This window comes from Methanobacterium sp. (genome assembly GCF_016217785.1).
In the GTDB taxonomy this organism is placed as follows: domain Archaea; phylum Methanobacteriota; class Methanobacteria; order Methanobacteriales; family Methanobacteriaceae; genus Methanobacterium.
The window spans coordinates 1-108,625 of sequence record NZ_JACRGA010000026.1 but is presented as its reverse complement, the minus strand read 5'-3'; the positions used below and the strand labels follow the sequence as shown (position 1 = coordinate 108,625).

The following is a 108,625-nucleotide window of genomic DNA, read 5'->3' as shown; positions in this document are numbered from 1 at the left end:
ACCTGACGTCATCAGAACATTCATCGCCACAATAAACGCAGACATGGCCGGAAACACTACAGGAATAACCAACACCGCCAACGCAACCTACACCGAATACCCACAAACAACAAGTGGAACCGACACACCAATCTACGTACCTTTAACTGATCTCTATATCCATAGCTGGGCCAGTAAAAATAACCCCTATGTGGGTGAAACCATGACTCTCACCTTTAAGGTGGGTAACAATGGACCAGATACTGCCCGTAATGTGGTATTTACCTTACCCATTCCGGAAGGTATGGAGTTCGTGGACGTGAATGTGGATCAGGGAACAGCTACCTACGACCCGGTAACCCGGACTATAACCTGGATACTTGGAGATGTAGTAGTGGGAGACCCTACTGCATGGGTTAGAGTTAAAATACTAAGTGCTGGAAACTTCGTCTTCGCACCAAGTATGACAACCGATACATACGACCCTAACCTCTCAAGCAACATTCAGACATTAACCGTGAACGCCCAGAATGTTCCAGAGAATAATGTTGTGAATGGTCAAACCGTGGGGATGCAAACCACTGGAGCACCAATAGCACAACTGTTACTGGCTGTGTTAATGGTTTTAGGTGGATTCTTGCTACCAAAACGTAAATAAACCAAAATCCAAATTTGGGATATAAACATATCCCATTCCCTTATTTTTTTAGATTAATTAGCATATAACCTAGTTTATGACTTTAAACCTAGTTTATGACTTTATTTTTCCCCATATCCGAATATTTATGTATTTCTTCTAACCATATCAACATGAATATTATCATAAATTGCATGAAATAAAAGAAATAAAGGGTACATTTTAAACTGGTAATCAGAGATAATGAGGAATGCTCATAGCATTCTGCAAACTTTCTGGTGAAATGACCATATCAGAAACGGCCATAGGGATCTGGAACCAATATGAAGAATTTTTAGAAACAATAACCGGAATTTATGAATTTATATGGAAAATAGACTTCTTCAACCAGGCTTTCAATCCCAAAAAGTCTTTAGATTATTAATGATTTAATAAATGCCTTGGAGTAATGAATGAAGATTGATAAAATATAAAATTTGGGGATAGATTTTATAAGTGACTATACATTCTTATAGATTAATAGTCAAAATCTGTTAATAGTCAAAGTCTTGAAGTCATCTGATTATTTGAAGTCATTATCTTAAGTTAAACCTTAAATTCTGAATAAAAATAAATGGTTTTTTAAATGAAGGCACTATTCATAGTTACAGGAAGAGGAATTGGCGGAGATGCAGTTACCGCCTTTAACATTGCTCGTGCTCTTTCAGAGTATGGTGTTGAATGTGAATTTGCATTAGATCACAGTGCACCAGGACTACTCTTGAAAAAGCATAACTTATCCTGGTATAAAATCAGCATCCCCCAGGCAGGAGGTCATGCTGCCACCAAAAAAACACTGGCTAAAGCCGCTGTTAAAACCTCAAAGGCTGCTGTGGAAGCTGCCCGCCTTATAAGGAAGGTACACCCCAATGTGGTAGTGGGTGTAATTGGAGGGGGAGCTGTGGTAGGGTGTTTAGGGGCTAAAATGGCCAACAAACCCTCTGTTGGTATTTTAATCACACCCACTGATGCCAAAGTATGTACTAAAATAACCACCACAGTGGCACTTCCGGAATCTAACCTTTTCCAGATGGATTTGAAAGATAAAAATATTCATAAAGCTTATTCCCCTGTTGATCCATCCATAATCATTGGGGATAGGGAAAAAGCATTGCAATTAATGCCAGAAGGGTTTGATGAGAGCCGTCCCACAATTCTCTTTTCCTCAGGCTCCACTCTTTTTGAAAAAATGGCATTAGGAGCAAGAAAACTGAGTAAAAGTGGTATTAATGCCAATATTCTGGTGGTTGGAGCTCCATTGGAAGATGATTACCGGGAGTACTTAAAAGGAGAAAATATTCTGTATTTAGAGTATATTGACTGGATCAGGGATTTGTATAAGGTTGTGGACCTGGCTGTGCTCACTGATGACGGTATGATGATTCAAGAAGCCATAGCTTGCCATTTACCCATTATTGCTCTTTTAGGAGTTAAATACGGGCGTTATCATAATTTGGCAGCTATTTTTAAGGGCGCTGTCCTGGAAAGTGATCTGGATAACATCACCCAAGTTACTGGTGTAGCCTTTAACAATCTGGAAGAGCTTAAAGAAAATGCCCTTAAATACAGCGAGGATGTTTTGAAAGCTTCAGATAATATTGCTCGTGTGATATATGATAAAATAAGAAAGAATGAATGATCAATACGATTTATGTCCATTAAAGAATTTATATTAACTATTTTCTGCCCATTTTCATCTCTTATTTTTCTATTTCCCATAAGACTGGTTTTAACCATATTTAGACAAAAAATGAAGTAATTTGTAAATAGCATCAGTTGAAGGGTGGGTTTCAATGAAATCATCAAAATCGGTGGTTTTGTAACCATCCTTGACCATTTTAGCCAGGTAAGGGATTGTAGTACGGGAAGCGGGAGATATGGATGATACCCGGGTTATATCACCGGTTTTAAGATCTGATGAAATTTTGGTGAACCCTGTTTCTCCATCAAGAACGTGCCAAAATGACCCTGGACCGGCAGAACCACGGATACGCACATCAAATTCATCTTCTGATTTCTCGATTCCTGAATCAAGGAAACTTACTGGATAATACAATGTTAATGATTGTGGTATCAGATGGTAGTCCATGGTGGATGATATATTGCAGGCGTTTCTGGCTGCAACCACACCTTCCATACGGGCCACCGGGGTATTACTCACTGTGCCCACCACATCCCCCGCAGCATAAATAGAAGGATTGCTAGTTTTCATCTGTTCATTGACCATTATCCCACCTTTAGACCCTAATTCAACCATATCACTGGCTATTTCCGAGTTTGGAGTCATACCGGTGGCCAGGAATACTGATCCATCCACATGACCATTGGAAGTGGATGCACCCTCAGGGATTATTTCATTTACATCTACATTTTCCTGGATGTCTACTCCCTTAAGAAGATGTTCTCTTATGTAATTTTTAATTTCAGGATCGATGCTGCTTAGAAACTGTTTACGGCATAGAATTTTAACCTGACTGCCCAGGGATGAGAATATCCCTGCGAATTCTGCGGCGATTACACCACTCCCCACTATGTTGAGGTTTTCAGGAACCTCTTTAAGGTCCAGAACATCCTTATAGGTTAAAGCATTCTCAACACCAGGAATCGGGGGTATAAACGGTCGGGACCCTGTGGCTATTAAAAGTTTATCATATGGATAGTTCTTTCCATTAACTTCCACGTTCCCATCTTTAATCTCTGCTACGCCCAGCACTATTTCCGCCCCTGATTGCCGGGTTTCGTGTTTTAAGACATTTTCTATTTTCCCGGTGATTTTTTTTATTCCATCTGCAACTTGTGAATAATCGATCTGGGGTTTTTTGGAGATTATGCCCAGTTTCTGGTAATTGTTGGAATCTTTAGAAAAGCGTACCACATCATTGAGGCCGCAGATGACCATGCATCCCTCATGCAGGCAGGTTCCCCCTATATGTTCCTTTTCAATTAAAGTAACTTCTGCATCCAGTTGTGCTGCTTCCATTGCTGCGCTGCGACCGGCTGGTCCTCCTCCAATAATTACCATTTTCATTTAAAAATCCCCGTGAAATTTTTTTAAATTATCTTAAAAAATTCTATCAAAAATTTGTTGGCCCCAAGATATTTATATGGTGATGAGTATCTATTAAAATAACTAAACTTATTCTAGGCATTATTAGGTAGAGCCTGGTTTAATACTATTCAATCATAAGTTAATCTAAATTATTAGAATACCCGTATTGACTCTTTAAATGAATTTTAAAAGGTGAAAATTGTGTGTATAGCAGCACCAGCTCAAATTATAGAAATTAACGATAATGTGGCTACTGTGGATTTTGGCGGAGTAAGACAACAGGCTAAACTGGATTTAGTTAGCGATGTTGATGTTGGTCGTTACGTTCTGGTTCATTCAGGATACGCAATAGAAGTTTTATCTGACCAGGAAGCTCAGGAATCTCTGGAAGCATGGGATGAACTTCTGAAGATTCTGGATGAAGAAGATGCAGGAAAAACAAATAATCAATGAAAGTGATTTTTTATTTAAATTTAACATCACTTTTTTAACATAACTATTTTTTATAATACTAGAATTCCGGATAATTAGAATTCATTTTATAAGTTTCATGGACTTGTTTTAACCTATTACCATTGATTTTTCAATTGACTTGTTAAACTTGTATTTTTGAAAAATTAATTCTATAGATAAATATATCTCACTTATTTATCTCACTTTAATTTTTATCCTGAAAACACGTTTATACATGAAAACACGTGCTAATAAATTGACACCCTTTTAACACCAGGTATGTCCAGAAATTCCTGGATCATTTCTCCTTTAACTGGTTTTTCGGTGATAATAGTTAATTTAGGATTTTCCTCCAGTTCAGGATCTCCAGCATGGGCCTGTCTGATGCTGATGTTTTCCTGTGATATTAACTGAGTGGCTTTAGCCAGTATCCCTGGTGTGCCAGCCTGGGCTTCTATTTCCACCACTCCAAACCTTAGATCACTGGCCACGTTTTTTAATAGTGCTCCTGCAGGAAATATGTTTCCAAATATTGAAGCCAGTTCAGGGTCATCCATTATAACCTCCACTGTGGAGCGAATGGACCTGCGGTCCACGCCGGTTCCCCTGGCAAGGGCAACATCACTTATTTCTACATTTCCACAGTAGATTTTCCCATTTTCACCCACTCTAAGCCCTAACTCCACTATTTTACGAGCCACTCCCATTCTAGCAGGGAATTTCTCAAATTTGTGTTTAATACGATCCCACATGGAATAATCACCTTGTTAATTTGCACCATCTGTTTTACTTTAATTTAAAATCCTTATTTAAAATCTGATCATCTAATCTTAATTTCCTTAATTTCAGTTACTCATATTCATAATATTAATTTAGTTAGACCATGATCTTCCATTTGGCATTGCTCATATAATTAATTTTATGTACATATTTATACACTAAAGGTTTAAATAGTACAATGAAGTATAGGAATGTTAGTGAATAAATATGGTGACAACATGCAAGACAGTGAATGTTTTTGGCGAATATAACCTGAAAAATAAAGAAGCTGAAAGGACTAAACTTGACTTTAACGCTCCTTTTGAACTATTCCAAAAGATATACTCTAAATACCCCAGTAGTTTCCTCCTGGAATCCATGGAAAGTGACAGTGGGCTGGCCAGATACTCAGTTCTGGGATTTAACCCAGTAGCAACCCTCAAAGCCCATAATGGAACCCTGGAAATCAGGAAAGAAAATGAAACAGAGGAAATAGAAACTTCAAACCCTTTTAATGAGATAAAAAGTCTCATTGGAAATGGAAGCAAGAGAAAAGGGTTCCAGGGAGGGCTGGTGGGATACGTCTCCTATGAGGCAGTGAAGTACTTTGAACCAGTCCCGGTGCAGGAAGGAACATTCCCAGATTATGAATTCGGACTCTTTCTGGATGCTGTGATCTTCGACCGGCTTCAGAATAAATGTGAATACATCACACTGGGAGAAAACAGAATAGACCAAATCAAAGAACTTGAAAAGGAAGAGTTTGAAGCGGAAAATATGACCTTCCATGAAATAAAACATCATTTCTCCCAAAATAAGTTCGAAAACATGGTTATGGATACCAAGGAACGGATTAAAGCCGGGGAAATATTCCAGGGCGTTATTTCCAATGCCCGAGAATACACGATTAAGGGAAATAAACTCTCATTCTATGAAACTCTCCGTAAAATCAATCCTTCACCCTATATGTATCATCTGAAGCTTGGTGAAAGGGAGATAATTGGATCCAGTCCTGAAATGCTGGTGAGGGTAGAAGGAAGGGATGTTGAGACTTACCCCATAGCCGGAACCAGAACACGGGGCTCTAGTCCAGAAGAAGACTTGAAACTGGAAATAGAACTCTTAAAAGATGAAAAGGAAAAAGCAGAACACTTGATGCTGGTTGACCTTGCCCGTAATGATATAGGTAAGGTGAGTGAATTTGGCACGGTCAACGTGCCAGAATACATGACTGTGAAAAAATTCTCCCATGTGCAGCACATTGTCTCCAGAGTAATGGGAAAACTCCAAAAAGACAAAAATGCAGTGGATGCATTTGCCTCCATCTTCCCGGCAGGCACATTAAGCGGAGCCCCTAAAATACGGGCCATGGAAATAATAGACGAGTTGGAAGGCATCCCCCGCGGACCATACGCCGGAGCAGTGGGTTATTTCTCATTAAATGGAAATGCAGATTTCGCCATTACCATAAGAACCCTGGTCTGTGATGGTGATCACGGGAAAATACAGGCGGGAGCAGGGATAGTCCATGACTCAGTTCCCAATAGCGAGTACCATGAATGTGAAAACAAAGCTCAGGCACTTCTAAGTGCATTAAACATGTCAGGTGAAGCTAAATGATCTTAATAATAGACAATTATGATTCTTTCACCTATAACCTCTATCAACTGGTGGGAGAATTTGAAAAGGACATCTGTGTTTTCAGGAATGATGAAATAACCATCGCCGAAATAAAAAAACTGCAACCCGACCGGATCATAATATCTCCAGGTCCTGGAAACCCGGAAAATGAGAGGGATTTCGGTGTTTCCAGAGACACCATCCTGGAAATTGGCCAGGAAACACCACTTTTAGGTGTTTGTCTCGGACACCAGGGCATATTTACAGCGTTTGGTGGTGAAATCACCCGTACAGAACCTGTTCACGGGAAAAAAAGCCTGATCCACCATCAAAATACTGGCATGTTCCAGGGTGTTAAAAGCCCCCTCCAGGCAGCAAGATACCATTCTCTGGTGTGTAAAAGGGATAGTACACCATCCTCCATGGATATACTGGCTGAAACTGATGATGGGATGATAATGGCCATTAAACACCATGATTATCCCATATTCGGTCTTCAATTCCACCCGGAGTCCATTGGAACTGGTGATGGTCGGAGGATCATGAAAAATTTCCTGGAGATGGAAATTTCATGAAATTCACCGATATAATCAAAGAAAGGGAAAGGTTGCTGGATATAAGGAAGAAATACCAGCCCTTGGCTGAGTTGAAAGAGAATATTAAACGGGTTAAACTTCGAACAGATTTTAAAAAATCATTACATAAAGAAGAAGACGTTTCCATTATCTGCGAGTACAAACCAGCATCCCCCTCCCTTGGTGAAATCAGCCCGCTCACAGTGGGTGATGTGGTCCCTCTGTTTGAGGAAGGAGGAGCCAGTGCAGTCAGTGTACTAACTGAAGAATCATTTTTCAAAAGCAACATTGACAATCTGAAACTGGCCTGCAGAATAACCCGCCTTCCCTTGCTTCGCAAGGATTTCATTCTGGATCCCTATCAGATCTATGAAGCCCGGGCCTACGGTGCAAGTGCGGTTCTTTTAATGACCGATGTCTATCCCGATCTGCGTGAAGGGATTGAACTATGTAATTATCTAGATATGGATGCTCTGGTGGAATGTAAAAGTAAGGAAGAAATAGAACTGGCAATAAAAGCAGGAGCAGAGGTAATAGGAATAAACAATCGGGATTTCAATGATTTCAAGATTGATCTTAAAAGAACCGAGAAACTGGCCAGTCTGGTGCCATCAAATCTTACCCTGGTATCCGAAAGCGGAGTTCAAACCCCTGAAGATGTATATTTCCTATCTAAATTAGGAGTAGATGCTCTTCTAGTGGGAAGCAGCATAATGGGATCTTCCCATATCCTGGAAAAAGTTAAAAAACTGGTATCTGCCGGAAAAATTCCAAAACCAGAAGATCAAAGGGATAGTGTTAATTACAAATGGTAAGAAATATGAACATTAAAATCTGCGGAATACGTCGAAAAGAAGACATCTCATCCTGTGAAAGGGCTAGTGCGGATCTAATGGGATTTATCAACATCAAAAGATCCAAAAGAATGGTTGAAATCGAAGAAATAATAGATTTAACCTCATTTATGAAGGATAAAAAGAAGGCGGTGCTTGTAATTGAGCCTGAAAATATGGCGGATGCCAAACAAGGAATAGAAAAAACAGGCTTAAGGAATATTCAACTTCACTCTCTCTCAGCTGAGGAAATAGGTGAGTTGAAAGATGATTATCAACTGACCAGTGCAACAGCAGGAGATCATCATATTAAAAGTGATTTAACAATTATCCGGGCCTTGGGACTATCTGAAGATATAGATCCTCAAAAAGTTAGGGAAATTCAGGATTTCGCAGGTGTATGCGATTATCTCCTTTTTGATTATGAAATTAAGGGGAAAACTGGTGGAACTGGAAGGCAGATCCCCCTCAAAACAGCCATTGAAGCTGCAAAAATTGCAAAAAATAGTAACCCTGATTTAGAACTATTCCTCGCCGGAGGAATGGATAAAAAAAGGATCGAAGAGGAATTGGAGACCCTGGAAGAATTCTTTGACTTTGTGGATGTTAACTCAGGGGTGGAAGATGAGCCCGGAGTTAAAAACACCTCTAAAATAAATGAATTAATGAAAATTACGGTACTTAACAAGACATAATTTAAATTAAACATTGCATCGAATTAATATTCAAAGAATAAGTGCCTGTAAAATATGACAGAACTAATTACAAATGATAAGGTGAATTTAATGATAACTGATGGAAAATTTGGTAAATATGGGGGAATATTCGTCCCCGAACTCCTTATACCTGCTCTTGAGGAGCTGGAGAAGGCATTCTTGAAATACAAGGATGATGAAAAATTCAACCAGGAGCTTGATTACTACTTAAAAGAATTCGCAGGACGACCCACTGCCCTGTATTATGCCCAAAATCTTTCAGAAAAATTGGGATGCAAAATATACCTTAAAAGGGAAGATATGCTCCACACCGGAGCCCATAAGATAAATAATACACTTGGGCAGGGACTTCTTGCAAAATACATGGGTAAAACCAGAATAATAGCCGAGACCGGAGCAGGACAGCATGGTATTGCCACTGCAGTTATTGGATCTCTTTTTGGTATGCCTGTAGATGTTTACATGGGATCAGAAGATGTGGAAAGACAAAAACTGAATGTATTCAGAATGGAGCTTTCCGGAGCCCGAGTTTTGCCAGTTGAAACTGGTTCATGCACCCTTAAAGATGCCATAAACGATGCCTTCCGTGACTGGGTGTCCAGTGTGGAGAACACCCACTACCTCATCGGTTCCACCATGGGACCCCATCCATACCCCACCATGGTGAAACACTTCCAGAACATCATAGGTAAAGAAACCAGGAAAGAAATCCTCCAAAAAGAAGGCCAACTTCCAGATGTAGTTATAGCCTGTGTTGGTGGAGGAAGTAATTCCATGGGAATATTTTCAGGATTTATGGATGATGAGGAAGTGGAACTTATTGGAGTTGAAGGAGGAGGAGACGGAGTCGAAACTGATAATACAGGAGCAACCCTGTGTAAAGGTACCGAAGGAATACTACACGGATCATTCTCATTTGTACTTCAAAATGATGATGGACAAATCAATGAAGCCCATTCAGTATCTGCGGGTCTTGATTATCCAGGAGTAGGACCAGAACACGCTTATCTCCAGACTACTGGAAGAGCAAACTACGTAGCCATAAACGATGCAGAAGCCCTACATGGTTTTGAACTACTCTCCAAATATGAGGGCATCATCCCTGCCCTTGAAAGCTCCCATGCTATTGCCTACATGGAGAAGTATGCTAAGATGCCTGAAAATAAGGGTAAAACCATTGTGGTTAACCTTTCGGGACGGGGAGACAAGGACATGTTTCTGGTTGCCAAGGAAATGGGGGTGGAAGTATGAGTACCCATGATTTAAAAGTGGAAAGTTACCAGGAAATGTTTTCAAGGGTTAAATCTAAAAATGAAGGTGCTTTCATCCCATTTGTGGTTGCAGGAGATCCTGATTTTGAAACCTCCCTGGAAATTGTGAAAACCTTCGTGGAAAATGGTGCTGATGCCCTGGAAATAGGGTTCGCATTTAGTGACCCGGTTGCAGACGGCCCCACAGTCCAGGAAGCAGATTTAAGAGCACTCAAAGCAGGTATGACCACCCAGAGGGGATTTGAATTTATCAAAAGGATCAGAGAATTCACCTCCATACCCATTGGTCTGCTGGTTTACTACAACCTCATCTATCAAATGGGTTTAGATGAATTTTACCAGGCTGCCAGGGAAAATGGAGTTAACGCCGTTCTCGCAGCTGATTTGCCCCCTGAAGAAGCCCATGATGCAGTGACTGCTTCCCATGAATATGGAATCCAGCAGATTTTCATGGCAGCCCAGACCACCAGCAATGAAAGACTGCAGAAGATCTCCCAGTTATGCCAGGGATTCCTCTATGTGGTGGCAGTTATGGGAGTCACCGGTGCCAGGGGTGACCTGGAACTAAGTACCATGGAACTAATAGAACGGGTGAAAAACCATACCGATCTTCCTCTATGCGTGGGTTTTGGTATTTCCAAACCAGAACACGTGCAAAACGTTGTTCAAACAGGTGGTGATGGTGCCATTGTAGCCAGTGCCCTGTTAAATATAATCCAGGAAAATCTCCAGGACAAAGAGATTATGAAAGAGGAAATAGGGGCCTTCTGCAGAGAACTTAAGGAAGCAACCCATAAATGAATGGATATGTCTGTAGATTAGCAGGGTAAGTGTGTAGAGATGATTGAAAACTGTTTAAAAAAAGTTGTATCCCGGGAAGATCTAAGCGAAGACGAAGCTTATGAGTGTATGATGGAAATGGTCAGTGCCCAGGCCAGTGAAGTGCACATGGCCGCGTTTCTATCTGCACTTGCCATTAAAGGAGAGGTTGCTGCCGAGATAACAGGCTTTGTAAGAGCTATGCGCCAGGTTTCCATCAAGGTAACTCCCCAGTTAGATGAACCACTGGTTGACACCTGTGGTACAGGGGGAGATAGCTTTAAAACCTTTAATATCAGCACTATTGCCACTATAATCGCAGCCTCATCTGGAGTTCCCATTGCCAAACATGGGAATCGTGCCATAAGCAGTAAATGTGGTGGTGCTGATATTTTAGAGGCCATGGGAGTGAATATAAATTGTGATGCATCTGGTGTGGAGTTTTGCCTTGAAAATGCAGGGATGGGATTCATGTTCGCCCCAAACTTCCATCCTGCCACGAAACAGGTTATGCCTGTACGGAGAAAACTGGGAATCCGCACGGTTTTCAATATGTTAGGACCATTAACTTCCCCGGCCAGTGCAGATATTCAACTGATGGGTGTTTTTCATCCCGACTATGTGGAGTTAATTGCCCAGGTCCTCAAGAATTTAGGAGTTAAAAGGGCCATGGTGGTACATGGTTTTGATGCTGGGGGTAAACCTGCTCTGGATGAAATTTCCCTTATCGGTAAAACCACCGCCGCCATCCTGGATCATGGTGAAATAGAAGTTGTCCAACTTTATCCTGAAGATTTTGGGCTTGAACTGGTTGATAAAGATTTGATCCGGGCTCAGGATACTCTCCAGGAAAATCTGGAAATTGCAATGGAAGTTCTGGAGGGGAAAATGGAAAATCCCAGTCAAAAGGCCCGGATGAATATCTGTCTGGCCAATGCCGGAGCTATTCTCTTCCTGGCAGGCAAGGCCCGTGACCTTAAAGGAGGAGTGGAGTTAGCCAGAGAAAACATCCAAAAAGGATATCCTCTGGAAAAACTGCAGGAGTTCAAGAGAGTTAGTAATTCTCAAGGATATCCCAGTAAAATATAAAAAAATAAAAAAGAATTAAAAAAAACAATTTAAGAGAATTTTACTGGATTCTCTGATTGCCAATCCTAATGGCATTGAGTATAACTGCCAGGCTAAGGCCCATATCCCCAATTCCCACTGCCATCCACAGGGTTACAAAGCCAAGCACTGCCATGATGGCGAAGGAACTTTTAACCAGTATTGAAAGTGCCACGTTCTGCTGCACCACTCCCATTGTTTTTCTGCTCAGTTTTAAAAGGTATTCCAGTTTGGACAGGTCATCGTGCATCAGGGCCACGTCTGCACTTTCAATTGCCACATCTGAACCAGCTGCACCCATGGCAATTCCTATATTGGCCCTTGCTAGGGCGGGTGCATCATTAACACCATCACCCACCATGGCCACGTGTCCATGGCGTTTAACCAGTTCATCTATTTTTTCCACCTTATCCTCTGGTAGGAGGCTGTGGTAATATTCATCCAGACCTAATTGGGATGCCACCCTTCGGGCAGTACCCTCATTATCTCCAGTGAGCATGACCGTCCTGATACCACTGTTTTTAAGGAACTTAACCGTTTCCAGGGCATTATCCCTGATCCGGTCCATGAGAACCATTAACCCCATGATCTTCTGTTCGGTTCCCAGTAAGACCGTGGTTTTACCTTCTTTCTCATATTCTCTTATTTTCTCCAGAATATCATTATCTCTGGATTCCATTTCATCTAAAAGACCTGAATCTTTAAAGAGGGTTTCATTTCCCACGTAGAATAGTTTTCCATTGATTTCACCCGTTAAACCTGTTCCAGTGATGGATTTGAAGTTATGAACCTCTTCCAGTTTTAAACCTTCGTCTGTTGCGTTTTGGAGTATGGCTTTGGCCAGGGGATGTTTGGAATGTGATTCCAGAGAAGCAGTTAATCGTAAATTATCCTCTCGAGAAGTATCATTGAAGTTGATGATCTTTGCCACTTCCAGACGGCCTTCAGTTAATGTTCCTGTTTTATCAAAGACCATTGCCTTCACATTCTTCATTTCCTCCACATACTCTCCTCCTTTTATGAGAACACCGTTTTTGGTAGCGGAGGTTATCCCCGAGACCATGGAGACAGGGGTGGATATTGCCAGTGCACAGGGGCAGGATACCACCAGTAAAACCAGGGCCCGGTAGAACCATTCATCAAAAGACATATTCATGAAGAATGGGGGTATTAATGCCACTAATATCGCTGCTAAAATAACTGTTGGAGTGTAATAGGTGGCAAAGCGGTCAATGAATGCTTCTGTTTTTGATTTTTTATTTTTAGACTCGCGCACTAATTCTATTATTCTGGATATGATGGTTTCATCTGACCTTCGGGTTACCCTGATTTCAAGGTAACCTTCGGTGTTTATGGTGCCTGCGAAGACCTCGTCATCCTCTTTTTTGGTGATGGGTATGCTTTCCCCGGTTATGGGGGACTGATCCACCGCTGATGATCCTTTAACCACCAATCCATCAAGAGGAACCTTGTCACCAGGGCGAATCACCACTTTCTCATCCAGTTTCACGGCATGTGTATGAATTTCAAGTTCCTGGCCATTTCTAATTACATGTGCAGTTTCAGGTGCCAGTTTAAGGAGGGATGCTATTGAGCTGCGTGCTCTTTCACTGGCATAGTCCTCCAGAAACTCAGCAACATAGAACAGAAACATCACTGCAGCACCCTCTTCACCATGACCAATCAAAAATGCTCCAACAGCAGCAACGGTTATAAGCAGGTTCATATTGAAACGAAGCTCTGATAATCCTTTAAATGCTCCTTTAATTATTTCAAAACCGGCAACTACCACTACCGCCAGGAATGCTACCTCAGCAAGGAATCCCTGATCCAGGAATTTTTCAAGGATTATGCCCATCGCAAAAATCACTGCAGAGGTTATGATGATTGCCATAGGTTTGTGCTTCCACATTGCCTGTTTTTCCTCGAACAGGTCGCCTCCGCAGCAGGTGCATGTATCTGTTGAATCTGCGTCTGTACATTGATGATGTTGATGATTTTTTGACATGTCTATAATTCCTATTTTTTTGGGATAATTGGAACGTTCTTTTTTTAAGAAAATATGCTCATATGAAGATATGTTCAATTGAACATATAAGTGTTAGGGTCTAATTCAGATCATAATAATCAACCTGGTATCCCCTTTGTAATCAACCAAAAATATTAATGCTAGGTAAATTTAATTTCAATGTGCATGCCGGGATAGTCTAGTCAGGTAAGGCGTAGGATTCGAAATCCTATGAGCAATGCTCACCCTGGGTTCAAATCCCAGTCCCGGCGCTTAAATCAAATTTAGGTCAAATTTTTTTTTAATTTTTTTAAGTTATCCTGAAAATAGTTTTATGGAATTAATTATAGCAATATTAATATACAATGGATAAATAATACACATATTCTTGTAATTACTGAAAAAATACAGCACCAAACTCAAAAGTCCAATAATTAGAAACAGATAATAATATAATAACCCATTAAAACGTGTTTGAGTGGTTGATAATTGATATTGGTTTCAGATAGGATGGATCGAATAACCTTTTTAGACAATGCCCATCAGGGAAAAAACAACTGGTGGAGATATCTCCTGACCAGTGCTGCTACCTGGATGGGGCCCTTTATACTGTTTTTAATAATATTAATTCCATTTATCATCCTAAATCATCAGGGAATGGATATAGATCCGGATAAAGTAGTAAATACTATAAATCCCATAATTTTCATGATAATGCTCGGGGTTTATTACACCCTGTCTTTTGTGATTTTCTATATTTGCTCCCGTTTCATCCATCATAAAACAATTATAAGCATGATTAACACCGTTTCCCGTTTTAACTGGAGGCGAATGTTAAAGGGAGCTGGCCTCTGGTCCCTTATCATGGGTGTTTCCCTGGTGGTGGATGTGCTTATAAATCCTTCATCAGTCAAGCTATCATTAAATCTGTCATTTCTCACCCTGTTAATCCTGAGCCTAATCATCTTCTCCATACAGGCATCCTTTGAAGAAATCTTCTTCAGAGGATATCTCATGCAGGGAATAGGACTCTTAACCCGAAAACCATTCATACCCCTCTTTTTGACTTCAGCTATTTTTGCCATTGGACATTTCTGGAATGGTCAAAATGTTACCGCAGGGTTAGCAGCTGTTTTTAACATGTTCATTTTTGGAATGGTGATGGGTATCATCACTTTAGGAGAAAATAGCTTAGAAACAGCTATTGGTGCTCATATTGCCAATAACATCATGGTTACAAGCATGGTAGACGGTTTGGATATCGTCGGTGATTTGCCATCCATGTTAACCATGGGCGCGGGGCCATCTCTGGGCGTTCCCTACTTTATCCTGCCATTCATCCTTTTAATCATTATCTTCTGGAAAAAAAGCGATAAACTATCATTAATATTCAAAACACAGCATAAATTAAATGGATTTCACCAAGCCCCAACCGAAATCCAGTGTGTTAACTGTAAAGCTACCAATCCCAGAATTGCAGTTTACTGTGCCGAATGCGGAGAGAAAGTAGTCGCGGAGTATGCATCTACCCCCAGAAAGCTAGTGGCTTTCTTAATCGACATGGTTCTGTTAATGGTGATATCCGGAGTTGTACTGGTGGTGATGATTATTTTAATTTATTTAATACCCAAAACGGATTCATTCGGCCCAGAGTTAATTTTCCAAATCGGGATTATTCTCACCATCATCATAGGATTCTTCTACCTAGTTTTGATGGAAAGAAATGGGAAAACAATCGGTAAAATAGCTCTGGGATTGAGAGTTGTTGATGAATACACCCAAACGCCCATTAATTATCGCCAGAGCATTTTAAGGAACCTTTTATTAGTTGCAGATCTGATTCCGTTCATCATACCTGGTTTGTTAGGTATTATAGTTAGCGTGAAGTCTGATAAAAAGCAGAGAATTGGAGATATGGTTGCAGGAACTGTTGTAATCCAGGAACTGTCGTAATCAAAAAGGAGTATCCACAATTTAATTATCATTTCTAAAACTATCATGGAAAAATGACTTCAAAATTGATAAAAGTCCATAGAATATATGCAAATCCCACAATAGCCCCCAGTGGAAATGTTACAAACCATGTTAAACTAATCTTTGGGTTTTCAAACCGCAAACTAGTTGAAGTGGTCATTAAGTTCGCCCATATGAGCCAGAAACTGGTTAAAGCTAGAATATAGTACCCCCATCGAGGCATGATGAAAATAAGGATAATTCCCACAATGGTTGCCGGGCAAGCTAGAAATACATCAGCAAACGCCAGACCATAATGGGTTTTCTGCCCATGCCAATCATCCCGGGACCCATCAGGATTTTTTAGGGATTTACCTCCCAGCACCCTATATTGCCATACCCAGATAATCACTGCAAAAAAACCAATTAAGAGTAGGAGCACGTAAAGAGTCATCTGCGATATAAATGACAATTCTTGCATTAAACCACCCTATACTATAATATGTTGGGCAACTCTAATAAATTCAGATATTTCCTCATTTCGAATCATTTTTTTTATAATTACCCAATAGAAAATTATAAATATCAAATAATGAATACCATTCATTAATGAATTATATATATTAGTGAATTCTATTCACTTATATAAAGACCACAAATGAAAATTTAAATTAATGTTTAGGGGGGAAAATATGAATTATAAGTCAATTTCCATATTTATGGCATTTTTATTCATTTTTGGACTTTTAAGCTTTTCTTTTGCCACTTATGGAGATCAGGAAATCCCTACACTCCCTTCACCGCCAGGGGGACAGGATGGTGGTGGAAGTCCTGGAGGTGAAGGAGGGGGCCAAACCGGAGGCGGTAGTCCTGGGGGCAATGGAAACTCATCGGGAGGGGGAAATCAAACTACAACCATACAAACTGGAACCGTGTATGTTAACCAGAATTCCCAGGACATGGTGGTTGTTAAAAAGACTTCAAAAATTTCTACCAACACCACAACTCGAAACGAATCTCAATCCCCAAATGGAACTGTGATTCTTCCAGAAATCCGTCCAATCCCAGTTCCAGATCCAATCATTATTATTGTTCGTTGGGTGAAACCAGCAACCCCCGGACTTAGAGATCCCGATTGGCCTTATACCCAAAATCCAAATGGAACATTTATACCTGAACCAGGGTTTGTACATCTAAATGGAAATGCAACAACCACCAGCCAAGTAACCCCCGCTGGAACCGTGCCCCATCAAGTAACGGATTCAAACGGTGTAACTTATTACGCTTTCTGTTTGGAACCAGGTCAGAAAGCCCAAGTAGGAGAGACTTTAACCAGTTCAGATATTTCTCCAGCTGTGATCTATGATATAGTTGAAAAATCCAATCCTGATGATGGCAGCAATGCCTATAAAACCCAAATTAAGATATGGGCCATTTTAACAGGAGGAAACATCGACCCCAACAGTGGTGAAGCAAGTCTACTTAAGGAAGAAATGGGAATCTCGGATAGCCAATTCAAGGAGGACGTTAACACAGCTACTGCGGAGTTGAAAAGAGAATATGGGGTTAAAGATGGGCAAATGTCTCTGCTTCTTGACTATCGCGCCGTTAACATCTTTGGATATAACATGCTTGAGAATCTTTTCACCGGGATCAAACACTTAGTAGGATGGTATTCACCTTATAAACCACTTTCACAATCACTCTCATCATCTCAAAATGATATGATTATTAATCAACAGTCTACACCTTCAAACACACAGCCCACCAATACTCAAACCAGCACTCCGACTCCTGTACAACCTGGCCCTAATCAACAAGTATGTACAAAATGTGGAGGTTCTGGACAGATAACTGAACCGTATAGCTATGTAGAATGGGTTGCTTGCAGTAGATGTGGTGGTTCTGGCCAGATCTATGATCAAATTGAGAGCATATACATTACTTGTCCAACTTGTCATGGATCAAAGGGATCTCTAGTGCAGAAAACCGGAACAAAATCAGTCACTTGCCCTGTTTGTGGAGGTAAAGGTGTTGTATAAAAACCATTTCCCCTATTTTTCCTTTTTAAAATCAGGATAAAGTTAGAAAGATTAAGGAGGTTTTAGATGTTTAAGCCAAAAGCGATTCTAATTGGAACTTTAATAACGATAGTGCTGGTTTTCATATTTGAACTTATCCTCGGACCATTGGGAGGATTCTTAGGACTGTTTTTAGGAGGTTTAGTGAGTCTCTACCTCATGGAAGTAGATTACAAGGATGGAATCATTCATGGAGCTATTATGGGAGTTTTGACAGGAGTGGTGTTTGACATCCTTATAATTCTTGTTGCCTCCCTCAATGGAATATCCTTAGGACTATACTTAGCTGGTGGTGGAATTCTTACCTTACTGGTTGCTCTAATCGTTTACGCAGTTCTGACTGGAATTGGAGCTGCAACCGGGATCTATCTAAGAGGTATGCTAAAAAATCATAGTAAAATTGGATTAAGGGGGTAAAAAATGTTTTGCACTGAATGTGGGGAAGAGTACGTGGAAGTAGTAAACTTCTGTTCTAAATGTGGTGCGGATTTAACTCTCTACCCCGATACAAATCCTGATTTGAACCCTTCAGGGTCTTTAGATGTAGTTCAATCATCTGTAAAGAAAAATTCAATAAATCTACCGGAAATTAGTAAGGAAGATTCAATTAGGGATGATAAGCCCATGATTGGTCACACCCCCGGTGGAAATGAATCAGCACCAGAAAATCCAGGAAATTCATGGGAGGATGAAAAAGAACACATGGAATGTGTCATTTCTCAACTGGAATATGAGAATCAGAAATTGAGGGAAGAAAAGGAAAAATTAACAAAACCGCGATCGAGAGGGACAAACCCACCTAAAAAATCAGGGCTGCCCCGCCCACAAATTAAATCATCGGAAAGCATGTGGAACAAATTTAAAAAATGGTACAACGAGTAAGTAGACGAGTTAAGGTGAAAATATAGGGTGGGATTTTAGTGAAAAATAAAATAAAATATGGGGGTTGCTTCTCTTTGTAGTTTTAGTGGTTTTTATTGGTTTGATATCCTTAAAATCATCTGAAATTAATTCTTTGCCTATTAATCATCGATTATGCGAATCCAGGTTCTTGGTAATGATGGAGATGCAAGTAAAGGTATGAAATTAAGTCAGAATCATGCCTTTGAATCCCATTAATATTATGGAATAATGTTTTTAATCTAAAGGAGGTGAAATGAAATGAAAAACGGTCATAAACTTATTATTGGTATAGTGGTTTTATTATTAGTTATATTTTTAGCCTTCCAAGCATCAGGTTATATGACTTCATCCAATAATTCTACAAATAACACTACACAGAGCAGTGAAAATGGCACAAACAGTCAAGTGAGTCAAAAAACTGCTACCAACACCCAGAAAACAGATCAAATTTCTCAGCAACAAAACAATCCCACTCCAGAAGAAAAAGGTGCTATTTGCTCGATTTGCAATGGTAAAGGTTACTATAATTGCCCTATTTGCCATGGAACAGGAATAGATCCTCAAACAGGTCAGAAATGTGCGGGTGGGCAGCCAGGTTGTAACGGAGGTATAGTACACTGTTATAACTGTAATGGTGATGGTAGGATGGATCCAGGAGACGGGACTATGATGTAATAATCCATTCCCATATCCTTTTTTAATTGCTTAAATTGTCCCGGAGGAGAAAATGAAAAATAAAGATTGGATCATCATAGCACTCATTGTGATAATCTTGATATTGGGAATAGGGCTGGTCTGGACCATTCAGACCCCGAGGAATGCCACTTCTAACAACACCACCCCCAACCCAACATCTTCCAGTAATTCAGGAAATGTTCAAAAAACACCAACAAGTACCTCCACTCAGGTAACAAACACCCAACAAACCAATACTCAAACTGAAACTCAAAGTGAATATGTAACTTTAACCTGCGCGGTCTGTGAAAAGCAGTTTCAGAGTCCGAGGAACGGCCCTCAATTAAAAATCTGTGATGGGTGTGTTAACACCCCTGAAGGCCAAAAACTCCTTCAAGAAGCAGGTTATTAAAATTGCGTTATGTTACTCCAGAGATTATTATGGCTTTCAAATGCAATGGGGAACTATTCAAGTATTATTAAAGAAATTAGAAGTTTTAATGACATCATTAGTTATCATGAAGCAAATGTTAGCTCTGTTTTAGGGTATGCGACTTAGAGGAGGTTAACAGAAAGGAGATGTTAAAACATGAAAAATAAGCAAAAATTGATTTTAGGAGCGATTGCAGCCATAGTGCTGGTTGGATTAATTGGAGCGTTTGTTTTATTTCAACCAACTGGAATAGCATTGAATGTTTCGAACAATTCCTCAGAACAGGGGGCTTCAAGCCAGGGAATTGGAAGTCAAGGTAGCGGTAGTCAAAGTGGAAGTCAGGGAATTGGAAATTCAGAGGGTAACTCCGGTTCACCAGGAACCAAATATGTAGATTGTCCAACATGTACGGATGGAACTGTTACAGAAAAACGCTTGACTACTTGCAGTTACTGTGGTGGTACGGGGTTAGATCCAAAATCACTTGCAGGATCCGGGGTAAAATGTAGTAACTGTGGAGGTACAAAAGTTACTCCACCATTAAAAGAATATAAAGTTACTTGCCCCACTTGTAATGGTGCAAAACAGGTCCCCGCATAATAGAATAAAGGAATTCAGTTTAAAAACAAAGAATCCCCATATACAAGAGTTTCCCCATACAGCTAATGAAATGGCACATATGTTTGCTGACGATTATCAGCAAGGTATAGATGAAGGCACAATTCATAGAGATTTAAATCCTGTATCTGCAGCCATATTGAGCCGCATGAGCTTGTAAACTACCTAAGAACAGAAAATACTTCTCTAACTTAACTATATAAGTCAAAAACACCATCAGAACGTATATTGGGATCGGATAAACAGATCCACCCATATAAAACCATCTTTCGAAGAAGAAATGACGTGTCACTGAAAAACATAAATCAGAAGAAGAAATCACAGAATAAATTAAAACAATGTTATTTTCATGAAAAATACTATCTTCCATTTTAATTAAGGAAAAAGTTGTAAAAGGAGGTGAAAAGATTAAAAAACAACAAATAATGGTGTTATTAACAGTACTTTTCAGTTTAGTCTTTTGCGGTGCCGTAGCAGCAGCAGATGGTCAATGGAAAATGGAAACAGTGGATAATAATCTTGGAGGCATGACCTCACTCGATAACTCAATAGCAGTGGATAATCTCGGTAATCCACACATCAGCTATTATGATAGCAACACCGAAGATTTAAAATATGCTTCAAAGACAGGAGATAATCCCTGGCAAACTGAAACTGTGGATACTGCTGGAAATGTAGGATTAGATACTTCTTTAGCTTTAGATGGATCTAATAACCCACACATCAGCTATTATGATAAGACTAATAATTTAGTGAAATATGCCTATAAAATCGACAACAACCCCTGGCAAATCGAAAACGTAGACACGGCATTAACTTATCACACATCCTTGGCTTTAGACAATCACGGCAATCCACACATCAGTTATCATGACCAGACAACTAATTTAGTGAAATATGCCTACAAAATCTACAACAATCCATGGCAAATCGAAAACGTAGAAACAGTTGCTACGGGTTATACTTCGCTGGCTTTAGACGCCCAAAGTAATCCACATATCAGCTATTTTGATAATACAAATAATATAGTGAAATATGCATATCATATCGGCGGTTCACCCTGGGAAATCGAAAACGTAGCTGTGAACATTGGAACTTGGGAAAACAGCGCTATAGCTGTGGACGGTTGGGGGAATCCCCATATAGCTTACACCAGTGCCAGTGGTCTAATTCACACTGCCTGGAATGGTGTATCATGGGATAAAACTACAGTAGATCCAACTCATGGAGGATTTGTATATGACCTAGCATTTGATGCTTCGGGAAATCCACATATCTACTATGAAGACGTGTTTAGTGGTGGTAATGATAATATCCAGAAGTACGCCAGTTTTATGGCTGCGGGCTGGAATATACAAGAAGTGAAACGGCTTGCAAAAGGTATGGGAGTATTATCTTCCATGGCATTGGATAATTCAGGGAATCCTCACATCAGTTACATCTATTACGGCACATTAGTTTACGTGCATTTTTCACCTAGCACGGACCTCTCAGACCCATCAAGTAGTTCAAGTAGTTCAGCATTGGTAAAAGCAGCATCCACAAGCAAAGAAACAAACAGTGCTGTGGGAATGCAGGAAACAGGAACATCAATTTTAGGACTATTATTGGCAAGTTTGATGCTCTTAGGAGGGTTAATAACATCAAAAAAATAGTTTTTCACCCCATTTTTTTATTTTTTGGGAGAATCTATAAGATACTGTAGAACTGATCATATTTGAACATGAAACATTATGATCATCAGAAAAATACAATAAACATCACAGACTTTAGTTATACTATGATCTCGCGAATGGAACGTAAGAAGGCGCAAAATAAGAGATTAATACTAGATGCCACGGAAAAATTAATTGCAGAAAAAGGAATAGGGCAACTTACCATGAATAAAGTGGCAGAAGAAGTAGATTTTGCCATTGGAACTATTTATCTTTACTTCAATACCAAGGAAAGTTTGTTTGCTGCAATTTATGCCCGTATAAATAAAGAGATTAACCAGGCCATAAAAAATAAAATGGACCTATATCAAACCGGTTCTGAGAAGGTAGTTGCCACCGGAACAGCGCTAATGGAATTTACTATTTCTAATCCTCAAAAATGGAAAGTAGGAATTGAATTATATCATGAACAGTTTGAAGATGCCCAAGATCCCAATGTGCAATATCTCCTCCAAGCTGTTAATGAAATGATTCACATGCTAGCTGACGCTTACCAGCAAGGTATAGATGAGGGTTCAATTCATGCAGATTTAGATCCTGTATCTGCAGCCATATTTAGCCGAATGGCTTTTATAAATGCATTTGCCCTAAACTCAGAGCAGAAGATGCTTCTCGAACTCAATAAAATTAGTCCAAAACGCTATCATAGCTTTGCTTGGAATTTGATAAACAGATCGACCCATATAAAACCATCTTTAAGAGAAGAAAGTGATATGCCACTGGAAGATCACAGATCAGAAGAGGATATAAGAAAGGAAATTAAAACAATGATTGACTCCCTGGGATTGCCAGCTGAAGACGCCATGCAAATCAGGGATGCTTGGTTAATGTTAACTCAGATCATGATGGGAGGTGTTGAACATGAACCCATAGAAAACACCCCAAATCGTGTTACAGAAAATGTAACTTTGTGCCCAGCATTCAATTCGTTTAAAGAAACAGGTACCTCTCCTGATAAAAATATAATGGAAGGTTGTCCAAGATATTGTACTATTTTAGTCGAAACTCTGAACCCCCAATATATCCCACGATTCAAAAAAAAGTTGTGTGCAGGTGATGCTTACTGTGAAATTGTTATTGAGTTAAAAGATGATTTAAGTTGATTTTTCACTATTCCATGATCGTTACTTCTATTTTTCCATCCTCAAAAACCTGGAATTAATCGCCACAATTATGGTACTGGCAGACATCAACACTGCCCCCATGGCAGGGGTTAAAATAATCCCATAAGCCGATAAAACCCCGGCGGCTAGGGGTATGGCAAATATGTTGTAGCCTGCTCCCCAGGCCAGGTTCTCAACCATTTTCCGGTAGGTAGAACGAGCCAACTTGATTATGTAAAGGGCGTCCAGAGGGTTACTTCGAACCAGGATTATGTCCGCTGTTTCTATGGCCACATCAGTCCCGGCCCCAATGGCAATTCCCACATCTGCCTGAGCAAGGGCAGGGGCATCGTTGATACCATCACCAGTCATGGCCACGACCAGTCCCTTTTCTTGTATTTCCTTTACTTTTCGGGCCTTATCCTGAGGGAGGACCTCGGCAAAATACTGATCCAGACCCACTTCCTGGGACACCCATTCTGCCACTTCCTTCTTATCTCCGGTTATCATGAGGCACTTAATACCCATTTCCTTAAACCTGGCCACAGTTTCCCTGGACTCAGGACGGACAATGTCAGCCAGGGCAATGGCACCCCTCACTTTACCATCAATAATAACAAAAACCGTGCTTTTTCCCTGAGATAACAACTCATCAACTCTCTCATCATCAAATCCAAGGCCCAATTCTTTTAAATACCCCGAACTTGCTACTTCAACTTTTCTTTCCCCAACCAGACCTTTAACACCTTTTCCAGGAGTTGATCTGAAATTATCCACCGGAAGATGATCCGTCACCTCAGCTACCACCCCCTTGGCAATGGGATGCTCGGAATATACCTCCAATGATGCGGCATATTTTAAGATTTCTCCAGAGTCAAATTTATCATCCAATGGAATGATATCAGTTACTCCAAACTCTCCTTTGGTTAAGGTACCAGTTTTGTCAAAAATAATGGCATTTATGTTCCGTGCTTTCTCAAAAGAAGTTCTATTTCTTATTAATAGACCGTTGCTAGCTGATAGTGCTGTTGAAACAGCTACAACCAGAGGGATGGCCAGTCCCAGTGCATGTGGACATGTAGTAACCATCACCGTCACCGCCCGCTCGAGAGAAAAGGCCAAATCCTGTGCAGTGACTATCATCCAGACCACCAGAGTTATGAAACCCCCAGTAAGGGCTATAATTGTCAGATACATGGCGAAACGGTCCGCCAAGTTCTGTGTTTTGGATTGGCTAGCCTGGGCTTCTTCTACTAAATTTATCACCTGTGATAAAAAAGAATCCTTACCTGTTTTCCGGATTTCTACTTGGATGGAGCCATCCCCATTTATTGATCCAGCTATAACCTCACTTGCAATCTTTTTATACACCGGTTCCGACTCCCCAGTGAGCATGGATTCATCAATGTTAGTTTCACCATGCGTAATCTGCCCATCAGCAGGAACTTTCTCCCCCGGTTTAACCAGCACCTGATCTCCCACTACCAATTCTTCAAGTGGAACCTCCATGGTTTCCCCATCATGCATTATTTTATGGGCAGATGAAGGTAAGAGTTTTACCAGTTCTTCCAGGGCTCTTGAGGCACCCATGACTGATCGCATCTCCAGCCAGTGCCCCAGAAGCATGATATCAATCAGGGTGACCAGTTCCAGGAAGAATATCTCACCTTTAAGTCCGAAAACCACTGCACTGCTGTAAATATAGGCAGTGGTTATGGCTACCGCCACCAAGGTCATCATTCCAGGCATTCTTGACTTTGACTCATTGTAGATTCCCTTAAAGAAAGGATAGCCACCGTAAAAGAATATGATGGATGACAAAATGAAAAGGATGTAAATATCACCAGTAAACGCCAAATATTGACTGATACCTAAAAAATGCTGTATGTGTGACGTTAGAACGATTACAGGGATTGTTAAAATTAAACAAATCCAAAAACGCCGCTTGTACTCGGCGATCATATGGTGGTGGTCATGACCGTCGGGTTTCTTTTTCATCTTGCCCATTTCATGGTCCTGATGGGAATGTTCCATTCTAATACCTCCAAAAATCCCCTTAATAATCAGTGATTATTATTATGTGGATACTGATTAAAACAACTTTGAGATATTTTACTAATCAACTGGAAGAAAATTTAATCTTCAAAAAAGTTTATATACTAGTTCCTACTCTTTAGGTAATATATTACCTAAATATGTAATATATTACCTATTGGGGTTGGAAGAAAATGAACAAAAAAATAATATATACAAACTCAATTGCAGTTGCCATTCTGGCATTAATAGCAACCTTAGCTGGATTATTTTGGAAAGGACTTTATCAACATGACACAATTTCTGGCACAGCTCAAATGATGGGCCAGGATTTAGTTACACTGGTAATCTGTATTCCACTGTTAATTGGTACATTATATTTAATCAGAAAAGATTCACTCCGAGGACACTTGATTTGGGTGGGGATCATATTTTACTTCCTGTATTCCTACGCGTCAATGGCTTTCCTTACATCCTATAATCAACTATTCCTGGTTTATGTGGCCATATTTTCCATATCGCTGTATACGCTCCTGGGAGAACTATTATCTCTAGACACGAAAAGTATCAAGAAAAGTTTCTCCCCAGGAGTTATCCATAAAATTGCCGCAGCATTCCTGGTAATTATTGGGTTAATGCTTGCTGGAATGTGGCTTAAAATGATTATTGATTCATTATTAACTGGTATTGCGCCATCTGCACTGGAAACTTACACTACGCTGGTAATTCAAGCATTAGATTTAGGAGTTGTTGTTCCTGCGGCAGTAATTACCGGAGTACTTCTATTTAAAGGCAAAGAATGGGGATATGCACTTGCTTCCATATTCTTGATAAAAGTATCACTACTGGGAACTGCAATACTTTCCATGATCTATTTCATGGCACAAAATGGTGTGAATATTGAATTAGGACAGGCTATGTTCTTTATAATTGTCACGGTTCTGGGAATAATAATTTCAGTAGCTTTTTACTCTCAGATAAAAGGCTCCGTGAATGGAAATAAATATGTTGAAGTCCATAAAGGTGATATAGAAACCATACGGGTAAAATAATGAAGGATTCAAATGAAATTAAGGAAGAATACAGTTCGGAAAGGTTGGAGATGGAAAAATACATCTTAATAGTCTTATTCCTTGTTCAGCAAAGATGGGGATATGTAATCAACAAAGATCTTGCCGATGACCAAATAACCACTAAACAATGGCTAATGATGATCGTGATGGTCAATGCCTTCCAAAATCCCCCTTCCATGCAAGAAGTGGCTGATGCCATGAGCACCACCCACCAGAACGTCAAACAACTGGCCACCCGTTTGGAAGCTAGGGGATTTTTGAAAATAGAACGATACCCTGAGAATAAACGTATCAACCGTTTAAAGATCACAGCCGAATGTTTTGAATTCTGGAATAAGAGAACCCCAGAAGATGCTGAATCCATAGTCTCATTATTCAATGGACTGGAAGATATTGATATAAAAAATTTATTTGAAATAATGGGTAAACTGGAAAAAACATCCAGTGAATTGTACAGGGAAGCTAAAAAATAAGGAGTTGATGTTCATGAAAGCATTAGTTGTATATGGAAGTCGATACGGCACCGCCGCTGAAATAGCTGAAGAAATAGCCCGTGTTATTAAGGAAGAAGGAGTTGAAGTTGACCGGGTCGATATCCGAAGGATTAAGGATTGTGATGTAACCCTCTATGACCTGGTGATAGTGGGAAGTGGGATAAAAATGGGTAAATGGACCAAAGGATCCCTTAAATTCCTTCAAAACAATAAATCCACCCTAGCGAAGAAAAAAGTTGCCCTATTTGTCAGTTGTGGTGCTGCCAATGAAGAAGATAGTCGGGCCGAAGGCCAGGAGAAATATCTGGACGAAGTGGCCGCCAAGAACCTGGTAAACCAACCAGTGGCAACCGGACTTTTTGGTAGTGTTTATGATCCTAATGCCAAACATGGAATCGTTTTTAACTTCACCCAGAGATTTATTAAAAAAGATTTGGAAAAAAAAGGATTAGATCCAACTAAACGCCATGATTACCGTGACTGGGATGGTATACGTAGCTGGTCGCGTGGTCTGGTAGATCTATTAAAAAATGAAAGATAATAAACTTTACTTAACTTAATTAATAACATAAGATGGTTATAATCCTAAAATGCGTTGAATAAGTTAATTAACATGGAAATTAAGTATTGAATAGGTGATAAATATGAAATTAAACATTAATTGGAAGTTGTTTTTGATTCTTTTTGTTGCAAGTATTATTGCCAGTCTACTGGTCCTTCCTTATGCCCTGGCCCTTAGCCCGGCATTAGCCAGTGTTTTCACCCCGGTTGTTTTAATTGCACAATTAATCCAAAGCATAATTCTGTTTGCAATTGCCATCCTGGTTGGTTTAACCCTATATAAACGTGTTGGGTTCAAAATGCCAATATTGGAGGGTTGGCTCGAAGGGAGAGAAGTAGGAAACTATCTGAAATCTATTTTAGGTATTTCTGTAGGATTAGGGGTTCTTGCAGGTATCTTAATCATTCTATTTAGCTTTCTATTCACATCTGCATCCAGTGTTCTTCAGGGTGCAGAGTTAACAGTACCACTTTGGAAGAGCTTCTTAGCATCTTTCTATGGTGGAATTGGTGAAGAAATACTATTTAGACTATTTGTGATGACGGTTATAGTCTGGATATTCTATAAAATTAAAAAAACCCCAGAGGGGAAGCCCACCACCATCGGAATCTCCTTAGCCATTATAATAACTGCAATTCTCTTTGGAATTGGACATCTACCTATAACTGGCTCAATAATAGCCATCACACCATTGGTAATTGTCAGAGCCATAGTACTAAATGGAATTGGGGCCATAATATTTGGTTGGCTTTACTGGAAAAAAGGATTGGAATCAGCCATGATCAGCCACTTCTCCGCAGATATAGTGTTGCATGTTCTGTTCCCTCTGATACTTTCTTCATTCATCTTGTGAAAATGTCAGGCAGATTTAAGTTTATAAACTAAGTTTATAAACTTAAAAAAAGTTTATAATGTTGATCTAGCGTTTTATAAACCATCTGATCTGCGCATAAAGAAGAATAAACGAGTAAGGACAGATGTTAAACAGATTAATATTAAAAGAATAAGTAAAACTTGCCGTAAAACTATTTCAGGGAATATGAGGGAGATAAATATCATTAACATAAGATAAGCTCCCAGATATTTGCCCAGTGGATCGTAAACTGGTTTTTCAAGGCCTGATGTAGCCACGAAAAGCAAAAACATGGCGATGATCAAGACCAGGATCAGGGGATCATACCATCCTTTGATAATATAGGCCAAGAAACAAATTACAATAAGGGCAAAATCCGCAGTCACATCAAGATATGCTCCTTTATTTGATGATGTGCCCATTTTTCTAGCCACATAACCATCTAATACATCTGTAATACCTGATAAAATTAGTATAAAGAGTGATACTAGAAATAAATCATTTAAAAAGGCATAAAAAAAGAGAGGGGCAGCTATGAATCGGATGGATGTTAATCCATCGGGGATGTGGGATTTATATGACATTTTATAGGCCCTCCAAATAGAAATAAAAGAGATGAATAGGTCATTAGTTTCTACTCAAATTTTTTTAACCATTGACTGATATCTTCTATTACTTCTTCACTAACATGACCCTCAACTCCATATTCCTGTGGAGTTGATTTACCCTTCCCTTCAATAAATAGATGGTTTAAGCTGGGAAAAATATGGAAAGAAACATTTTTTCGAGATTTAAGCTCGTCTTCCCATACTTGGAAGTCTTGGGTGGGTGAAACCTGATAATCACGTCCTCCTTGCAAAATCAACATAGGCAAGGACAGGTTTTTCAGGATTTCTTTAGTCGGATGACTGCGTAAATCCAGGAAATATGTAGCTGAGATCCCTAAAGGTAGTTCTTTTGATGGAACTCCCTCAGAAAGTTCGGGGTCCTTCACACGGGCTACTTTAACTTTCAAAGATTCTAATGTGGCCTTCTGTTCATCGGTCATAGATCCAGCAAGACTGTAAAGGTAGGTGAATTGTTCTAAAATAGTATCTTCCAGTGGGCGGATAGTCCCGGCCATGATAATCAGTCCCGCCAGATCCGTATCCTGCTCTCCGATACGAGGGGCAACAGACGCACCTAAACTGTGACCCAACACAAAAACACGGCTCGAATCGATTTCAGGTGTCTCGCGCATTAAGTTAACTGCTAGTAGTGCATCTTCAATGACTTCTTCCTTGACTGTCATCTTGGAAACAATGTCTTCTGTGAACTCTGAAGCATGTTTAAGGGTTCGTTTATCATATCTTAGCACTCCAATTCCTTTTGAAGCCAGACCCCATACCAGATCACGGAATATCTTGTTGGGGCCAATAGTTTCATCCCGATCATTGGGGCCTGAACCATGAACCAGCACCACACCTGGAAAAGGTTCAGTATTATCAGAAGAATTATTTGGGATTGTAAGAGTACCTGGCACTGCCCATTTACCCTTCCCAATAGTCACTTCAACCTCTCTGAAAGTAGAAGTATCCACATATGCGGGTGGATGGTACTCAGTTTTTGAGGGTATTAAACTCAATCCACTGATTTGGCCCTGACTATTAAACACCAATTGTACATCAATGGCAGCCAATTCAAACTGACATCTGACACTAACAATCCGATGGCCTTCCATTTCAGCAGTTTGCAACACACCCATCTGAATTAAATCACCTGCGGGTAGAGTTAGACGTTGCCATGACTTCTTTAACTCAGATTCAGGAAAAGCAGTTTTCATCTGGTCATCAAACTGGCTGGCTGCCCTGTCATAATTTTTCTGTAACAGTTGAGAGACAAATCTCTCTGCTAATGCCTTTAGATTCTCGAAATTTAAAGAACTCATAAAAATCACGGTTTTATTTAAGATTCTCATTGTAAATTATTATATCGGATATAAATAAGTGGACACAACCCATACATCTTCAGGAATCTTCGGTTGGCTTCCATCCCACTCATGTTTTTTGTATATGCCAATTTTGGACATGTATTCAAAATAACCGTACAATATTGAAGTTCCAGGAGGGGTTATGGAATAATTAGGGTTATGAAATAATTCCTGTTCATATGTATATCTGTGTCGGAGTATTAATTTTGATCAACATAATCAGGTTTGATCAACATAATCTGGCAAAATTAAAATAGAATAAACAATTGCAGGTATCCATATTAAAAATATCAACAGTAAGATTAGTGGGGAATGTGACGAAAATGGGAAACAATCAAAAATGGTATTATGATGAAAAACAGGCAGGAGTGGATTATTTAGATCCAGAAATAGCCCGAGAATATGATAAAGAACATCAAAAATTTAGAAACTTCGAGGATGAAACAGAGGCCATTGTTCAGACATTAGGAATTACACCAGATGATACTGTACTGGATTTCGGTTGTGGAACTGGTGGAATTGCATTAAATCTTACAAAAAATTGTAAGAAAGTCATTGGTGTGGATATTTCAAGAGAAATGCTCGATATTCTCGAAGAAAAAGCTAAAAATGAGGAAATTACCAATATTGAAACTCATTGCGCAGGATTTTTAACTTACAATCATGGTAAGTCCCATAAAGTAGATAAAATCGTTTCCATGGTTGCACTTCATCACCTCCCTGATTTCTGGAAATCAGTGGCACTCCTTAAAATGGCAGAAATTCTAAAAACAGGTGGAAAGCTCTATCTTTTCGATGTTGTGTTCACCTTTAATAGTCAGGATTATCAAAAGGCCCTTGGAAAGATGATACAAGAAATGAGGGATACTGCGGGTGATTCCATGGCGGATGAAATTGAAGTTCATATCCGTGATGAATTCAGTACCTATGACTGGATAATGGAAGGTTTGCTGGTGAAAGCGGGATTTTCAATTGATTCTGTGGAAGTTAAAGCAGATAATTTAAGGGGCTATGTCTGTTCTAAATTGTGATATTATCATGTTAATTTAGATTAATGATTAGAGAGGGTGTATTATATGAAAAAGAGTCTCGGAGCAAAAAATTTAGGTTTCCAGTGGGATCCTACAATGACAAAGGTAAGCCCAATGTGATGAATGCCGCTGCAGGAGGGATATGCTGTCTGACCCCACCATGCATCTATGTGTCCCTCCGTGAAGCCACATGCACCTACCACAATATCATGAAAAGAAATGCCTTCACTGTGTCCATCCCTTCTGATAAATACATGGAAGAAGCTGATTATTTTGGACTGGCCACTGGGAAAAAAGTGGATAAATTTGAAGTTTCAGGACTCACACCAGTACAAAGTGAATTAGTAGATGCACCATACATTTTGGAGTTTCCAGTGGTTATATCCTGTCAGTTGAAAGAAACAATTTTTCTGGGGTCTCATACCATGTTCATAGGCGAAGTAGTGGATTTGAAGGCTGATGAAGAAGTATTGTCTACCATAAATGTGAAAGAAGGTCAAGAATTGACTAGAATAAACATTGAAAAAGTATCACCATTGATTTACGATTTATCCCTTCGAGGTTATTATAAACTAGGTGAGAAAGTTGGTGAAGGATTTAAGGATGGTTTAAAATTATTTAAGTAAAAAAAGTAGTTTTCTGGGTTTTAGGACAATAACCCCGATAATTATTGAAATTAGAGGAGTAGATAAACTCGTTCTTAATCCAGTTAAGGGTATCAATGGATTATAAAGTACGGTGTGAAGAAATTAGATGGTAATAAAAACAAAAAAGATTTAATAATGCCATAAGGGATTGGCAAATGAGCTATTCCTTTAAGGAATTTAAAAATTACCAGGAATGTTATGAAATGCTTATATTTTCAGGATAATAAATGGAATTGGATTTGTACAATTACAGTCTGGTGGTGGCTGCTTTTAAAAACTATGACCTGAATAAAAATTAAAATTGTCTGTATTGGTGTATTTCATTGTTAAATAATGAAATTACTTTTCAGTTGCTCACCAAAACTAGATAATTCTAAATGTCTAAATTAATGACATTGAAAAGTAATTCAAAAGAGAGTGATTGACAATGGAAATCGAAATAAAAACTATCCCCCTGTATCAGGTGGCATTTATCCTAAAAAATGGGAGTTACGGGCAGATCCCAGAAACTCTGGGAAAAGTAGTAGAATGGTTAATGTCTAAAAAAGTTGAAATACAAATGCCAGTCTATGGATTGTACTACAACAGTCCCATGGAAGTATCTGAAAAAGACCTAAAATGGGAAGTGGGAGCTGCATTCATTGGAGATCTGGAAGGAGAGGAGGATATACAGATTAAAGAAATCCCAGAGCATGAAGCAGTTTCCACCATATTCAAAGGACCTTACGGTGAGGCCGCATCAGTTTACATGGCCTTAATTGAACATGCTCAGAATGAGGGATACCAGATTGCAGGTCCGCCCCTGGAAAGTTATCTGAACAGCCCCGATGAGGTTCCTGAAAGTGAACTATTAACTGAAATCCAGTTTCCAGTGATGAAAAAATAATTTCCAAATATGCAAAAAATTAAAAAACATAGAATAAAAAAAATCTTCTAATTAGAACAGTAGGTAGTGTTTGGTTACTGGATAAGCTTTTTTATGAGTGGATTGGCCAGGTACACCAGGTTAGCCCAGGCAAAGAAATAATAAGACAAGCCAAGGGCCACTATGGCCAATACCGGGAAAATCATAGTGGTTCTGGTTATTAGCTTCGCTGATGATTCATCCAGATCTTCATCAACTAATCCTTTTCGGACTGCATAAATCCAGTTCACACAATATAAAACACCTGCGAAAAACAGGTTCAACTGGAATATCACACTGGCTGTGAAATAACTACCAAATTCTCCTATTATCTCGGTGGAAAAGGGTACCATTGCTATAAAAAGTAACCAGAAAACATTTATGGTGATCAAAGTAGTGTTGGAACGTTTAATGAAGAAAAACTGCTGATGATTCACCCTCCAGAATCCAGCCAGTATCCAGAAACTCAGGGCATAACTTAACAGTTTAGGCCATAAATCCCATAGTTGCTGTTGGAATGCAGCTTCAGTTAAGGCAGAAGATACATCAGGCACTCCAATACTTAAAACCAAAAGGGTCATGGCAATGGCAAATACACCATCCACCAATGTTTCAATACGACTGGTAGTCACCCAGTTATTTATTGAATTAGAATTTGTCATTAGAATATGGTTTCCCCATTAAGATATAAAATTATCGGGGATTATTTGGCAATATACATCTAACTCCAATATCATCTCATTGAGTGTTCATTTAACACCATTATCTTACCAAAATTTACATTCAAAGTTTTATGAGATCGGGAAAAGTCCATCAATAAAATAGTTAACAAATGGAAAACTAAGTTTACATTAAGGGTGTAAAACATGGAAGTAATAGAAAAAAGGATTGAAGAGGCCAAAGTGGCTTATATTCCATACAGTGGAAGTTATGATCGTATCCCTGATTACATACAAGAGGTAGGGCAGTGGGTTATGGGAAAAGAACTTAAAATGACTGGCCGAGTTTATGGAACCTACTACAACAGCCCGGAAGATGTGGCTGAGGAAGACTTGAGATATGAAATCGGTTTTTCATTTGCAGGAGATGCAGTACCCGAAGGCAAGATCGGTATTAAGGAAATCCCCGAGCACACGGTACTGTCAGCCATACACCAGGGCCCTTATACGGCAGTAGGGCCAGTTATACACTCCGTGGTAGATTATGCTGTTAAAAATGGCTACGACATTGTGGGACCAGTAACCGAAGTGTACCTCAACGATCCTGCAGAGGTTCCTGAAAGTGAACTTTTAACCGAAGTGCAGTTTCCAGTGATAAAAATGAAATAATTTATTCATTGAATCTTTTTTTAACCTTTTTTACATTGCACTTCCTATTTATAATCCCAAAGTCCCGAATAAATATTTTATGAGACCATCCGAGATATTTAGGGCTGCTTAAACTTCCCCTGATTTGTTAATATTTGGGTGTAATTTGGGCATAGCTATTTATTATTAGGATTGAATAAAATAGACTAGTTCTTACTTAATTCCAAAAGAATTAAAAGGACCACATCAAGAATCCGTATGACTCAAAAATGTGAATATAAATGTTATGCTGCTTAAAAGCTTACAAAACAAACAATTAACAATAATAATAAGAACAGTAATAAAAGTATATAATAATATTTAACTAATATTAAAACACCTGGCTCGTGTTTATCATTAAATAGAACCAGGAGGAACAATGCGTAACCTCGAAAAATTTAAAGAATATATTCCCCGAATGGGAGAACCTAATGTAAAAAGTGTTGCATTATTAATAGATGGACCTAACATGCTGCGAAAGGAATTCAACTTCGATCTGGACGTAGTACAGGAAATACTTGCAGATTATGGGAAAATAAGGGTGGGAAAAGTTTTCTTAAACCAGTATGCCTCAGATAAACTTATTGAAGCCATAGTTAACCAGGGCTTATCCCCCATCATCGTTGCAGGAGATATAGATGTTCAAATGGCAGTTGAAGCCTTTGAAGCCATACACAACCCCAATATAGATGTTGTGGCCTTGATGACCCGCAACACTGACTTTTTACCACTCATCAATATTGCAAAGGAAAATGGAAAAGAAACCATAGTGATTGGTGCGGAACCTGGTTTCAGCATCGCCCTCAAGAACTCTGCAGACAGCACCATAGTCCTGAAAAAACAACACCAACCCCATGGAGCAGTCTAAGGGAATTTATTCGTATTCTATTTTTTTAATTTATTGAAAAGTAAACTTCTCATTTTCCCTTAAAATGCCCATTTTTCTATTTTGAATAACCAATATACTCAAATAAGAAAATAATAGCTAATTTTTTTCTTCCATCTTTTTTATAACACGGAAGGACCAGATGTTTTCAAAGGATTATAAAAAAAATCCCCTCTTTTTAACACTGAATACAATCTGATTTCATTTTAAACCTTGAATTATCAGTTAAAAATGCCTAATAAGGTTAATCAATTTAATAATTGGTTCCTGCAAGCATCATGGGAATTATGGTTATTGCTGCTTGTCGGCAAATTTATATGGGATGTGAGGTCTATCTTTAAGTCCTGTCTAGAACTATTGTTGGTTAACCAGAACTAATAGACATTATAAAGCTAACTGCATAATTATTTAAAGATGGTAATTAGAATCTGTATGACATACACATTTGTTGAAAATACGAAATTTGTTGAAAATACGAAATTTTACGTCACTTGAGTATTGTTATACTTCTATTATATTGATATTGTTACTTTAAAGGGTGTTTAAAGATGTATGTGGTTGTAATGGGTGGTGGAAGAGTCGGACTGAACCTGGCATCTTTCTTAATTGCTGATGGTCATGATGTTACTCTAATTGAAAATGATGGAAATTTATGCACCAATGCTGCAGCTGAGCTGGATGCACTGGTGATCTGTGGTAACGGTACCGACACCAAAACCCTGGAAGAAGCTAATGTGTCCAGTGCAGATGTCTTTGTGGCGGCCACAGGAAACGATGAAGCCAACTTGCTTGCCTGTATCCTGGTGAGGGAATTTGAACTTCCCAAAATCATTGCCAGGGTAAGTGAACCCAGCCATGCCGAAGCATTCCGCAAGGTAGGTATTGACTCGGTTATCAGTCCTGAGATCACTGCAGCCAGTTATCTGGAAAAATTGATTATCCGACCTAAAATCGCCGACCTGGTGGTAATGGGAAAGGGTGATGCAGAATTACTAGATTTTAACTTGGAAAATGAGAAGGTAGTGGGCAAGAAAATAGGAGATATTAGTCCTACCGAAGACTTTATAATCGTTGCAGTTTATGAAAATGGAGATATAACCATTCCAAAATCAGATATAGTCTTAAAAAAGGGTATGAAGGTCTCTATACTGGTGAAAACCAAAGCTGCCCGTGAAGTCATGAAAAGATTCACCAAGTAAATTAGTTTCATTTAATTCCAATATATCAACAAATTTCATTTACGGATTCCATTCTTCTGTTTTTAGTCAGATTATTTTTATTATATTTCTAACTCCTATTATTAGTCAAATAGTTATGATTTAACTGAAGAAACACCTCTCGCATAAATTCATTAAGATTGTTTTATAAATATAATAAATGAATTTAAAGTGAAATTAGTTAGAAATAAATGGAACCAGTCGGGAATAAACATGATTTTAGTTACCGGGGCCACTGGACACATTGGAAACGTTCTGGTAAAGAAACTGACTTCAAGCCGAATGGCAGTTAGGGTGTTGATCCTCCCTGGAGATGATCTTAGACCACTGGCTGGTTTGGATGTGGAGATTGTTGAAGGGGATATAACTGATTTTAATTCAATTTCACCCTTATTTGAAGATGTGGATAGGGTATTCCATCTAGCTGGAATTATTTCCATAATGTCTGGACAGGATGAACTTCTCTACCGGGTTAATGTTATGGGAACCCGAAATGTAGTGGAAGCCTGCCTTAAAAATAATGTTGATCGTTTAATTTATACCAGTTCAGTTCATGCCCTGAAGGAACCTCCACATGGGACCCAAATTGATGAAACCTGTTTTTACGAGCCTGAATATTCCAGGGGAGGCTACGATCGTACCAAAGCCCAGGCATCGTTAGAAGTTCTTGAGGGTGTGAAAAAAGGTCTTGACTCGGTGATTGTCTGCCCCAGTGGAATAATAGGCCCCTGTGACTATAATGTATCCCAGATGGGTCAGTTAATCCTTAAGTACATGAATGGAAATATGAAAGCCTATATTGACGGGGCTTACGACTTCGTTGATGTGAGGGATGTGGCAGAGGGCCTGATCCTGGCCTGCAGGAGGGGTAAAGCTGGTGGAACTTACATCTTATCCGGAGAGAAGATCACGGTGCAGGAGCTCATGTTTACCCTGGAAGAGATTACAGGAGTAAAACGTCCCTGGCTCAAGGTACCCCACTGGATGGCTAATGCTGCAGGTAAAATAACTTCATTGTACTACCGGAACAGTAAAAGCAAACCACTCTTCACCAGTTATTCTACCGAGGTACTGGTAAGTAACTGTAATATAAATAATTTTAAAGCAAGAAAAGAGTTGGGATATGATCCACGCCCCATTAAAGAGTCCCTGAAAGATTCTGTGGAATGGTTCAAGAATAATTCCCATGTTTTTTAAGTGAATATTAAAATTTAGGAGTATTTTTCTAATTTACCATCCTATGCTTTCCATTTCTAATTTTTATCAAACTAATTCTATAATAATGATGAGAGGTATTTAACATTAAACTTCTTCATCCTGTTCTGCAATACAAAAGGGGCACAATGCCAGGGGATTGTCATCGTTGTTATCTTTCACCGGGCAAGTATACTTATCCCCCTCCTTTTTAACCGTGAACCCCCCGGGGAATAGTGTTCCCACCTGATGGATAGGTTCATCCTTTATAAATGTAGTGTATAAGGATATGATTGAATATATCTGGAGGATGGCGGGGTTCATCTCTTCCATGTCTTTTACCATTTTTTCCTGTACTTCAAGAATGTCAATGGCAGTATTCAGTTCCTCCACATCCACCTGGCCAGCATAATAAAGGTTATCATCTTTAACCTCTCGGATACGAATTAGAAATCCGATTTCGGCTTTTATATACTCAATCTTGTAATTAGTATGTATACATTCTGCTTCCTGTTGAATCTGAAGGCTGCACTGTTGAATATCATTAAGATTAAATTTTCTGGCATCTTCCCTAAGTACACATAAAAGCTGGTCTTTGGTGGTTTGACCCTGAATGCTCAAACTTTTCAATTTGTCTAACAAAATCGTGACCCTCTCGTTAAGATGATTATTATATAATTCAAGTTATTTAAGGAAAAAGGGCAATATAACCCTCTATTTTTCAACCCATCCCAGGGTTTTCATCAGCTGATCCCCCAGAAGTTCCTTCAATGAATTCAATTTTTCCTGATTTTCTGCCTTTAAGAACGGTTTGCACTGATCCAGGGTACTGTCTCCAGAGAGAATTTTCATTGAAAATGCCATGCAGGTGGCTGTTCCGCATTCTTCACAGTTGGTTTGGGGTAGGCAGTTATAAATGTTTAATGGCCCTATTTTTGACAGCTTTTCTGATAGATCTTCGCCTACATCTCCACTCTCACTTTCCAGGTAGCATTGGTTTATTTTTTCCATGAACTCTGTTATTATTTTTATTCCTTCTTCAGGGTCCCTGGTGTTCATCATCATGATTCTTCCAGAGGGGAAAAATGATATAACCCTTTCGTGTGTATTTAGTGTTAGGATTTTTTTGTGTGGAATGTAATTTACTTTTCCTGGGGGAAATTTACCTGAAAATATAGGCATTACCTGATCTAATGTTGAATCAAGCTGCATTGCCAGTTTAACCCTTCCTTCTTCTGCCATGCAGGGCATTATTTTAGTTATGGAAACACTTTTTACTAGAGCCCCGTCTTCGAAAATTTCGTATTTCAGTTCTTTCATTTCCATTTTATTTGCCTCTTAAATTTTTATTATATGTTCTTTTGATTTTGAAAGGTTGTAGAGAGTTTTACTATCAATAAGTTCTGCTATCTCTACCAGATCCTCATAGTTAATTCTTCTTTGGGTAAGAGAATCTAAATGGACAAATAGAGTCCCATTAGGGAATAATGAATATATTAATTCACTTACTGACGGATATCCAATTGTTTTTTCCGCTGACTGGTTTTTTAATGCAGCATAAACACCATCACCCATTAAAAGAACATCAGATTTATGCCCTTTATCTAAACTTGCTATTGTAATATAAATTCCACTTAAAGCGTTTTCATGTCCGTAAGGGGCTTTATCTATTATAACTAATGAGGATGACATGGTTAACTCCCTAAAATTACAACTTTGTTATTTTCATCCATCCATTCTGCAAGATCATAGACGCTGGTAATTTGAACCCCTTTTACGTAATGTGATTGGTCCAAGTATCCTCTTGCAGCTGCACAACGCACGCAGGCTTTAATTTCACAACCCTTTTCTATTAATTCTTCAATAATCCTGGAAGTTTTTGGAAAATCCCGGGGATTTTGATCTTTTCGGGGTATGTGCACACCATCCATGTATAAGAATATCTTCACCACATAACCTAAATTCAGGGCAGATTTTGCCATCTTATATCCAATATCTGCATATTGTGAAATGTAAGGACCATCCAACAACACAATAACCATTGTTTCTTCGTTAGACCTATTTTCATTCAGGGGTGTTGTCATCTTACTGACTCCGTTGGGTTGTTAAAAACTTACAACTTGGTTAAAATTCTCCATAACATCCTTTACCATGTCATCGTACTTTGAAAACACAATCAGACTGTCTTTTATTTGTTCTCCTTCAATTCCTCTTGCTTTAAGATCACTGCCAGACACATGGGCCTTTGAATATTTAAAAAGCTTTTCTAAATCAGGATTAGAATAACTTTTTCGGGCACAGTAAACTCCATTTCCAACTAAATAAATGGAGATTTGATCATTATTGATATATAATTTTGAAAAATCAATAAATGTTCTAAATCCCTGTTCTGAGGGGCTTTTCGTTAATATAAATCCGATATGCATGTTGAATCGCCATAATTGATTGTTCATTGTGATTGTTCATTGTGATTGTTCATTGTTTTTTCTAATGCAGATATTTGAAGGATAGTTATCAATCAATTTTTATCTATTTTTTGACTATGATCCCTTAAAATAACGTTTTTGGAAGATCAACGCAACATTCACCAGACTTATTAAGATAGGCACCTCGATTAAGGGACCTATTACTGTGGCAAATGCCACCCCGGATCCAATTCCAAAAACCGCTATAGCAACTGCTATGGCCAGTTCAAAGTTGTTACTGGCTGCTGTGAATGATATAGCTGTGGTTCGGGTGTAATCTGCTCCCAATTTGTATCCCAGGAAAAATGTGATGAAAAACATCACCACAAAATATACCAGTAGGGGTATGGCTATGATTACCACATCTAATGGTATCTGAACTATGTAATCTCCTTTTAAGCTGAACATCACCACTATGGTGAATAAAAGAGCTATCAGGGTTATGGGGCTTATTTTTGGTATGAATTTTTCATGGTACCACTCTTTTCCTTTAACTCTGATTAGGAAGAACCTGGTGAAGAATCCTGCTATGAATGGAATCCCTAAGTAAATGAAAACGCTTTGGGCTATCTCTAAAATACTCACATCAATCGTAGTTCCCTGGATTCCAAGTAATGGTGGGACTATGGTGATAAAGAACCATGCGTATACACTGTAAAAGAGGACTTGGAATATGCTGTTTAGAGCCACCAAACTGGCAGCATATTCATTGTTTCCCTGGGCAAGCTGATTCCAAACTAAGACCATGGCTATACAAGGAGCTATTCCAATTAGAATTAGTCCTACCATGTACTCAGGATATGCTGATAAAAATATTACAGCTAACGCGAACATCAATAAAGGGGCTACTATCCAGTTCTGGAACATGGCCAATCCTAAAACCTTCCAGTCCCGGAAGACCTTAGGTAATTCTTCATAGCGAACGCGGGCCAATGGAGGATACATCATAAGAATGAGGCCTATGGCAATGGGTATGCTCGTGGTTCCTACCTGAAACTGGTTCACTATACCTTTAAAAGCAGGCAAAAAAACTCCTATGGAAATTCCAAGTACCATGGCTAAAAAAATCCAAAGAGTTAAAAATCTATCCAGAAATCCAAGTTTAGGAGTATCACAGATTTGATCAGTGATTTGACTAGCAACATCGTCCTTCATTTGGCATCTCTCCAGATAATTCATTTATTTTCTAGGATATTCTCTAAAATGTCTGTAATTTCTAGGTTAGACAGACTATAGTGCACCCAAACACCTTCTTTTCGCCATTTCAAGAATCCTGCTTTTTTTAAGATGTTCAAGTGATGAGATATGGTCGGTTGTGGTTTTTCCATTGCAGTGATTATCTCACAAACACATAATTCACCATATTTCAACAAATGAAGTATTTTAAGCCTGGTTGGGTCTGCAAGGGCCTTTATGGTGTCTGCATTTTGAAGTAATATATCATCATCTGGGATTTCGGAGGTTATCTTTTTCAGTCGTTTAATCTGATCTTCATTGGGCTTTTCTCCGGTGCCAATTTCGCATGATTTCATGAACTTTGCTATTTACATATGATATATTTAAATATATGGATGTTTTATTTATTGATGATGAAAACGAAAGCATCACAAACCAAAGAAAAGGTTTTATTTCTATGCAATCAAAATTCAGCGAGGTCTCAGATGGCTGAAGGACTTCTAAAATCGATATATGGCGAAAATTTTGAAGTTTATAGTGCAGGAAGCAATCCAAGTACCGTAAATCCATATGCAGTTAAGGTATTAGAAGAAGTTGGTGTTGATATATCAGATAATCATTCAAAAAGTCTCAAAGAATTTGAGGACTTTGAATTTGATTATGTAGTTACAGTATGCGGAGGAGAAGGTGAGGCATGTCCCTTTTTCCATGGAGGAAAAACTTATCTCCATGAATCATTTGAAGATCCGGTGGCAGTTGACGGAAATGACCATGAAAAAACTGATGCTTTCAGAAGAATTAGAGATGAAATTAAAGAATGGATCAAAGTAACATTTTATAGAGGTGAGTAAATGATTAAAGTTGCAATAGCCACTGACGGACCATACGGAGACAGAGCATACGATACCATAAAAAAAGAATTTGATACCAAATTTATAGAACTGGAACAACCTACTTCCATGTTTATGGATGACATTGAAATACCTGAAGAAAATGTCAAACAGATTGAAGATGCTAATATACTCATAACCTACACTACACATCCAGATCTCACGTTAGAACTGGTAGAAAGATTTGCAGATAAAGTTGATTGGATAATAGTGGCCGCATGGAGGGGTGATGGTTTCAAAAACCAATTAGAATCACATGATAATATTGTCTGCCCTTATATAATGTGTGAACTTGAAGAAAATGGCAACCCTATCTTCGATAAGTTCGTATCAGATATAGGGAAACCCAAAGTTGTACTGAAATTAGATGGAAATAAACTTAAGGACATAGTTGTATTAAGATCCTCCCCATGCGGATCAACCTCTTTTGTATCTGATTTTATAAAAGAGAATTATCTGGGTAAAAAATTAGATCCTGAAAATCTCCCAACAGAAGCGGGACTCAAATTACAGCATTATCCCTGCAGAGCAGCCAAAATGAGACTATTCAGTGATGAAGAATGTAAAAAAGAGATGGCATCTGGGCTTCACAGAGACGCTTTTGAAGAGGCAATTGCATTTGCTAATAGACGTTTGGAAAATCGGAACTTAAAAATATAAAATAAATATTTTAATTTCATTTATTTTCTTTTCATTCCAGATAGCCTGCATCTTACTCCAATTAACCAGATTAAAAAGTAAAAGAAGATCAAGACCATTGCTATTTGAATGACCTTACCGTTAAATGATTCAAACAGATTGAATAAAACACCAATAACATACAGAGCACCTATAACAAATAAAATAATGATTAAAACTTTTTGCAATATTTTTTCATATTTTCTAAGACGGGGAAACATATTTTTGGTTCTCCATTTTTACTGATGCATGATCATCTGAAAATGGTTTACATTTTAGCTTTAACCCATTTTTTTATCTCTTCAACAGAGGGAACACGTCCCATAGATTTCATATCCCCTTCCACTGCAAATCCCGGAACTGAAAGTAATCCTGCTTCTAAGATTTTTTCCATATCCTCTATTTTCTCAACTTCCACATCCACTCCTAACTCATCAATTGCTTTTTTTGCTGTTTTTTCCAGTGCCTTGCAATTGGCACAACCAGTTCCATAGACCTGAACTTTCATTTTTTATCACTCTTTATTCTTTATATTTATTTAAAGAAATTTAAAGACGTTTATAAGTATTACACGTAAATTATGGCATTGAAAAGGTAGCCTATGGAGGTTATGGACACGGCCAATATGCCTATGAATATAGCCAGAAGTTTAGGTTTTAACACTTTTCTGAGTATGATCATCTCTGGTAATGATAGTGCAGTTACTGCCATCATAAAGGCTAAAGCGGTTCCAATGGGTATTCCTTTTTCTATAAAGACCGCAACTAAAGGAATAATTCCCGCAGCATTTGAATATAAAGGTACACCGATTAATACCGCTATGGGCACTGCTAAAGGATTACCTGGACCCGCGTATTTAATTAGGAAATCCGCAGGAGCATAACCATGAATAATTGCACCTATACCAATAGCTATTACAACATAGGGCCCTATTTTTTTCAATAAATCAAATGTGTAATCTCTTGAAGACAACAAACGCTCTTTAGGTGTCTGTTTCTCCTCTTCCAAAGTAATACCGGCTTTCTCAGCTGCTTTTATCTTCTCTATCATTTCATACACATAACTTTCCACTTCCCCTTCCAATTTAAGCTTTCCAATAATTATTCCTGCAATAATAGCAATGATAAGTCCAGATATAATATATAAAGCTGTTATCTGCCATCCTAACATACCCCACAGCAATATGATAGCTATTTCATTAACCATTGGCGATGCTATTAAGAAAGAGAATGTTACACCTAATGGGACTCCTGATTCAACGAATCCTATGAATAGTGGTACTGCAGAGCAGGAACAGAAAGGAGTGATAATACCTACTAAAGCAGCTGCAACATTTCCAATATATTCATTCTCTTAGCTAAAGCCTTTCTAACTTTAATGGGTGATATATAGCTTCTGAAGAAAGCTATTGCAAATATTATCACAGTTAATAAGATTAAGATTTTGATAGTGTCATATATAAAGAAATTAACTGCACTCCCTAACGCTGATGTCGGGTCTAAACCCATCAGGACATAAGTAAGATAATTGACACCTTCCTGTAGAATATCAGGGACCATATTTTACCTCTAATTTTTTTTAAATTTTTAATTTGATTTTTATTATTTGCATCGAATCATTTATCATCTTCATTCATATCGTTTGAATCTAAAGTTTGCCTAAATTCGCATGGGTAATGTTTTTTTATGGATTTTAACTGCCAGTGCAAAGAATATAATGGTGAACACCACAATAACCGTGAAATCAAGTATTATTGGGTAATAACTACCATTTCCGAGAGAATAACGGGTTAAATCAGTGAAGTAGGTGAGAGGTGAAAATGATGCAACGGCTTTGCCCCAGAAGGGCATGATTTCTAGGGGAATAAAAATTCCACTTATGAATACCAGCGGAAATTTAACCAAGGAGGAAATCATCATGACATTAGAGGGAGCATTAGTGGGAGGTGTTGCAAGTAAGAGTCCAAGGGCTGAAAAACAAATTGAAGCCAAAATAATTCCTGTAATGAGGATAAGAGGGTGAATTATATTTACTCCAATGGCTAATCCTATGATCACTGGCACCAGGGTGATTAATGTTCCGAAGATGACTGAAGCCAGGATATCACCGAGTATGAGGGTGTATATGGATATGGGGTATGTCATTAGTCTTTCTAGGGTGTTCATCTGTGATTCCCATGGTGTTATAACCGGAGACACAGAGGTGGCAGTAAAGAGCATGGTCATCCCAATGAGCCCAGATATGAGAAAATCTGTGGATAAATTCTTACTACCGGTTAAAAAGGCCAGAAACAGGAATAACGGTATTAATATCCCAAATATGATTACTGGTCCTTTAAGATAGTAGATCAAGATGTCCTTTCTCATAATGGCAAGGGAACGTTTGAACTGGTTGAAATAAAGATTTAACATCTATTATCCCCTCCGGGTGAGTTCTATGAATACTTCTTCCAGTGACGGGGTTAGAGTGTTCAGAGCCACTATTTTGATATTTTTAGATTTTGCGTATTCTGTAACCGCAAAAATAAGGTTGTTAACATTATCCGTGTTTAAAATGAATTTATCACCAGTTTTCCTGATTTCCTGTATTTCAGGGAAGTCTGACAACTCCTGGACGTCTATAGAGCCATCGAAGGTTACCTCTATGGTGTTCAACTTTTTTATCATTTTTTTAAGGTTTTCAGGAGTGTCTATGGCGGCAATTTTGCCCTTGTTGATAATGGCTATCATCTCACATAGTTTATTGGCTTCTTCCAGGTTGTGGGTGGTGAGTAAGATGGTTTTACCTTTCTCACGGAGTTGCAACAGCATCTGTCGGATTAAAATGCTGCTCTGAACATCCAGACCACTGGTAGGTTCATCTAAAAATAAAAGTTGCGGATCGTTAATCAGCGCCATGGCCAGGATCAAACGTTGCTTCATACCTTTGGAAAACCCTTTAACCTTATCATTTTTTCGTTCATAAAGATCGAATTCCTTTAAAAGATCATCTGCTCTTTTTTCAGCATCTTTTTTAGGCACTCCGTATAGATCAGCTGTTAATATCAGATTCTGCCAGGCGGATAAGTCTACGTAAGCATTGGAAGTTTCAGGAACCACACCCATATGTTCTTTGGCCTTTAAAGGCTCTTTCTGAATGTTGTATCCTAAGATGTAAGCTTTTCCACTGTCTGGTTTGATTATACCCGTTAACATTCTGACTGTGGTAGTCTTCCCAGCCCCATTAGGTCCTAGGAAGCCGAATATCTCACCCTTTTTAACCTTAAAGTTCACACCATCAACGGCTTTAATTTCCTTGTAGCCCTTGGTTAGGTTATGAACTTTTACAACATACTCCATTCAGATCACTCATTATTTTTGAAACAAGATTTTTTGTAAGTTTGATTCCATAAAATAATATAAATCACTAGAATTATTTCATTTTTTGGATTCTATCCATTTTTTAATCTCATCCACCGAGGGAATACGACCCATGGATTTTATTTCTCCATCTATCCCTAATCCAGGAGTTCCGGTTATTCCAGCTTCAAATATTTTATCCATTTCCTGGATTTTGACGATTTCTGCATCTGCATCTGCATCTGCATCTTTTATTGCTTTTTCTGCGTTCTTTTCTACAGCTTTACAATTGCCACATCCAGTTCCGTATATTTCTATTTTCATCATATCACCTCAGACATGCCCTTCAAACACTTTCTTCCCCACTTCAGGGTCAGACACGATGCCAAATCCCATTAAACCATTCATAATTTATCAATTAAAATCAAAATTTCAGGATTTTTAAGACCCATATAAAAGTCCAAATACCCCCTTTCTTTTAATGAACCCTGCATTTTTCAACAATTTAAGATGATGAAATATAGTGGACTGAGGTTTACCCTAGATAATAATCTTTTTAAACATTCTATTTCGTTTAAATCAATGTTACAGCAATTTTATATTTTGTCCACTTTCATTCTACCACTCTATTCAAGAGCATGACCCCATAGTCATTATATTTCTTTTTTTATTCCTTCATTTCATTGTTTTTTAAAAATGTCGTTAAATTCAAAATCATCCTTTGTTAATTTCTCAAAGAACTCTACGTTAATAAGTATATATCCAAATATATTAATATATTGATGCAATGGGTGGTCATTATTGTAAAAAAATAAAATTACCTCCATAAAATGATAAAAATCAAATTTAGATGGTTTATTTTATATCATTTCTGGATCCTGTTCAGCAATACAGAACCCACAAACAGCCCCGGGGTTTTCTTTTTGCCGTTCTTTCACCGGGCAAAGAAACTTTTCGCCATCATATTTCACCTTTAAACCTCCAGGAAAAGGTGTACCTACAGGGTGTACTGGTTCATCCAGTATAAATGTTGTGTAGATGGAAATAATCTTGTAGATCTGAAAAAAAGCAGGATCGAAGCCATCTGCACCCGTTACCTCATTTTCCTGTTTTAAAAGCAGACTGATGGCTTCTTGAACTTCTTGAACATCTAAAAAGCCATTATCATTTATTTGGTGTTCTTTAACTTCCTTGATACGGGTAATGAAGGCTATGGTGTAAGCTTTTAAGTATTCCTTACGATAACTTCCCTGAACATACTGGGCATCTTGAATAAGGAATGAACTAGCCTGCATGATATCCCGGATAGTAATAAGCCTTGCTTCAATCTTCAGCAGGGTAAGAAGCTCCTCCCTGTGTACTTCATTACAGGAAAGAACATCTTTAATTTTTTTGATTGCCATCACAACCCTATTTGATTATTCTGTTAATTTAGTGAAAGAGTTTAGTTATTCCAACTCTTTTAATTCTTTTTTTATTTTGTCTTTCATGTAGTCAACACAAATTTCTCCGTTCTCATCCAATCTGGACACATCAGTGGGTTTTAAACCAGCTTCATTAAGTTCATCCATAACGTTGATGTTTTTAGCGGGTTTAACCCCTTTTTGTTCCAGTATTTTAAGGGTACAGTTACCATCACAACCACTGATGGCTATGATGGGATACTTTCTAATTAAATTTTTAAATCCTTCTCTATCAGCAGAAGTAGCACCCATACAGATGGATATAGTATTATCAGTTTCTGCAACTGTATCTGCAGATGTTACACGGGTAACTAGACCGTATGGACTCATTCCACTGCAGGCAGCCAGGGCTATCTTCTTTTTTTCACTCATTGTATTATCTCCTTATGATAATCCTGTTAATCAAGTTAGATTTTTAATTTTACTAGCAACATGATTTTGATTTCTTTTCCGCTAATTTTGCATTCATTTTATCGAATTTATTTTTAACATGTTCATATCCCTTCTCGTCAAACGGACAGTCTTCTATACAGTAAGTACAGCCCTGACTACAACCTATACAACGTTTCTGTACGAATTGTATTTCTTTACCTCCACAGCAGCTCTCTGTTTTTATCAGTGCTTTTTCAGGACAGGCTTTGATACATTTACCGCATTTTTCACAGTAATCAATTATCCATGAATGGTCATCATGCTTTTCCATGGGTAGATTTTCTATGTTGGTGAAAATGGCAGAGATCTTTTGCCGGGGGCCCAGTTCAGGACTTATTAGAAGACCGCTTTGCCCTATCCAGCCGAGGCCTGCCTTTTGACCAAGCTGGGAGAATCCTACCATACTTCCGTAGGGGTGGGCAACCTGAGTGGCAAATCCATTTGCTCTTATAAAGTCAGAGAGTGCGTAGGTTATATTGCCCAGTTTTGCGTAGGTTGCATCATTTAGTTGCTGTGCTTCTGGACCGGGAGGGGTTTTGATAATATCGTTACCCATTTCCAGAGTTAACACAATGGCGTTAGGGTAAAGAGTTTCTTCTGTATTGATTAATTCCGGAATGACTTGTGTATATCCTATACTTACAATGCCCATTGAGTGGGCAAATTTCTCAAAACCTTTTAAAAAATCAGGATCAACCATATTTTTAGGTTCATCAGGATTTTTTACCAGTGATTGATCAGGGAATTCTCCTCCACATCCACATCCGCATTCATCACTTTCATCTAACTCCGCTTCAGACTTATCTCCAGTTCCCCCACAACATCCACCATCCTCATATTGTTCTTGTTCTTGTTCCTGCTTAGGGGATTCAATACTTTCTCCACAACATGCAGTTTTGTTATCATCACTCATTGTTTCTCCTTTTAGAGCCCTTACCTGCACACTCGTTATTTTCCCCACCAGACGTTCATCCAGGTTAGCTTCTGTAAAAAAGTGCTCTTCTATGATTTCAACCTTGCTAAAACCTGCTTTTTTTATGGTTTTCAGGTAATCCTGTTTTTCCATGGCACCAGCTGTGCACTCTGACCATGCCTGGAAGCTTCTACGAACTTCAGCAGGAAGTTCTCCCTCTGTAACTATATCTGATATTAATATTCTCCCACTATCTTTTAAAACCCTGAAAACTTCTTTAAAGGCCACTGACTTGTTTGGGGTGAGATTTATAACACAGTTACTGATTATCACATCAATGGAATCATCTTCAATGGGTAAATTCTCTATTTCACCCAGTTTAAACTCCACATTCTGATAACCACCTGCTTCAGCATTTTGGGTGGCAGTTTCAACCATTGCCTCGGTCATGTCTACTCCGATGACCTTTCCATCATCACCTACTTTGTTGGCAGCCAGGAAAACATCTATCCCTCCGCCTGATCCCAGGTCAAGAACTGTTTCACCCTTTTTTATCTCGGCTAGTGCTGTGGGGTTGCCGCATCCCAGGCCGAATATGGCATCTGCAGGGATGCTTTTAATCTCATCTTCAGAATAACCTACTGATTTGGCTTGCCTGATTATACCATCCATTCCAGTCCCTGAGCAGCATGAACAGGAAGAATCTGTTTTAGTGGCAATTTTTGAATATCTTTCCTTTACAAAATCTTTGATTTCTTTTTCTTTCAAATTATCCAACCACCATATTAGTTTCATATATCCAAATATATCAATATATAAATAAATTGATGAGAATCCTTATAAACTTAACTCATCAAAGATGAGAATTATAAAAATAGTAATATTAAATACAAGATAACTATTAATTCAAGATAATTGTTAAATTCAAGATAAAACCATAATGTGAGTGAATTTTTAAACTGTCCCTTCGTACTTCTCACACTGTTTTATTACTAATTCTCTGCTGTTAGGAGTACCATGACCCGGTAAAAATATCGCACACCCTGTTTTAATGAGTTTATTCCAGCTTTTTTTCATGGTAGGGACATCATTGGCAAAAGGAGGAAATATGGACCAACTGAAAACACCGAACATGGCATCCCCCACCAGGGCAACCTCACCATCCACAATCAAACTCATTGAACCTTCAGTATGGCCAGGTGTGTGCAGAAGATAGGAATGAGGGGTTAAATGATAGTTATCATCCACCAGAATGTCCGGGTTTGCGGACTCATACCGACTGATTCTGTTTATTTTCCTCCCCACACCCACCAGTAAGCGGGTGATGAGGTTGGTGCCACAGGGGATGGGTGAGCAGCCCTGCTTAAGATGCTCTGCCCCATCTTTATGGACAACAATCCGAGCATTATAATGCTTTTTTACCATTGCTGCGTTTTCAGCATGATCATAATGAGTGTGGGTTAAAACCAGCCAGGATAAATCTCTTCCACCCAGTAGATCATCCAGTTTTTCCCTAAGAGTATCCCTTGATCTCCTATAGCCTGTGTCGACTAAAACTGAATCATCCCCATCTAAAACCAGGTAAGAATTGCTTGTGCCTTGTGTAATATGGTAAATTGTGCAGCCACTTGTGGTTAGCCATTTTTTCATTTAAAACACCAAAAAAGTATTTATCAAAGTTATATAAACTGGGATGAATGAATAGGATATCCAACCCCAATCAAATCTAAATCAACTTCTGACAGATTAAAGACGAGGATATCCAGGCGTATTCCTTCTCATAATCATTTAGACTGATGAATGAAACCGCTGATAAAGTGTAGGATAATAGTCCCAGAAGATACTGGGATATGTCTTCATCTAAAAGGGTTATCATGTTACCGTACTCCCTTACCCTTCGTATACACTGAAATGCCTTGATAACATCCGAATTATCAAAATCTATGATATCAGTGGATTGAAGAGGTATCTGTGGTATATCACTGAGATTTTCAGCATCAATAAACTGTTCTTCCAATGCCAGGATGTACTTTAATTTTTCTTCAGAATCTATATCCACAGATTCCAGTTTAAATGCAGTTTCCAGTTTAACCACATCACGGAGGATATGCGAATACCGGGTGGAGGCAAAGTCTATGAGCCACATGTTGAGATCATCATCCATGAGCACGTTTCTCAGGTTCAGGTCACCGTGGGTGGAGGTTTCATAGGCACTTACTGCCTGGGATTGGCGTTTATCCATGACATGCTCTACAAAGTAAAGTGGATTTACAGATTGCCCCAAGTTATAGGGGAGTTCAACATACATATCATCAGAGGTGACTCCGAATTTCTCCAATGAGAAACGTTTTATATTATCATACTGGAAGAAAAAGTCGTATTCCTCATAAAGGAACAGTTCCTTTAGCTTTGGCTGCCCATACCAGCTTCTAAGCACGTTTCTAAAGAGTTTATCCAGGGCAGTTAGAACCTCTCCGGTGTCATGGGAATCATAGTAATCTTCCATGGTTTTTATGGTGCTTTCTCTTCCATTTATACCCACAAAGTTGTATAATATTCCACCGTATTCTCCTATTTTACGATGATCTATGATCTGTGTGGCGTTATTCTGTATGTAACGTTTCACATGGTCTTCATATCCTCTGAACTCGTCCCCTAACTCGTACCATGGCCCCAGTTTCATTACAAATGGCATCTCTTTTCTACCGGAGCGATCCCAGGCATCCACCTTGAACACTGCCGAACCACTATACCCGCCGGTTATGGGAGTTAGGAGAATTTCCGCAGAATCAGGGAACATCTTACCGGTTATCTCTTTAAAGGTATCATTCCATCTTTCACATTCACCATGTACCATTATTTCCTGGTTTTTTTCAAAAACAATGTCCGATATATAGGAAACACCAATTAAAGCACCCTTCATCCTAGAATTATCCAGAAGATGGCTCATGTCCATGAATTCTCCATTCTGAACAATTTTTCGAATCTCCCCATCCAGATCCTTATTTTTCTCAAGGGGAATGTGTTTGAATACCACTGCATGATTATGGAGTAACATTTCCTTATTTCCAATGTTGGCCGGGTGCATGTAAAATAGGGATCCCAGTACATCTTCATCAAAAGCAGATAGATCGCTTTCCAGATCAACACCCACCCCAAAACTAACCATGGTTTCACCCTGAAACATTGGCTTAGTGCTTATATTCATCCATGACTGAATATTATCCGGATGCATGATCATTTCATGATTTTTAGGGGTGAATTTTTCTATAGGAGATATTTTAATCCCTGATCTGTAAAATTCCCCAATATCAGCCTGCATTGCTACACTAATAATTCCTTTAAATACAGGTTTCATTTCCCGGGTCATCTCAAAGAGGGATGAGTACAGTTCATCCATAGTGAATCCTTCACTACTTTTAGATTCTGCAAATATGATATCATGAAAATCTCCATCAAGAGCCACGTTAAATCCAGTGTGGATTGTGACCATACCCGTGTCTGTCGCCGGGATCAGGAAATCAGGAGTGTCATGTCCATCAGTGGGGAGCCATACCATGGTGCCTCCAATGGTGATCATTTCCCCCATGATCTCCAGGAAGTCCTTCATCTTCTCACCCAGCCCTCCCAGGCCTATGGAGTATTCTGTGTCTGAGAATTTCCGTGAATATATATCATTTTCCCCTAACTGGGAGTTAAGTACCTTTGAAATATCACCAACAACCTTCAATTTTGAATCAGTGGTTGATGCTTCTAAAATAGTTAAAGAAATTTGTTCATTATCATAGTGAGGGAGATCATCCCATTTCACCGGTTTTTGAGTCATTTCGGTTGATTGTAAGCCCAGTGCATCATTTATGGTAGGTTGTAGGGAAAATATCTGGTCGAAACCTGCCATTTTTAGAACATCCAGAGGATAGGGATTCAAATTGCAAAGATATGTGCCTCCACCCTTATCTTTCAGGGTTCTCTCGGTTCCAAGCAGACTTCGGATACCACCACTGCTCAGGTAACTCACATCCGCCATATTAAAAATAACCACTAAATCTGTATCTGAGATAAGAGTTTCCATGGCTTCATTCAATTCCAAAGCACCGTAAGCATCCATTCGGCCTTCCGGTGTTATTATTAACACACCATTAACTCTTTCTGAAGTTATATTCATGATTTACTCCCCCGCACACCAATTTATACCACTACCAATTAGGATTTAGTTAAGAGAGACATTTATATAAAAAGTCTAATTCAGGACATTTATATTGATCTTTATTCATTTGGTGTTTATTCATGATTTTTTTTGATAGGTCAATTACAATCTTATTATAACAAAACCCTCACCATCATTTATACCTGTTTGTGAATTTATTCCCCAAAAAGTTAGATAACATAGCCAAGGGATGCTTTGAAGGTAATTCTTTTCTACAGTAGATTTTTCATCCTATTACCACTTCCAAAACCGGTGCCATTCTAACCACCCATCAGGGAGATCACCATCCCTCACCCTACCTCCCAGGAAATCAATTTTCCCCTGTAGAATCAGTATGCTGGGTTAAAAATGGCATCCTAAAAAAGAAAATCAAGACCACAGCGTTTCTTAAAAATGCATATAAGTTTCTTAAAAGGAGTAATTAAGGTTCTAAAAAGAGTAATTAAAAGATTGTTCTTAAAAATAATTAAAGATTCTAAAAAAGTAATTAAATGGGCGCCTAAAGAGAAATTAAGATTCTAAAAAAAATAAATAATGAACATCTATTTTGATGTCCCTTTTACCCTACTCGGGTTCTTCCTTGAATTTGATTGGAATCCAAAAAGCACCCTAAACATGTTCCTGAAAGGTTTCCGGTATATGTGAAGGTGGATCAGCGTTCCCACCACCATCAAAATTGATAGTTCCACGTGCCAAAAGGTTAAAGAAGGATTCAAGGCCGTTCTTATACCCATAGTTATCAGCAGGGTCAGAATAACCCCAGTACCCCCACTTCCCAGGTACCCTGCAGTAAGGAGTAGATTCCATATCCTACGATGCTTATTCCGTTTTAAGATTCCCTTTTTAAACAGGAAATGGGTGATGAGGTATCCTCCTATAATCAGCAAGCTTATAGGCAGGACAAAGTAATTGTTTGTATCACCATTAAGGTTTCCAGAGTCTAAACTGGGCGAATCCTGAACTGTGGTGGCGTTTGCATCGACTTGATCCGGTACTGTGTCCTCTGCATTCACTCCGTTTCCATGTCCACTGTCAGTAGTAGTGGTAGTGGTATCATCGGTGGTAGTGGCTGAAGTGTCAGTAGTAACTGGTGTTGCCTGGGAGAAATCACATATACCATCCCCACCCACATCCATATATCTAGAACACTGCCCAGGGAAAGGATCATTAACCATCCCATAGGGACAGGTGGTTGCACATGAAGAAGACATGGTACTGGCAGCTATGAAAGGAATTGTAGAACCGACTACCAGGAGTTTTTCTTTAAATGGTACACTTTCCAATTTGGATTTTATGTTTTCCTTTGTCAAAGCAGATTTTAAATTATTCTTTGATATTTTAGATAATTTTCCCATCATGCTTTCACCCTCCTTTTAGCCGGGAAGAACGTGGTCCTGGCGGACTTCCAGTAGGTGTGGATGTGGAAAATAGTTACCAGAGCCAGGGTTATACCCAGTTCAACATGCCAGTAAAGTAACTGCGGATTGATGGGTAATTTCACCCCGAATTCCATGAATAACAGTAGAATGAAACCTGCACCTGCAGATATCAGGAATGCTGCTCCAACAATAAAGTTCCATATGTTAACGTGCAAGGCTTTTTTGACTAACTTCATTTTGTATAGACTGTAAGTGAATAAATAGCCCCCTATGAAAGGCAAGGCCGGTAAGATCATATCATAAACCATAATTGCTCCCCCGAAAAATTTTTTTCTAATTATAAGTTGTTTAAATTCTGTTTTTAGGATTATAGTGCAGGTCTTTAAATGAATAAAATATTATAAAAAATTTTAAAACTATTTAAGATTTAAAACACGGTTCAAATCTATTTTAAGACCTGAATTCACACTACACTACTAAATAGATCAACTATATAAAAGTAATTATTCCAAGATTTCACCCAAATCTTTCCATAATCATACCCAATTATTTATTTTAAGATTATAATGAATATTTAGGTTTTATATTGAATTCTGGGTATGTTCATGGTGGAAAATGGGTGCGATCTGGGTATAAACTTGGAATAACCATTTATCCCATCAAGGCATTATGTTAATGCACAGACACCATGGAGGTGAAAAAATATGGTTAAAATTCCAAAAAAAGCAGCATTAATTTGTGCACTGGTGATGATGATAAGCGTAGTTCCTGCCTTTGCATTGAATGAAACTAACACCACCACCACTACCGACCAAACCCAGGACCAAAACTGTACTGGCAACCAGAATCATGATAGAGATCAGTCCAAGCAGGGATCCTGTGATTCTGCTGGTGAAAACTGTGGAAGTTGTGACGGAGATCAACACAAGTACCAGTACGGCCAGGGAAACAGTGCTTCAGGAACCTCAAACGGTGACCAGAGCCACCAGTACCAGTACGGCCAGGGAAACGGTAACGCAGGTACTGAAAACTGTGACGGTACAAACTGCAAAAACACAAGTTAAGGTGGAAGATTAGAAGATAATCTTTCACTACTTATTTTTTTATTTTTTTTAATGTAGGCTATCCTGACTCTTTTTGTGGTATAAATCCTGACTCTTTTTGTGTATAAACTATTCCTTAGAATGTATACTAAATAATATTCTAAAACTCAAATCCAGTTGATGAAATCACCTCAAATCTAAATTGTCACTGCGAATTTCTCAGGTTATTAAGACTTATTATAAATACCAAAGCAAACAGGAAGGTGCTAAGATAGGTAGTCCAGGTGTATTGCCCTAATCCAAAAATTTCATACAATCCAATAGCCACTACTATTATTGATAAAATGGCAGTCCACAGATCCCAGTTCATATTTTTTTTAACCTCTTATTTTTGTGTTATGTGATTAGTTTTCGAGAATTATAAAGTTGTTCCCATTTCATATGAATTTAATTTGGATACAATTATTCAAGTGAAAAAGTTTTCAAAGTAAAGATTATCTTCTAAAGTAAGATTATCATAAATCTACAAATTTAGTACCGACACATGTTTGATACATGATTCAACCCGGAATTTATTATCCATAAAAAAAACAAATATTATATAATGATTAAACATTATAAAATAAGTATATATTAGGTTATGGTTCTAGGTTACCTGTTAAATAAAGGGAGGCTTATAAACGAACATAAACTTAAAAGTTTGGGGAATGCCATTAGCTATAATTGCATTTATAGTGATAATGCTAATCCCAATGAACGGTTTAAGCTATCCTGGCCATGCAGCAATTGCATTACTCGTATTCGCCGTTATAATGTGGGCCACCGAAGCAGTTCATTTAGCAGTTACTTCTTTGATAATACTCTTCGTACAGCCAATAATTGGCGTTGAAAGTTTTAATGATGCTGTAATTGGTTTTGCAAACCCAATTATCTTCCTGATGATTGGTGGTTTTATTATTGCCGAGGCAATCCGTAAAAGCGGTTTAGCCACACGTTTAACATACTCCATGCTCAATAAGTTTGGTACCAGTCCAGATCGAAGTCTTTTCGTGGCAGTGTTCTCCACCGGAATTTTATCCGCCTGGATTGAAAACGTGGTGGCATTTGCAATGTTACTCCCCATCGTCAAGGAAATTATTCCGTTAATGGGTGTTGATGACCCTGAAAAGGGTAAAAGTAACTTTGCAAAAGCCATGGTACTCGGTGCATCCTACGGTTCACTCGCAGGAGGATTCGGTACAGAAATAGGTACCGCACCCAACCTGATGGCAGCAGCTTACACTAACATCCCATTTGTTGATTGGATGATCTTCGGGTTCCCTCTGGCAATTATTATGATGTTTGTCATCTGGAAGCTACTGGGTAGAATGTTCAAACCAGAAATCAAGGGAATAGTGGGTGGGACAGAAACCATAACCAATAAATTAGAATCATTAGGGCCAATGACAAAAGTAGAAAAAATTTCATTGGCTATACTCTTATTCACCATTGGATTATGGGTTACCACAGGTTTAACCGGGCTAAACAGTTATTCCATTGCTTTAATAGGTGCTGTGCTATTCTTTATATTCAAAGTACTTGACTGGAAAGATGCGCAGAATGGTGTTGACTGGGGATTAATAGTCTTCTTCGGAGGAGCTTTAAGCCTTGGAGCAGCATTACTGAATACTGGTGCAGCAAACTGGCTTATATCTGATATTGTAAGTATGTTGGGAAGTGATCCATCAACCCTCCTTATCACGGTGGTTCTGATGATAATCGCAGTCTGCATAACCCAGGTAATGTCCAATATTGCACTTTCAGCAATATTAGTACCATTATCAGTTACACTGGCAGCAGCCCAGGACCTATCAATTGGAACATACGCCGTACCAGTAGCAATCGCCTGTTCACTATCCTTCATGCTCCCAATGGCCGATCCAACAGTTGCAATGGCCTACGGAACAGGGTACGTGAAAATTAAGGAAATACTAAAAGCAGGAGTTCCATTAGTCATAATCGGAATTATAATAACCATTATAGTTCTACTGAGCCCACTTGCAAAACCAGCGCTTGGATAAAAAAAAGAATTTCAAATGAAGGTAGAATCTCAAGTTCTACCCATTATTCATTTTTTAAAATTAACAGGAATGGGGTTTGGGAAAATGAAAAAGATGTTAGCACCCACAAACGGTTCAGATCATGGCGATGAACTGCGCAGGGAAAATGCAAAGAGGGAACAGTTAGAAGAATTATTGGAGGAAAGTGGTATAGATTTGAATGAAATAATGGGTGTTTCTCCGGTTCCCCAATTCGTAATAAATAAGGATCACAATGTCATTTACTGGAACCGTGCATTGGAAAAATTAAGTAAGATCAAGGCTGATCAGATTTTGGGCACCAATAAACAATGGAAAGTATTCTACGATAATGAAAGACCATGCATGGCTGATTTCATAGTGGATGGGCATCTTGAAGAAATTCCCAAATGGTACACCACCAAAAATAATAGATCTAAGTTCATGTTGAGGTATCATGGGAAATCTGAATCCGAAACTTTAGGGGATTCCTGTGAAGCTGTGGCTTTCTTCCCATTGATGAGTGATAAAGGAAAATGGTTACATTTCACCGTAGATGCAATTAAAAATCCTAAAGGCAATGTTATTGGGGCTGTTGAGACCTTTGAAGATGTAACAAAACAAATACACTTACAAGAGGAATTCGTGAAGACTACCGAAGAAAAAGAAGTGCTCCTTAAAAAAATTCAGCATAGAGTCAAAAGCGATTTACAGACAATAGATTCCATGATACATTATCAATCTTACTACATCACTGATGATGAATCAATGGAACGCTTCAAAGAGATTCAGAACCCTGTTAAATCAATGATTCAAATCCACAAGAAACTTTACCAGTCAAAGGATCTCGCGAACATTGATTTTGGCGTTTTCATCAGAAGCCTGATATTAGATCGATTCAGAGCATATGAGATTGACAAAAATACCATTCAAGTTGATATTGACATCAATAATATTCTACTTGATATCAATACTGCTATTCCCTGTGGGATCATAGCCAATGAACTGGTGAGTGATTCAATAAAACGCAGCCTTTTAACTGCCAAACTGGAAGAATCTAAAGAGGGTAAACATAAAAATCCTTACAAAATGAAGGATGAATTCGCAATGAAAATCACCGACAAAGGTGAATTCTATTCAATGACAGTTTATGATAATGTCAAAGTTTCTCCAGAAAATTTCGGCCTCCAGAATAATACACTGGATATGTGGTTTATAAATAAGTTAATAACTCAATTAAGAGGCACCGTTAACCTAGAACAGGAAAATGGAACCTTATTCAAGATCACCTTTAAAAAGATTAAGATATAACTCTATTTTAACCTTTAACCACCCCCTAATTATCTCAGATATTATAAATTTCTTTATAGATTAAAAATAAACGCCCTTTTTAATAAAACACCTTTTTTTTGAATAATCTTATTTTAGACTGTATATCTGTTTGATTTTTTCAAGAGGATTATCGTATAGTAATCTTTCAGTGTATAGTAATCTTTCTCCAGAATATAGATATGGTATCATCTGACGGGTAAACACTGAAATCAAACCAGTGTTGAGTTTTACGCATTCCGGGTGCTTCAAAGTGCTGAACTTCGTGTTCATTCATTGCCCTACGGAAGGATGTCTCATAGATGGTTCCAGCAAGTTTAGGGAATCTTTCCCACAGGTTTTGTCCCAGAAGATCATCTGCATCAACTCCCAGATATTCTGCGGCACATCGGTTCACATAGATAAAGTTCCAGAAATTATCCAATGCAACAAAACTATCCTGTATGCTGTCTAAAATCTGAGTTATTTGGCGTTTTCCACTTTCAAGTTTTTCTTCAGCCTGTTTACGTTCAGTGTCATCAAATACGTAGCCTTTAACCTGGATGAGTTCCTCAGAGTCATTGAAGATACCAACCAGATTGGCAACAACATGGATCCTCATGAAATCAGATCTTCGTTGCCAGCTTTGAAATCCCTTGATTTTACCCTCACTCTTGAGCCTGGTGACCATGTATGGCCAGTCAAAGGGGTTTGACTCGGATATATCCCACTTGAGTGCATTTTCAATGGTATCAAAACCGTAAATCTCTGCAAAGGCAGGGTTACATTCCAAAATCTTCCCATCAAGAGTGGCAATAAAATCCCCAGTAAGATCCTCATCAAATAAACGATGATACTTCTCCTCACTATGCTTTAAAGCTTCCTCAGCTTCCTTACGTTCAGTGTCATCGAAAACATAACCTTTAACTTGTACCATCTCCCCCAGATCATTGAAAATACCCACAACATTAGCAACAACGTGAATCTTGCTATCATCAGGCCTTAACTGCCAGCTCTGATAATCCTGGATCTTACCTTCATTTTTAAGGCGGCTGATAAGATTCTCCCAGTCACTGGTGTTGAATTGGGAGATATTGGATGCAACAGCTTCTTCACCATCTTTAAACCCATGTATCTCCGCAAAGGCAGGGTTACACTCCAAAATTTCCCCATCAAGAGTGGCAATAAAATCCCCGGTTAAATCCTCATCAAAAAGACGCCTGTATTTCTCTTCACTCCATTTTAAAGCTTCTTCAGCTTCTTTACGTTCAGTGTCATCGAAAACATAACCCTTAACCTGGATGAGTTGGCCTGATTCACTGAACATGGCCACAACATTACTGACAATGTGTATTTTTTTCCCGTCTCCTCTTTGGTGAGTGGTCTGGTGGCCCCTGATTTTTTGCTCAGTTTCAAGGCGTTTTATCAGATTTTCCCAGTCTTCCTGGTTGAAAGATGAAATATTAGATTGGGCAGCCTCTTCACGGTTAGAAAAACCGTAAATCTCTGCAAAAGCAGGGTTACACTCAATCACCCTACCGTCTGGTGTGGCAATGAAGTCCCCGGTTAGATCATCCTCAAAAAAACGGCGATACTTCTCCTCACTTATAATGAGTTTGTCTGATTTTTCTTGGGATGTGTCTTCCTGAACATGCACTAAAAATCCAGTGTCAATGAGTGAAACAGTTCCCTCAACAATTGCATTACCTGATCTTTCGGTAGTGTAAACCCCACTGATATTTTCAAAATCCAGTTCAGTTTTAAAATTAATTAACCCCTTTTTGAGAATCTCCTCTTTTTTAAAGGAAATCAGAGGGTTATTGAATAAATTAATCTCAGGGCTATCTTTTAATTTATGGATTCCCATTATTTCCAATGCAGACCCATTAGCATCGAACAGTTCCCCTTCTTCATTAAAAAGAAGCACCCCCATAGGAGATTTGTCGAATATTTCCCTGAAAATATGGTAATCGTTTTTTACCTTTATTCCTCCTCTAAATCGGGATCCATGAATTTCTATATATTTGATTGTTTTCTCTAAATATTATTGTTTGGTAGGGTAATGTATGATTTGGTAAGGGGTTCTTTTTACTGAACTATGAGAAGTGGGGGCTACTTCGTAATAGTACCGTATTTTCGCTAAAAGTGGCTAAATAATCTTTATTTAAAAAATTAAACAATCTTAACTTATTTAACATACGTTCGAGCATTATAATAAATATATTTAATGATTAAGTAATATATAACTCTTATGTACACCAAATATGATTCAAAAAATTCAAGCCCAATGGAAAATAATACTCTCCATAGATCATATCTTGTTTTAAAACTTCCCAAATGGCATATCATGTTAGATTAGTCTAAAAAACCCTAAATAACACTTAAAAAGATAAATCATTGATTTTAGTTAATTAAAGGGAATTAAAATTAATTTAATTTAATTTTAATATTTGGTATTATCCAAAAGTAACATTTAAGTATACTGACAGCATATTGTTGTTTAATTGGAAAATTGTTATCAGACAAAAATTGGGCGGGGGCCTATGAAACACGAAGTAAAGAATGAAGAATTTAAATTTTCAAATTTAATATGCCACAGAATCCCTGAAAGAACCTTTAAAATTAGGGGACATTATTTTCCTGTTTGTTCTCGATGTACAGGATTCTATATAGGGGCATTTTCCTATTTTATCTTAGCTTACTTTGTTTACGTAGAGTATACTGTTTATTTAATTTTTATCGCAATAATAATGTTAATTCCCGCATTTTTAGATGGTTTTACGCAATTAATTGGATTAAGATTGAGTAATAATGGGTTAAGATTATTAACAGGGTTAATTGGAGGTATAGGCCTCGCAATTATAGTCAAAGCAATAAAATGGATGATAATTAGTAGTTGATGTTTTTTTTTATTATCAAAAAAATAGGAGCGATTAAATGACAAAGATTTGTCCTAAGTGTAATAAAGTAAATGCAGATTCAGCAGGATTCTGTCAGAATTGTGGTACAAAATTAAAAGAATCTGTAACTGCACCATCGAAAAATAAAGAGCCAAAAAGTGGAGCAAGTGGATGGTGGAGTAAACAAAGTTCAGGTGGGAAAGCAGCGATCATGTTTGTAGGAGTTTGTGTTGTAGGACTCATAGTAATTGTAGGGCTGGCAGGGATGATTTCTTCGGATAAAACAACTGCAACACATTCATCATCTTCATCTGTAAGCACATCTTCACTACCAACAGGAAACATAACGGTATTAAGTTCAAGTGCAAGACGCGATAGTATTGGAAATTATATAGTTTCGGGGGAAGTTCAAAACAATTATAATACTGATAAAAAATACGTTGAAATCAGCGGAACAGGTTATGATTCAACTGGTAAAGTTGTTGCAACTCATACAACATATGCCAGCCTTGATTCAATACCTGCAGGGGGTACATCACCATTTACACTTTACTTGGATGATGAAAATGACCAAATAGTGACGTATAAACTGCAAGCACAAGCTTAATCCATAAATATTAAAGGAGGTTTCCTAAAAACCTCACCCTTTTTTTAATAACTTTAATTTTTTAGTAGAAATAGTCAAAAAAACATTTAGAGGGGTTTTAGAGTTAATGTAGGTAAATGCAACAGTGACATGAGAATGATACAGTCCTTTTTGTCAGAATTGTGGAACTGAATAAAGCCAAAAAACATAATAACCAAAAAAGGAAAAACAACTCATTCTCATTATTTTAGCAATCATAACTCACAATTTGTTAAGTAATTCCTTAATATCTTACTAATAAGAATGTATGGCCATAAATTTCCTATGAAATATCTTGTTAATAAAGGATAATGTTAATTTTAAATTCTTCTTACATGAAACGTACTTCGTTATATCGGCATATTACGAAGTTGGCCTCGGCGAGAAGTTATCTTTTACACTATTTGTTTTCAGAGTAAGTATGTCCGGGTTTTTGGTGATTAGCCGGAACCCTGCGCCGACCTTCGGTCGTCAGCCGGCCTCCGGCGTGTAAGTACTTTAAGGGTTTTGTATTGAATGTTAGCACACTAACAGCAATACTACAACTTCCAAAAACCACATAATTAAATCCCTGGGGCGGATTTTTCTTTGGCTTAAAGAAACAATGGTGTGGATGTGGCTGTTTTCCTGATTTAAGTTTGGTTCTGGACCTGCTACTTTGAGTTAAATTATCAAATTATATTAATATAGAATTTTAATATTTAAATAATGAATTAAGCCCTGTGATTTTATGTTTGACAAATTATACCAGATAAATAAAAAACCAAAGCCCTTCGAGTTTTATACAGCCCTAGATCTCTGGACTGATGAGTATACTTCTCAGAAAATGTTAGAGTATCATCTGGATGAGTCCATTGATGTTTCTTCACGCAACATTAAGTTTATCGAAAAATCAGTTTGGTGGATGGTGAATTTGCTGAACTTGAACTCTGATTCTAGCTTAATTGACTTTGGCTGTGGTCCAGGTCTTTATACCAATCGATTAGCCAAAAAAGGAATTAAAGTGACTGGAATTGATTTTTCAAAAAGATCCATTGGTTATGCCAAGGAAAGATCTGCAAAATTCAATTTGAATGTTAATTATATTCACCAGAACTACCTTGATTTTGTTACCGACGGCAAATTCGATGCAATTACCATGATCATGTGCGACTACTGTGCCCTGAGTCCTCAGCAAAGAAGGATCATGCTGGGCAAATTCAGGAGATTTCTTGAAACCCATGGGAAAATCATTCTCGATGTTTACTCTTTGAATTACTTTAATCAAAAAGAAGAATCGGCCACCTATGAATTAAATCAAATGGACCATTTCTGGTCTTCAGAAGATTACTACTGCTTCATTAACAGTTTTAAATATAACCCGGAAAAGGTAACTCTAGATAAATACACAATCATTGAAGCCACTGGGCAAAAAAAAGTCATTTACAACTGGTTACAGCACTTCAGTTTACAATCACTTAAACAGGAATTTGAAGAAAATGGGTTTAAAATAGATAATGTTTATGGGGATGTTACAGGTAGCGATTATGATCCTGAGTCCGATGGATTTGCGATTGTTGCAAGTAAAAAATAGCTAAGATAGCTAAATCACATAACATAAACTTCATATGCCTACCAACATCAGATCTCAACCCTATAGAAAGACTTTGGCATACAATTAAAAACAAACTGTCAACAAAATTCATTGAAATCCCACTGATTCGCGTGATGTATAAAAATGAAAAAATAAATAAATTGATAAAAATTAGATAAACCTTGAGGGGCTGTTATTTATGGGATATTACATTGATTTAAGCAAAATGAGTTTAAACGAACTCAAAGAGAACTTAAAGTCCAGAAATTTACTTCCCAGCCAGCAAATACTCAAAAAAGACATTGACAAAAACTTCAATGTTATAAGAAAACAAAACATCGAAGATTTACATCAACTGCAACAAGTTCTGAAAACAAAAAACAAAGTTAAAGAATTCTCAGATTTAGCTGGATTAACAGTGGACTATTTAACAATTCTCCGAAGGGAAGTAAATAGTTATCATCCTCAACCAAGGAAGATAAAAGATTTCCCTGGTTTATCTCCTGATACCAAGGAAAAACTGGAAAAGAATGATATTAAAACCACTCCCCAACTTTACCAGAAAGTTGCTTTGAAAAAAGATCGGGACGAGTTAAAAAAGGAGTTAGGTTTTGATGAAGAGGAAACATTAGTTTTAGCAAAGATTTGTGATGTTTCCCGGTTGCGTTATGTTAATCCTGCTTTTGCAACCTTGTTACTGAATTCTGAGTATGATACTGTGGAAAAAATAAAAAATGCAACTCCTGATGATTTGTACCAGAATTTAGTAAAGGTAAATGAAAATAAAAAGTATTATAAAGGAAGAATAAACCCCAAAGACATGGAATTTCTGGTTAATGAAACTCTTAATGTTTTATTAGATGTGGAATATTGATTATCCCTATGAATCCAAAAATACAGGGCATTATCCATTTACCTAACTTTCTCAACGGGGCATAGGATCCAGCCCCCATGGGCTGGACCAGGTCCAGGGGGAAAGTGTGATGAAAAATTGTTATCATTGCAGGTGCCAGGTTGAAAGTTAAGTTCTCCTACAATACTAACAAAGCCAATCTATATTATTATGTTTTTAAATCTTCTGATACTTCCTATTAGTTTGTTCAATGCATCTAGAAATATTGGTATCAAGAACTGTAAAAAACTACCATATGATATATATTAAATGTGTAAAATATGTTATAATAATCAATTAAAATAGTGTATCTCCATGAATATGGTGATAAAATTTCATCGAAACTTTACCACCTGCATAAATCAAAGATGCATTGATTTTTAGAGTTAGTTGGCTCGGCATTCGGCTCCGCCTCACTTCCTCGCCACCTGGCGAGACCAGGTGCAAAAGCACCCGCAAAAAAATTTCCAGGGAATAATAAAGTAACCGTTTTTTAAGCATTCTTAAGCATTATCAGGGCTTTCAGTGGCTGTACTTGTTAATTTAATGAGCCAGCGCCTGTCAAGATGCGGTTAATTGAACTAATTGAAAAAGTTTCCCGTAACAAAAGACTTCCCACAGGCGACTTACAATCTCAGAGCTGAGGGAAATCTTTGTTAGGGAATTGGCATATGAGAGAATAATAATAATGTTCAACCAGTATTAAATTTATCTATGTTTCAGCTACACCGATCCTTGAGTGGATATTCCAAAAATTATCACTCCAATATCTTTACCATTTCACATGATTTTTCAATAAATAATCGGTTTCAGGATCATACTTGGCCCAAACTTTGCCTAAATGAAATGTCTCATATACCCCAATTGACTGATCTTTCCTGTAAATGAAATGTTATTTCAACTTATAATCATATATAATAATTCAGTCACTAAAAAATTGGATGATCTCATAAAAGACATGTATTTTGTAATAAAAAAAAGTAATAAAAAATGAGGGTTTACTATGGAGAGGGATGTTATCCGGATCAATGAAGAAAAATGTAATGGTTGTGGTAGTTGTGTTACTGGGTGTCCAGAGGGTGCACTGCAAGTGATTGATGGTAAGGCCCGGCTCATAAGTGATCTCTTCTGCGATGGACTGGGGGCCTGTATTGGAGACTGCCCTGAAGGAGCCATAGAAGTTGAAAGAAGAGAAGCTAAACCATATGATGAATACAAAGTCATGGAAAATATTGTAAAAGCCGGCCCTAACGTTACCAAGGCCCATCTAAAACATCTTCATGAACATGGCCAGACAAAATACTTGAATGAGGCTTTAGATTTTTTGAAGGAGAAAAATATTGAAATTCCTGATTATGAAGAGGAAGCTCCCCTGGCCTGTGGCTGCCCAGGTTCTGCGATGCAGGTTCCAGAACCAAAACCAGGAAGTGGGGAATCTCCCCAGATTCTAAGTGCAGAACTAGGTAACTGGCCAGTGCAGCTGCAGCTTTTAAATCCCAATGCACCTTACCTTAAAAATGCGGATCTTCTCATTACAGCAGATTGCGTGCCCTTTGCCTATGCCAATTTCCATCAAAGGTTCCTAAAAGATAAAGTTCTGATAATCCTCTGCCCCAAGCTGGATAAGACCATTGACGAATACGTGGATAAGTTAAGTGAGATCTTCACCAGGCAGGATATAAAATCCATTACCATCGTTCACATGGAAGTTCCCTGCTGCTCGGGTATTGAAGTAATCGTCAAACGTGCCCTGGAAAAGGCTCAAAAGAATATAATCATTAAGGATTACACCATTTCCATAAATGGGGAAATAGTATAATATATTAAATATAGTCAATCCATAAGATACGTGTTAAAATAGGAGGTTGGGAAAAATGAAGGTAGTGGGATTTGTTGGAAGCCCCCGGGAAGGGAGCAACACTGGGATTATGGTTGAAGAAATATTAAATGGTGCCAGTGAAGCTGGAGCAGAAACTGAACTTTTAAATTTGAGTAAGATGGATATCGCCCCCTGTAAGGCATGCATGCACTGTAAGGAAAATAATGGGGAATGTGGTACTAGTGATGATATGCAGATTGCCTATGCTAAGATAAGGGAGGCCGATGCCTTTGTACTGGGTTCCCCTGTTTACATGTGGCAGATGAGTGCCCAGGCAAAACTCTTCACTGACCGGCTTTTCGCCAACTTCAAGACAGGATTTGAGGAAAAATACGGGCAAAAAGACATGGCACTGGTATTCTCACAGAACAACCCTGATGAAAACATGTTTAAGGAATACTTTTACTACACCCGCAACATGTTCGATTTTCTAGGTTATAATGTGGTGGACATGCTCACATCAACGGAAAACCGGATTCCCGGAGAAGTTAAAAACAAAAAAGAAGTTATGGACCGGGCAAGAAAGATTGGCAGGGAACTGGCCAAGGGCTAATAAACCTTGAAACAAAAGTTAAAGGTCCCCAATTTTTTTATGAATTTTATTTATTTTTACCTATTTCGATTAACTCAATGAATTTATCCATGTCTTTAACATTGAACACAAATTTATGCCTTGCATTGGCGCCACTGGGTCGCATGGACATCAAACAGCTCACTGCAGATTCCCGCTGGTAATCTTCAAATATAGTTTCAAACCAGTCCGCATCCTCTTTTCGAGTAAACGTTATTTCCATGACACTTGAATGTTTTTCTACACTGCAGTTTTTATCTTCCAGGGCTCTTTCGAGCCTTTTTATTTCATCATCTGATTCCATGGGTATCCCTGTTATTAATTTGCCCGTTAAAACCAATAAAATGTTACATTTTAACCAAAAAATTTTAACCAAATTTTTTAACCCAAAAATGTTTACGTTCTGGTGATGTTACCGCCCCCAACAAAAATCCATCTCCTCTAACCACTACTCATAATATTTTTGGAATTAACCGGGGTGTTTTTTGCATGTAATCCCAGTATTCATCACCAAATTTGATTATTAATTCTTTTTCTTCCTTTTTTATCCGAATTACCAACCCTAATATGAATAAAACGAAAAACAAGAACCCATACCAATTCAAGGAAATGATGGCAACTCCTGAAAACAGTATGAAAATGGATAGGTAGAATGGATGGCGGACTTTAGAGTAAATACCAGTGATTACCAGTTCCTGTTTGTCGGTTGTTTTGGAAAGTGGCACCCAATTTTTACCTAACTCTTTCCTAACCATTAAGTTGAAGCCCATTCCCATTAACATTAATATAAATCCAATTAATAAGAGAATTATACTGTAAATTCCAGTGTAGAGGGTGATTACTGCTGCCACCATGAGACCTGCCTGGGGAATAGCCAGGGCAAAGGAGGTGTAATCCCTTTCTTTTATTATACTGGGCCATCCTTTGATTTCGGCACCATATTTACGTGAAACAATCAAGGAGATGAAACTATAGGCCAGAAAGATTAATAGGAACAGGTAAAGTAATGTTTGATCAGCTTCCATCAGGAAATAACTGTAGAAGAGGGTCAGTGCAAAAAGTATGAAGATGAGTGTGTTTCTTTTTTCTGCTATTTTAATCACCAGACTTGAAATTAGGCCCTGATTTTAATCATTACGCCCTTTTGATTTCACTTTAATCTTGAGATCATATCTTGATTTTACCTTTAATCTTGTGTCTGTTTTGATTTTACTCGTTCCTGCCTGTAAACTTTATAGGCGGCATAGGTTATTCCCAGTATCAATGGTCCTATAAAGAGGCCTGGAATGCCCATGGTAACTGCACCGTAGATGAATCCCAGGAGGAAGACCAGCGGATGGACCTCCGAGTACTGGACTGAAATCCGGGGGCGGATGTAGAAGTCTGTGGTGGTTTCAATTATCCAGCCGAAGAAAATCACCAGCACACCCTGAACTGTGTTTCCAGTGAGGATGCTGAAAAGCCCAATAACCCCGTAAACAATCCATGGCCCTATTATAGGTATGAACATTGCAATTCCACTTACTATGGCTAACAGAATCACGTAAGGATAACCCAGGAAGTAGTAAACCACTCCTGAGAGGATTCCCAGTATGGCGGCAGGGATGATGTTACCCACTATGATGCTTTTTAGGACATCATCAGCACCCTCCAGGACTTCCCTGTAAAAACTTTTATCCTTATCTGGAACCACGTCTTTTATGTATTGAACTATTTTATCCCCGTCTCTGGCAAAATAAAAGATTGAAAAAATCAATATGAGGATTTGAGCAGCTAAAGCAGGGATAGAACTGACCATAGTGATTAATGAATTGGTTATGGCCGATAAGAGTTGCAGGATCCCTGATTTTATGGCATCGACAATGTTTTGGGTAATAGCCGGTGAAAGGCCCAGTTTTTCCACTGCACCATTGATGTGGCTAAGATCCATGGTGGAGTTTCCTGCAGTGGCCTGCTGAACAGATCCCAAGAGTAAACTGGAAATACCTAAAATCTGGGTGATGGTAAAGTACAGGAGTATAGCAATAGGGATGGTCAGGAGGATCATTCCTAAGAAAATAGCCAGGGTATCATATTTAACGTAAGGTTTGATTTTCTGGGAGATGAAACGTACGTAGTAGGCTAAAATAGCCCCAAAGATCACCATGGTTATGATGGGGGATAAAACTACCAGGGATAAAATGGTCAGAAGTAGTAAGAGTGGGAATATGGTTGATGAGGACATTTTTTTAATATGTGAAATCATTTAGTTGCACCTGTAAGTTGAGTTGTTCATTTTCTAAACTTTCCGATTAATAGTTTTAATGTCAAATCCCCACCTTTCACAGGGGGTTCCATTTTCTTAATCCTTTTAACCATATTTTTCCATGAATTTTTTGGCCATTTTCCGGGTTTTGGGGCTGATACTGCCCAATTCATATTTCACAAATTCATTTACCCCTTCCTTATCATTTATTTGCCTGTAGAAATTAATGAAAAGTTCTATAACATCTGATTTTAAGAGTGCTTTTTGTTTTAGAGGGAAATCACACCGATTATCCACATCCAGAAGGATATCAATTATATCTCCGGTTAGTTCACCTTTACTTTCCAGAATTTTTGCCGTGTTTTGAATGCACTTCCGGGCGGTCATGAACTTTTCATCATTTATATGGCTGAAATAACGATTGAATAAATTTAAGAACTTGTTTTCTTTATCTGCGGGGGTTAAATTGGCCAGAATGATAAGGGCAAAATCGCGGTGATAAGAGTTGGGGTGATCTAAAAGCACTGCAAAATCCTCCCAGTACTGATAAAACAGTTCTGGTCTCATCTGACTAGCCTGTGAAATCACATTGTAAGAATGGTGGTAAACCATTATTTTACGGTGCGTCAACATCAATTGAACTAGCTCATCCCTAATTTTAGAGTCATTAATGGCCCTTTCAACAAATTCATTTTTATTGAAGTTTTTATCTGATATTTCCAGGATTAAATCATCTCTAAAAAGCAAGAAAATCACCTTGTGTAATTAGAAATTCTCCCAGGACCATCCTTGAGAATTGAAAGTTATGAGATTAATGGTGGGCATTTTCATCTCCACAGTCTTTTATATTTAACTAATGCCGTTTAAATTTAATTTAATCCTATGATTTAACTTCCAAACCAGAAATTGGATTTTATATTTAAATCAAGACCAAAGCTGCTTTGGTTATTTATGAGTTAACCAACAATATTATTTCATCCAAATATAGATGTATTTTATTAAATTGGTATAGTTTGCTAATTCTGGATAATAGGTGAATTTGAGGAATACACATTGAGGGATAAGAAAAGTATAAATACTAAACTGACTAATCAGTCTAATAATTAGTTTAGGATGTTAAGAAATTGAACGAAAAAGAACAGAAAATACTGGACACCTCCCTTAAACTGTTTGTGGAAAGGGGTTTTCACGGGACTTCCACTGCAGAAATTGCCAGAACTGCAGGAGTAGCCACTGGGACACTTTTCCACTACTTCAAAAGCAAGGAAGAACTCATAGATCGTCTTTATATCTACACCAAGGAAAGTATACTGGAGGCAGTACACAGAGATTATGATAACAGTAAACCGTTTAAGGAAAATGTTAAATCATTATGGTTGAAATTTGTGTGTTTGGGGATTAAAGACCATTATAAATTCAATTTTATAATGACTTTCCACTGTTCTCCCTATATTACAGCTTTTACCAAGGGAAGAATTGAGGAAAAATTTGTGGAACTCCTTGAAGTTTATAAAAAAGGATTTGAAGATGGCAAAATCAAGGAAATGTACGACGAACTTCTGATGGATTATTTCTGGGGTAATGTACTCAATACCATAATGCACTTTGAGAAAAACCCGGGAAAAATGAACCAGGAGAATGTAGATCTTTCCTTTGAACTATTCTGGGATGGAATATCACGGTGAGTAAATATTTTTATATGAAACTATTCGACTGACAGGTCAATCTATACGAGGTATATAAAATGCAGTACAGGAAAAATGAGAAAAATGGTGATGAAATTTCGGCACTGGGCTTCGGAGCCATGCGCCTGCCCACCAAAAACGGGACGATTGACAAAGAAAATGCCAAAAAACAGATATATTATGCAATAGACCATGGTGTGAACTTCATTGACACCGCATTCCCATACCATGGTGGAGCCAGTGAATCATTTTTAGGGGAAATACTCAAGGACGGGTACCGGGAAAGGGTTATGCTCTGCACCAAGATGCCATCCTGGTCTATAAAAAAATATGAAGACATGGAAAAGTACCTGGAAACCCAGCTGGACAAACTTCAAACTGACCATATTGACTATTACTTAATCCACAGCCTGGGGAAAGGTAGTTTCGAAAGACTTAAAGAGCTGGGTGTCCTGGAATTTTTAGAAAAGATGAAAAAAGAGGGTAAGATCCATAATATAGGATTCTCCTTCCACGATAACAGCGATGCTTTTAAAGGTATTGCGGATGCCTACCCATGGGATGCCTGTTTAATCCAGTACAACTATCTGGATGAGAAAACCCAGGCCGGGACCGAAGGAGTAGAATACGCACATTCCCAGGGGATTGCCGTGTTTATTATGGAACCATTAAAAGGAGGTATCCTGGCGAACGTGCCAGAAGAAGCCCAGAAGATATGGGATAGTGCACCTGTTCAGCGGAGCCCGGCAGATTGGGCTTTAAGATGGGTACTTGATCATCCGGAAGTGACCTGTGTGATTTCCGGGATGGGTGAATTAAGCCAGGTTAAAGAGAATATCCAGGTGGCAGAAGAAACCCTGCCAGGCAGTCTCACTGAAGATGAATTAAAACTTTACAACGAAGTTAAACAGGTTTACCGGGATCTTATGAAAATTGACTGCACTTCCTGTGGTTACTGCATGCCTTGCCCGGTGGGAGTTGATATTCCGTCATGTTTTGAGATCTACAACCACAAGTACATGTTCAAAACTAAGGGAACATCATTCACATATTTAACACGCCTGGGTGGTGTTTTCAGCGGCAATGAATCCCATGCAGGACTCTGTAACGGCTGCGGAAAGTGTGTGAGGGCCTGCCCCCAGAAACTTGAAATTCCCACACTTTTAGAGGATGTTTCCAAGGAATTGGGAGGAGTAGGATTCCAGTACCGGGTGAAGATTGGTAAAGCAGTCTTAGTGCCTCTTTTTGATGCTTTCCTGTCCATTAGTGACCGTTTCTCACGGAGATCACGTGCCTGAAAACAAGAAAGAACAAGTCCAATTCACCGGAGATCCAGTGAAATCCCCAAATAGTCTAATTAGATAAATAAGATTTATTCGAGTTAAAAACATTAAAAGGCATTGAATTTCACTAGAATTGAAGATCATCACCGGGGGCCTCCTTTCCAAGAAATGATTTATTTTAACTATTTTATGTAAAGAAATAAAAAAATGGAGAAAAGAGAGTTTTTAACTCCCTTTATTGTTTTCTTTTGGGTAGTATTAACCCGGCAGTTACTAATAGGATGGCTAGCCCTATTCCTGCGAGTGGTATTCCCGTGCTTTGCATTCCGATGGTTTTTTCAGTTGAACTGGCTGCAGTGGTTGGAGTAATGGTTACGGTAGCAGTTAAAGTTTGGTAGTCAAGGATGGCTGAGGTCAAAGCTTCACCTGCTGCTTCGTTTCCACGCAGTATTGCAGTTGCTATTCCATTGATGGTTCCCGTAACTATTGATTTACTACCCACATTACCCAGATTAGTAGTGAAGGTCACCGGTGTTTCATCAGGCAAGTGTCCGTCTGCAGGATCGTGAAATATCCCATTAGAATCATATCTGAAATCCGCAGTAAGGATAGATAGTCCACCCTGGGAGATTACCGTTGGATTGGCACTGTAAGTCATGACCAACCATGAAATGTAATCCACATCTCCGGTGATTAGAGCGGGGAAATTTGGGTTGTTAGAACCCCACCAGTTATACTCCGCATTCACAGTACCACTATCACTCTGTATGGCATTAGGTGTGTTGGCAACGATTCGGTTAAAATTCGCAGCCACCACCCCATAAACATCTTGCAGATGATCATTGAAGATTCCTCCACCATTAGTGGCGTTGTTTTGCTTGATGGTGCTACTGGTAATGGTTAAGGTATCCCAGTTGCATATTCCACCACCACTACCTGCGTTGTTCAGCTGGAAGGTAGTATCGGTGATGGTTGCCGTGCCTTGAAGGTTATGTAGTCCTCCTCCAGAAAATTCTGCGCTATTCTCCTGGATGGTACTACCAGTAATGGTTAAAGTATTCCAGTTGGCTATTCCCCCACCATAAGGGGCTGTGTTCTGCCCAATAACGCTACCAGTAATGGTTAGAGTATCAAAGTTGTCAATTCCCCCACCATTATCACCTTGATTTTGTTGGATGGTACTGTCAGTAATGGTTAACTCTCCATCATTGAGTATTCCCCCACCACCACTAGCCTTGTTTTGTTGGATGGTACTACTGGTAATGATCATGGCATCCAAGTTATATATTCCCCCACCCATAGAAGGAGCGGTGTTCTGCTGAATGACACTACCTGTAATGGTCAAATTACCTCGGTTGGATATTCCACCACCATTGCCATCTGCTGTGTTGTTGGTGAGTGTACAGTTAGTGATGGTCAAAACACCCTCATTGTAGATAGCTCCACCCTCACCAGTGGCGTTGTTGTTGGTGAGTTTACAGTTGTTTACCTGGGTAGGTTGGGTTAGTGTTCCACCTTTGTTGGAAATACCCGCCCCATCTCCGTTCCATGTTCCGTCAAAGTAACCATTGGTAATGGTTAAACCCTGTAGTTTTACATTGTTAGCTCCTGATAGTACTTCAATTACTCTGCCATTCTGTTGAGCATCGATGATTACATCATCCGGGTTGTCTGTGACACTTTTCAGTGTTAATTCTTTATTTACGTGGATAGTGCTTTCGTTGTAGGTTCCGGTGTTGAGAATGATTGTATCTTGAGGATTAGCAGTGTCAATTGCAGTCTGGATACTATCGGTGGGACCAATAATTATCTCCGCTGCAGATACAGCTTGTATAGATATCAAAAAGCCAAAAATAAACAAAATAATAGGGATTATATGCTGTCTGTCCATGTTTTCACCTCCTTTTACAATTAATAGAATAATTCTCTTTTTCTATCCGTTAATGATGAAAAATAGTTTAAAACCTTTAAAGATATTAAAAAAGGTTTTGGTGAAATTGTATTGAAGGTCTTGGTATGTTAACGGACAAAAACATATTCTAAACATTAATATTACGACATAACATAAATCATTATGGATACTAATTTAATTGTTTATAACATCCTCCACGCGTTTATTACAAATAGAGCTTTTATGGCCTTTTTAAGATTAAAATGGCTTAGCCTACCACGCTAAAACAGATGAAAAGGATTATTTGGAATATTTTATATTAGTATATTAGTTAGTCTTTTTATAATTCAAAATGAGATGCTTAAAATAAAAAAAAGAATTTAATAATTCTTTCTAAGGCGTCTTATGTATATGGTAGCCCAGATATAGGCTACTGCACATCCCAGTCCTCCTCCTACTACTATTCCCCACCAGACACCAGGGGATCCGAAACCCAGTGTGAAGGCAAATAAGTAAGCGAAAAAGGCGACAAACAACACTTCTCTGATTACCGTCAGGATGAGGGAGGTTACTCCCTTACCCATGGCCTGGAAGATGGAGCTGGCAGTGATTCCCAGCGGAACAGTGAGGTAAAACAGGAACATCACCTGTAAGAAGGCTGCTATGGATGGTGCCATGAATGCGCTTTCCGGGGAGTAGGTGAATATGCTGGCTATGTTCCCGGCAAATACATAGGATAGTATGCCTGTCACTACTGCGATTCCCACTCCTAACTTGGCTGAGTAGCTCAATGCTATGGAAAGGTTTTCATATTTCCGAGCTCCGTATGCTGCCCCGGCCACGGTAATGGCTGCGGTTCCAATTCCAATTGGTGGTATCATAGCCATCATCACCACCCTCCAGCCGGCGGTGTAGACTGCCACTGCCTCTGCTCCCCCAGTTATCACCAGGATAATGTTTAAAACTATTCCAAGGACAGACATGACCAGTGTCTCAACACTGGCAGGTAAAGCCACCAGTAAAATGTTTTTCACCACATTCCAGCTTGCTTTGAAGTCTTTTTTCGCGAAAGAAACATAAGTGTCTCTTTTTATAAGTAGCCAGTAGATCATGAATATGCAGGCAATGGTACTGGAAAGTACGGTGGCCCAGGCAGCTCCACTAACTCCCCATCCGAAGTAATATATGAATATGGGGTCCAGGATTATGTTCAGGATGGATGTTGCTGCCATGGCGTACATGGGACGATTCACATCCCCCTCTGCTCGGAGTATACCCGAGGCTACACTGGAGAAGATCAGGAAGATCAGTCCTCCAAACACTATCTGACCGTACTCTATGGCCAGGCTCAGTGTAACACCAGCACCCATCACCAGGAGGATGTTGGGTAAGAATAGTAATAGTATAACTGTTGCCACGGCCGATACTGCTATTGTGATGAGTATAGAATGCATTGCTGCATTATCTGCACCTTTTTTGTTGTTAGCGCCTATGCATCTGGCGATTAATGATGTAGCCCCCGCCCCCAGACCATTACCCAACCCAATAACTATCATGAAGAGGGGGTTAATGAAACCTAACGCAGCAAGGGCATTTGGCCCTAGACCAGCAACCCATATACTGTCTGCCAGGTTGTAGGCCATGATCAGAAGCATAGAAATGATCATTGGCACTGCCAGTACCCTGATGGCTTTTTTAGGTTCTCCAGTGACCATGGAGATACGCTGATCCACGTCTTTGGAACTTTCCGTATTAGTATTCATCTTTTTCTCCGTTTTAATACTCTAAAAACATTCGACTAAGAGGTTTTAAGATTTTAAAAACCTATTAACTCATTTAAATTAATTTAACTCCAATTAAAGATGCAATTTAGATAACAGGAGTTACTATTCAAGTTATTTAGCTGGAATAGGTAAAATTAGATTCAACAATATTAAATTGTAGATACAGATATATATCTTTGTGGTCCTGTGGATAAAATCGTGTTAGTTGGGATTTCCCTTGAAATTATTCTAGTAATTCCATAATTTATATTTAAATCAGATCAATTTTAATAAGTTGAATCAGTAATCAATTTTAAAAATCTTACTTAAAATATTACTTAAGATGATTTATATTTCAAAATAATTTAAACACTTGAATTTCAAAAACATCATCACATATAATATCACCAAACCGACTTAGAATAACCCATTACATCCTTTAAGGAGAAATTAAATTTGTACGACGTTATCGTTATTGGAGCAGGACCTGCTGGTTGTATTGCTGCTAAAAAATTGGGAGAATCAGGTTATAAAGTTTTATTAACCGAAAAAATGAGTTTACCCCGGGAGAAGTCATGCTCGGGCATTCTAATACCAAAGTCAATCCAGATGGTTGAAAAGGAATTTGGGAAAATACCAGAGAGTGTTTTCTCCCATCCCCCCATTAATCAGGGAATTGTAATTAACAGTGCCCATGGGAAGGAGTACCGGTTTGAAAGTGAAGGTTACAATATCTGGAGGAACTTATTCGACCAGTGGATGAGCCTTAAAGCAGAATATGCTGGTTGCACCCTTCAAACTCTCACTTCAGCTACAGTTTGTGAAGAGGAAAAAGATCATATCAGGGTGACCTTCGCCAGGATGCCTGCAGTTAAGGGTGGCAATGATTTAAAAAATGGAAAACCTGAAATCTTTCATGAGAAGGCCAGGATAGTAATATCCTGTGATGGGGCATCCAGCAGGATAAGAAGGGATATTCTAAAATCACCCTCGGATCACATAATCACTTATCAAACCTTCTGTAAAGGTAGTATTGATCTTGATTATGGTTTTTTCCATGCCTTTTTAGATCCGCAATTTTCACAGTACGATGCCTGGTTCAATGTGAAGGATGAGTACCTGATTATGGGCGTGGGGGTTAAAGATGCCTCCCTCATGAAACATTACCATTCTAAATTCGTTTCATATCTTAAATCACAACATAATGCACAGATAGATTCATTTGAAAAGGAGGAGGTGGGTTTAATGCCCCACATCACACCTGAGTTTAGGGTGGATCTGGGAAAGGGTCGGGTTCTTTTTGCAGGGGATGCTGCCTATCTTTTAAACCCCATGGGTGAGGGAATATCCAGTGCCCTGGCCAGTGGTTCCGCTGCAGCTGAGGCCATTAAAACTGAATTTGCATCTGGAAGTGATGTAAATCCAAGTAATGTGTTGAATACTTATGAAAGTAATTTAAAAGGAGAGATAGAGTACATGATAAGGCAGTGGAAGTTTCTGAGTACGATTTCCCCTGAGTTTAGGTCCTTCCAAAACAATGCCCACCGTTTTCCCTAGTAATATCAGGAATGGTAAGGTACTTATGGGACTTTTGGTGATGATTTTCAATAAAAAAGTTTTAAATAATAACCGTTTGTGAAGATAATGGTATCAAAGGAGGTGAAAGTTTGAACAAAAGGTTAATAGCTATAATATTGATTGTGATCGTAATTTTAGTAGCAGCAGGAGCATGGTTCTTTTTGAAACCATCACCGTCGGTGAATATCACCCTCACTAACAACACCAGTAGCAGTGTTAATACCGCTAATCAGCACATAAACCAGACTAATAACACCACTACTAATATAACTGCAGCAAAGGCAAAAGAACTGGCAGGTAAGTATGTTGGGATGGGAGTGACACTTGAAACACCCACACTGACCACTTATAAGAATATTCAGGTGTGGAAAGTGCCAGTGGCAACCTATTCACCCAACAAGACCTATCTGGATCCAATCTATATCAACGCCAAAACAGGAGTACGGGTGACTTAAAATCACCCTTTTATTTTTATTTATTTTTAATTAACCCAGTTGAATGGAAATATAAATTTAGAAATCGACTGATAAATAGCTTTATTTATTATTTACATCTTTTATAAACCTTAATCACAATTTTATGAGTGTGTGGGTAATTATAAATAAAATTATTTTTTCACCTTTAACTGGAGTTTAGGGTGATTTCCGGTGAAATTCTGGTGTGATCTGGGTGTCAATTTGGAAAAATCATTTATCCAATGGGAGAGTTAGTTATAGCCAGCCAAGTAAAGGAGGTGAATTAAAAGAAAGCAGCATTTGCTTCTCATGCCATGTTGACCCCTATCTGTCGCGCCCAATTTTAAACCACCCAAAATGTAGATCAACCTCAAGATCAGGCCGGCAAACCCGACGTCAACATGGTAAGAGACTATTTTAAAATCATCTCCTTTTGGGCTGTATTATTATAAATTAATTTATTTTTTTATTTATCAACTGAACATGGAGATGTATTAATTTACAACTCTTTGCCCTTTTCACCATATTATCACCTTTTAGGAGACAATTATGAGAGAGTTTGTTACAGCCCGTGCCCTGCATGGTAGAATGCAAAAAATCCTGGAAGACTAAACTCAAATCCGGCTTGTATCTCTTAAAACCATGGCTAGAAGGGCATCCTCCATTAAATCGGGAAAATGAATCCCAGACCATGACCACCACCATATAAATCTAAAATATGATTATGGTTTACTTTTTAATTCCCCTGACAAATATTTAACCCTATTTTACAACAGGCAAGTCTAGGAATTCACTGTAAAAAAGTTCTGCTTCACTTAAAGCATGCTTTTCATTCCTGTTGAGTGTTATGAAGGGATGGTACTCCATCAACACTTGACTCTTTTTGAATGTGCGCTTCCAGGTGCCAATAATCTGACCATTGATGGCAATGGTGGGCCTGTAACGATTTTTCAAACCCATTATAGTTTTTTTAAGATTCAGGGAAGCACTTCGATCCCGGTAGGCAAATAAGTACTCATCATAGGTGGGCAAAAGATGGGCTACAGGCATATCAGGTATATTAGGTTTTGATCCAGAATACCAGTATATCTCGCCACCAACTCTTTCCTGGATGAATTCGGACTTAACTGCTTCTGAACCGGTCCGGGCATCAGTTGCCAGTAGTCCGGACCACCAGATGAAATCTCCAATTGTAGCCGGGCCACGGCTTTTAAAGTAACGCCTAGCCAGCTCTGCCAGTGCTGCTTCACGTTTCAGGCTACTTTTTGGGATGGAATCCATTGACATGTAGATGGGATTATTATGTTCCACTCCACACTGGCAGATAATCCCATCAAGAGAAGCCCTCTGTAACATGTAAGCAGCTCGCTGCCCTTCTGTGGAGATCCGCCTCTTCTGGAGAACAGCCAGTAATTCCTTCCGATTAAGTTCCCTACCACCTTCAAGAGCCTTTTTTAACACATTATTACTGTGTTTTAGAGTTTTTTCATCTAATTCAAGCTCCCAGTACCTGCGTGCATTACTTGTAATGATACGGGGTGCTAGGAGCTTCAGCATCCAGTGAATATCCTTTGCAGCGACTAAATGCAGGGTACCTCGCATGAGCCAGGTTCTGAAGATGCTTTTTTCGGTGATTGCCTTCTCCACATCGGCATCACGAGTCCCTGGCAGGCGGAGGCCCACCGCCCATTTAGCACCAGGGTAATCCTGGCCCTGAATAGCCCCCATCTGAGAGATTAGTTCATCTGGCTTCTTGAACTTGGTATGGATGAGCTGTTGATTTAGAAGTCTTGCCATTGCAATTTCAGATGGATTCATGATAACTATTATCCTCCCTTAAATCATGAGTCTAGATGTAGATTTCTATGTCAGTTATTTTACTTTAGTTCTGGATTATTCAAAATGTTAATCAGGGCCAGTATGGTCACAAATATCATGGTGAAAACCGTGATAAGAGCCATGGAAACTGTAATGTCATTGTACTGGTAAAAAATGGATAGTATGGTGCCCAGACCAGTTATACCATAAACAACAGTTGCTTCAATCCAGTAAGGTTTATTAGAAAGTTTAGAAACTATTTTCACATTAACAGAGTCGTATTTGTAAAGATACAAGGCGAATATCTGGAAGAACAGGTAAACCACCAGGAACCAACCAAAGAAGTTGGAAATGGGAACCCCAAAGTAAGCCCCAGGATAAGTCCACACCCAGAAGCCCTGTAAGGTGGATGATATGGGGTCAACACTTAAATCCCACATTACCATGATGAATGCAGCTATGAATGGTACTATGAAGATCTGTTTTCCCTCAAGTTTTTTGCTGTATTGGCCGGTTAATATGTGTGATAGCACCCATGATAGGTATCCTATTGCAAAATAGGCGAATATAATTATTAATGGGACAGTTAACAGTCCTAAAGAAGGAGAGTAATGATAAAACCCAAATGGGAAGCCTGTGGCTATGCTCAGGTTTTCAAAAGAGAAGCTAACTGCCCAGGTGATGAGGAAAAAGATTAGAATATTCTTTTTTCCATAGCGCTCGGTTCCATGGACCACTGCAAGGATAAATAGAAGAGCAGTTACTAAAAAGGTATCCAGTGCAAGTAGATTGGTATTGCTGTAAGAAAAAACTACGAGAATGTTTGCTATTAAGAAAACCAGTATTAACGACCATCTTAACTTGCTAAATCCTTTTCCATCTTTTTTAACCGTTTCATTTCCCATTCAACCCCTCCTATGAGTCTATTTATATTCAACATATTTAATACATGTATCTTTCCTTAAGCAGGATTTTATCACCATTAAATCAGAATGACCCACGAATATTAGTTTTATTTTATAACAATAAAATTATGAACTGTCATGTTACGAAATGTTTATATACATAATAGTTCTATAATATAACTATAGGTGGGAGAATAAATTAACATAATTTCCACCCAAAAAAACAACTGGTGATACAATGCATGGTGAAATGAAAGGCGGGCATATGCACGGCGAAATGAAAGGCAGGTATATGCACGATGAAATGAGAAAAAATTGGATAAAAAAGTCAGTGCTTATGAAAGAAATAATGGAACATCTTTCTCCTGAAGACAAAAAGAAACTGGCAGCTATGAAACTGGATATGAAAATATCCTTGGTAGAAAAGAAAAACGAAATACTTAAGGACAGGAAGGAGCTTGTAGCTAAGAAATTAGATATGAAGACCTATGCATCCGAAAAGGAACTCGAAATACTCAAAGCACTGCGCGACATGCTAAAATCCAAAGATTAATTTTTAGTAAGCTAGTAACCTAGATTTTATTAGCTTATAAATATCTTTTTTTAATTTTCAAACTTATTTTGATAGGTAACAACGCAAAGATACCAAAAATATTGATTTTATCCTAATTATCCCTTTCCAAAAGAAGTAATTTGAATAATCTTTTAAAAAAAATTGAATATTCTTTAAAAAATAATTATTTTCCTAAAACAGTTATGTTCCGAAATGTTTTTTTATATAATTGTTATATAGAATAACTAACTGGTGACAAAATGGAAGATGAAAGACTAGACAAAATAGTGGACGATCTGTACCTTTTTTTCCCACTTTTTAGGAAAAAAATCTTCAAACATAAAAGAAGGTTGCATCAAGGGAAAATACCACACTCATATTATCACGTGCTGAAAATACTCGATAAACATGGGGACCTACCCATGTCTGAAATTGGGAGAAAAGTTCACATATCCAAATCAAACATGACCTCTTTAATCGATAAACTTGTTGAAAATGGATTAACAGAACGGTTACCTGATCAAAACGATCGAAGAGTGATTAATATCTCCATCACCAATAAAGGAAAGGATATTTTAAGGGACTGGCGAAAGTATTCCAATAATGAGATTAAAAAGAGCCTATCGGTTCTATCCGAGGAAGATCTGGAGAAATTCTACGAGTCAGTTGAGAATATTAAAGATATTCTCTATAAATTAGGAAATGATTAACAATCCAATAATCTTTAAAAATTTTTATAAATCTAATAAATCTAATTTATCAAAAAATAAAAAAGTTTAAAACTGCAAATTTTAAATTATTTCCTTCCAGGAGATGCGAATGAAGGCCATAGAAACCCTAGACCTCACAAAAAGATTCGGCAGCCTAACAGCCGTGGATAAGGTGAGTTTACAGGTGGATCAGGGGGAAATATTTGGGTTATTAGGCCCTAACGGTGCCGGTAAAAGCACATTCATCTCCATGTTATGCACTATTTTGAAACCCTCACAGGGCACAGCCAAGGTTGAAGGTTATGATATTAATAGTGAGGCCTCGAATGTACGGCGTTCCATAGGCATAGTCTTCCAGGATCCCAGTATAGATGATAAACTCACCGGCATGGAGAACATGGAATTGCACGCAGATTTATATGACGTGCCCCGAGACTTGATGCACTCCCGGATAGAAGAAGTATTGCAACTGGTGGAATTAGAGGATCGTGCCTCCAATTTCGTTAACACCTATTCTGGTGGTATGAGACGCAGATTAGAGATAGCAAGAAGTTTGATCCACTATCCTAAAGTATTATTCCTGGATGAACCCACCATCGGCCTGGATCCCCAAAGCCGTGACCACATCTGGAATTATATAAAGGATTTAAAGAAACGAGAGAACATAACCATTATCCTCACCACCCATTACATGGAGGAAGCAGATAAACTCTGCGACCGCATCGCCATTATTGACCGAAGCAGGATCATCGCCCTGGACACTCCCCAAAACCTTAAAAGTGAACTGGAAGGGGAGACCATCATCATCGAGTCCAGTGATAACGATCTCTTATCCCGTAAACTAACTGAAGTCAAACTTGCTGATACCATTCTTAAAACTAATAATGAACTTAACTTGTGTGTTGAAAATGCCCACACCGCCCTGGCCCGTATAGTTGAGCTGGCAGTGTCATTGGGTATACACATTGATAACATAACCATCAGAGAACCAGATTTAAACGATGTTTTCATGCATTTCACTGGTCGTGAAATCCGTGATGGTGGTGGCACCAAAGCACTCAGCGGCATGGGCGCTGCAATGAGGAGGCGGATAAAATAAGCGAACTGAGAGGGATTTCTGCTTTATGGCGGCGTGAACTTATACGTTTCATCCGGGATCGCTCCCGATTGATCAGCTCAGTGATAACACCGATTTTATGGCTTGTAATCTTTGGTGGAGGTTTAGGACTTTCCATCTCAGCAGCCACTGGTCTTAACTACACTCAATTCCTCCTACCCGGGATTATTGCACAAACACTTCTTTTTACAGCAATATTTCTGGGCATATCCGTGATATGGGATAGGCAGTTTGGTTTTATGAAGGAGATACTGGTAGCACCCATTAGCCGGGTATCCATCTTTGCCGGTAAAATGTTTGGAGTCGGCACCGCAGCCATTATACAGGGAATTATCGTTATCATACTCGGATATCTTATTGGAGTGCCCCTGAGTCTGTATGCAGTTAGCATGGCAGTACCCCTGATGATAATAATTACAATAGGTTTAACCTGCATTGGTCTGGTCATCGCCAGTCTCATGACCAGTCTGGAAAGCTTTGGGACAATTGTAACCTTTGTTAACATGCCCATGTTCTTCTTAAGCGGAGCACTATTCCCAGTTACCAACTTACCAGCCTGGATAAGGTGGACTTTCTATATCAACCCCCTCACCTATGGGGTGGATGCTTTGCGGGGAGTCATGATAAGTGGCTGGCAAACTCTACTGCCACTCGAGTATGATATATTGATTATATGCGCCTTTGACGTGGTTATGGTGGTTATTGGAACTTATCTTTTCAGTAAAAGACAGTAACCAGAACTAAAAAAAACTTAAACTCCTTCCCAACAGGGTTTTTAACCTAACAGGGTTTTTAAATTAATATTAATGGAGACATTTTTGATGGTTGACGAAAAAAATTACTACAACTCCAAAAAATCAGAGATTTTGGCCCAATTTAATGAGTTCTGTGAACGTGTTGGTGTCTTAATCGAAGAAAAATATGGTAAAAACTTCAAGGAAGAAGTTATGAGTGAGATTAAAGAAGAATATGAATCTATCTATGGAGAATTGCCTTATATTGGTGGAGATGAGAATTCTTTAACCCGTGATCTTGTTGGTGCTGCAGAGAGCCTCGCATTTTATTTAGTTTTAAAAAGGCATGGAAAACCTTTAAAAGAAATTGGGGAGATGGCTTATAATGCAGAAGAACAAGCATTTAAAGATCATCCAGAAGCAGTCCCTCCTATGAACAATCCCGAGTTTTTTCCCTATATGAAATATGCTGCCGAAGTTTCTCTTAAAAAAAGATTTCCAGGAGACTGGGTTTACGAGTTCATAGAGGGAAATGATGAATTTGATTTAGGCATGGATTTTACCGAATGTGGCATACAAAAATTCTACCATGAATATGATGCAGACGAATTCACCCCTTATCTGTGTGCTATGGACATCCCCATGAGTGAATGTGGTAATTTAGGCCTTCACCGAACACAGACACTTGCTGAAGGCTGTGAAAGGTGTGATTTCAGGTATAACGGTGGAAGGGAAACTAAAGTTGCCAATACTGTGATTAAGAAAGATTGAATTTTAATTAATTGGGATATTCTTATGAATAAAATAAATTGGGAATATTTTAGTAATCTCAATAGATTTAGGTAATCTCAATAGACTTAGTAATCTCAATAGACTTAGTAATCTCAATAGACTTAGTAATCTTAAAAGACCAACTTCACATAGAATTATTAGATAAACTTCGTTTTTAGACTGTTCATAATCCCCTTAATAACCATGTGAATTAATTTTTTATTTTTGTAACAATAGTTTTTTAATATTCCCAAATTCAAATATATTAACTGGGTGAGAAAAATGGTTAAGGTCAATGAGGATGCTCCAGTACTGGCTAAGGTAGAAATTGAAATTGAAGCAGATTTGGATACTGTGTGGAATATCATGGCGGATATTGAATCCTGGCCAAATTGGAATCCAGATGTGAAAGATGTTGTTCTTCATGGTGATTTAAAACCAGGAACACATTTCCAGTGGAAAGCAGGACCTGGAAAAATAACATCAGTACTGCAGAATGTGGAACCTCCCCATCTTTTAGCCTGGACCGGGAAGACCATGGGTGTTAACGCCATCGATGTCTTTAAATTTGAGTTTGTAAATGGTAAAACCATTGTCAAAGAAGAAGAATCATGGGAAGGTCTTTTAAGCCGTGTTATCCACGGAAAGTTGCAGAAAATGCTGGAAGAATCTTTAGAGTCCGGTTTGAAATATCTTAAAGCTGAAGCAGAGTCATTAAAAGATTAGAAAGATGGGTTTTCAATAAAGATTAAAACAATTTTACACAAGTAAGGATCAAAAATCATGAGGCAAAAACTAAATCTCATCACTTTAGGGGTAAGTGACCTTGGAAAATCCCTGGAATTTTATGAAAAAGGATTGAACTGGGAAAAATCTCCATCAAGTACTGGTGATCTGATTTTATTTAAATTAGGCGGTATGGTTCTGGCTTTGTATCCAAGGAAACGTCTTGCAGAAGATGTAACGGTAGAAGACAGTCCAACTGGTTTTTCAGGTAGTACCTTTTCTTATAATGCCCAATCAGAAAGTGAAGTGGATGAGGTAATTGAAGAAGTTAAAAATTTAGGGGCAGAAATAGTGAAACCTCCTCAGAAAGTATTCTGGGGTGGTTATTCCGGATATTTTAAGGACCCTGATGGTCATCTTTTTGAAGTGGCTTTTAACCCGTTATGGGGATTTGATGAAAACGATGATTTAGATTTACCCTGACCATAAACCTTCCCTTAAATTTATTCCCCTTAAATCTATTCATTTTATTGAGGCATATCTTACGCAAGAAGTTGTGATATGAAATCGGAATATTGGCTCCGATCTGCAGATGCCCCGAATACAGAGTTCCCATACTTAACAGAAACTTTAACAGGTATAGACTTATTTTGAAGCATTTCTGCCATGACAAGATTAGAATCCTGCACATCCCTTCCAGCTAAGGCGTAAACTCCTGCTGTAATGTTTCCTGGAGATTTTAAGTTTTCTAGATAGGTTGTTATTGGGCCGGTAGGTTTAGCCCCATAGGTTGGGCTTCCTACAATTAAGATGTTGTATCCTGATGGATCTGAGGCCTCGTTTGATCTAACTCCAGCAAGTTTGACCTCGTAACCTTCTGCTTTTAAATCCTCAGCCATGTACCCCGCTGCAGTTTTGGTTCCCCCTGATAAGCCCGGGTCATATACAATCAATGCTTTACCCATAGCTGCACCCTCTGGTTTAATTGTTTCAGATGCAGAACTTCCAGAATAACCCACTGCCCAGGCCGCTACCATAATCAAGATTATTATACCAATGATAATACCAATTATTACCCCTATGCGCAAAATATCAACCCCTCAATAAGTGATTTTCTATTATTTAGTTGGTTTTATGATTTATAAGATTAAGCTCCTTTCAACAATTGGAATTGAAAATAATATTCGAAAAGAACTAATTAGAGACCCATTTAACTCTCCTGATCTTATTTTTTTAATGTTTAAGAACGTTATCAGGGCACAATTTTGTCATGAGTCACTATTATTGATAAAACATGAAAATAAGGGTCGAAACGCGAATCCAAAGATTTATAGAATGTCCTTAATCATATTAATAAAATGTATTTTCAATGATCAATTTATGTCAACTGATAAGGTGGATTATAAGGTCTAAATCTATTCAAATCCCGTGAAAACTCAAATGGTAATTTAAAGAGGGAAACTAAAAGATGAGTACTGTACAGGTAGAGGTTCTGCGTCGAGAGGCTGCGGAAGAGGAAAGAAAAGAAATAGAACGAATCAGGGAAAAATACAAAGAAAGAAAAACCCGGCTCCAATACCAAAAGGATTCCACCACCCTCGACCAAGAAAAACAAGCACTCATACAACAAGCCGAACAACAAGAACAACAAGAAAAAGAACAAATCAAACAAAAATACAAACAAAGACAAAAAAACGGCCAACTCAACACCACCAACCACACCACCAACCAAGAAATACAAGCACTCATACAACAAGCCGAACTACAAGAAAAAGAACAAATCAAACAAATCAGGAAAAAGTACAAAGAAAGACAAACTATCATACAACAAGAAAAAGAACAAATCAAACAAGAACTCAAACCAAACAAGCAAGACATAACTACAAAAAACATTAAAAAGGAAGATCTTTATAAAAAGGCTTTAAATAGGGAAGTAAAAGAGAATAATGATATTTGGGAACGTTTTCTCATAAAGTCTAATCAGGATGCTGAAAGTTTTGATCATTTAGGGGAAATAGATGATAAACTTGATAGTGATGTGCTTGAAAGTGAAAATTTGGAGATAACGGAGCTTAAAGGGGAAACTGAAGAATTAAAAACAGTTGATAGATCTGCAATACTGGCAAAATACAGTATAACCGACATTCAAGAAGATGATGTTAACCGCATTCTAGAAAACTTCGATAGACCCATAATTGATGATAATATTGAAGAAATAGAAGAAAAAATAGTTTCAAATATTAAAAGAGTTGCTCTGTCTCATCCTAAAATTGAATGGGTTAATGTACTGGTGTTTTTAGATGATAAGGAATTGGAAGGGAACATAAAAATATTTGCAGAATATGACGATGGAAGTTTACTCAAGCGCATAATATCTGAAGATAATAAAAAGTTAGAAGTAGAATTAATTCAAATCGCATTATATGAAGTCTGGGATGTTTTTACCACACTAGGGGTTAACATCGATGATCTTGAATCAAAAATAGATGTTGAGATCGAACTAGACAAGGCATAATTATAACATATTAATTGGAGTAATTTTTAATGAATTTGATATCTTAAAAACGCTTTAAGATTCCCATCACTTCTTCTTCACTTACATCTGACCATTTAATATAAGCATCTGCCACTGCAAAGGACCATCCACTTCGAAGATTTGCACAATATAAACTATCCACATCCGAGATCACTTTTCTAATGGCATCCCAATGAGCAGTTGGAACTGCAATGATAATTTGATCTGCATCAGCTTTCTTTAGAGCTTCTACAGCCACAAGCATCGTGAAACCCGATGCAATTCCATCATCCACTAATATTACATGACGTCCAGCTACTTGGGGGGAAGATCTTCCTCTTTGAAACTTTGATACACGTTTTTTAACTTTAGTTAGAGTCTTTTCTATTCCCTCTTGAACCACGTCATCTTTAAGCCCAAGTCTTGATATTATACCTTCATTTAAACGAATTGTGCCATCAAAGGCCACTGCCCCATAACCTGCTTCAGTGTTCCAGGGAAGCGTGATCTTACTCACCACGGCTACTTCAAATGGTAGTTGAAGTTTAGTAGCAATTACAGCCCCTACTGGAATTCCCCCTGCAGGGATTGCAAAAACAACTGCATCTGTATTCTTGTACTCTTTGAGCATGTCTCCAAGAACTTCTCCTGCATGCTCACGGTCACGAAAAACTCCTACCTGATTCCTCAAATCTGGAATTTCGAAGAAATTATTTTGCTTTTGAGATGTCATGAAGAGATCTCCTTATTAGATAGTCCGATATTTACGAGAGAGTCATTAATTCTAACCTGAACCCAAGTTGTTAAGTTTTACTTACTTTCTGTAATATTTCATTTGAGAAATATATAATAATACAATACTATTTTCATTTTCTTAGTCCCACATTTTCATTATTACAGGAACCTAATCATGAACCTAATCATGAACCTAATCGGATCCATGCCCAAAAAAAATTATTTGCGTCAACCATTGCGTCAACCATTGCGTCAACTACTTAAAAATGTAATGTGTTGCCTTGCTCTCACCCTTTTTTTCTATTAAATCCATATCTAAAAGCTTTTTTATCTCTTTATGAGCTGCTTGACGCGATATACTAAACGTGTTTTGAATTTCAGCACTTGTTATTTTTCCTCGGGTACTAATATATTCCATGATCATGATTTGCCTTTCATTAAGTTCTATTTGACCTTTTAGCCCCTTCTTATGTTGTTCTGGTGAAATCAGCAGAATTTGTTCTTTTACTCGGGATATTGATGTTAAAACTCCTTTCAAAAAATTTAACCCGGAAATTTCAATATCCCACCGCAGATCACTGAGTTACGGTCACTTTACATCAGTAAATTGTTCTTTTTATTTTATAGCTAAAATTTTTAATCAAATACAGTTATTTTACCCCATCCATTGCATCTTGAACAAGTTTTACGCCCAGTTCCCTCACAATAACTGCAGGAATACCATTTTGTCTCTCCTCCATAAGTTTTGTGCTCCCCTCCTTCACCCCCACAATCACTGCAGCTCACTTTTCCACTACCACCACAATCTGGGCAAGTTACTTCACGACTCATTTCCCTACCTCCTTTTCAGAATATATAAAATAGATCATGAAATTTGATAATGATACCTGTATTAATGTGTAGCATCATATATTTATTTATTTTCATATGAACTTATTTTATAATGGATAGAAGGTATATAAATCCCACTTGAAAAAGGTAAATTGAAACAGCACTGCAAAAAGAAATTGAAGGAATTTTTGAGCATTTCAAAAAGCACTATCAAGACTTCAAAAATTTTACAGTAAAAAGTGACTTTTATGGGATAAATCCGTTAAATTTGACATAATAGGCGAAGACAAATTTTCTGTAAAAAATTCTATTGATGAACGTGGTAGTGGTATAAGACGACTTTTAATGGTATCTTTTTTCCAATATATGGCTGGAAATAAACGTGATGATGAAAGATTAATTTTCGGAATTGAAGAACCTGAAAACTCCCCTCATCCAGGTCTTCAACGTGAATTGTTTGACTCACTTGCAAAAATAGCAGAAGAGGGGCACCAAATAATTATTACTTCTCATTCTCCTGTATTCGCAGGCTCAGCTAATATGGACAGTATTGCACTCATTGTAAGAAATAAGGGCATAGCAGAAGCTAAGCAATCATCTGATTTTGATGCTTCAGAAATTGCTGAAGAATTGGGAGTTGAACCAGCTGATCAAATAACAAGTTATAAAGCGTGCATTTTTGTTGAAGGTAAAAATGATATGGATTTTTTTAGTGAAATTGCTTCAAAAATGAAAGCAAATAGCCGAATTTCTGAAGATTTCAGCGATAAAGATATAGGTTTCATAATACATGGTGGAGATAACCTAAAACATTTCGTTGATGCAAATGCCTTAAGTAGATTAAGCAAGCGATTTGGAGTTGTCATTGATAGTGACAGAGAAGATCATAGTCACAACATTCCTCAAAGAAAATTAAATTGGAAATCTAAATGTGAATTAAGTGGCGGAAAATTTTTTATTTTGAAAAAAGGGAGATTGAAAACTATATATACCCCGAAGTCATTTATAGAGAACTTGGAAAAGATGATGGTTATGATGATTTTTCTGATATGAAAAACCCTTAGAGAAAATGTTTATGAATTAAATATTGGTATCTTTGAGAATCAAAATCGTTTATTATAATGAAATCACACCATCTGCTGTTACATAAAAAAAACTAAGAAAAATGTTTACTATAGAAAATTCTAATTTAGATTTCATAAATTACTCCTCATTTTATCAATAGATGAATGATAGAAAATTCTCCTATCAACAATTTATGCTATTATCACATTCCATAAAAACTATAATAATAGTCTTAAGAATTGAAGAGTTTAAGTAGTTCTTAAAAAGAGAAACCAAAAATATAGTACGCCGGGACAGGGATTTGAACCCTGGAGGAGCCATGCTCCACGGGATCTCAAGTCCCGCGCCTTACCTGGCTAGGCTATCCCGGCTAGCGATTTACTTTTAGTTTATCAACCTATTAAAAGGTTTGGGATTGGTATATCCCAGGAAAAAAGATTAATAAATATATAAAATATGGGTAATTTTTTTAAGCTGTTGTTTTCAGCTGTGAATATTTGTTTATTTTTTACCTGGTTTAAGTTATTTAATAACTTAACTGCGGAGTTCGATTTCGATGCTCACGTTGTCAGGTACGTTGACTTTCATTACCTGTCTCATGGCTCGTTCATCGGCTTCGATTCCTACCAGTCGTTTGTGGATCCGGAGTTCCCATTTTTCCCAGGTTGCTTTTCCTTCTCCATCCGGTGATTTCCGGGTGGGTACTACCAGTTTTTTGGTGGGTAATGGTATTGGTCCGGAGAGATCTACACCGGTTCTTTCAGCAATTCTTTTGAGCTGGTCACATACATAGGCCAGTTTTTCTGGGTCGGTGCCGGTGAGTTTGATTCTAGCTTTGTTCATTAGTCTATTCCTCCATTAAAAACAAAGAGAAGGTAACATAAACCGGGAAGATCCCGGTCTACCTTCAATTAAATTTATCCCAAATCTATTTTGCTGGCACCAGGTCGATGCACATACCAGCAGCCACAGTCTGGCCCATATCACGGATAGCGAACCGGCCCATGTGTGGTATGTCCTTGATCTTCTCGATGACCATTGGCTTGGTAGGTTTGACTACTACGAAAGCTGCGTCCCCGGTTTTCAGGAAGTCTGGGTTTTCTTCTTTAACCTGACCAGTAGCTGGGTCCAGTTTTTTCTGGAGTTCCAGGAAGGTACAGGCAACCTGTGCGGTGTGACAGTGGAATACGGGGGTGTAACCCACGGTGATAACACCAGGGTGTTGTAAGACCACAATCTGTGCGGTGAATTCTTTGGCAACGGTTGGTGCGTTGGTGGTGTGTCCGGCCACGTCTCCACGGCGGATGTCGTTTTTACCCACTCCACGTACGTTGAATCCTACGTTGTCACCAGGTTCTGCTGAATCCAGCATTTCGTGGTGCATTTCGATGGATTTTACTTCTCCGCTTACACCTGGTGGTTCGAAGATAACGTTGTCCGCTTTCTTCATGATACCGGTTTCCACTCGGCCCACTGGTACGGTTCCCACTCCAGTGATGGAGTATACATCCTGGACTGGTACTCGTAGTGGTAGTTGGGTTGGTTTTTCTGGTGCAGTGAACTCGTCCAATGCTTTAACCAGACTTGGTCCCTTATACCATGGGGTGTTTTCGGATGGTTTGGTTATGTTGTCCCCTTCAAATGCAGATAGTGGTATGAAGTTGATATCTTTGGGCTTGTAAGCCACAGTTTTAATCAGGTCTGAAACTTCTTCTTTGAGTGCGTTGAATTTTTCTTCACTGTAGTCCACCAGGTCCATTTTGTTTATACCAATGATGAGCTGGTTGATACCGAGGGTACGTGCTAGAAATGCGTGTTCCTTAGTCTGAGGCATTACCCCATCATCAATAGCTACTACCAGTACTGCAGCGTCTGCCTGTGATGCACCGGTGATCATGTTTTTAACGAAATCACGGTGACCGGGACAGTCCACAATGGTGAACTCGTACTTGGGAGTTTCAAACTTGGCGTGGGCCAGGTCGATGGTCACTCCTCTTTCTCTTTCTTCGGACAATTTGTCCATAACGAATCTGAACTTGTTTTCTCCGTCAGATAACTGTTGTTCAGCGATAGCTCCGGACTGTAATAGAAGGTGACCCACCATAGTGGATTTACCGTGGTCTACGTGTCCGATAAACGCCAAATTCATGTGTTCTTTTCCTTTAGCCATAAAACATTCCTCCAATAAAATTCTCTTTCTATAATATTTAGAGAGCTTACTAAGCGTACTGGTTGGATTTATTTATTCCCCTATTTAAATTAACCAGTATAACATTTGTGATCTGGATGAACCATTGTAGTAATGGTTATGTGTTATCCAGATTTTGTATGGTATTCCCCCACAATTTAAGGGAATACTACCCAAAAAATTAAGGGGTATCAAATAAGTGGTTGGGATAGTTTAAGTACTTATCCTAATAAGGTTGCGTACTTATCCCAGGTAATGGTCAGGACCATAAGGCTGGTCACTGAGGCCTTTACGCTGTCTGATTTCCCGTATTATAGTATTTTGAAGCTCGCGTGGGAGTCTTTCGAATCCTGCACTCTCTGTGGACCAGAGACAGCGACCTTCTGTAGCAGATCGGATGTCTCCTGCGAATCCGAACATCTCGGCTACTGGTACTGTTGATTCTACTGTTGACATGTCTCCTTCCTGGGACATGTCAATGATTTGACCACGTCGGTTCTGGATCTCACGGGTGGCTGATCCCATATAGTCTTGTGGTGTGTTGATAAATACCTTTTGGATGGGTTCCAGGAGTGCTGGTTCTGCCATCATTATTGCACCGTAGACTGCCTTCCTTATGGCTGGTAGGACCTGTGCTGGTCCTCTGTGCACGGCGTCTTCGTGTATCTTGGCATCCATCAGTTTGATCTTGATTCCCATTACTCTTTCTTTAGCTATGGGCCCGTCATCCATGGCACTTTCGAAACCTTCCAGGAGTAGTTCTTTGATCTCATCCAGGTACTGGATACCACGGGTCATGTTGACGAAGATACTCTTATCGTAAACATCCCATACTTTCCTGGCCTGATCTTTGGGTAGTCCGTATTCCTGGAATTTGGGTATTAATTCTTTACCTTTAACTCGGCCCTCTTTGATGTCTCCATCAACTATGGCCTGGTAAAGAGCTTCATCCAGTGGCTCGATTTCTAGATAGAAACGGTTGTGTTTGTTGGGTGATTTACCCTCAACTGGTCCGGCTGTTCCGGCGATGGTTTCCCGGTAAACCACAATAGGCTCGGATGTTTCAATTTCCACACCTTTCTCATTGATACGGTATGTGATGATCTCCAGGTGGAGTTCACCCATTCCTGCCACCAGGTGCTCACCGGTTTCCTCGTTGATCTTCATCTTAACAGTGGGGTCTTCCTTCCCAACCTGCCGTAGTACTTCAATAAGTTTGGGTAGGTCTTTGGTGTTTTTAGCTTCCACCGCTACGGTAACCACTGGTTCGGAGATGTGTTCTAAGCCTTCGAATGCTTCTATCTTCCGGTCAATGTCACAGATGGTTTCCCCAGCCATAGCGTTACGTGCTCCTGTTATGGCAACGATGTTACCTGCTGGGACCCGGTCAGTGTTCACTCGTTCTGGTCCGAAGTATACTCCCACTTGCTGGGTTCGTGCTTTTCCGTGTGAACCTACGAAGAAGATTTCAGTTCCCTTTTCCAGTGTTCCACCATATACTCGTCCAGTGGCAATCTCACCAGCGTGTTTATCAATACTCACGTCGGTTACCATCACTGCTAGTGGTCCGTCAGGGTCTGTGTTGATCATACCCTGTCCTTCCTCACTTTCGATATCTCCAGACCAGATGCTGGGCACCCTGTAGGCCTGGGATATGTTGGGGCTTGGTAAGTGTTCTACCACCATTCCCAGTAATACATCGGAGAGGGGTACTTTTTCGGCTAGTTCCTTCTGTCTTTCTTCGTTACAGTAGTCCAGGATGTCATTGAAGTTTATCCCGGTTTTCTGCATGATGTCCACGTTAATGGCCCAGTTATGGTAGGCGGATCCAAAGGCTACGCTTCCATCTTCCACCTTAACCAGCCATTCCTTTTTAAGTTCTTCAGGGGCCATGTTACTGATTAACTTGTTGGCGCTGGCAATGATCTTAACGAATCTCTGCTGGAGTTCTTCTGAGTCCAGTTTGAGTTCGTTGATTAAACGGTCCACTTTGTTTATGAAAAGTACTGGTCGTACGTTTTCTTTGAGGGCCTGACGCAGTACAGTTTCAGTCTGGGGCATGATTCCTTCCACTGCACATACCACTACCACTGCTCCGTCCACTGCTCTCATGGCACGGGTTACGTCTCCTCCAAAGTCCACGTGACCTGGTGTGTCTATGAGATTGATGAGGTAATCATCTTCCTTGTACTTGTGAACCATGGACACGTTTGCGGCATCAATGGTGATTCCCCTGGCCTGTTCCTGTTCATCAAAGTCCAGAAAACGCTGATCTCCGGCAAGTTCTGATGAGATCATACCGGCTCCTGCCAGGAGGTTGTCGGAGAGGGTGGTTTTCCCGTGGTCGATGTGGGCTACGATACCGATGTTCCGGATGTAAACCGGTTCGTACATCAGTTCCTTGATCTTGCTGATCATCTTGTCTCGTCTGCTCATACAATTCACCCTTTAAAATGAGTTGGATAATCAACCTTAATGGGCTGATCTGGCCACTCGCTCTTTTTCCTCTTTTTTCCCGACGGAGAAGCTTCTGGTGTCTGCTTCTGCTGCCAGTAACAGTTCCTCTGCCAGGCATTCTCCAGCGGATTTTTTCCGTTTGAAGGCTGACTGGAGGGCTCCTTTGGTTATGAAACCAATGGCAAGGTCCACCCTGCGCTGTGGTGCTATGTCCACTGCTACTTGGTAACCGATTCCACCGTATTTGATACGGGTGGTTTCTTCACGGGGTGCTGCGTTTTCCACCGCTTTAACCAGTGTCTGTAGAGGATTTTCTTTGGTACGCTGGTTTATAACTATCAATGCTTCTTTCACAATGTCATAAGCCTTGTTTTTCTTACCTGAGTTCCTATGGGTCCTCATTATTTTATTCATTAATCTTTCTACTATTGATACTCTTGATTTGGCGAACTGTCGCTTAACGTGCCTTCCCATGGTATGGGGGACCATTATTTCGTCCAGGCAGATGTAGTTGACCAGTCCCAGGTCTTCTACTGTGACTTCTTCCAGTTCCCAACTGTCAAAGACTTTGAAGCTCATATCATAACCTCGCTTATCTCACTGGTTTTTCAATTTTACCCTTAACCATTTGTTCAAGGGCCACGTTGTTCACTTTGGTGACTTTCCAGCGTACACCTGGAATGTCTCCCATGGATCTTCCGGATGGTCCACCGATTCCTTCAATGACCACTTCGTCGTGTTCATCGATGAATCCTATGGCTCCGTCTCCTGGGGCGAATGCAGTGAGTTGTTTACCGTTTTTTATGAGTTGTACTCGTACACACTTCCTGATGGCAGAGTTGGGCTGTTTTGCTTCGATTCCCACTTTTTCGATGACAATTCCCCGTGCTTGGGGTGCGCCTCCTAATGGGTCGGCTTTAATATCTAGGCCCAGTGCTTTCCTCTTGTACTCGGTGTCTTTCCACCGGAAGTTTTGTCGATTCTTTTTAAGCTTTTTTGCTGCGAATAATCCTGGCAAATGAAATTCCTCCTTGTTAACATTAATACTATGACAAATCCCTGATCTTCTAATAGATAGGGGGTTCCCTGGATCAGGGATGATCAGTGTAATTGGATCTGCTTAATCGGTTTTTTACTATTTTATAACTATATTATTTATATTGTGCTGCCTTTTGGCCAGTACCCGGGCTCTTTCAATATTCTGCCCGCCTTTTCCTATGGCGGTGCGTTTATTGCGTGAATCGGCCTCTAATGTGGCTATTTTCTCCCCGTTTTCTTTTTGGAGTATACGTATGCTCCTTATCTTTGCAGGGGCCACCAGGTTGGCTATGAATTCTGCAGGGTCATCAGAGTGTTCGATTACCTCCACACCCTTGTCCACAGTTTTCTGCACCTTGGCTACGGTGCTTCCTCTTTTTCCTATGGCCAGACCCATGTCTCCCTTTTTAACCAGGAAGGTGATTTTACCGTTTTCATCATCCACCAGGCAATCTTTTACTGTTGCTCCGGTCATGCTCTCGAAGAGGGCGATGTATCTAATCTCATGGGTGCTGAATTTGATGGTCACAGTCTTACCCCACTATTTCCAGTATGGTGGAATCTCCAGGATCGTTGACCATCATGGTGGCCACGGTGAATGGTTTCCCACACACAGATCCTAAGTCCACGCTGGTACCCTGGAAGGTGTAAACCGGGATTTGGGATAATTTGGAGTACTGCATCACATCTTCGGTTACCTCTTTTGGGCAATTTTCTGCGATGATAACCAGTTTTCCTTTTCCAAGCTTCAGAGCCTGGATTGTTTTACTGGATCCCAGTGTGACATTTCCTGTATCTACTGCTACTCGAATTCCTCTCTCTACGTCCATCTACTGCCTCCTTATTTCTCTTTCATGATGACACCAACTGACCCTGTTCCCAGTGGTATTGGCTGCCCGATTATAATGTTCTCTATTATTCCGGTGAGATGGTCCACCTCACCCCTGATGCTGGCCCGGAGAAGGTGTTTACCTGTCTCCTCGAAGGATGCTCTGGCCAGTACACTGGCTTTTTCACCGCTGATCCCGTGCCGGCCTATGGATTTGACTATACCGTCGGCTGTCATCATATCTGCCACCAGCATGATGTGACGCACGTCCACAGTTAATCCCTGCTCTTCCATGGTGGTCTGGGCCTCGTGGATTATGGAGTTACGGGCGGCTTCTACTCCCAGAACCTTTTCCACCTCATGAATATCATTGGTGGTAGTTCGCACGGGGTCAACACCCTCCATTTTCAGGACGGCTCCCAGGTTTGAACCTTCGGTGTGTATAACCCATTCCTGCCCTTCTTTTCGGATCACGACCTTTCCTATGTTCTTAATTCCACTTATCTGGAGATCGCGAACCTTGTCAGCTAAAAGTCGAAGTTCCCTGATGGCATGTTTAGATTCTGTAATTTTGGGTTCAAAACTCAGCAAGTTGTTATTTATTTCTACACTTTTAAAAGTTTTTTCTATCTTGGCTATGACCTCATCATAGTCCAGTCGTTTCTCCTTCACCTGCTCATCATCTATCTCCACGCTCATGTTCATACTGGCGTAGTTGACGTTGAAGTCGTTGAGGATGTCATTGAATGTTATCTTACCTATCCGGTTGGCAATGGTTCTTATGAACTCCTCATCACTGGCATGGTCTTCGTCGAAGTATATGGCCATGGTTGGTGTGGATATCTTTTTACGGGCGTCCACAATCTCGATGAGTCGGGGTAACCCCAGGGTAACGTTTAGTTCAGCCACTCCAGCATAGTGAAAGGTACGCATGGTCATCTGGGTACCTGGTTCTCCCACTGATTGGGCAGCTACTGTACCTACTGCCTCACCAGACTCTACTTCAGACCGTATGTAGGCTCTTTTAATTTCTTTTACCAGTTCGTCCAGTTCGTCATCGCTCAGCTCGTGCCTTTGGGCAGCTTCAGCTATTTCCTGGATGAGTTTCTCTGGGAACTTGGCTCTTTTCTTTTTGACCAGCTTTTCAACTTTCTCTATGTCCACAAAACCACCTGAATTTTTAAATACCCTGTGTGTAAATGTACGTTCATTGAATCCTATTTTGGTTATAATCGGTTTAATGCTTTATTTGCCGGATTTGGCTTTGATTCGCATTTCCTCTATTAATCTATCGATGTCGGCTACTTTTCCGTAGTCGCTCTTGGCGGGGTCTATTCCATCTTCACCGTAGTGAGTCTGGATGACCACTCCTCGGTTGTCCCGCACTGTTTTATCGGTGTTGACCGATAGATCCTGCAGTGCGTTCACCAGTCGGCGTTGCATGTAACCACTCTGTGCTGTACGGATAGCAGTATCCACCAGCCCTTCACGTCCTCCCATGGCGTGGAAGAAGAATTCCAGGGGGTCCAGTCCAGTTTTATAACTGGAGTGCACAAATCCACTTGCCTTAGCACCGAGCTCACCTTCCTGGAAGTGAGGCAGAGTTCTTTTACTGTAACCCCTCTCAATACGACCACCACGAACAGATTGCTGCCCTACACATGCTGCAATCTGAGTCAGGTTCAGCATAGAACCTCTGGCACCGGTTAGTGCCATGATAACTGCGTGGTTGTCCATTCCAAAGTAGCTTTCTGCTATTTCACCGGACTTGTCCCTGGCCTCACCCAATACTTGCATGATCTTCATCTCCAGGGTTTCTCGGAGACTACGGCCCGGAAGGGCTTCCAATTCATCGTTATGGTATGCTTCAATGAGCATTTCCACTTTCTGTTCAGCCTTGGAGAGTAATTCCTCAATACGGTCCTGTGCTTCTCGTGGTATTTCCTCATCTGCAGTACTGGTGGTGAATCCCCGTTTCATAATACCGGAGATAGCCAGTTTGGTGGCTGCATCCAGGAATTCTCGGGCACGGTCGGTTCCGTACTCCTTAACAATGGAGTCCAGGATTTTGCCGGAGAACGCACCATAAGCTTTTTCATCTATGGCTCCAGATTTGAGCTCACCATTCTCTATAACCACATATGCATCGTTTTTACAGTCCTGCCTGAGGCATTCGTCACATTTACGGCAGATTTCTGCTTTGTATACCATGTTAAGGTCTTTGGGTAGGAGTAAGCTGAATATCTCTTTACCAGTCCATTCCATATTCCTTGGTTTGGGTAATGGTAACTGAGATTTTTTAAGCATCTGGAACACTACATCTTCCTGGAAGGCAGATCCTTCCCTGGTGAGTAGGTAGGCCCCGGAAATGTGATCGTGTATCCCCCCAATGATTGGTCCTCCGAAACGTGGCGACAGGATGTGTTCCTGTACCCTCATGAGGGATTTGGCCTCTGCACGTGATTCTTCGGTCTGGAAGACGTGCATGTTCATTTCGTCCCCGTCAAAGTCAGCGTTGTATGGTGGGCATACACAGAGGTTTAACCTGAATGTTTTGTGGGGCAGAACTTTTACTTCATGGGCCATCATGGACATACGGTGCAGTGATGGTTGCCGGTTGAAGAGTACAATATCTCCATCCATAAGGTGTCTTTCCACTACAAATCCAGGTTCCAGTTTCTCGATGATGGCCTCTTTGGTCTCATCATAGACCCTGATCTTCCGCTCGTCAGGCCGAATAACATAGTTAGCACCAGGGTGGTTATTAGGTCCATTGAGGATGTACTTCTTCATATCCTCTATGTTCCAATCAGTGACATAGATGGGTACCGTAACTTCAGTGGCGATCATATGAGGTACTCCCACCTCATTGATACTGATGTTGGGGTCCGGGGATATAACTGTCCTGGCAGAGAAGTTAACCCTTTTACCGGATAAATTACTCCTGAAACGTCCTTCTTTACCCTTCAAACGCTGAGCCAGGGTCTTCAGTGGCCTTCCTGAGCGATGCCTTGCTGGAGGTACTCCTGAAGCTTCGTTGTCAAAATAAGTGGTAACGTGATATTGTAATAATTCCCAGAGATCCTCCACAATAAGTTGTGGTGCTCCTGCCTCCATGTTCTCCTTGAGACGTTGATTTATACGCAGGATGTCCACTAGTTTGTGGGTAAGGTCATCCTCGGATCTTTCCCCGGTTTCCAGGGTGATGGAAGGTCTCACTGTCACTGGAGGTACGGGTAGTACTGTTAACACCATCCATTCTGGTCGGGCTACTTTGGAATTGATTCCCAAATAGACGTAGTCTTCTTCAGGGATTTTTTCCAGGCGTTCCCTAACCTCGCTGGGGGTTAATTTGTAGTTACCCTCAACTATAGATACAGGTTTATCAATTTTAACATCTTCCTGTTCCGTGTCACAGTGGGGGCATTTATCCCGGCGTGCAGTGGTGTAAACATCTTTCACCAGGCCGGTGATGCTTTCCTCATTTTTCAATCGGGATCCAATACGATCCCCATAGTCGATTCTTTCGGTTTCAGTTAAAAGTGCCCTTCCACATTCACTGCAAGTGGAACGCAAGATCTTGTGTATGGTGTCTGCGAATCCCACATGGACTACTGGTCGGGCCAGGTTTATGTGGCCGAAGTGTCCCTGACAGTCTCCTCCTTTAGAGCCACACGATCGGCATCTCAGTCCCGGGTCGATGACTCCCAGTCGGGGGTCCATTAGACCCGCTTCTATGGGGTATCCATCTTCATCGTAGGTGTCTGGGGTAACAATTTTGGTGACAGACATTCTCCGGATGTTCTCCGGTGATAGCAGGCCAAAGTTGATCTGGGCGATCTTCTTTAAAATTCCTTTCAAACTCACTCTCTCCTCTTGTTAATACATACCCTTAGTTTTAGACCCTTAAATCAGGCTTTATCTTCAAGAACCAGTTTGGGGAAGATACACAGACTCTTAAGTTCGTCCAATAATAATTTAAATGCGTAGGATATCTCCACAGGGAAACTGTCCGAATCTCCACATATAGGACAGTATCTTTTATCCCTTATCCGGTCGTATATGGCAACCATTCCACATTCACCACATACTATGGCCTCATATTTATCAGATTCATCCAGCAGTCTCTCTTTAAGGGCTAGTGCAGCCCCGTGAGCTATGAGACAATCTCTTTCCATTTCTCCGAATCTGAGACCTCCTTCTCGAGCTCTTCCCTCTGTGGGTTGTCGAGTTAGAACCTGTACCGGTCCCCTTGACCGGGCGTAAACTTTATCTGATGTCATGTGGTGCAGTTTCTGGTAGAAAGCTACCCCAACAAATATCTCTGCCTCTATTCTTTCACCGGTGATCCCGTTATATAAGGATTCACGGCCAGCGGTTTCAAAACCATTTGTTCGGAGCAGATCCATTATTTCATCTTCTTGGTTTCCACTGAAGGGTGTTCCGTCCATACGATGACCTTCCATGCAGCCGGCTTTACCAGCTAACATTTCCAGCACCTGTCCCACTGACATCCTGGAAGGGATAGCGTGGGGATTGACTATAAGGTCTGGCACCACTCCTTCAGCAGTGAAGGGCATGTTTTCCTGAGATACTATAAGGCCAACCACTCCTTTTTGTCCGTGTCTGGATGCGAATTTATCCCCGAACTCGGGTTGTCGCTGGTCCCTTACTCGTATTTTGGCCAGTTTACTTCCTTCCACTGTTTCGGTAAGCATGACTGCATCCACCACTCCATGTTCTCCGTGTCGTACGGTGACTGAGGTCTCTCTTCTTCGCTCAGCCACTGTTCCGAACTCGTCTATCTCTTCTAAGAATCGGGGTGGTGATGTTTTCCCGATGAGGACATCTCCTGACTTCACGTTGACTTCGGGGTTGACAATTCCATCTTCGTCCAGGTTGCGGTATACTTCCTCAGAACGGTATCCACGTACCATGTTTTCGGGTACTTCGAATTTGTCTTCCTGTCCCCCGGGGTATCTTCGCTCAGAGGCCTCGTAGGATCTGAAAAATGATGATCGGGCCAGTCCACGTTCTATGGAGGCCTTGTTAAGTATGAGGGCATCTTCCATGTTGTAACCCTCATAGGACATTACTCCCACTACAAAGTTCTGACCAGATGGTCTTTTATCGTATTGTGTGGCATCCATACTCCTGGTTTTAACGATTGGGACCTGTGGATGGTGCAGTAAGTGCGCACGAGTGTCTGTTCTTAAATGGTAGTTAGAAACGTAAAGCCCCAGTGCCTGTTTGGTCATCCCTGCTTCCATAGTGTTACGGGGTGATGAGTTGTGGTTGGCATAGGGTATGATCCCGGCACATATCCCCAGCATGGTGGAGGGATCTATTTCCAGGTGAGTGTGATATTCATTGATTTCATGAGGGAACATGGAAATGTAGGTGTTTTCCTCTTCCTCGGCATCGAGGTATTCAATTATTCCTTCATTTATCAAATCATTCCAGGCCATCTCTCCATCGGCAATCTTCTGCATGTGTTCATCTGTTAAGCATGATCCACCGTTTTCCACCACAATGAGTGGCCTTCTAGTTCTTCCTGGGTCGTTAAATAAGTATATTTCATTGTTTTCAGGATAATGAGTGATATTCATTTCATAGGATACTTCTCCAGATCTCCTTTTCTGGCGCATTTCTTCCATGAAACCTTCCGGATCATCACAAGTTCCAATAAGTTTCCCGTTAGTATAAACCTTGCATTTTTTCACGAATCGGCCCCCAATAACTGGCTTTTCATAATAAAATAAATTTTAACTCCGTAATGTCTCATCTCGTCCCCTAGATGGGATTGATGCTCTTCACTTTTTTGACCACTGATTCCAGTTCATCTGGGTCTGAACCTTCTGATATTTTGGCCAATATGGCCAGGTTCTTCACAAGTCCACAGTTAGGACCCTCTGGAGTTTCGTTGGGACAGATCTTACCAAACTGAGTGGGGTGCAAATCACGTGCTTCGAAGTGAGGTTGACTCCTTGATAATGGAGAAACAACACGTTTAAGGTGTGAAAGGGTTCCCATGTAACTGGTTCTATCCAGTAACTGGCTTACACCGGCCCGTCCACCAACCCAGTTTCCAGTGGCTATGGCGTGTTTGATGTTTTCGGTGAGGACATCGGAACGCACCGCCTGCTTAACTGAGGGTTCTTTTCCACGGGCAAGGCTTCGTTCCAGCTGATAGGTCATGTCACGTGTTAGGCTGGTGAATGCCACCCTGAAAAGGTCCTCCATAAGATCTCCGGATACTCGGAGTCTTTTGTTAGCGTAGTGGTCCTTGTCGTGTGGTTCACGTTCATCAAAAATAACTTGGAGGAGCATTTCTGTCATTTCAGCCAGATATGTGGCTTTTTCTGCTCTTTTTTCCGGTTCCACACCAATGTGTGGTAGTAAGTAGCGGTCTATAACATCTTCCGCCCTTTTAATCCGGTATTCCTCAGTCATACCCTTGGCCACCCGGTTACCGATGTACTTAATGGCATCGTAGGTGTTGGTGATTTCCGAGGTTTGAATGTCATCTATGAGTAAGAATTGTACGTCGTTTTCTTCCGAAACGCTGCTAACCAGATCTACATCTTTTTCTAGACCTAGTGCACGGAGTAGTACCACCAGTGGTATTTCTCCAGGTACGTACGGGAATGATATTCTTAAAAATACACCCTTTTTCCGCGGTTTACGGTATTCAAGAGTTATACGTGCTCTGAAACCGCTCTTAATCGAGGTTACGATTGCCCGCGCCCTGCGGTCTTCTTTCTCTCCAATTCTTTCCAGGATGATCTTGTTGGGTGCGATCTCTTCCATGGTTACTATGGCCCTTTCTGAGCCATTGACAATGAAATAACCTCCGGGATCCTGAGGGTCTTCCCCTTTGTCTTCCAGTTCATTGTATCCCAGTCCATTTAAGTGGCAGATGTTGGATTTCAGCATCACTGGAAGTTCACCAATATACACTTTCTCCAGGCTGGGTTCTTCTTCACCCCTGGATAGTGCCATGTCCATGTACATGTGGGCAGAGTATGTGAGATTTCTGAGTCTGGCTTCAGTGGGATAGACCTTACTTTTTGAGCCGTCAGCTTCCTTAATGTAAGGCTTCCTTATTTCAACTTTACCCGTTTGTATGGTGTATTCTCCCTGCTCCAGAACAATGGGCTCGGTTATATCAATTATATCCTGTATTCGGTGATCTACAAAGTCGTTGTATGACTTAATATGATGATCCACCAGTTTGTATTCATCAAAAAAGGTATCGACAAGTCCCCAGGCATTTTTTACCATTAAATTCCTCCAAAAAACAACCCATACCTAATCCATCTTATTCACAACACTAACCTAGGTAGTTCCTAGTGTGTTCTGGTCCATTAATATCAATGTATATATATTATATTATTAAAATATAACACAATTTATGTACCGGTTTATAAGGTAAGGCATTATTTACTTAGTATTATATGTCCTTTGTTATTAATCCAATTATCTATATTTAATCTAAAACCAAACGGTAGGTTTCGAATTTACCTGCTGTTTGACTCTTTCTGGTTATTTTCAGAATATCCCCAGGTTTAGCCTCTATAGCTTTAACAACCGGATCGTCAGCTTTTATTTTCGGTAGCTGTTCAGGATGGATATCCAATTTTTTCAATACTTTTTTAACATCAGATTTCGACAAAACAACATGATCTGGAACCAGTTCGTGTTTTAAGATATCCTTCTTCACCATATAATCCTCCATTAAAAATTAGAACGGGCCCGACGGGAGTTGAACCCGCGACCACCTGGTTAAAAGCCAGGCGCTCTCCCAGACTGAGCTACGGGCCCTCTAAAACGCCTTGGCCGGGAATTGAACCCGAGTCGCGGGCTCGACAGGCCCGCATGATAGCCCCTACACCACCAAGGCAATACTTTAGCAGAACTAGAGTATAGTGATTTATGTTATGCTTCCTTATATACCTTTCCTTTTCGTTGATTACATATAAAGGTTTGTGTTAATATCTAGAGGACAATACGACTGGTAACTCTCACCTTGATTAAAGATTGGCACCAACAGTTCCATTGATTAACAGATATTTAAGTCCCGCCTGCCGGACTTGAACCAGCAACATTCGGATCTACAGTCCGACGCTCTGCCAAATTGAGCTAAGGCGGGATGAAATTTCTGATTTATCTAATGATTTAATGGGACCACCCGGATTTGAACCGGAGTCTCAGGCTCCCAAAGCCCAAAGGATCGACCAAGCTACCCTATGGTCCCATATTAATCTAAAATCCCCTTAATTTTACATCAAACCTACATCTAAACTAGGTTATATTTATTTCACCATCAGTTTAGAGCCCCGGACGGGAATTGAACCCGCGACCACGAGATTACAAGTCTCGCGCTCCACCAGACTGAGCTACCGAGGCATTTTAAGTTTTGAGATATTGCCTTATATAGTTTTGGGTGGAGACCATGTGACTTAATCTGGTCTTAACTAATTATTCACTGTTAATCAGGGGAATGCTTACTATGATCAATACAAGTATTTAAGTTGATTTAATAAATTCAGTTAAATTTTGATTATTATTTGTTTTGATTATTTATATGGTTAAATTTAATTGACTAAATTTGATCATAAAAATCCATGGGTTACTACACAACCCTATGTTTTAAAGCCGCTTCCCGGAGCACTTCCACAGCCGGAAGTCTTTCCCCTGCAATAAGACTTATGGAAGCTCCCCCTCCACTGCTTATGTGGCTGATTCCAGATAGGCCCATTTGGTTGGCGGCAGCTGCCAGGTGCCCACCCCCAATAATGGAGAATCCTGAAGATGATGAGATTGCATTTAGAATGTCCTCGGTACCCTGGTTGAATCCTTCTTTTTCAAAAACCCCTGCTGGACCATTGGCAAATATGGTGCGTGCATTTCTGATGACACGAGCATATTCAGTGGTGGTTTCAGTACCCAGATCAAATATGGGAAGGTTGGGAAGTTTGCCCACTGGATATTCCAATCGTTTATCATCCTTGCACACCGCCAGATCTGTGGGTACCAGTATCTGGTCTTTAAATTTTTTACATAACTTTTTGGCCTTTTTAACGTACTCACAGTAGTCTCGGTCTTCTATGAATTTCCGGTTATGTTTTCGTATGTTTATTCCTCCCCCCCAGAGGAATATATTGGCCACCAGTCCAGTGGTGAGGATGTAATCAGCACTATCTGCTTCCAGGGCATTTTCCATGACCATTATGGAGTCATCCACCTTAACTCCACCCAGGACATATACGCAGGGTTTCTCAACATTACTCACTGCACTGTATAGTGCTTTGAGTTCCCTTTCCATGACTCTTCCTGCTGCAGATGGCATGTTAATAGCGAATCCTACCAGTGATGGTTGTGAACGGTGGGCAGCAGCAAATGCATCATTGACGAAATAATCAGCCAGTGGTGAAAGCAGTTTTACCATATGGGTTTCTGCCTGTTGTGGTGGTTCCCTCTGCAAGATTTCTTCAGAGTAGAAACGTACATTCTCCAGTAGAAGAATTTCCCCCCTATTCATACTTTTAATGGATTCCCTGGCGTTGCTGCCAAATATATCATCCACATAACTTACTGGTTTATCCAGTAGATTTGAAAGGGCTTCAGCATGTTGTTCCATTGTGGTAAAATCTTTTTTGCCAGGACGGCTCTGATGGGCAATTAGAACAGTTTTAGCACCTTTATCAGCCAGTTCGGCAATGGTTTCAGCGTGTAGTCTTATACGTGTGTCATCCAGTAGTAGTCCAGTGAGGGGGTCAACTGGGGAGTTTATATCCACTCGCACCAGGACAGTCTTACCCTCCACTTCCAGGTTATCTATGGTGTTAAAATCAGGGGCCATGTCATTCCACCATTTTCAATTACTGATTATTATCATTAACAGGTGTCTAAGTGATTAACGAATTAAATTAACCTAGTTCGTACCTATTAACCTAGTTCGTACCTAATGAATTTCCATATCAAATTTTACTTACCAGATCCAGAAGTGCCTGTTTGGGGTCAGAAGCCAGTATAATTCCGGATGCCAGGAGCACTCCTTCACTTCCCAGTTCCAGGGCGGCTTTCATATCATCCCCGGTGGATATACCTGCACCACACAGGACTCTTACATTGGGATTGATGTCTTTAATTGCTGCCACACTTCCTTCCACTATTTCAGGTTCTGCCTGGGATACAGGAATCCCTGATCCAATCAGTTCTGGTGGTTCTATTGCTACAAAATCAGGTTTCAGGGCTGCTGCTGCTGCACTGGTCTCCACATTATTAGTGCACACAACACTGGTCATGTTTACTGCAGTGGTTTTCCTGATGACTGTGTCGATATCAGCCAGTTCCATCCTCTGCTCAGAGTGGTTGATGAGGGTGCCTGATGCTCCAGCTTCCTTCGCACACTCGGTTAGCATGCTGCCTGTGTGTCCACCAGCATCCACAGGGTCCATGTGCTGGGCTAAAATCGGTATCTCCACTTCCTGTGATAACCTCCAGAGGTCAGCTCCCTGGGGTGCCACGGCCATGTTAACTCCAGTTTCCTGGGCCACTTGTTGTGAGGCCCTGGCTAACTGCAGGGCTTTTTCTCCAGTAGACTCTAAGTAGGTTTTAAAATTCAGAATTACCAGAGGGGTTTGTGTTATTTTCATAATCAGCCTCCTAAAAATGTGCAGTACTCTATATTTGTTTTTAGGGGATGGATATAAAAATATTTTGGTTTCAATCCAGATTGAATTCATACCCGGTTCAGATAAAGCCCTAGAAATATTTTAATAATACTCCTAAAAAAAACTGAGATTAAGATGAACAATCCTTTGAAAAAAATAATATGGGGTAATCATGAGGTGATTAAGTATTTTGAAGTATTTTGATAAATGTTTATAAAAATGTTAAATAAAATAAAAAGAAAGATTGTTTCAACAGTTCTGCGTTGAACTGTTGAATTTTTGTTAAGTTTCTAGGTTTTAATGTAGTACGTGGTTTTAGCCGCCTGATATCACTGTTGCTGAGCTGCTGTGAGCAGTTGGTTGGCCGACCCATGCCTGGCCAGAGTAATCAGCATCAACCCAGCTGTTACCATTCCAGACCTCAACAGATCTGTGGTTGGATGAGTAGCTGTTTGCGTACTGAACTATGCGTGCTCTTGTACCTGATGAAGTTAATTGACTGTACATTGCATTACTGACATCCCAGCAATCACCGCTGTAACCCTTACTGCTATAACTGTAGGATTTACTGTAGCTGCGTACTGCAGTTGCATAGGTTTTTTTGGTATTAGTTGATTTGCTTGAAGTGTAACTAGTGTCACTGGTACTTTCTTCACCGGCTGCAGCCTGGACCTGTTCCAAATATTTGTCCCAGTTTTCCATGGCCTTT

The 108,625-nt window shown here is 39.4% G+C and carries 112 protein-coding genes, 7 tRNA genes and 1 pseudogene; 57 read left to right on the top strand and 63 right to left on the bottom strand.

What is annotated here, in order from left to right; genetic code table 11:
- From HY987_RS11470 to HY987_RS11460, 3 genes are all read left to right on the top strand, one after another.
- Positions 1-637 (top strand): DUF11 domain-containing protein (locus HY987_RS11470; protein WP_292758738.1); only part of this gene is annotated, 637 nt, incomplete at its 5' end.
- A 229-nt stretch (positions 638-866) separates the two neighbouring features.
- Entirely contained in the window at positions 867-1,040 is a 174-nt protein-coding gene (locus HY987_RS11465; RefSeq protein ID WP_292758735.1) for a hypothetical protein, read from the top strand.
- Positions 1,041-1,241: 201 nt separating this feature from the next.
- Positions 1,242-2,294 carry a glycosyltransferase family 1 protein gene (locus tag HY987_RS11460; protein ID WP_292758732.1) on the top strand — a complete coding sequence of 351 codons (1,053 nt, stop codon included), beginning with the start codon at positions 1,242-1,244 and terminating at the stop codon, positions 2,292-2,294.
- A 90-nt stretch (positions 2,295-2,384) separates the two neighbouring features.
- Here the strand turns inward: HY987_RS11460 and HY987_RS11455 are convergent, their stop codons facing one another.
- Positions 2,385-3,683, bottom strand: coding sequence for an NAD(P)/FAD-dependent oxidoreductase (locus tag HY987_RS11455; RefSeq protein ID WP_292758729.1), 1,299 nt, complete (start codon positions 3,681-3,683; stop codon positions 2,385-2,387).
- A gap of 222 nt (positions 3,684-3,905) precedes the next feature.
- Between HY987_RS11455 and HY987_RS11450 the strand changes: the two genes are divergently transcribed.
- Positions 3,906-4,157, top strand: coding sequence for a HypC/HybG/HupF family hydrogenase formation chaperone (locus HY987_RS11450; RefSeq protein ID WP_292758727.1), 252 nt, complete (start codon positions 3,906-3,908; stop codon positions 4,155-4,157).
- A 248-nt stretch (positions 4,158-4,405) separates the two neighbouring features.
- On the opposite strand, the gene HY987_RS11445 is transcribed toward HY987_RS11450, so the two are convergent.
- The gene (locus HY987_RS11445; protein ID WP_292758725.1) at positions 4,406-4,909 is read right to left on the bottom strand and encodes an amino acid-binding protein; all 504 of its coding nucleotides are present in this window, start codon (positions 4,907-4,909) and stop codon (positions 4,406-4,408) included.
- A 235-nt stretch (positions 4,910-5,144) separates the two neighbouring features.
- Between HY987_RS11445 and trpE the strand changes: the two genes are divergently transcribed.
- The 7 genes from trpE (at position 5,145) to trpD (ending at position 11,839) form a co-directional block, all read left to right on the top strand.
- Positions 5,145-6,536 carry an anthranilate synthase component I gene (gene trpE, locus HY987_RS11440; protein ID WP_292758723.1) on the top strand — a complete coding sequence of 464 codons (1,392 nt, stop codon included), beginning with the start codon at positions 5,145-5,147 and terminating at the stop codon, positions 6,534-6,536.
- Positions 6,533-7,111 carry an aminodeoxychorismate/anthranilate synthase component II gene (locus HY987_RS11435; RefSeq protein ID WP_292758721.1) on the top strand — a complete coding sequence of 193 codons (579 nt, stop codon included), beginning with the start codon at positions 6,533-6,535 and terminating at the stop codon, positions 7,109-7,111. The genes trpE and HY987_RS11435 overlap by 4 nt, the downstream gene beginning before the upstream one ends.
- Positions 7,108-7,926, top strand: coding sequence for an indole-3-glycerol-phosphate synthase (locus tag HY987_RS11430; protein ID WP_292758719.1), 819 nt, complete (start codon positions 7,108-7,110; stop codon positions 7,924-7,926). Before HY987_RS11435 ends, HY987_RS11430 begins: the two co-directional genes overlap by 4 nt.
- Before the next feature lie 5 nt (positions 7,927-7,931).
- Entirely contained in the window at positions 7,932-8,639 is a 708-nt protein-coding gene (locus HY987_RS11425; RefSeq protein WP_292758717.1) for a phosphoribosylanthranilate isomerase, read from the top strand.
- 90 nt (positions 8,640-8,729) lie between these two features.
- Positions 8,730-9,911: a tryptophan synthase subunit beta gene (gene trpB, locus HY987_RS11420; RefSeq protein WP_292758715.1), complete on the top strand. Its 1,182-nt coding sequence runs from the start codon at positions 8,730-8,732 to the stop codon at positions 9,909-9,911.
- Positions 9,908-10,732, top strand: coding sequence for a tryptophan synthase subunit alpha (trpA, locus tag HY987_RS11415; RefSeq protein WP_292758713.1), 825 nt, complete (start codon positions 9,908-9,910; stop codon positions 10,730-10,732). The genes trpB and trpA overlap by 4 nt, the downstream gene beginning before the upstream one ends.
- 39 nt (positions 10,733-10,771) lie before the next feature.
- A complete protein-coding gene (trpD, locus tag HY987_RS11410) occupies positions 10,772-11,839 on the top strand; it encodes an anthranilate phosphoribosyltransferase (RefSeq protein WP_292758711.1) in 1,068 nt (355 codons plus the stop codon).
- Between the two features lie 40 nt (positions 11,840-11,879).
- Here the strand turns inward: trpD and HY987_RS11405 are convergent, their stop codons facing one another.
- Positions 11,880-13,865 carry a cation-translocating P-type ATPase gene (locus HY987_RS11405; RefSeq protein ID WP_292758709.1) on the bottom strand — a complete coding sequence of 662 codons (1,986 nt, stop codon included), beginning with the start codon at positions 13,863-13,865 and terminating at the stop codon, positions 11,880-11,882.
- 188 nt (positions 13,866-14,053) lie between these two features.
- On the opposite strand from HY987_RS11405, the gene HY987_RS11400 reads away from it, so the two are divergent.
- Positions 14,054-14,137, top strand: a tRNA-Ser gene (locus HY987_RS11400).
- A gap of 217 nt (positions 14,138-14,354) precedes the next feature.
- Entirely contained in the window at positions 14,355-15,818 is a 1,464-nt protein-coding gene (locus HY987_RS11395) for an RDD family protein (protein ID WP_292758707.1), read from the top strand.
- 43 nt (positions 15,819-15,861) lie between these two features.
- Here the strand turns inward: HY987_RS11395 and HY987_RS11390 are convergent, their stop codons facing one another.
- Positions 15,862-16,299: a hypothetical protein gene (locus tag HY987_RS11390; RefSeq protein WP_292758705.1), complete on the bottom strand. Its 438-nt coding sequence runs from the start codon at positions 16,297-16,299 to the stop codon at positions 15,862-15,864.
- Between the two features lie 211 nt (positions 16,300-16,510).
- Between HY987_RS11390 and HY987_RS11385 the strand changes: the two genes are divergently transcribed.
- From HY987_RS11385 to HY987_RS11350, 8 genes are all read left to right on the top strand, one after another.
- A complete protein-coding gene (locus HY987_RS11385; RefSeq protein ID WP_292758702.1) occupies positions 16,511-17,860 on the top strand; it encodes a hypothetical protein in 1,350 nt (449 codons plus the stop codon).
- A gap of 66 nt (positions 17,861-17,926) precedes the next feature.
- A complete protein-coding gene (locus HY987_RS11380; RefSeq protein WP_292758699.1) occupies positions 17,927-18,316 on the top strand; it encodes a DUF5518 domain-containing protein in 390 nt (129 codons plus the stop codon).
- A 3-nt stretch (positions 18,317-18,319) separates the two neighbouring features.
- Positions 18,320-18,781 carry a zinc-ribbon domain-containing protein gene (locus tag HY987_RS11375; protein ID WP_292758696.1) on the top strand — a complete coding sequence of 154 codons (462 nt, stop codon included), beginning with the start codon at positions 18,320-18,322 and terminating at the stop codon, positions 18,779-18,781.
- 279 nt (positions 18,782-19,060) lie between these two features.
- Positions 19,061-19,477: a hypothetical protein gene (locus tag HY987_RS11370; protein WP_292758693.1), complete on the top strand. Its 417-nt coding sequence runs from the start codon at positions 19,061-19,063 to the stop codon at positions 19,475-19,477.
- A 52-nt stretch (positions 19,478-19,529) separates the two neighbouring features.
- Positions 19,530-19,889 carry a hypothetical protein gene (locus tag HY987_RS11365; protein WP_292758690.1) on the top strand — a complete coding sequence of 120 codons (360 nt, stop codon included), beginning with the start codon at positions 19,530-19,532 and terminating at the stop codon, positions 19,887-19,889.
- Positions 19,890-20,066: 177 nt separating this feature from the next.
- The gene (locus HY987_RS11360) at positions 20,067-20,510 is read left to right on the top strand and encodes a hypothetical protein (protein ID WP_292758687.1); all 444 of its coding nucleotides are present in this window, start codon (positions 20,067-20,069) and stop codon (positions 20,508-20,510) included.
- 443 nt (positions 20,511-20,953) lie between these two features.
- Positions 20,954-22,183, top strand: coding sequence for a hypothetical protein (locus HY987_RS11355; protein ID WP_292758684.1), 1,230 nt, complete (start codon positions 20,954-20,956; stop codon positions 22,181-22,183).
- Between the two features lie 125 nt (positions 22,184-22,308).
- Positions 22,309-23,346 (top strand): TetR/AcrR family transcriptional regulator, encoded by a 1,038-nt coding sequence (locus tag HY987_RS11350; protein WP_292758681.1) that lies wholly within the window; start codon positions 22,309-22,311, stop codon positions 23,344-23,346.
- A 27-nt stretch (positions 23,347-23,373) separates the two neighbouring features.
- Here HY987_RS11350 and HY987_RS11345 read toward each other — a convergent pair whose 3' ends face one another.
- Entirely contained in the window at positions 23,374-25,380 is a 2,007-nt protein-coding gene (locus HY987_RS11345; protein ID WP_292758678.1) for a copper-translocating P-type ATPase, read from the bottom strand.
- Positions 25,381-25,574: 194 nt separating this feature from the next.
- On the opposite strand from HY987_RS11345, the gene HY987_RS11340 reads away from it, so the two are divergent.
- The 4 genes from HY987_RS11340 to HY987_RS11325 all read left to right on the top strand — a co-directional run bounded on the left by HY987_RS11340 (position 25,575) and on the right by HY987_RS11325 (position 28,362).
- Complete coding sequence (locus HY987_RS11340; protein WP_292758675.1) at positions 25,575-26,432, top strand: hypothetical protein; 858 nt, start codon at positions 25,575-25,577, stop codon at positions 26,430-26,432.
- Positions 26,432-26,926 carry a MarR family transcriptional regulator gene (locus HY987_RS11335; protein WP_292758672.1) on the top strand — a complete coding sequence of 165 codons (495 nt, stop codon included), beginning with the start codon at positions 26,432-26,434 and terminating at the stop codon, positions 26,924-26,926. The genes HY987_RS11340 and HY987_RS11335 overlap by 1 nt, the downstream gene beginning before the upstream one ends.
- Before the next feature lie 13 nt (positions 26,927-26,939).
- Entirely contained in the window at positions 26,940-27,488 is a 549-nt protein-coding gene (locus HY987_RS11330; RefSeq protein ID WP_292758669.1) for a flavodoxin domain-containing protein, read from the top strand.
- A gap of 103 nt (positions 27,489-27,591) precedes the next feature.
- Positions 27,592-28,362 (top strand): CPBP family intramembrane glutamic endopeptidase, encoded by a 771-nt coding sequence (locus HY987_RS11325; RefSeq protein ID WP_292758666.1) that lies wholly within the window; start codon positions 27,592-27,594, stop codon positions 28,360-28,362.
- A gap of 74 nt (positions 28,363-28,436) precedes the next feature.
- Here the strand turns inward: HY987_RS11325 and HY987_RS11320 are convergent, their stop codons facing one another.
- Both HY987_RS11320 and HY987_RS11315 read right to left on the bottom strand, forming a co-directional pair.
- Positions 28,437-28,946, bottom strand: coding sequence for a CDP-alcohol phosphatidyltransferase family protein (locus HY987_RS11320; RefSeq protein ID WP_292758663.1), 510 nt, complete (start codon positions 28,944-28,946; stop codon positions 28,437-28,439).
- Between the two features lie 50 nt (positions 28,947-28,996).
- Positions 28,997-30,289: an alpha/beta fold hydrolase gene (locus tag HY987_RS11315; RefSeq protein ID WP_292758661.1), complete on the bottom strand. Its 1,293-nt coding sequence runs from the start codon at positions 30,287-30,289 to the stop codon at positions 28,997-28,999.
- 365 nt (positions 30,290-30,654) lie between these two features.
- On the opposite strand from HY987_RS11315, the gene HY987_RS11310 reads away from it, so the two are divergent.
- The 3 genes from HY987_RS11310 (at position 30,655) to HY987_RS11300 (ending at position 32,895) form a co-directional block, all read left to right on the top strand.
- The gene (locus HY987_RS11310) at positions 30,655-31,362 is read left to right on the top strand and encodes a methyltransferase domain-containing protein (RefSeq protein WP_292758759.1); all 708 of its coding nucleotides are present in this window, start codon (positions 30,655-30,657) and stop codon (positions 31,360-31,362) included.
- Between the two features lie 23 nt (positions 31,363-31,385).
- Positions 31,386-31,988 carry a flavin reductase family protein gene (locus tag HY987_RS11305; protein WP_292758658.1) on the top strand — a complete coding sequence of 201 codons (603 nt, stop codon included), beginning with the start codon at positions 31,386-31,388 and terminating at the stop codon, positions 31,986-31,988.
- Between the two features lie 448 nt (positions 31,989-32,436).
- Positions 32,437-32,895: a GyrI-like domain-containing protein gene (locus HY987_RS11300; RefSeq protein WP_292758655.1), complete on the top strand. Its 459-nt coding sequence runs from the start codon at positions 32,437-32,439 to the stop codon at positions 32,893-32,895.
- Between the two features lie 74 nt (positions 32,896-32,969).
- Here the strand turns inward: HY987_RS11300 and HY987_RS11295 are convergent, their stop codons facing one another.
- Positions 32,970-33,575 carry a TMEM175 family protein gene (locus tag HY987_RS11295; protein ID WP_292758652.1) on the bottom strand — a complete coding sequence of 202 codons (606 nt, stop codon included), beginning with the start codon at positions 33,573-33,575 and terminating at the stop codon, positions 32,970-32,972.
- A 204-nt stretch (positions 33,576-33,779) separates the two neighbouring features.
- Between HY987_RS11295 and HY987_RS11290 the strand changes: the two genes are divergently transcribed.
- The 4 genes from HY987_RS11290 (at position 33,780) to HY987_RS11275 (ending at position 37,559) form a co-directional block, all read left to right on the top strand.
- On the top strand, positions 33,780-34,241 hold the full coding sequence (locus tag HY987_RS11290) for a GyrI-like domain-containing protein (protein WP_292758649.1): 462 nt from the start codon (positions 33,780-33,782) through the stop codon (positions 34,239-34,241).
- 397 nt (positions 34,242-34,638) lie between these two features.
- On the top strand, positions 34,639-35,127 hold the full coding sequence (locus HY987_RS11285) for a TIGR00288 family NYN domain-containing protein (protein WP_008514172.1): 489 nt from the start codon (positions 34,639-34,641) through the stop codon (positions 35,125-35,127).
- Between the two features lie 566 nt (positions 35,128-35,693).
- On the top strand, positions 35,694-36,344 hold the full coding sequence (locus HY987_RS11280) for a TrkA family potassium uptake protein (RefSeq protein WP_292758644.1): 651 nt from the start codon (positions 35,694-35,696) through the stop codon (positions 36,342-36,344).
- Positions 36,345-36,575: 231 nt separating this feature from the next.
- Positions 36,576-37,559, top strand: coding sequence for an SDR family oxidoreductase (locus HY987_RS11275; RefSeq protein ID WP_292758641.1), 984 nt, complete (start codon positions 36,576-36,578; stop codon positions 37,557-37,559).
- 105 nt (positions 37,560-37,664) lie between these two features.
- Here the strand turns inward: HY987_RS11275 and HY987_RS11270 are convergent, their stop codons facing one another.
- From HY987_RS11270 to HY987_RS11240, 7 genes are all read right to left on the bottom strand, one after another.
- Complete coding sequence (locus HY987_RS11270) at positions 37,665-38,198, bottom strand: DUF2115 family protein (RefSeq protein ID WP_292758639.1); 534 nt, start codon at positions 38,196-38,198, stop codon at positions 37,665-37,667.
- A gap of 72 nt (positions 38,199-38,270) precedes the next feature.
- Positions 38,271-38,882, bottom strand: a complete 612-nt coding sequence (locus HY987_RS11265) for a (Fe-S)-binding protein (RefSeq protein ID WP_292758636.1) — start codon at positions 38,880-38,882, stop codon at positions 38,271-38,273.
- A gap of 12 nt (positions 38,883-38,894) precedes the next feature.
- The gene (locus tag HY987_RS11260) at positions 38,895-39,248 is read right to left on the bottom strand and encodes a DsrE family protein (RefSeq protein WP_292758633.1); all 354 of its coding nucleotides are present in this window, start codon (positions 39,246-39,248) and stop codon (positions 38,895-38,897) included.
- A gap of 2 nt (positions 39,249-39,250) precedes the next feature.
- Positions 39,251-39,640, bottom strand: coding sequence for a DsrE/DsrF/TusD sulfur relay family protein (locus HY987_RS11255; RefSeq protein WP_292758630.1), 390 nt, complete (start codon positions 39,638-39,640; stop codon positions 39,251-39,253).
- A gap of 21 nt (positions 39,641-39,661) precedes the next feature.
- On the bottom strand, positions 39,662-39,982 hold the full coding sequence (locus HY987_RS11250; protein ID WP_292758627.1) for a DsrH/TusB family sulfur metabolism protein: 321 nt from the start codon (positions 39,980-39,982) through the stop codon (positions 39,662-39,664).
- Between the two features lie 114 nt (positions 39,983-40,096).
- Positions 40,097-41,176, bottom strand: a complete 1,080-nt coding sequence (gene arsB / locus HY987_RS11245) for an ACR3 family arsenite efflux transporter (protein ID WP_292758624.1) — start codon at positions 41,174-41,176, stop codon at positions 40,097-40,099.
- A gap of 20 nt (positions 41,177-41,196) precedes the next feature.
- Positions 41,197-41,553 (bottom strand): metalloregulator ArsR/SmtB family transcription factor, encoded by a 357-nt coding sequence (locus tag HY987_RS11240; protein ID WP_292758621.1) that lies wholly within the window; start codon positions 41,551-41,553, stop codon positions 41,197-41,199.
- Positions 41,554-41,571: 18 nt separating this feature from the next.
- On the opposite strand from HY987_RS11240, the gene HY987_RS11235 reads away from it, so the two are divergent.
- Both HY987_RS11235 and HY987_RS11230 read left to right on the top strand, forming a co-directional pair.
- A complete protein-coding gene (locus HY987_RS11235) occupies positions 41,572-42,048 on the top strand; it encodes an arsenate reductase ArsC (RefSeq protein ID WP_367146900.1) in 477 nt (158 codons plus the stop codon).
- Positions 42,049-42,747 (top strand): DUF166 family protein, encoded by a 699-nt coding sequence (locus HY987_RS11230; RefSeq protein ID WP_292758618.1) that lies wholly within the window; start codon positions 42,049-42,051, stop codon positions 42,745-42,747.
- Between the two features lie 20 nt (positions 42,748-42,767).
- Here HY987_RS11230 and HY987_RS11225 read toward each other — a convergent pair whose 3' ends face one another.
- The 14 genes and pseudogenes from HY987_RS11225 to HY987_RS11165 form a co-directional block, all read right to left on the bottom strand.
- A complete protein-coding gene (locus HY987_RS11225) occupies positions 42,768-42,986 on the bottom strand; it encodes a hypothetical protein (RefSeq protein ID WP_292758615.1) in 219 nt (72 codons plus the stop codon).
- 47 nt (positions 42,987-43,033) lie between these two features.
- Positions 43,034-43,273 (bottom strand): MTH895/ArsE family thioredoxin-like protein, encoded by a 240-nt coding sequence (locus HY987_RS11220; protein WP_292758613.1) that lies wholly within the window; start codon positions 43,271-43,273, stop codon positions 43,034-43,036.
- 59 nt (positions 43,274-43,332) lie between these two features.
- Complete coding sequence (locus HY987_RS11215; RefSeq protein WP_292758753.1) at positions 43,333-44,073, bottom strand: permease; 741 nt, start codon at positions 44,071-44,073, stop codon at positions 43,333-43,335.
- Positions 44,074-44,423: 350 nt separating this feature from the next.
- Positions 44,424-45,176, bottom strand: a complete 753-nt coding sequence (locus HY987_RS11210; RefSeq protein WP_292758610.1) for an ABC transporter permease — start codon at positions 45,174-45,176, stop codon at positions 44,424-44,426.
- A 3-nt stretch (positions 45,177-45,179) separates the two neighbouring features.
- Positions 45,180-46,103: an ATP-binding cassette domain-containing protein gene (locus tag HY987_RS11205; RefSeq protein WP_292758607.1), complete on the bottom strand. Its 924-nt coding sequence runs from the start codon at positions 46,101-46,103 to the stop codon at positions 45,180-45,182.
- 78 nt (positions 46,104-46,181) lie between these two features.
- Positions 46,182-46,427: a thioredoxin family protein gene (locus HY987_RS11200; RefSeq protein WP_292758604.1), complete on the bottom strand. Its 246-nt coding sequence runs from the start codon at positions 46,425-46,427 to the stop codon at positions 46,182-46,184.
- 117 nt (positions 46,428-46,544) lie between these two features.
- Positions 46,545-46,640 (bottom strand): annotated as a pseudogene (locus HY987_RS12765) (ArsR family transcriptional regulator); the annotation flags it as partial.
- A gap of 323 nt (positions 46,641-46,963) precedes the next feature.
- Positions 46,964-47,506 (bottom strand): DUF2115 domain-containing protein, encoded by a 543-nt coding sequence (locus HY987_RS11195; protein ID WP_292758602.1) that lies wholly within the window; start codon positions 47,504-47,506, stop codon positions 46,964-46,966.
- A 45-nt stretch (positions 47,507-47,551) separates the two neighbouring features.
- Positions 47,552-47,938 carry a putative zinc-binding protein gene (locus HY987_RS11190; RefSeq protein WP_292758600.1) on the bottom strand — a complete coding sequence of 129 codons (387 nt, stop codon included), beginning with the start codon at positions 47,936-47,938 and terminating at the stop codon, positions 47,552-47,554.
- A gap of 52 nt (positions 47,939-47,990) precedes the next feature.
- Positions 47,991-49,679, bottom strand: coding sequence for an arsenite methyltransferase (gene arsM, locus HY987_RS11185; RefSeq protein WP_292758597.1), 1,689 nt, complete (start codon positions 49,677-49,679; stop codon positions 47,991-47,993).
- A 186-nt stretch (positions 49,680-49,865) separates the two neighbouring features.
- The gene (locus tag HY987_RS11180) at positions 49,866-50,561 is read right to left on the bottom strand and encodes an MBL fold metallo-hydrolase (protein ID WP_292758594.1); all 696 of its coding nucleotides are present in this window, start codon (positions 50,559-50,561) and stop codon (positions 49,866-49,868) included.
- Between the two features lie 76 nt (positions 50,562-50,637).
- Positions 50,638-53,076, bottom strand: a complete 2,439-nt coding sequence (locus HY987_RS11175; protein ID WP_292758591.1) for an anti-sigma factor antagonist — start codon at positions 53,074-53,076, stop codon at positions 50,638-50,640.
- 584 nt (positions 53,077-53,660) lie between these two features.
- Complete coding sequence (locus HY987_RS11170; protein ID WP_292758588.1) at positions 53,661-54,476, bottom strand: hypothetical protein; 816 nt, start codon at positions 54,474-54,476, stop codon at positions 53,661-53,663.
- Complete coding sequence (locus tag HY987_RS11165; protein ID WP_292758586.1) at positions 54,473-54,805, bottom strand: hypothetical protein; 333 nt, start codon at positions 54,803-54,805, stop codon at positions 54,473-54,475. The genes HY987_RS11170 and HY987_RS11165 overlap by 4 nt, the downstream gene beginning before the upstream one ends.
- Before the next feature lie 396 nt (positions 54,806-55,201).
- Between HY987_RS11165 and HY987_RS11160 the strand changes: the two genes are divergently transcribed.
- The 3 genes from HY987_RS11160 (at position 55,202) to HY987_RS11150 (ending at position 58,908) form a co-directional block, all read left to right on the top strand.
- Positions 55,202-55,561 carry a hypothetical protein gene (locus HY987_RS11160; protein ID WP_292758584.1) on the top strand — a complete coding sequence of 120 codons (360 nt, stop codon included), beginning with the start codon at positions 55,202-55,204 and terminating at the stop codon, positions 55,559-55,561.
- Between the two features lie 686 nt (positions 55,562-56,247).
- On the top strand, positions 56,248-57,600 hold the full coding sequence (locus HY987_RS11155; protein WP_292758581.1) for a DASS family sodium-coupled anion symporter: 1,353 nt from the start codon (positions 56,248-56,250) through the stop codon (positions 57,598-57,600).
- A gap of 84 nt (positions 57,601-57,684) precedes the next feature.
- A complete protein-coding gene (locus tag HY987_RS11150; RefSeq protein ID WP_292758579.1) occupies positions 57,685-58,908 on the top strand; it encodes a histidine kinase dimerization/phosphoacceptor domain -containing protein in 1,224 nt (407 codons plus the stop codon).
- A 166-nt stretch (positions 58,909-59,074) separates the two neighbouring features.
- Here HY987_RS11150 and HY987_RS11145 read toward each other — a convergent pair whose 3' ends face one another.
- Positions 59,075-60,856 (bottom strand): PAS domain-containing protein, encoded by a 1,782-nt coding sequence (locus tag HY987_RS11145; protein ID WP_292758750.1) that lies wholly within the window; start codon positions 60,854-60,856, stop codon positions 59,075-59,077.
- A gap of 592 nt (positions 60,857-61,448) precedes the next feature.
- Here HY987_RS11145 and HY987_RS11140 point away from each other — a divergent pair.
- The 6 genes from HY987_RS11140 (at position 61,449) to HY987_RS11115 (ending at position 67,327) form a co-directional block, all read left to right on the top strand.
- Positions 61,449-61,805 (top strand): DUF2085 domain-containing protein, encoded by a 357-nt coding sequence (locus HY987_RS11140; RefSeq protein ID WP_292758576.1) that lies wholly within the window; start codon positions 61,449-61,451, stop codon positions 61,803-61,805.
- Positions 61,806-61,842: 37 nt separating this feature from the next.
- Complete coding sequence (locus HY987_RS11135) at positions 61,843-62,412, top strand: DUF3426 domain-containing protein (RefSeq protein ID WP_292758573.1); 570 nt, start codon at positions 61,843-61,845, stop codon at positions 62,410-62,412.
- A 748-nt stretch (positions 62,413-63,160) separates the two neighbouring features.
- The gene (locus HY987_RS11130; protein ID WP_292758570.1) at positions 63,161-64,003 is read left to right on the top strand and encodes a class I SAM-dependent methyltransferase; all 843 of its coding nucleotides are present in this window, start codon (positions 63,161-63,163) and stop codon (positions 64,001-64,003) included.
- Between the two features lie 199 nt (positions 64,004-64,202).
- A complete protein-coding gene (locus HY987_RS11125; protein WP_292758567.1) occupies positions 64,203-64,877 on the top strand; it encodes a DUF4332 domain-containing protein in 675 nt (224 codons plus the stop codon).
- A gap of 1,021 nt (positions 64,878-65,898) precedes the next feature.
- Positions 65,899-66,714 carry an ATP-binding protein gene (locus HY987_RS11120; RefSeq protein ID WP_292758564.1) on the top strand — a complete coding sequence of 272 codons (816 nt, stop codon included), beginning with the start codon at positions 65,899-65,901 and terminating at the stop codon, positions 66,712-66,714.
- A gap of 55 nt (positions 66,715-66,769) precedes the next feature.
- Complete coding sequence (locus HY987_RS11115; protein ID WP_292758562.1) at positions 66,770-67,327, top strand: flavodoxin family protein; 558 nt, start codon at positions 66,770-66,772, stop codon at positions 67,325-67,327.
- 46 nt (positions 67,328-67,373) lie between these two features.
- Here the strand turns inward: HY987_RS11115 and HY987_RS11110 are convergent, their stop codons facing one another.
- The 4 genes from HY987_RS11110 to HY987_RS11095 all read right to left on the bottom strand — a co-directional run bounded on the left by HY987_RS11110 (position 67,374) and on the right by HY987_RS11095 (position 70,337).
- Positions 67,374-67,649 carry a hypothetical protein gene (locus tag HY987_RS11110; protein WP_292758559.1) on the bottom strand — a complete coding sequence of 92 codons (276 nt, stop codon included), beginning with the start codon at positions 67,647-67,649 and terminating at the stop codon, positions 67,374-67,376.
- A 148-nt stretch (positions 67,650-67,797) separates the two neighbouring features.
- Entirely contained in the window at positions 67,798-68,448 is a 651-nt protein-coding gene (locus tag HY987_RS11105) for an isoprenylcysteine carboxylmethyltransferase family protein (RefSeq protein WP_292758556.1), read from the bottom strand.
- 83 nt (positions 68,449-68,531) lie between these two features.
- Positions 68,532-69,590 (bottom strand): AI-2E family transporter, encoded by a 1,059-nt coding sequence (locus HY987_RS11100; protein ID WP_292758553.1) that lies wholly within the window; start codon positions 69,588-69,590, stop codon positions 68,532-68,534.
- Between the two features lie 105 nt (positions 69,591-69,695).
- Positions 69,696-70,337 (bottom strand): hypothetical protein, encoded by a 642-nt coding sequence (locus tag HY987_RS11095; RefSeq protein ID WP_292758550.1) that lies wholly within the window; start codon positions 70,335-70,337, stop codon positions 69,696-69,698.
- A 377-nt stretch (positions 70,338-70,714) separates the two neighbouring features.
- Between HY987_RS11095 and HY987_RS11090 the strand changes: the two genes are divergently transcribed.
- On the top strand, positions 70,715-71,275 hold the full coding sequence (locus HY987_RS11090; RefSeq protein ID WP_292758547.1) for a TetR/AcrR family transcriptional regulator: 561 nt from the start codon (positions 70,715-70,717) through the stop codon (positions 71,273-71,275).
- Between the two features lie 59 nt (positions 71,276-71,334).
- Complete coding sequence (locus HY987_RS11085; RefSeq protein ID WP_292758544.1) at positions 71,335-72,573, top strand: aldo/keto reductase; 1,239 nt, start codon at positions 71,335-71,337, stop codon at positions 72,571-72,573.
- A 220-nt stretch (positions 72,574-72,793) separates the two neighbouring features.
- On the opposite strand, the gene HY987_RS11080 is transcribed toward HY987_RS11085, so the two are convergent.
- Complete coding sequence (locus HY987_RS11080) at positions 72,794-74,449, bottom strand: hypothetical protein (protein ID WP_292758541.1); 1,656 nt, start codon at positions 74,447-74,449, stop codon at positions 72,794-72,796.
- A 380-nt stretch (positions 74,450-74,829) separates the two neighbouring features.
- The gene (locus HY987_RS11075) at positions 74,830-76,212 is read right to left on the bottom strand and encodes an MATE family efflux transporter (protein WP_292758539.1); all 1,383 of its coding nucleotides are present in this window, start codon (positions 76,210-76,212) and stop codon (positions 74,830-74,832) included.
- Positions 76,213-76,668: 456 nt separating this feature from the next.
- Here HY987_RS11075 and HY987_RS11070 point away from each other — a divergent pair, with 456 nt between their 5' ends.
- From HY987_RS11070 to HY987_RS11060, 3 genes are all read left to right on the top strand, one after another.
- Positions 76,669-77,769 carry an NAD(P)/FAD-dependent oxidoreductase gene (locus HY987_RS11070; protein WP_292758536.1) on the top strand — a complete coding sequence of 367 codons (1,101 nt, stop codon included), beginning with the start codon at positions 76,669-76,671 and terminating at the stop codon, positions 77,767-77,769.
- A gap of 110 nt (positions 77,770-77,879) precedes the next feature.
- On the top strand, positions 77,880-78,245 hold the full coding sequence (locus HY987_RS11065; protein WP_292758533.1) for a hypothetical protein: 366 nt from the start codon (positions 77,880-77,882) through the stop codon (positions 78,243-78,245).
- Positions 78,246-78,804: 559 nt separating this feature from the next.
- Positions 78,805-78,954: a hypothetical protein gene (locus tag HY987_RS11060; protein WP_292758531.1), complete on the top strand. Its 150-nt coding sequence runs from the start codon at positions 78,805-78,807 to the stop codon at positions 78,952-78,954.
- Between the two features lie 53 nt (positions 78,955-79,007).
- On the opposite strand, the gene HY987_RS11055 is transcribed toward HY987_RS11060, so the two are convergent.
- Positions 79,008-80,063, bottom strand: coding sequence for a winged helix DNA-binding domain-containing protein (locus HY987_RS11055; protein WP_292758528.1), 1,056 nt, complete (start codon positions 80,061-80,063; stop codon positions 79,008-79,010).
- Positions 80,064-80,122: 59 nt separating this feature from the next.
- On the bottom strand, positions 80,123-80,968 hold the full coding sequence (locus HY987_RS11050) for a carotenoid biosynthesis protein (protein ID WP_292758525.1): 846 nt from the start codon (positions 80,966-80,968) through the stop codon (positions 80,123-80,125).
- Positions 80,969-81,206: 238 nt separating this feature from the next.
- On the opposite strand from HY987_RS11050, the gene HY987_RS11045 reads away from it, so the two are divergent.
- The 7 genes from HY987_RS11045 (at position 81,207) to HY987_RS11015 (ending at position 86,062) form a co-directional block, all read left to right on the top strand.
- Positions 81,207-81,521, top strand: a complete 315-nt coding sequence (locus HY987_RS11045; RefSeq protein ID WP_292758523.1) for a hypothetical protein — start codon at positions 81,207-81,209, stop codon at positions 81,519-81,521.
- Between the two features lie 260 nt (positions 81,522-81,781).
- Positions 81,782-82,231: a MarR family winged helix-turn-helix transcriptional regulator gene (locus HY987_RS11040; RefSeq protein ID WP_292758520.1), complete on the top strand. Its 450-nt coding sequence runs from the start codon at positions 81,782-81,784 to the stop codon at positions 82,229-82,231.
- Between the two features lie 109 nt (positions 82,232-82,340).
- Positions 82,341-83,330, top strand: coding sequence for an ATP-binding cassette domain-containing protein (locus HY987_RS11035; RefSeq protein ID WP_292758518.1), 990 nt, complete (start codon positions 82,341-82,343; stop codon positions 83,328-83,330).
- Positions 83,327-84,082 (top strand): ABC transporter permease, encoded by a 756-nt coding sequence (locus HY987_RS11030; protein WP_292758747.1) that lies wholly within the window; start codon positions 83,327-83,329, stop codon positions 84,080-84,082. Before HY987_RS11035 ends, HY987_RS11030 begins: the two co-directional genes overlap by 4 nt.
- Before the next feature lie 87 nt (positions 84,083-84,169).
- Positions 84,170-84,853: an L-2-amino-thiazoline-4-carboxylic acid hydrolase gene (locus HY987_RS11025; RefSeq protein ID WP_292758744.1), complete on the top strand. Its 684-nt coding sequence runs from the start codon at positions 84,170-84,172 to the stop codon at positions 84,851-84,853.
- A 282-nt stretch (positions 84,854-85,135) separates the two neighbouring features.
- Complete coding sequence (locus HY987_RS11020) at positions 85,136-85,579, top strand: SRPBCC family protein (protein ID WP_292758515.1); 444 nt, start codon at positions 85,136-85,138, stop codon at positions 85,577-85,579.
- Between the two features lie 57 nt (positions 85,580-85,636).
- Positions 85,637-86,062, top strand: coding sequence for a VOC family protein (locus HY987_RS11015; protein WP_292758512.1), 426 nt, complete (start codon positions 85,637-85,639; stop codon positions 86,060-86,062).
- 59 nt (positions 86,063-86,121) lie between these two features.
- On the opposite strand, the gene HY987_RS11010 is transcribed toward HY987_RS11015, so the two are convergent.
- Entirely contained in the window at positions 86,122-86,667 is a 546-nt protein-coding gene (locus HY987_RS11010) for a hypothetical protein (RefSeq protein ID WP_292758510.1), read from the bottom strand.
- A 380-nt stretch (positions 86,668-87,047) separates the two neighbouring features.
- On the opposite strand from HY987_RS11010, the gene HY987_RS11005 reads away from it, so the two are divergent.
- On the top strand, positions 87,048-88,094 hold the full coding sequence (locus tag HY987_RS11005; RefSeq protein ID WP_292758507.1) for a hypothetical protein: 1,047 nt from the start codon (positions 87,048-87,050) through the stop codon (positions 88,092-88,094).
- Positions 88,095-88,137: 43 nt separating this feature from the next.
- Here HY987_RS11005 and HY987_RS11000 read toward each other — a convergent pair whose 3' ends face one another.
- The 3 genes from HY987_RS11000 to HY987_RS10990 form a co-directional block, all read right to left on the bottom strand.
- On the bottom strand, positions 88,138-88,827 hold the full coding sequence (locus HY987_RS11000; RefSeq protein WP_292758504.1) for a phosphoribosyltransferase: 690 nt from the start codon (positions 88,825-88,827) through the stop codon (positions 88,138-88,140).
- Positions 88,828-89,085: 258 nt separating this feature from the next.
- Complete coding sequence (locus tag HY987_RS10995; protein ID WP_292758502.1) at positions 89,086-89,367, bottom strand: MarR family transcriptional regulator; 282 nt, start codon at positions 89,365-89,367, stop codon at positions 89,086-89,088.
- A 98-nt stretch (positions 89,368-89,465) separates the two neighbouring features.
- Positions 89,466-89,660, bottom strand: a complete 195-nt coding sequence (locus tag HY987_RS10990; protein WP_292758500.1) for a hypothetical protein — start codon at positions 89,658-89,660, stop codon at positions 89,466-89,468.
- Positions 89,661-89,933: 273 nt separating this feature from the next.
- On the opposite strand from HY987_RS10990, the gene HY987_RS10985 reads away from it, so the two are divergent.
- On the top strand, positions 89,934-90,713 hold the full coding sequence (locus HY987_RS10985) for an ATP-dependent endonuclease (protein ID WP_367146904.1): 780 nt from the start codon (positions 89,934-89,936) through the stop codon (positions 90,711-90,713).
- Positions 90,714-91,011: 298 nt separating this feature from the next.
- Here HY987_RS10985 and HY987_RS10980 read toward each other — a convergent pair.
- From HY987_RS10980 to HY987_RS10880, 21 genes are all read right to left on the bottom strand, one after another.
- Positions 91,012-91,096 (bottom strand) — tRNA-Ser (locus HY987_RS10980).
- Between the two features lie 163 nt (positions 91,097-91,259).
- Positions 91,260-91,568, bottom strand: coding sequence for a 30S ribosomal protein S10 (gene rpsJ, locus HY987_RS10975; protein WP_004030104.1), 309 nt, complete (start codon positions 91,566-91,568; stop codon positions 91,260-91,262).
- 85 nt (positions 91,569-91,653) lie between these two features.
- Positions 91,654-92,895 (bottom strand): translation elongation factor EF-1 subunit alpha, encoded by a 1,242-nt coding sequence (tuf, locus tag HY987_RS10970; protein WP_292758499.1) that lies wholly within the window; start codon positions 92,893-92,895, stop codon positions 91,654-91,656.
- Positions 92,896-93,156: 261 nt separating this feature from the next.
- A complete protein-coding gene (locus tag HY987_RS10965) occupies positions 93,157-95,349 on the bottom strand; it encodes an elongation factor EF-2 (protein ID WP_292758497.1) in 2,193 nt (730 codons plus the stop codon).
- Between the two features lie 36 nt (positions 95,350-95,385).
- Positions 95,386-95,949, bottom strand: coding sequence for a 30S ribosomal protein S7 (locus HY987_RS10960; protein WP_292758496.1), 564 nt, complete (start codon positions 95,947-95,949; stop codon positions 95,386-95,388).
- Positions 95,950-95,962: 13 nt separating this feature from the next.
- Positions 95,963-96,388, bottom strand: coding sequence for a 30S ribosomal protein S12 (locus tag HY987_RS10955; protein WP_292758495.1), 426 nt, complete (start codon positions 96,386-96,388; stop codon positions 95,963-95,965).
- A 117-nt stretch (positions 96,389-96,505) separates the two neighbouring features.
- On the bottom strand, positions 96,506-96,937 hold the full coding sequence (locus HY987_RS10950) for a NusA-like transcription termination signal-binding factor (protein WP_292758493.1): 432 nt from the start codon (positions 96,935-96,937) through the stop codon (positions 96,506-96,508).
- Between the two features lie 4 nt (positions 96,938-96,941).
- Entirely contained in the window at positions 96,942-97,238 is a 297-nt protein-coding gene (locus tag HY987_RS10945; RefSeq protein WP_292758491.1) for a 50S ribosomal protein L30e, read from the bottom strand.
- 11 nt (positions 97,239-97,249) lie between these two features.
- Entirely contained in the window at positions 97,250-98,401 is a 1,152-nt protein-coding gene (gene rpoA2, locus HY987_RS10940; RefSeq protein ID WP_292758489.1) for a DNA-directed RNA polymerase subunit A'', read from the bottom strand.
- Positions 98,402-98,482: 81 nt separating this feature from the next.
- Positions 98,483-101,098 carry a DNA-directed RNA polymerase subunit A' gene (locus HY987_RS10935; RefSeq protein WP_292758487.1) on the bottom strand — a complete coding sequence of 872 codons (2,616 nt, stop codon included), beginning with the start codon at positions 101,096-101,098 and terminating at the stop codon, positions 98,483-98,485.
- 50 nt (positions 101,099-101,148) lie between these two features.
- Positions 101,149-102,960 carry a DNA-directed RNA polymerase subunit B gene (gene rpoB / locus HY987_RS10930; protein WP_292758486.1) on the bottom strand — a complete coding sequence of 604 codons (1,812 nt, stop codon included), beginning with the start codon at positions 102,958-102,960 and terminating at the stop codon, positions 101,149-101,151.
- A 70-nt stretch (positions 102,961-103,030) separates the two neighbouring features.
- On the bottom strand, positions 103,031-104,521 hold the full coding sequence (locus tag HY987_RS10925) for a DNA-directed RNA polymerase subunit B'' (protein ID WP_292758484.1): 1,491 nt from the start codon (positions 104,519-104,521) through the stop codon (positions 103,031-103,033).
- A 205-nt stretch (positions 104,522-104,726) separates the two neighbouring features.
- Positions 104,727-104,963, bottom strand: coding sequence for a DNA-directed RNA polymerase subunit H (locus tag HY987_RS10920; protein ID WP_004030093.1), 237 nt, complete (start codon positions 104,961-104,963; stop codon positions 104,727-104,729).
- A 24-nt stretch (positions 104,964-104,987) separates the two neighbouring features.
- A tRNA-Lys gene (locus HY987_RS10915) sits at positions 104,988-105,061 on the bottom strand.
- A 7-nt stretch (positions 105,062-105,068) separates the two neighbouring features.
- A tRNA-Asp gene (locus tag HY987_RS10910) sits at positions 105,069-105,140 on the bottom strand.
- A gap of 175 nt (positions 105,141-105,315) precedes the next feature.
- Positions 105,316-105,389, bottom strand: a tRNA-Tyr gene (locus HY987_RS10905).
- 30 nt (positions 105,390-105,419) lie between these two features.
- Positions 105,420-105,494: transfer RNA gene (locus tag HY987_RS10900), tRNA-Pro, on the bottom strand.
- A gap of 78 nt (positions 105,495-105,572) precedes the next feature.
- A tRNA-Thr gene (locus tag HY987_RS10895) sits at positions 105,573-105,646 on the bottom strand.
- Between the two features lie 226 nt (positions 105,647-105,872).
- Positions 105,873-107,102 carry a phosphoglycerate kinase gene (gene pgk, locus HY987_RS10890; protein ID WP_292758481.1) on the bottom strand — a complete coding sequence of 410 codons (1,230 nt, stop codon included), beginning with the start codon at positions 107,100-107,102 and terminating at the stop codon, positions 105,873-105,875.
- A 118-nt stretch (positions 107,103-107,220) separates the two neighbouring features.
- Positions 107,221-107,898, bottom strand: a complete 678-nt coding sequence (tpiA, locus tag HY987_RS10885; RefSeq protein ID WP_292758479.1) for a triose-phosphate isomerase — start codon at positions 107,896-107,898, stop codon at positions 107,221-107,223.
- Positions 107,899-108,231: 333 nt separating this feature from the next.
- Positions 108,232-108,625, bottom strand: a 394-nt coding sequence (locus tag HY987_RS10880) for a transglutaminase domain-containing protein (protein WP_292758477.1), incomplete at its 5' end; no start/stop codon positions are given.

Bases quoted from the DNA above. Each gene is read 5' to 3' on its own strand.
- HY987_RS11465 (WP_292758735.1), top strand. From the start codon at position 867: ATGCTCATAGCATTCTGCAAACTTTCTGGTGAAATGACCATATCAGAA.
- HY987_RS11460 (WP_292758732.1), top strand. From the start codon at position 1,242: ATGAAGGCACTATTCATAGTTACAGGAAGAGGAATTGGCGGAGATGCA.
- HY987_RS11455 (WP_292758729.1), bottom strand. From the start codon at position 3,683: ATGAAAATGGTAATTATTGGAGGAGGACCAGCCGGTCGCAGCGCAGCA.
- HY987_RS11445 (WP_292758725.1), bottom strand. From the start codon at position 4,909: ATGTGGGATCGTATTAAACACAAATTTGAGAAATTCCCTGCTAGAATG.
- trpE (WP_292758723.1), top strand. From the start codon at position 5,145: ATGGTGACAACATGCAAGACAGTGAATGTTTTTGGCGAATATAACCTG.
- HY987_RS11435 (WP_292758721.1), top strand. From the start codon at position 6,533: ATGATCTTAATAATAGACAATTATGATTCTTTCACCTATAACCTCTAT.
- HY987_RS11430 (WP_292758719.1), top strand. From the start codon at position 7,108: ATGAAATTCACCGATATAATCAAAGAAAGGGAAAGGTTGCTGGATATA.
- HY987_RS11425 (WP_292758717.1), top strand. From the start codon at position 7,932: ATGAACATTAAAATCTGCGGAATACGTCGAAAAGAAGACATCTCATCC.
- trpB (WP_292758715.1), top strand. From the start codon at position 8,730: ATGATAACTGATGGAAAATTTGGTAAATATGGGGGAATATTCGTCCCC.
- trpA (WP_292758713.1), top strand. From the start codon at position 9,908: ATGAGTACCCATGATTTAAAAGTGGAAAGTTACCAGGAAATGTTTTCA.
- trpD (WP_292758711.1), top strand. From the start codon at position 10,772: ATGATTGAAAACTGTTTAAAAAAAGTTGTATCCCGGGAAGATCTAAGC.
- HY987_RS11405 (WP_292758709.1), bottom strand. From the start codon at position 13,865: ATGTCAAAAAATCATCAACATCATCAATGTACAGACGCAGATTCAACA.
- HY987_RS11390 (WP_292758705.1), bottom strand. From the start codon at position 16,299: ATGCAAGAATTGTCATTTATATCGCAGATGACTCTTTACGTGCTCCTA.
- HY987_RS11385 (WP_292758702.1), top strand. From the start codon at position 16,511: ATGAATTATAAGTCAATTTCCATATTTATGGCATTTTTATTCATTTTT.
- HY987_RS11380 (WP_292758699.1), top strand. From the start codon at position 17,927: ATGTTTAAGCCAAAAGCGATTCTAATTGGAACTTTAATAACGATAGTG.
- HY987_RS11375 (WP_292758696.1), top strand. From the start codon at position 18,320: ATGTTTTGCACTGAATGTGGGGAAGAGTACGTGGAAGTAGTAAACTTC.
- HY987_RS11370 (WP_292758693.1), top strand. From the start codon at position 19,061: ATGAAAAACGGTCATAAACTTATTATTGGTATAGTGGTTTTATTATTA.
- HY987_RS11365 (WP_292758690.1), top strand. From the start codon at position 19,530: ATGAAAAATAAAGATTGGATCATCATAGCACTCATTGTGATAATCTTG.
- HY987_RS11360 (WP_292758687.1), top strand. From the start codon at position 20,067: ATGAAAAATAAGCAAAAATTGATTTTAGGAGCGATTGCAGCCATAGTG.
- HY987_RS11355 (WP_292758684.1), top strand. From the start codon at position 20,954: ATGGTGTTATTAACAGTACTTTTCAGTTTAGTCTTTTGCGGTGCCGTA.
- HY987_RS11350 (WP_292758681.1), top strand. From the start codon at position 22,309: ATGATCTCGCGAATGGAACGTAAGAAGGCGCAAAATAAGAGATTAATA.
- HY987_RS11345 (WP_292758678.1), bottom strand. From the start codon at position 25,380: ATGGAACATTCCCATCAGGACCATGAAATGGGCAAGATGAAAAAGAAA.
- HY987_RS11340 (WP_292758675.1), top strand. From the start codon at position 25,575: ATGAACAAAAAAATAATATATACAAACTCAATTGCAGTTGCCATTCTG.
- HY987_RS11335 (WP_292758672.1), top strand. From the start codon at position 26,432: ATGAAGGATTCAAATGAAATTAAGGAAGAATACAGTTCGGAAAGGTTG.
- HY987_RS11330 (WP_292758669.1), top strand. From the start codon at position 26,940: ATGAAAGCATTAGTTGTATATGGAAGTCGATACGGCACCGCCGCTGAA.
- HY987_RS11325 (WP_292758666.1), top strand. From the start codon at position 27,592: ATGAAATTAAACATTAATTGGAAGTTGTTTTTGATTCTTTTTGTTGCA.
- HY987_RS11320 (WP_292758663.1), bottom strand. From the start codon at position 28,946: ATGTCATATAAATCCCACATCCCCGATGGATTAACATCCATCCGATTC.
- HY987_RS11315 (WP_292758661.1), bottom strand. From the start codon at position 30,289: ATGAGTTCTTTAAATTTCGAGAATCTAAAGGCATTAGCAGAGAGATTT.
- HY987_RS11310 (WP_292758759.1), top strand. From the start codon at position 30,655: ATGGGAAACAATCAAAAATGGTATTATGATGAAAAACAGGCAGGAGTG.
- HY987_RS11305 (WP_292758658.1), top strand. From the start codon at position 31,386: ATGATTAGAGAGGGTGTATTATATGAAAAAGAGTCTCGGAGCAAAAAA.
- HY987_RS11300 (WP_292758655.1), top strand. From the start codon at position 32,437: ATGGAAATCGAAATAAAAACTATCCCCCTGTATCAGGTGGCATTTATC.
- HY987_RS11295 (WP_292758652.1), bottom strand. From the start codon at position 33,575: ATGACAAATTCTAATTCAATAAATAACTGGGTGACTACCAGTCGTATT.
- HY987_RS11290 (WP_292758649.1), top strand. From the start codon at position 33,780: ATGGAAGTAATAGAAAAAAGGATTGAAGAGGCCAAAGTGGCTTATATT.
- HY987_RS11285 (WP_008514172.1), top strand. From the start codon at position 34,639: ATGCGTAACCTCGAAAAATTTAAAGAATATATTCCCCGAATGGGAGAA.
- HY987_RS11280 (WP_292758644.1), top strand. From the start codon at position 35,694: ATGTATGTGGTTGTAATGGGTGGTGGAAGAGTCGGACTGAACCTGGCA.
- HY987_RS11275 (WP_292758641.1), top strand. From the start codon at position 36,576: ATGATTTTAGTTACCGGGGCCACTGGACACATTGGAAACGTTCTGGTA.
- HY987_RS11265 (WP_292758636.1), bottom strand. From the start codon at position 38,882: ATGGAAATGAAAGAACTGAAATACGAAATTTTCGAAGACGGGGCTCTA.
- HY987_RS11260 (WP_292758633.1), bottom strand. From the start codon at position 39,248: ATGTCATCCTCATTAGTTATAATAGATAAAGCCCCTTACGGACATGAA.
- HY987_RS11255 (WP_292758630.1), bottom strand. From the start codon at position 39,640: ATGACAACACCCCTGAATGAAAATAGGTCTAACGAAGAAACAATGGTT.
- HY987_RS11250 (WP_292758627.1), bottom strand. From the start codon at position 39,982: ATGCATATCGGATTTATATTAACGAAAAGCCCCTCAGAACAGGGATTT.
- arsB (WP_292758624.1), bottom strand. From the start codon at position 41,176: ATGAAGGACGATGTTGCTAGTCAAATCACTGATCAAATCTGTGATACT.
- HY987_RS11240 (WP_292758621.1), bottom strand. From the start codon at position 41,553: ATGAAATCATGCGAAATTGGCACCGGAGAAAAGCCCAATGAAGATCAG.
- HY987_RS11235 (WP_367146900.1), top strand. From the start codon at position 41,572: ATGATATATTTAAATATATGGATGTTTTATTTATTGATGATGAAAACG.
- HY987_RS11230 (WP_292758618.1), top strand. From the start codon at position 42,049: ATGATTAAAGTTGCAATAGCCACTGACGGACCATACGGAGACAGAGCA.
- HY987_RS11225 (WP_292758615.1), bottom strand. From the start codon at position 42,986: ATGTTTCCCCGTCTTAGAAAATATGAAAAAATATTGCAAAAAGTTTTA.
- HY987_RS11220 (WP_292758613.1), bottom strand. From the start codon at position 43,273: ATGAAAGTTCAGGTCTATGGAACTGGTTGTGCCAATTGCAAGGCACTG.
- HY987_RS11210 (WP_292758610.1), bottom strand. From the start codon at position 45,176: ATGTTAAATCTTTATTTCAACCAGTTCAAACGTTCCCTTGCCATTATG.
- HY987_RS11205 (WP_292758607.1), bottom strand. From the start codon at position 46,103: ATGGAGTATGTTGTAAAAGTTCATAACCTAACCAAGGGCTACAAGGAA.
- HY987_RS11200 (WP_292758604.1), bottom strand. From the start codon at position 46,427: ATGAAAATAGAAATATACGGAACTGGATGTGGCAATTGTAAAGCTGTA.
- HY987_RS11195 (WP_292758602.1), bottom strand. From the start codon at position 47,506: ATGGCAATCAAAAAAATTAAAGATGTTCTTTCCTGTAATGAAGTACAC.
- HY987_RS11190 (WP_292758600.1), bottom strand. From the start codon at position 47,938: ATGAGTGAAAAAAAGAAGATAGCCCTGGCTGCCTGCAGTGGAATGAGT.
- HY987_RS11180 (WP_292758594.1), bottom strand. From the start codon at position 50,561: ATGAAAAAATGGCTAACCACAAGTGGCTGCACAATTTACCATATTACA.
- HY987_RS11175 (WP_292758591.1), bottom strand. From the start codon at position 53,076: ATGAATATAACTTCAGAAAGAGTTAATGGTGTGTTAATAATAACACCG.
- HY987_RS11170 (WP_292758588.1), bottom strand. From the start codon at position 54,476: ATGATGGGAAAATTATCTAAAATATCAAAGAATAATTTAAAATCTGCT.
- HY987_RS11165 (WP_292758586.1), bottom strand. From the start codon at position 54,805: ATGGTTTATGATATGATCTTACCGGCCTTGCCTTTCATAGGGGGCTAT.
- HY987_RS11160 (WP_292758584.1), top strand. From the start codon at position 55,202: ATGGTTAAAATTCCAAAAAAAGCAGCATTAATTTGTGCACTGGTGATG.
- HY987_RS11155 (WP_292758581.1), top strand. From the start codon at position 56,248: ATGCCATTAGCTATAATTGCATTTATAGTGATAATGCTAATCCCAATG.
- HY987_RS11150 (WP_292758579.1), top strand. From the start codon at position 57,685: ATGAAAAAGATGTTAGCACCCACAAACGGTTCAGATCATGGCGATGAA.
- HY987_RS11140 (WP_292758576.1), top strand. From the start codon at position 61,449: ATGAAACACGAAGTAAAGAATGAAGAATTTAAATTTTCAAATTTAATA.
- HY987_RS11135 (WP_292758573.1), top strand. From the start codon at position 61,843: ATGACAAAGATTTGTCCTAAGTGTAATAAAGTAAATGCAGATTCAGCA.
- HY987_RS11130 (WP_292758570.1), top strand. From the start codon at position 63,161: ATGTTTGACAAATTATACCAGATAAATAAAAAACCAAAGCCCTTCGAG.
- HY987_RS11125 (WP_292758567.1), top strand. From the start codon at position 64,203: ATGGGATATTACATTGATTTAAGCAAAATGAGTTTAAACGAACTCAAA.
- HY987_RS11120 (WP_292758564.1), top strand. From the start codon at position 65,899: ATGGAGAGGGATGTTATCCGGATCAATGAAGAAAAATGTAATGGTTGT.
- HY987_RS11115 (WP_292758562.1), top strand. From the start codon at position 66,770: ATGAAGGTAGTGGGATTTGTTGGAAGCCCCCGGGAAGGGAGCAACACT.
- HY987_RS11110 (WP_292758559.1), bottom strand. From the start codon at position 67,649: ATGGAATCAGATGATGAAATAAAAAGGCTCGAAAGAGCCCTGGAAGAT.
- HY987_RS11100 (WP_292758553.1), bottom strand. From the start codon at position 69,590: ATGATTTCACATATTAAAAAAATGTCCTCATCAACCATATTCCCACTC.
- HY987_RS11085 (WP_292758544.1), top strand. From the start codon at position 71,335: ATGCAGTACAGGAAAAATGAGAAAAATGGTGATGAAATTTCGGCACTG.
- HY987_RS11080 (WP_292758541.1), bottom strand. From the start codon at position 74,449: ATGGACAGACAGCATATAATCCCTATTATTTTGTTTATTTTTGGCTTT.
- HY987_RS11075 (WP_292758539.1), bottom strand. From the start codon at position 76,212: ATGAATACTAATACGGAAAGTTCCAAAGACGTGGATCAGCGTATCTCC.
- HY987_RS11055 (WP_292758528.1), bottom strand. From the start codon at position 80,063: ATGAATCCATCTGAAATTGCAATGGCAAGACTTCTAAATCAACAGCTC.
- HY987_RS11050 (WP_292758525.1), bottom strand. From the start codon at position 80,968: ATGGGAAATGAAACGGTTAAAAAAGATGGAAAAGGATTTAGCAAGTTA.
- HY987_RS11045 (WP_292758523.1), top strand. From the start codon at position 81,207: ATGCATGGTGAAATGAAAGGCGGGCATATGCACGGCGAAATGAAAGGC.
- HY987_RS11040 (WP_292758520.1), top strand. From the start codon at position 81,782: ATGGAAGATGAAAGACTAGACAAAATAGTGGACGATCTGTACCTTTTT.
- HY987_RS11035 (WP_292758518.1), top strand. From the start codon at position 82,341: ATGAAGGCCATAGAAACCCTAGACCTCACAAAAAGATTCGGCAGCCTA.
- HY987_RS11025 (WP_292758744.1), top strand. From the start codon at position 84,170: ATGGTTGACGAAAAAAATTACTACAACTCCAAAAAATCAGAGATTTTG.
- HY987_RS11020 (WP_292758515.1), top strand. From the start codon at position 85,136: ATGGTTAAGGTCAATGAGGATGCTCCAGTACTGGCTAAGGTAGAAATT.
- HY987_RS11015 (WP_292758512.1), top strand. From the start codon at position 85,637: ATGAGGCAAAAACTAAATCTCATCACTTTAGGGGTAAGTGACCTTGGA.
- HY987_RS11005 (WP_292758507.1), top strand. From the start codon at position 87,048: ATGAGTACTGTACAGGTAGAGGTTCTGCGTCGAGAGGCTGCGGAAGAG.
- HY987_RS11000 (WP_292758504.1), bottom strand. From the start codon at position 88,827: ATGACATCTCAAAAGCAAAATAATTTCTTCGAAATTCCAGATTTGAGG.
- HY987_RS10990 (WP_292758500.1), bottom strand. From the start codon at position 89,660: ATGAGTCGTGAAGTAACTTGCCCAGATTGTGGTGGTAGTGGAAAAGTG.
- rpsJ (WP_004030104.1), bottom strand. From the start codon at position 91,568: ATGAACAAAGCTAGAATCAAACTCACCGGCACCGACCCAGAAAAACTG.
- tuf (WP_292758499.1), bottom strand. From the start codon at position 92,895: ATGGCTAAAGGAAAAGAACACATGAATTTGGCGTTTATCGGACACGTA.
- HY987_RS10965 (WP_292758497.1), bottom strand. From the start codon at position 95,349: ATGAGCAGACGAGACAAGATGATCAGCAAGATCAAGGAACTGATGTAC.
- HY987_RS10960 (WP_292758496.1), bottom strand. From the start codon at position 95,949: ATGAGCTTCAAAGTCTTTGACAGTTGGGAACTGGAAGAAGTCACAGTA.
- HY987_RS10945 (WP_292758491.1), bottom strand. From the start codon at position 97,238: ATGGACGTAGAGAGAGGAATTCGAGTAGCAGTAGATACAGGAAATGTC.
- HY987_RS10925 (WP_292758484.1), bottom strand. From the start codon at position 104,521: ATGGTAAAAAATGCCTGGGGACTTGTCGATACCTTTTTTGATGAATAC.
- HY987_RS10920 (WP_004030093.1), bottom strand. From the start codon at position 104,963: ATGGTGAAGAAGGATATCTTAAAACACGAACTGGTTCCAGATCATGTT.
- pgk (WP_292758481.1), bottom strand. From the start codon at position 107,102: ATGGCCCCTGATTTTAACACCATAGATAACCTGGAAGTGGAGGGTAAG.
- tpiA (WP_292758479.1), bottom strand. From the start codon at position 107,898: ATGAAAATAACACAAACCCCTCTGGTAATTCTGAATTTTAAAACCTAC.